This is a genomic window from Propionicimonas sp. T2.31MG-18 (assembly GCF_964266745.1).
GTDB lineage: Bacteria > Actinomycetota > Actinomycetes > Propionibacteriales > Propionibacteriaceae > Propionicimonas.
In genome coordinates this window covers 1-93,889 of sequence record NZ_CAXWGX010000031.1, presented here as the reverse complement: position 1 = coordinate 93,889, position 93,889 = coordinate 1, and the positions used below count along the sequence as shown (strand labels likewise).

The 93,889-nt window shown below is 70.3% G+C and carries 103 protein-coding genes and 2 tRNA genes; 40 read left to right on the top strand and 65 right to left on the bottom strand.

Annotation, left to right across the window (positions count from 1 at the left end; all coding sequences use genetic code 11):
• Positions 1-74 precede the first annotated feature (74 nt).
• From ACFQQJ_RS18105 to gatC, 5 genes are read right to left on the bottom strand one after another with little or no spacing between them, the layout of a single operon-like run.
• Positions 75-1,817, bottom strand: coding sequence for a DEAD/DEAH box helicase (locus tag ACFQQJ_RS18105; protein ID WP_377108717.1), 1,743 nt, complete (start codon positions 1,815-1,817; stop codon positions 75-77).
• Between the two features lie 3 nt (positions 1,818-1,820).
• Positions 1,821-2,225, bottom strand: a complete 405-nt coding sequence (locus tag ACFQQJ_RS18100) for a hypothetical protein (protein WP_377108716.1) — start codon at positions 2,223-2,225, stop codon at positions 1,821-1,823.
• Complete coding sequence (gatB, locus tag ACFQQJ_RS18095) at positions 2,218-3,708, bottom strand: Asp-tRNA(Asn)/Glu-tRNA(Gln) amidotransferase subunit GatB (protein WP_377108715.1); 1,491 nt, start codon at positions 3,706-3,708, stop codon at positions 2,218-2,220. Before gatB ends, ACFQQJ_RS18100 begins: the two co-directional genes overlap by 8 nt.
• Positions 3,705-5,231, bottom strand: a complete 1,527-nt coding sequence (gene gatA / locus ACFQQJ_RS18090) for an Asp-tRNA(Asn)/Glu-tRNA(Gln) amidotransferase subunit GatA (RefSeq protein ID WP_377108713.1) — start codon at positions 5,229-5,231, stop codon at positions 3,705-3,707. The genes gatB and gatA overlap by 4 nt, the downstream gene beginning before the upstream one ends.
• Positions 5,228-5,524 carry an Asp-tRNA(Asn)/Glu-tRNA(Gln) amidotransferase subunit GatC gene (gene gatC / locus ACFQQJ_RS18085; protein WP_377108712.1) on the bottom strand — a complete coding sequence of 99 codons (297 nt, stop codon included), beginning with the start codon at positions 5,522-5,524 and terminating at the stop codon, positions 5,228-5,230. The genes gatA and gatC overlap by 4 nt, the downstream gene beginning before the upstream one ends.
• A 244-nt stretch (positions 5,525-5,768) precedes the next feature.
• Between gatC and ACFQQJ_RS18080 the strand changes: the two genes are divergently transcribed.
• The gene (locus tag ACFQQJ_RS18080; RefSeq protein ID WP_377108730.1) at positions 5,769-6,380 is read left to right on the top strand and encodes an amino acid-binding protein; all 612 of its coding nucleotides are present in this window, start codon (positions 5,769-5,771) and stop codon (positions 6,378-6,380) included.
• Between the two features lie 9 nt (positions 6,381-6,389).
• Here ACFQQJ_RS18080 and ACFQQJ_RS18075 read toward each other — a convergent pair whose 3' ends face one another.
• Complete coding sequence (locus ACFQQJ_RS18075; protein ID WP_377108710.1) at positions 6,390-6,593, bottom strand: hypothetical protein; 204 nt, start codon at positions 6,591-6,593, stop codon at positions 6,390-6,392.
• A 21-nt stretch (positions 6,594-6,614) separates the two neighbouring features.
• Positions 6,615-8,681, bottom strand: coding sequence for an NAD-dependent DNA ligase LigA (gene ligA, locus ACFQQJ_RS18070; protein WP_377108709.1), 2,067 nt, complete (start codon positions 8,679-8,681; stop codon positions 6,615-6,617).
• Positions 8,682-8,770: 89 nt separating this feature from the next.
• Here ligA and ACFQQJ_RS18065 point away from each other — a divergent pair, with 89 nt between their 5' ends.
• Positions 8,771-9,319 carry a dihydrofolate reductase family protein gene (locus ACFQQJ_RS18065; protein ID WP_377108707.1) on the top strand — a complete coding sequence of 183 codons (549 nt, stop codon included), beginning with the start codon at positions 8,771-8,773 and terminating at the stop codon, positions 9,317-9,319.
• A 1-nt stretch (position 9,320) separates the two neighbouring features.
• Here ACFQQJ_RS18065 and ACFQQJ_RS18060 read toward each other — a convergent pair whose 3' ends face one another.
• The 4 genes from ACFQQJ_RS18060 to ACFQQJ_RS18045 form a co-directional block, all read right to left on the bottom strand.
• Complete coding sequence (locus ACFQQJ_RS18060) at positions 9,321-10,367, bottom strand: methionine synthase (RefSeq protein WP_377108705.1); 1,047 nt, start codon at positions 10,365-10,367, stop codon at positions 9,321-9,323.
• Positions 10,334-11,416: a tRNA 2-thiouridine(34) synthase MnmA gene (gene mnmA / locus ACFQQJ_RS18055; protein ID WP_377108703.1), complete on the bottom strand. Its 1,083-nt coding sequence runs from the start codon at positions 11,414-11,416 to the stop codon at positions 10,334-10,336. Before mnmA ends, ACFQQJ_RS18060 begins: the two co-directional genes overlap by 34 nt.
• 97 nt (positions 11,417-11,513) lie before the next feature.
• Complete coding sequence (locus tag ACFQQJ_RS18050; protein WP_377108701.1) at positions 11,514-12,377, bottom strand: VanZ family protein; 864 nt, start codon at positions 12,375-12,377, stop codon at positions 11,514-11,516.
• Complete coding sequence (locus ACFQQJ_RS18045) at positions 12,377-13,498, bottom strand: cysteine desulfurase family protein (protein WP_377108700.1); 1,122 nt, start codon at positions 13,496-13,498, stop codon at positions 12,377-12,379. Before ACFQQJ_RS18045 ends, ACFQQJ_RS18050 begins: the two co-directional genes overlap by 1 nt.
• A gap of 135 nt (positions 13,499-13,633) precedes the next feature.
• On the opposite strand from ACFQQJ_RS18045, the gene glgX reads away from it, so the two are divergent.
• From glgX to ACFQQJ_RS18015, 6 genes are all read left to right on the top strand, one after another.
• A complete protein-coding gene (gene glgX, locus ACFQQJ_RS18040; protein ID WP_377108728.1) occupies positions 13,634-15,826 on the top strand; it encodes a glycogen debranching protein GlgX in 2,193 nt (730 codons plus the stop codon).
• A 95-nt stretch (positions 15,827-15,921) separates the two neighbouring features.
• The gene (locus ACFQQJ_RS18035) at positions 15,922-18,039 is read left to right on the top strand and encodes an alpha-1,4-glucan--maltose-1-phosphate maltosyltransferase (RefSeq protein ID WP_377108699.1); all 2,118 of its coding nucleotides are present in this window, start codon (positions 15,922-15,924) and stop codon (positions 18,037-18,039) included.
• A 10-nt stretch (positions 18,040-18,049) separates the two neighbouring features.
• Positions 18,050-19,357, top strand: a complete 1,308-nt coding sequence (locus tag ACFQQJ_RS18030) for a phosphotransferase (RefSeq protein ID WP_377108698.1) — start codon at positions 18,050-18,052, stop codon at positions 19,355-19,357.
• Complete coding sequence (gene glgB / locus ACFQQJ_RS18025) at positions 19,357-21,255, top strand: 1,4-alpha-glucan branching protein GlgB (RefSeq protein WP_377108697.1); 1,899 nt, start codon at positions 19,357-19,359, stop codon at positions 21,253-21,255. The genes ACFQQJ_RS18030 and glgB overlap by 1 nt, the downstream gene beginning before the upstream one ends.
• Positions 21,252-22,034 carry an NUDIX domain-containing protein gene (locus tag ACFQQJ_RS18020; protein ID WP_377108695.1) on the top strand — a complete coding sequence of 261 codons (783 nt, stop codon included), beginning with the start codon at positions 21,252-21,254 and terminating at the stop codon, positions 22,032-22,034. Before glgB ends, ACFQQJ_RS18020 begins: the two co-directional genes overlap by 4 nt.
• Before the next feature lie 121 nt (positions 22,035-22,155).
• Positions 22,156-24,870 carry an MFS transporter gene (locus ACFQQJ_RS18015; RefSeq protein WP_377108693.1) on the top strand — a complete coding sequence of 905 codons (2,715 nt, stop codon included), beginning with the start codon at positions 22,156-22,158 and terminating at the stop codon, positions 24,868-24,870.
• Positions 24,871-24,906: 36 nt separating this feature from the next.
• Here ACFQQJ_RS18015 and ACFQQJ_RS18010 read toward each other — a convergent pair whose 3' ends face one another.
• The gene (locus ACFQQJ_RS18010) at positions 24,907-25,794 is read right to left on the bottom strand and encodes a co-chaperone YbbN (protein ID WP_377108691.1); all 888 of its coding nucleotides are present in this window, start codon (positions 25,792-25,794) and stop codon (positions 24,907-24,909) included.
• Positions 25,795-25,881: 87 nt separating this feature from the next.
• Here ACFQQJ_RS18010 and pgm point away from each other — a divergent pair, with 87 nt between their 5' ends.
• From pgm to ACFQQJ_RS17995, 3 genes are all read left to right on the top strand, one after another.
• Positions 25,882-27,510: a phosphoglucomutase (alpha-D-glucose-1,6-bisphosphate-dependent) gene (gene pgm, locus ACFQQJ_RS18005; protein WP_377108690.1), complete on the top strand. Its 1,629-nt coding sequence runs from the start codon at positions 25,882-25,884 to the stop codon at positions 27,508-27,510.
• 23 nt (positions 27,511-27,533) lie between these two features.
• A complete protein-coding gene (gene mce, locus ACFQQJ_RS18000; RefSeq protein ID WP_377108688.1) occupies positions 27,534-27,983 on the top strand; it encodes a methylmalonyl-CoA epimerase in 450 nt (149 codons plus the stop codon).
• Positions 27,984-28,094: 111 nt separating this feature from the next.
• Positions 28,095-29,333, top strand: coding sequence for an AI-2E family transporter (locus ACFQQJ_RS17995; RefSeq protein WP_377108686.1), 1,239 nt, complete (start codon positions 28,095-28,097; stop codon positions 29,331-29,333).
• A gap of 37 nt (positions 29,334-29,370) precedes the next feature.
• Here the strand turns inward: ACFQQJ_RS17995 and nucS are convergent, their stop codons facing one another.
• The gene (gene nucS, locus ACFQQJ_RS17990) at positions 29,371-30,081 is read right to left on the bottom strand and encodes an endonuclease NucS (RefSeq protein ID WP_377108684.1); all 711 of its coding nucleotides are present in this window, start codon (positions 30,079-30,081) and stop codon (positions 29,371-29,373) included.
• A gap of 70 nt (positions 30,082-30,151) precedes the next feature.
• Here nucS and ACFQQJ_RS17985 point away from each other — a divergent pair, with 70 nt between their 5' ends.
• Both ACFQQJ_RS17985 and ACFQQJ_RS17980 read left to right on the top strand, forming a co-directional pair.
• Positions 30,152-30,427: a hypothetical protein gene (locus ACFQQJ_RS17985; RefSeq protein ID WP_377108683.1), complete on the top strand. Its 276-nt coding sequence runs from the start codon at positions 30,152-30,154 to the stop codon at positions 30,425-30,427.
• A 1-nt stretch (position 30,428) separates the two neighbouring features.
• Entirely contained in the window at positions 30,429-31,241 is an 813-nt protein-coding gene (locus ACFQQJ_RS17980; RefSeq protein ID WP_377108681.1) for an alpha/beta fold hydrolase, read from the top strand.
• Here ACFQQJ_RS17980 and ACFQQJ_RS17975 read toward each other — a convergent pair.
• A complete protein-coding gene (locus tag ACFQQJ_RS17975) occupies positions 31,228-31,938 on the bottom strand; it encodes a peptidylprolyl isomerase (protein ID WP_377108679.1) in 711 nt (236 codons plus the stop codon). The two genes, ACFQQJ_RS17980 and ACFQQJ_RS17975, sit on opposite strands and share 14 nt — an antisense overlap.
• A 63-nt stretch (positions 31,939-32,001) precedes the next feature.
• Here ACFQQJ_RS17975 and ACFQQJ_RS17970 point away from each other — a divergent pair, with 63 nt between their 5' ends.
• Positions 32,002-32,682 carry a cob(I)yrinic acid a,c-diamide adenosyltransferase gene (locus tag ACFQQJ_RS17970; protein ID WP_377108678.1) on the top strand — a complete coding sequence of 227 codons (681 nt, stop codon included), beginning with the start codon at positions 32,002-32,004 and terminating at the stop codon, positions 32,680-32,682.
• Here ACFQQJ_RS17970 and ACFQQJ_RS17965 read toward each other — a convergent pair.
• The 16 genes from ACFQQJ_RS17965 to rpmE all read right to left on the bottom strand — a co-directional run bounded on the left by ACFQQJ_RS17965 (position 32,639) and on the right by rpmE (position 44,771).
• Complete coding sequence (locus ACFQQJ_RS17965; protein ID WP_377108676.1) at positions 32,639-33,079, bottom strand: DUF2550 domain-containing protein; 441 nt, start codon at positions 33,077-33,079, stop codon at positions 32,639-32,641. The two genes, ACFQQJ_RS17970 and ACFQQJ_RS17965, sit on opposite strands and share 44 nt — an antisense overlap.
• 17 nt (positions 33,080-33,096) lie before the next feature.
• Positions 33,097-33,507, bottom strand: a complete 411-nt coding sequence (locus tag ACFQQJ_RS17960) for a F0F1 ATP synthase subunit epsilon (RefSeq protein WP_377108675.1) — start codon at positions 33,505-33,507, stop codon at positions 33,097-33,099.
• Between the two features lies 1 nt (position 33,508).
• Positions 33,509-34,963 (bottom strand): F0F1 ATP synthase subunit beta, encoded by a 1,455-nt coding sequence (gene atpD, locus ACFQQJ_RS17955; protein WP_377108673.1) that lies wholly within the window; start codon positions 34,961-34,963, stop codon positions 33,509-33,511.
• 6 nt (positions 34,964-34,969) lie between these two features.
• The gene (locus tag ACFQQJ_RS17950; RefSeq protein ID WP_377108672.1) at positions 34,970-35,878 is read right to left on the bottom strand and encodes a F0F1 ATP synthase subunit gamma; all 909 of its coding nucleotides are present in this window, start codon (positions 35,876-35,878) and stop codon (positions 34,970-34,972) included.
• A 4-nt stretch (positions 35,879-35,882) separates the two neighbouring features.
• Complete coding sequence (gene atpA / locus ACFQQJ_RS17945) at positions 35,883-37,526, bottom strand: F0F1 ATP synthase subunit alpha (RefSeq protein ID WP_377108671.1); 1,644 nt, start codon at positions 37,524-37,526, stop codon at positions 35,883-35,885.
• 24 nt (positions 37,527-37,550) lie between these two features.
• Complete coding sequence (locus ACFQQJ_RS17940) at positions 37,551-38,348, bottom strand: F0F1 ATP synthase subunit delta (protein WP_377108669.1); 798 nt, start codon at positions 38,346-38,348, stop codon at positions 37,551-37,553.
• Positions 38,345-38,887, bottom strand: a complete 543-nt coding sequence (locus tag ACFQQJ_RS17935; protein WP_377108667.1) for a F0F1 ATP synthase subunit B — start codon at positions 38,885-38,887, stop codon at positions 38,345-38,347. Before ACFQQJ_RS17935 ends, ACFQQJ_RS17940 begins: the two co-directional genes overlap by 4 nt.
• Positions 38,888-38,898: 11 nt before the next feature.
• Positions 38,899-39,120, bottom strand: a complete 222-nt coding sequence (gene atpE, locus ACFQQJ_RS17930; protein WP_331543611.1) for an ATP synthase F0 subunit C — start codon at positions 39,118-39,120, stop codon at positions 38,899-38,901.
• Positions 39,121-39,154: 34 nt separating this feature from the next.
• Positions 39,155-39,964, bottom strand: coding sequence for a F0F1 ATP synthase subunit A (atpB, locus tag ACFQQJ_RS17925; RefSeq protein ID WP_377108726.1), 810 nt, complete (start codon positions 39,962-39,964; stop codon positions 39,155-39,157).
• Between the two features lie 28 nt (positions 39,965-39,992).
• Positions 39,993-40,187, bottom strand: a complete 195-nt coding sequence (locus ACFQQJ_RS17920; RefSeq protein ID WP_377108666.1) for an AtpZ/AtpI family protein — start codon at positions 40,185-40,187, stop codon at positions 39,993-39,995.
• A gap of 44 nt (positions 40,188-40,231) precedes the next feature.
• Entirely contained in the window at positions 40,232-40,696 is a 465-nt protein-coding gene (locus tag ACFQQJ_RS17915) for a hypothetical protein (protein ID WP_377108664.1), read from the bottom strand.
• The gene (locus ACFQQJ_RS17910; protein WP_377108662.1) at positions 40,689-41,792 is read right to left on the bottom strand and encodes a glycosyltransferase family 4 protein; all 1,104 of its coding nucleotides are present in this window, start codon (positions 41,790-41,792) and stop codon (positions 40,689-40,691) included. Before ACFQQJ_RS17910 ends, ACFQQJ_RS17915 begins: the two co-directional genes overlap by 8 nt.
• Position 41,793: 1 nt before the next feature.
• Positions 41,794-42,531: an L-threonylcarbamoyladenylate synthase gene (locus ACFQQJ_RS17905; RefSeq protein WP_377108660.1), complete on the bottom strand. Its 738-nt coding sequence runs from the start codon at positions 42,529-42,531 to the stop codon at positions 41,794-41,796.
• A 5-nt stretch (positions 42,532-42,536) separates the two neighbouring features.
• On the bottom strand, positions 42,537-43,376 hold the full coding sequence (gene prmC / locus ACFQQJ_RS17900) for a peptide chain release factor N(5)-glutamine methyltransferase (protein ID WP_377108658.1): 840 nt from the start codon (positions 43,374-43,376) through the stop codon (positions 42,537-42,539).
• Positions 43,376-44,446, bottom strand: coding sequence for a peptide chain release factor 1 (prfA, locus tag ACFQQJ_RS17895; protein WP_377108656.1), 1,071 nt, complete (start codon positions 44,444-44,446; stop codon positions 43,376-43,378). Before prfA ends, prmC begins: the two co-directional genes overlap by 1 nt.
• A 100-nt stretch (positions 44,447-44,546) precedes the next feature.
• On the bottom strand, positions 44,547-44,771 hold the full coding sequence (gene rpmE / locus ACFQQJ_RS17890; protein ID WP_377108655.1) for a 50S ribosomal protein L31: 225 nt from the start codon (positions 44,769-44,771) through the stop codon (positions 44,547-44,549).
• 237 nt (positions 44,772-45,008) lie between these two features.
• Here rpmE and ACFQQJ_RS17885 point away from each other — a divergent pair, with 237 nt between their 5' ends.
• Positions 45,009-46,262: a GNAT family N-acetyltransferase gene (locus tag ACFQQJ_RS17885; RefSeq protein ID WP_377108654.1), complete on the top strand. Its 1,254-nt coding sequence runs from the start codon at positions 45,009-45,011 to the stop codon at positions 46,260-46,262.
• Between the two features lie 130 nt (positions 46,263-46,392).
• Here ACFQQJ_RS17885 and rho read toward each other — a convergent pair whose 3' ends face one another.
• The 5 genes from rho to ACFQQJ_RS17860 all read right to left on the bottom strand — a co-directional run bounded on the left by rho (position 46,393) and on the right by ACFQQJ_RS17860 (position 52,330).
• Positions 46,393-48,171, bottom strand: a complete 1,779-nt coding sequence (gene rho, locus ACFQQJ_RS17880) for a transcription termination factor Rho (RefSeq protein ID WP_377108725.1) — start codon at positions 48,169-48,171, stop codon at positions 46,393-46,395.
• A 303-nt stretch (positions 48,172-48,474) separates the two neighbouring features.
• Complete coding sequence (thrH, locus tag ACFQQJ_RS17875) at positions 48,475-49,074, bottom strand: bifunctional phosphoserine phosphatase/homoserine phosphotransferase ThrH (protein ID WP_377108652.1); 600 nt, start codon at positions 49,072-49,074, stop codon at positions 48,475-48,477.
• On the bottom strand, positions 49,074-50,369 hold the full coding sequence (locus tag ACFQQJ_RS17870; RefSeq protein WP_377108650.1) for a homoserine dehydrogenase: 1,296 nt from the start codon (positions 50,367-50,369) through the stop codon (positions 49,074-49,076). The genes thrH and ACFQQJ_RS17870 overlap by 1 nt, the downstream gene beginning before the upstream one ends.
• Positions 50,366-51,784: a diaminopimelate decarboxylase gene (lysA, locus tag ACFQQJ_RS17865; RefSeq protein WP_377108648.1), complete on the bottom strand. Its 1,419-nt coding sequence runs from the start codon at positions 51,782-51,784 to the stop codon at positions 50,366-50,368. The genes ACFQQJ_RS17870 and lysA overlap by 4 nt, the downstream gene beginning before the upstream one ends.
• Positions 51,785-51,811: 27 nt before the next feature.
• Positions 51,812-52,330, bottom strand: coding sequence for a hypothetical protein (locus ACFQQJ_RS17860; RefSeq protein WP_377108647.1), 519 nt, complete (start codon positions 52,328-52,330; stop codon positions 51,812-51,814).
• 59 nt (positions 52,331-52,389) lie between these two features.
• Here ACFQQJ_RS17860 and ACFQQJ_RS17855 point away from each other — a divergent pair.
• From ACFQQJ_RS17855 to galK, 4 genes are all read left to right on the top strand, one after another.
• Positions 52,390-52,464: transfer RNA gene (locus ACFQQJ_RS17855), tRNA-Arg, on the top strand.
• A gap of 163 nt (positions 52,465-52,627) precedes the next feature.
• A complete protein-coding gene (locus tag ACFQQJ_RS17850; protein ID WP_377108722.1) occupies positions 52,628-56,479 on the top strand; it encodes a multifunctional oxoglutarate decarboxylase/oxoglutarate dehydrogenase thiamine pyrophosphate-binding subunit/dihydrolipoyllysine-residue succinyltransferase subunit in 3,852 nt (1,283 codons plus the stop codon).
• Positions 56,479-56,655: a DUF6104 family protein gene (locus ACFQQJ_RS17845; RefSeq protein WP_377108646.1), complete on the top strand. Its 177-nt coding sequence runs from the start codon at positions 56,479-56,481 to the stop codon at positions 56,653-56,655. The genes ACFQQJ_RS17850 and ACFQQJ_RS17845 overlap by 1 nt, the downstream gene beginning before the upstream one ends.
• 1 nt (position 56,656) lies before the next feature.
• Complete coding sequence (gene galK, locus ACFQQJ_RS17840; RefSeq protein ID WP_377108644.1) at positions 56,657-57,793, top strand: galactokinase; 1,137 nt, start codon at positions 56,657-56,659, stop codon at positions 57,791-57,793.
• Here the strand turns inward: galK and ACFQQJ_RS17835 are convergent.
• Positions 57,747-58,172, bottom strand: a complete 426-nt coding sequence (locus ACFQQJ_RS17835; RefSeq protein WP_377108642.1) for a hypothetical protein — start codon at positions 58,170-58,172, stop codon at positions 57,747-57,749. The two genes, galK and ACFQQJ_RS17835, sit on opposite strands and share 47 nt — an antisense overlap.
• A gap of 209 nt (positions 58,173-58,381) precedes the next feature.
• On the opposite strand from ACFQQJ_RS17835, the gene ACFQQJ_RS17830 reads away from it, so the two are divergent.
• Positions 58,382-58,633: a WhiB family transcriptional regulator gene (locus ACFQQJ_RS17830; RefSeq protein ID WP_377108641.1), complete on the top strand. Its 252-nt coding sequence runs from the start codon at positions 58,382-58,384 to the stop codon at positions 58,631-58,633.
• 49 nt (positions 58,634-58,682) lie between these two features.
• Here the strand turns inward: ACFQQJ_RS17830 and ACFQQJ_RS17825 are convergent, their stop codons facing one another.
• Positions 58,683-60,134, bottom strand: coding sequence for a sensor histidine kinase (locus ACFQQJ_RS17825; RefSeq protein ID WP_377108639.1), 1,452 nt, complete (start codon positions 60,132-60,134; stop codon positions 58,683-58,685).
• A 104-nt stretch (positions 60,135-60,238) separates the two neighbouring features.
• Between ACFQQJ_RS17825 and ACFQQJ_RS17820 the strand changes: the two genes are divergently transcribed.
• Complete coding sequence (locus ACFQQJ_RS17820; RefSeq protein WP_377108721.1) at positions 60,239-60,313, top strand: 50S ribosomal protein bL37; 75 nt, start codon at positions 60,239-60,241, stop codon at positions 60,311-60,313.
• 84 nt (positions 60,314-60,397) lie between these two features.
• Here ACFQQJ_RS17820 and rsrA read toward each other — a convergent pair whose 3' ends face one another.
• The 5 genes from rsrA to ACFQQJ_RS17795 all read right to left on the bottom strand — a co-directional run bounded on the left by rsrA (position 60,398) and on the right by ACFQQJ_RS17795 (position 63,128).
• Positions 60,398-60,658: a mycothiol system anti-sigma-R factor gene (gene rsrA / locus ACFQQJ_RS17815; RefSeq protein ID WP_377108638.1), complete on the bottom strand. Its 261-nt coding sequence runs from the start codon at positions 60,656-60,658 to the stop codon at positions 60,398-60,400.
• Positions 60,648-61,256, bottom strand: a complete 609-nt coding sequence (locus ACFQQJ_RS17810; protein WP_377108719.1) for a sigma-70 family RNA polymerase sigma factor — start codon at positions 61,254-61,256, stop codon at positions 60,648-60,650. The genes rsrA and ACFQQJ_RS17810 overlap by 11 nt, the downstream gene beginning before the upstream one ends.
• Before the next feature lie 122 nt (positions 61,257-61,378).
• A complete protein-coding gene (locus ACFQQJ_RS17805) occupies positions 61,379-62,068 on the bottom strand; it encodes an SOS response-associated peptidase (RefSeq protein WP_377108636.1) in 690 nt (229 codons plus the stop codon).
• A gap of 10 nt (positions 62,069-62,078) precedes the next feature.
• The gene (locus ACFQQJ_RS17800; RefSeq protein WP_377108634.1) at positions 62,079-62,879 is read right to left on the bottom strand and encodes a sigma-70 family RNA polymerase sigma factor; all 801 of its coding nucleotides are present in this window, start codon (positions 62,877-62,879) and stop codon (positions 62,079-62,081) included.
• A gap of 36 nt (positions 62,880-62,915) precedes the next feature.
• Entirely contained in the window at positions 62,916-63,128 is a 213-nt protein-coding gene (locus ACFQQJ_RS17795; protein WP_377108632.1) for a DUF2892 domain-containing protein, read from the bottom strand.
• A 114-nt stretch (positions 63,129-63,242) separates the two neighbouring features.
• Between ACFQQJ_RS17795 and ACFQQJ_RS17790 the strand changes: the two genes are divergently transcribed.
• From ACFQQJ_RS17790 to hisN, 4 genes are read left to right on the top strand one after another with little or no spacing between them, the layout of a single operon-like run.
• Positions 63,243-63,827, top strand: coding sequence for a DoxX family protein (locus ACFQQJ_RS17790; protein WP_377108631.1), 585 nt, complete (start codon positions 63,243-63,245; stop codon positions 63,825-63,827).
• Positions 63,824-65,104 carry a 3-phosphoshikimate 1-carboxyvinyltransferase gene (gene aroA, locus ACFQQJ_RS17785; protein ID WP_377108630.1) on the top strand — a complete coding sequence of 427 codons (1,281 nt, stop codon included), beginning with the start codon at positions 63,824-63,826 and terminating at the stop codon, positions 65,102-65,104. The genes ACFQQJ_RS17790 and aroA overlap by 4 nt, the downstream gene beginning before the upstream one ends.
• Positions 65,101-66,096 (top strand): ribosome small subunit-dependent GTPase A, encoded by a 996-nt coding sequence (rsgA, locus tag ACFQQJ_RS17780; protein WP_377108628.1) that lies wholly within the window; start codon positions 65,101-65,103, stop codon positions 66,094-66,096. The genes aroA and rsgA overlap by 4 nt, the downstream gene beginning before the upstream one ends.
• Before the next feature lie 56 nt (positions 66,097-66,152).
• A complete protein-coding gene (gene hisN, locus ACFQQJ_RS17775; protein WP_377108627.1) occupies positions 66,153-66,950 on the top strand; it encodes a histidinol-phosphatase in 798 nt (265 codons plus the stop codon).
• Positions 66,951-66,969: 19 nt separating this feature from the next.
• Here hisN and ACFQQJ_RS17770 read toward each other — a convergent pair whose 3' ends face one another.
• Genes ACFQQJ_RS17770 through ACFQQJ_RS17745 form a run of 6 tightly spaced genes read right to left on the bottom strand, consistent with a single transcriptional unit; the run spans position 66,970 to position 73,266 of the window.
• Positions 66,970-68,253: an MFS transporter gene (locus tag ACFQQJ_RS17770; RefSeq protein ID WP_377108625.1), complete on the bottom strand. Its 1,284-nt coding sequence runs from the start codon at positions 68,251-68,253 to the stop codon at positions 66,970-66,972.
• Between the two features lie 42 nt (positions 68,254-68,295).
• A complete protein-coding gene (locus ACFQQJ_RS17765) occupies positions 68,296-69,108 on the bottom strand; it encodes an ABC transporter ATP-binding protein (RefSeq protein ID WP_377108624.1) in 813 nt (270 codons plus the stop codon).
• The gene (locus tag ACFQQJ_RS17760; RefSeq protein ID WP_377108622.1) at positions 69,101-69,937 is read right to left on the bottom strand and encodes an ABC transporter ATP-binding protein; all 837 of its coding nucleotides are present in this window, start codon (positions 69,935-69,937) and stop codon (positions 69,101-69,103) included. Before ACFQQJ_RS17760 ends, ACFQQJ_RS17765 begins: the two co-directional genes overlap by 8 nt.
• Entirely contained in the window at positions 69,934-70,746 is an 813-nt protein-coding gene (locus tag ACFQQJ_RS17755) for an ABC transporter permease (RefSeq protein WP_377108621.1), read from the bottom strand. Before ACFQQJ_RS17755 ends, ACFQQJ_RS17760 begins: the two co-directional genes overlap by 4 nt.
• On the bottom strand, positions 70,743-71,705 hold the full coding sequence (locus ACFQQJ_RS17750) for an ABC transporter permease (protein ID WP_377108620.1): 963 nt from the start codon (positions 71,703-71,705) through the stop codon (positions 70,743-70,745). The genes ACFQQJ_RS17755 and ACFQQJ_RS17750 overlap by 4 nt, the downstream gene beginning before the upstream one ends.
• A gap of 19 nt (positions 71,706-71,724) precedes the next feature.
• Positions 71,725-73,266 carry an ABC transporter substrate-binding protein gene (locus ACFQQJ_RS17745; protein WP_377108618.1) on the bottom strand — a complete coding sequence of 514 codons (1,542 nt, stop codon included), beginning with the start codon at positions 73,264-73,266 and terminating at the stop codon, positions 71,725-71,727.
• A 141-nt stretch (positions 73,267-73,407) separates the two neighbouring features.
• On the opposite strand from ACFQQJ_RS17745, the gene ACFQQJ_RS17740 reads away from it, so the two are divergent.
• The 5 genes from ACFQQJ_RS17740 (at position 73,408) to ACFQQJ_RS17720 (ending at position 74,443) form a co-directional block, all read left to right on the top strand.
• Positions 73,408-73,481: transfer RNA gene (locus ACFQQJ_RS17740), tRNA-Met, on the top strand.
• Between the two features lie 110 nt (positions 73,482-73,591).
• A complete protein-coding gene (locus tag ACFQQJ_RS17735; RefSeq protein WP_377108616.1) occupies positions 73,592-73,807 on the top strand; it encodes a hypothetical protein in 216 nt (71 codons plus the stop codon).
• Positions 73,804-74,028 carry a hypothetical protein gene (locus tag ACFQQJ_RS17730; protein ID WP_377108615.1) on the top strand — a complete coding sequence of 75 codons (225 nt, stop codon included), beginning with the start codon at positions 73,804-73,806 and terminating at the stop codon, positions 74,026-74,028. Before ACFQQJ_RS17735 ends, ACFQQJ_RS17730 begins: the two co-directional genes overlap by 4 nt.
• The gene (locus tag ACFQQJ_RS17725) at positions 74,025-74,249 is read left to right on the top strand and encodes a hypothetical protein (RefSeq protein ID WP_377108614.1); all 225 of its coding nucleotides are present in this window, start codon (positions 74,025-74,027) and stop codon (positions 74,247-74,249) included. The genes ACFQQJ_RS17730 and ACFQQJ_RS17725 overlap by 4 nt, the downstream gene beginning before the upstream one ends.
• Positions 74,249-74,443 (top strand): hypothetical protein, encoded by a 195-nt coding sequence (locus ACFQQJ_RS17720; RefSeq protein ID WP_377108612.1) that lies wholly within the window; start codon positions 74,249-74,251, stop codon positions 74,441-74,443. Before ACFQQJ_RS17725 ends, ACFQQJ_RS17720 begins: the two co-directional genes overlap by 1 nt.
• Before the next feature lie 50 nt (positions 74,444-74,493).
• Here ACFQQJ_RS17720 and ACFQQJ_RS17715 read toward each other — a convergent pair whose 3' ends face one another.
• The 11 genes from ACFQQJ_RS17715 to ACFQQJ_RS17665 all read right to left on the bottom strand — a co-directional run bounded on the left by ACFQQJ_RS17715 (position 74,494) and on the right by ACFQQJ_RS17665 (position 82,654).
• Entirely contained in the window at positions 74,494-76,890 is a 2,397-nt protein-coding gene (locus ACFQQJ_RS17715; RefSeq protein ID WP_377108610.1) for a hypothetical protein, read from the bottom strand.
• A 14-nt stretch (positions 76,891-76,904) separates the two neighbouring features.
• On the bottom strand, positions 76,905-77,126 hold the full coding sequence (locus ACFQQJ_RS17710; RefSeq protein ID WP_377108609.1) for a hypothetical protein: 222 nt from the start codon (positions 77,124-77,126) through the stop codon (positions 76,905-76,907).
• 544 nt (positions 77,127-77,670) lie between these two features.
• Positions 77,671-77,925: a hypothetical protein gene (locus ACFQQJ_RS17705; RefSeq protein WP_377108608.1), complete on the bottom strand. Its 255-nt coding sequence runs from the start codon at positions 77,923-77,925 to the stop codon at positions 77,671-77,673.
• 12 nt (positions 77,926-77,937) lie between these two features.
• Positions 77,938-78,168 carry a hypothetical protein gene (locus tag ACFQQJ_RS17700; protein ID WP_377108606.1) on the bottom strand — a complete coding sequence of 77 codons (231 nt, stop codon included), beginning with the start codon at positions 78,166-78,168 and terminating at the stop codon, positions 77,938-77,940.
• Positions 78,165-78,668, bottom strand: a complete 504-nt coding sequence (locus ACFQQJ_RS17695) for a hypothetical protein (RefSeq protein ID WP_377108605.1) — start codon at positions 78,666-78,668, stop codon at positions 78,165-78,167. The genes ACFQQJ_RS17700 and ACFQQJ_RS17695 overlap by 4 nt, the downstream gene beginning before the upstream one ends.
• Before the next feature lie 23 nt (positions 78,669-78,691).
• Positions 78,692-79,075, bottom strand: a complete 384-nt coding sequence (locus tag ACFQQJ_RS17690; RefSeq protein WP_377108604.1) for a hypothetical protein — start codon at positions 79,073-79,075, stop codon at positions 78,692-78,694.
• Positions 79,072-79,353 (bottom strand): hypothetical protein, encoded by a 282-nt coding sequence (locus ACFQQJ_RS17685; protein WP_377108603.1) that lies wholly within the window; start codon positions 79,351-79,353, stop codon positions 79,072-79,074. The genes ACFQQJ_RS17690 and ACFQQJ_RS17685 overlap by 4 nt, the downstream gene beginning before the upstream one ends.
• Positions 79,354-79,391: 38 nt before the next feature.
• Positions 79,392-80,450, bottom strand: a complete 1,059-nt coding sequence (locus ACFQQJ_RS17680) for an AAA family ATPase (protein WP_377108602.1) — start codon at positions 80,448-80,450, stop codon at positions 79,392-79,394.
• A gap of 355 nt (positions 80,451-80,805) precedes the next feature.
• The gene (locus ACFQQJ_RS17675; protein ID WP_377108601.1) at positions 80,806-81,030 is read right to left on the bottom strand and encodes a helix-turn-helix domain-containing protein; all 225 of its coding nucleotides are present in this window, start codon (positions 81,028-81,030) and stop codon (positions 80,806-80,808) included.
• Positions 81,031-81,076: 46 nt separating this feature from the next.
• Positions 81,077-81,493, bottom strand: a complete 417-nt coding sequence (locus tag ACFQQJ_RS17670; protein WP_377108599.1) for a hypothetical protein — start codon at positions 81,491-81,493, stop codon at positions 81,077-81,079.
• A gap of 3 nt (positions 81,494-81,496) precedes the next feature.
• The gene (locus ACFQQJ_RS17665; protein ID WP_377108597.1) at positions 81,497-82,654 is read right to left on the bottom strand and encodes a tyrosine-type recombinase/integrase; all 1,158 of its coding nucleotides are present in this window, start codon (positions 82,652-82,654) and stop codon (positions 81,497-81,499) included.
• A 525-nt stretch (positions 82,655-83,179) separates the two neighbouring features.
• Between ACFQQJ_RS17665 and ACFQQJ_RS17660 the strand changes: the two genes are divergently transcribed.
• The 6 genes from ACFQQJ_RS17660 to ACFQQJ_RS17635 all read left to right on the top strand — a co-directional run bounded on the left by ACFQQJ_RS17660 (position 83,180) and on the right by ACFQQJ_RS17635 (position 86,831).
• Positions 83,180-83,491 carry a hypothetical protein gene (locus ACFQQJ_RS17660; RefSeq protein WP_377108596.1) on the top strand — a complete coding sequence of 104 codons (312 nt, stop codon included), beginning with the start codon at positions 83,180-83,182 and terminating at the stop codon, positions 83,489-83,491.
• Positions 83,492-83,753: 262 nt separating this feature from the next.
• Entirely contained in the window at positions 83,754-83,957 is a 204-nt protein-coding gene (locus tag ACFQQJ_RS17655) for a CopG family transcriptional regulator (protein ID WP_377108595.1), read from the top strand.
• Complete coding sequence (locus tag ACFQQJ_RS17650; protein ID WP_377108594.1) at positions 83,954-84,316, top strand: type II toxin-antitoxin system death-on-curing family toxin; 363 nt, start codon at positions 83,954-83,956, stop codon at positions 84,314-84,316. Before ACFQQJ_RS17655 ends, ACFQQJ_RS17650 begins: the two co-directional genes overlap by 4 nt.
• A 235-nt stretch (positions 84,317-84,551) precedes the next feature.
• A complete protein-coding gene (locus ACFQQJ_RS17645; RefSeq protein WP_377108592.1) occupies positions 84,552-84,995 on the top strand; it encodes a hypothetical protein in 444 nt (147 codons plus the stop codon).
• Positions 84,996-86,082: 1,087 nt separating this feature from the next.
• Positions 86,083-86,388, top strand: a complete 306-nt coding sequence (locus tag ACFQQJ_RS17640) for a hypothetical protein (protein WP_377108590.1) — start codon at positions 86,083-86,085, stop codon at positions 86,386-86,388.
• A 140-nt stretch (positions 86,389-86,528) separates the two neighbouring features.
• Complete coding sequence (locus ACFQQJ_RS17635; protein ID WP_377108589.1) at positions 86,529-86,831, top strand: hypothetical protein; 303 nt, start codon at positions 86,529-86,531, stop codon at positions 86,829-86,831.
• Between the two features lie 128 nt (positions 86,832-86,959).
• Here the strand turns inward: ACFQQJ_RS17635 and ACFQQJ_RS17630 are convergent, their stop codons facing one another.
• The 5 genes from ACFQQJ_RS17630 to ACFQQJ_RS17610 form a co-directional block, all read right to left on the bottom strand.
• The gene (locus tag ACFQQJ_RS17630) at positions 86,960-87,238 is read right to left on the bottom strand and encodes a hypothetical protein (protein WP_377108587.1); all 279 of its coding nucleotides are present in this window, start codon (positions 87,236-87,238) and stop codon (positions 86,960-86,962) included.
• Positions 87,239-87,335: 97 nt separating this feature from the next.
• On the bottom strand, positions 87,336-87,584 hold the full coding sequence (locus ACFQQJ_RS17625) for a hypothetical protein (RefSeq protein ID WP_377108585.1): 249 nt from the start codon (positions 87,582-87,584) through the stop codon (positions 87,336-87,338).
• Between the two features lie 129 nt (positions 87,585-87,713).
• Positions 87,714-88,073: a hypothetical protein gene (locus ACFQQJ_RS17620; protein WP_377108584.1), complete on the bottom strand. Its 360-nt coding sequence runs from the start codon at positions 88,071-88,073 to the stop codon at positions 87,714-87,716.
• Between the two features lie 619 nt (positions 88,074-88,692).
• Complete coding sequence (locus ACFQQJ_RS17615; RefSeq protein WP_377108582.1) at positions 88,693-89,040, bottom strand: hypothetical protein; 348 nt, start codon at positions 89,038-89,040, stop codon at positions 88,693-88,695.
• Between the two features lie 623 nt (positions 89,041-89,663).
• Positions 89,664-90,065 carry a hypothetical protein gene (locus ACFQQJ_RS17610; protein WP_377108581.1) on the bottom strand — a complete coding sequence of 134 codons (402 nt, stop codon included), beginning with the start codon at positions 90,063-90,065 and terminating at the stop codon, positions 89,664-89,666.
• A gap of 286 nt (positions 90,066-90,351) precedes the next feature.
• Here ACFQQJ_RS17610 and ACFQQJ_RS17605 point away from each other — a divergent pair, with 286 nt between their 5' ends.
• Complete coding sequence (locus tag ACFQQJ_RS17605; RefSeq protein ID WP_377108579.1) at positions 90,352-91,038, top strand: AbiV family abortive infection protein; 687 nt, start codon at positions 90,352-90,354, stop codon at positions 91,036-91,038.
• Between the two features lie 128 nt (positions 91,039-91,166).
• On the opposite strand, the gene ACFQQJ_RS17600 is transcribed toward ACFQQJ_RS17605, so the two are convergent.
• Complete coding sequence (locus tag ACFQQJ_RS17600; RefSeq protein ID WP_377108577.1) at positions 91,167-91,421, bottom strand: hypothetical protein; 255 nt, start codon at positions 91,419-91,421, stop codon at positions 91,167-91,169.
• Positions 91,422-91,916: 495 nt separating this feature from the next.
• Between ACFQQJ_RS17600 and ACFQQJ_RS17595 the strand changes: the two genes are divergently transcribed.
• The 3 genes from ACFQQJ_RS17595 to ACFQQJ_RS17585 all read left to right on the top strand — a co-directional run bounded on the left by ACFQQJ_RS17595 (position 91,917) and on the right by ACFQQJ_RS17585 (position 93,771).
• Positions 91,917-92,576 carry a hypothetical protein gene (locus tag ACFQQJ_RS17595; RefSeq protein WP_377108576.1) on the top strand — a complete coding sequence of 220 codons (660 nt, stop codon included), beginning with the start codon at positions 91,917-91,919 and terminating at the stop codon, positions 92,574-92,576.
• A 247-nt stretch (positions 92,577-92,823) separates the two neighbouring features.
• On the top strand, positions 92,824-93,039 hold the full coding sequence (locus ACFQQJ_RS17590; protein WP_377108574.1) for a hypothetical protein: 216 nt from the start codon (positions 92,824-92,826) through the stop codon (positions 93,037-93,039).
• A gap of 204 nt (positions 93,040-93,243) precedes the next feature.
• Positions 93,244-93,771 carry a hypothetical protein gene (locus tag ACFQQJ_RS17585; protein WP_377108573.1) on the top strand — a complete coding sequence of 176 codons (528 nt, stop codon included), beginning with the start codon at positions 93,244-93,246 and terminating at the stop codon, positions 93,769-93,771.
• Positions 93,772-93,889 lie beyond the last annotated feature (118 nt).

The window sequence follows — 93,889 nt, the reverse complement described above, 5'->3', positions numbered from 1 at the left end:
CCCCCGCACCGCCAAAGTGGACCCATACCGCCGTTGTCGGCGGTTTGGGTCCACTTTGCGGATGAGGGGGTGGGTCAGGCGCTGGCCAGCCACCGGCGCGCGAGCTGGATGCGCGCCTCGACCTGCTCGGTGGTGGCCTGCGCCAGCGGCGGGCCACCCGCCTCCCGGCGCAGGCCGGCGTGGACGTGGCTGTGGGGCACGCCCCTCACTCTCGCCACCTGCGAGACCAGGCTGTTCAGCTCCTTGCGCCGGCCTTCCAGCGCGCGGAAGAGGCTGACCTCCGCCGGCACCTTCTCACGGCGATCCCTCCGGGACGCCCGGGCCAGTTGCCGGCGCTGGCGGTCGGCGAGCAGCACGGCCACCTGGTCGGACTCCAGCAGCCCGGGCAGCCCGAGGTAGTCCGCCTCGTCCGCGCTCGTCGGCTCGGCCTGGAGCCCGTAGGCGCGGGCGTCGAAGAGCACGTGGTCGAAGACCGCGTTCGCCTCGAGGGTCTCCTGCTCGCCCTCGAGGTCGGCGGTCCGACGGGTGCGGTTGGCCTCGGCGAGGAGCGCCTCCTCCTCGGCCCACAGCTCGTCGGCCTGCCGTGGACGGCCGAGGAAGTGGTCGCGCTGGCGCTCGAGCGCGCCCGCGTGGGCGAGCAGGATCGGGACGGTGGGCAGGAAGACGCTCGCCAGCTCACCACGCCGACGGCTGCGGACGAAGCGTCCGACCGCCTGGGCGAAGAAGAGCGGGGTCGAGGTCGCCGTGGCGTACACACCCACGGCGAGGCGTGGCACGTCCACACCCTCCGACACCATGCGCACGGCCACCATCCAGCGCTGGGTCGAGTCGGAGAACTCCTCGATGCGCCGGCTCGCACCGGGGTCGTCGGAAAGGACGGTGGTCGGCTTCTCGCCGGTGATCGCTGCCAGGGCCCGCGCATACGCGCGGGCCTGTCTTTGGTCGCTGGCGATCACCAGTCCCCCCGCGTCCGGCACGTGCCGGCGCACCTCCTCCAGCCTCCGGTCCGCCGCCCGCAACACCGCGGGCATCCACTCCCCCGCCGGGTCGAGGGCGGTGCGCCACGCCTGGGCCGTGACGTCCTTGGTCAGCGGCTCCCCCAGCGTGGCCGCCAGTTCGTCCCCTGCCCGGGTCCGCCAGCGCATGCCGCCGCCGTAGGCGAGGAAGACCACCGGACGCACCACGTGGTCGCGCAGCGCCTCCGCGTAGCCGTAGGTGTAGTCCGGGACCGAGCGACGGGTGCCGTCGGGCTCCTCTGCGTACCGGACGAACGGGATCGGTGTCGCGTCCGACCGGAACGGCGTCCCGGTCAGCGACAGCCGCCGGGTGGCGAGGGCGAAGGCCTGCGCGACGGCTTCTCCCCAGCTCAGCGCGTCGCCGGCGTGGTGGATCTCGTCGAAGATCACCAGCGTCCGGGCGCCGACCGTGCGGGTCTCGTAGGCGTGCGTGGCCGCGGCCACCCCGGCATAGGTCACCGCCTGGCCCTGGAACTGGCGCGACCGGCCGCGCCGCGTACCACCCAGCCCGGGGTCCAGGCGCAGGCCCACCTTTGCCGCGGCATCGGCCCACTGCACCTTCAGGTGCTCGGTCGGGGTGACCACGATCACCTGCTCGATCGTGCGGGCCTCCAGCAGATCGGTCGCCACACGCAACGCGAACGTGGTCTTGCCCGCGCCGGGGGTGGCCACGGCAAGGAAGTCGCGGGCCGCGAGCTCGCGGTAGCGGGCCAGCGCCTCCACCTGCCAGGCGCGCAGGCGGGCCGCCGTGCCCCAGGCGGCCCGTCCCGGGAACGCCGGGGACAGGTCGTCAATCGGCACGGCTCACCTCCCGGATCGGCGCCACCGCAGCAGCAGCAGGACGGCGAGCCCGATCCCGGCCAGGTCGGCCAGGGCGTCGAAGGCGTCCCCGTCCCGGTACGGGACGAACCGCCACTGGACCAGCTCGCTCACGACAGCGTGGACGGCGAACACCCCCGCCACCAACCCGACACGCCGGGTCAGCCGCCCGAGGAGGTACACCGGCACCGCGAACAGAAGAACATGTACCACCTTGTCAGCGCCCGGTAGCCAGGGGAGCTCGAGGGTGCCCTGCGGGTCGCCGGGCAGGTACAGCGCCACCAGGTGGACGGCGACCGCCAGCCCGGCCAGCCACGGCAGCCAGCGCACCCACCGCGGGCCGCGATGGCCGGCCGGCGGCTCGACGGGCGGCGTCGGTGGCTCAGCCAAGCTTCTGCAGGATGAGTTCGCGGACGCGGCCGGCGTCGGCCTGGCCGCGCATGTCCTTCATCACCGCGCCGATGAGCGCACCGGCGGCCTGGAGCTTGCCATCCCGGATCCGAGCGGCCACGTCGGGATTCGCAGCGATGGCGGCGTCGACGGCCGCGGACAGCGCACCGTCGTCGGACACCACGGCCAGCCCGCGGGCGACCACGACGTCGGCCGGCGAGCCCTCTCCGGCGAGGACGCCGTCGATCACCTGTCGCGCGAGCTTGTCGTTCACCGTCCCGGCGTCCACCAGCGCCTGTACCTCGGCCACCTGCGCGGGCGTGATCGCCAGCGCCGCCAGGTCGACACCCGCCTCGTTCGCACGCCGGGCGAGCTCGGTCAACCACCACTTCCGCGCCGACTGCGGGGTGGCGCCGGCGGCCACGGTGGCCTCGATGACGTCGAGGGCCCCGGCGTTGACCGCGTCCTGCATCTCCAGGTCGGTGTAGCCCCACGCTGCCTGGAGCCGCTCCCGACGCACGTTCGGCAGCTCGGGGAGGGTCCCGCGCAGCTGCTCGACCCATTCGCGACGGGGCGCGACGGGGACGAGGTCCGGCTCGGGGAAGTACCGGTAGTCCTCGGCCTGCTCCTTGGAGCGTCCCGGGGTGGTGTAGCCCTCCTCGTGCCAGTGGCGGGTCTCCTGGTGCACCCTCCCCCCGGAGGACAGGAGGGCCGCCTGCCGCTGGATCTCGTAGGTCAGAGCGCGCTCGACGCTGCGCAGCGAGTTGACGTTCTTCGTCTCGGTGCGCAGCCCGAACTGCGTGGCGCCCTTCGGCATCAGCGACACGTTCGCGTCGCAGCGCAGCGACCCCTGCTCCATGCGGACGTCGGACACGCCGAGGCTGAGCATCAGGTCGCGCAGGAACGACACGTAGGCCTTCGCCACCTGCGGCGCCTTCGCGCCCGTGCCGGTGATCGGCCGGGTGACGATCTCGACCAGTGGGGTCCCGGCGCGGTTGTAGTCGACGAGGGAGTACTCGGCGTCGCCGATGCGTCCGCTGCTGCCGCCGGCGTGGACGAGCTTCCCCGCGTCCTCCTCCATGTGCGCGCGTTCGATCTCGATCCGGTACGTCTCCCCGTCCACCTCGAGGTCGATCCAGCCGTCGTGGGCGATCGGCTCGTCGTACTGCGAGGTCTGGAAGTCCTTGGTCATGTCCGGGTAGAAGTAGTTCTTCCGGGCGAAGCGGCACCACGACGCGATCGAGCAGTTCAGCGCCAGCCCGATGCGGATCGCGGACTCGATGGCCTTCCCGTTGACCACCGGCAGCGAGCCGGGCAGCCCCAGGCACACCGGACAGGTCTGGGTGTTGGGCTCCCCGCCGAAGGCGTTCGCGCAGCCGCAGAACATCTTGGACGCGGTGTTGAGCTCCACGTGCACCTCGAGCCCGAGCACGGGGTCGTACGCGGCCAGGGCCGCATCGAAGTCCAGCAGGTCAGCGCTCATCGTCCGTCCCCCACCTTCAGGTACGCCCCGGCCGGCGAGGTCGCGAGCTGGTCGAGCAGGCCGCCTCCCCAGCGGGTGGCGAGTTCACGTTCCAGCGCCGCACCGACCCGGTAGAGCCGGTCGTCCGCCAGCGGCGGCGCCATCACCTGGAAGCCGACCGGCAGGCCGTCGTCGGGGCTCAGCCCGCACGGGATGGACGCCGCACAGTTGCCCGCGAGGTTGGACGGGATCGTGCACAGGTCGGCCTTGTACATCGCCAGCGGGTCGTCGACCCGCTCGCCGATCGTGAAGGCCGTGGTCGGGGTGGTCGGTGAGACGAGGACGTCCACCTGCGCGAACGCGGCGTCGAAGTCCCTGGAGATCAGCGTGCGCACCTTCTGGGCCGACCCGTAGTAGGCGTCGTAGTAGCCCGACGACAGCGCATAGGTGCCGATGATGATGCGCCGCTTGGCCTCGGCGCCGAAGCCGGCGCCGCGCGTGAGGTTCATCACCTCTTCGACCCCGTTCACCCCGTCGTCGCCGACGCGCAGGCCGTACCGCATCGCGTCGAACCGGGCCAGGTTGCTCGACACCTCGCTGGGCATGATCAGGTAGTAGGCGGGCAGCGCGTACTCGAAGTTCGGGCACGAGACCTCGACGATCTCCGCGCCGAGCCCCTCCAGCACCGCCAGTGCTTCCGCGAACCGCTGTTCGACGCCCGGCTGGTAGCCCTCGCCACCGAACTCACGCACGACACCGATCCGCATGCCCGCCACGTCGCCGCTGCGGGCGGCCCCGACCACGTCCGGGACGGGGGCGTTGATCGAGGTGGAGTCACGGGGGTCCCAGCCGGCGATGACGCTGTGCAGCAGGGCCGCGTCCAGCACGGTACGCGCACAGGGCCCGGGGGTGTCGAGCGAGGACGCCATGGCCACCACGCCGTAGCGGGACGTTGCGCCGTAGGTGGGCTTCACGCCGACCGTGCCGGTGACCGAGGCGGGCTGGCGGATCGAACCGCCGGTGTCGGTGCCGATCGCCAGGGGTGCCTCGAACGCCGCGAGCGCCGCGGCGGAGCCGCCGCCCGAACCACCGGGGATCTTCGTGGTGTCCCACGGGTTGTGGGTGGTGAAGTAGCCCGAGTTCTCCGTGGAGGAACCCATCGCGAACTCGTCCATGTTGGTCTTGCCCAGCACCACGACCCCGGCGTCGAGCAGGCGCTCGGTGATCGTGGAGTTGTACGGCGGGATCCAGCCCTCCAGGATGCGCGAGCCGCAGGTGGTGGGCGCCCCGGTCATCGTGAAGATGTCCTTCATCGCCAGCGGGATGCCCGCGAGCGGGCCGAGATCCTCGCCGGCCGCGCGCCGTGCGTCCACGGCGTCCGCCGCGGCCAGGGCACGCTCGCCGTCCACGTGCAGGAAGGCGCGGACGCTGCCGTCCACGGCGTCGATCTGGTCGAGGTGGGCCTGGGCCACCTCACGGGCGCTCACCTCGCCGGAGGCGAGGAGGTCGGACAGGCCGGCAGCCGTCGCGCGCAGGATGCTCATGCGTCCTCCGCCAGGATGCGCGGGACGCGGAAGCGCCCGTCCTCGACGGCGGGAGCGGCGGCCAGCACGGCGTCGCGGGCCAGCGACGGCGTGACGACGTCCTCGCGGAACACGTTCGTCAACGGGAGTGCGTGGGAGGTCGGGGGGACGTCGGCCCCGGCCACCTCGGTCACCCGAGCGACCGACTGGAGGATGACGTCCAGTTGCGGGGCCAGGCGGGCGAGTTCTTCATCGGTGAGCCGGATCCGGGCGAGTTCGCCGAGCCGGGCCACGTCGGCAGCGGTCAAAGCCAAGGTGCACTCCTGTAGCGGGCACGGGGTTCCCCCCGCGGCGTCTCACTCTAGACGAGGAGTCAGTTCAGGCGCGCCAGCGCCTGAACTGCGACAAGTCTTGACGAGCCGCTCGGTACGAGCGGCGAGGAACAGACGAGGAGTCACGTCGTGAAGCCAGCCCCCCTGCGCGAAAATGCCCCCGCGATCCCCGGACCGGTTTGACACCCCTGTAACACCGATAGGCCAGACTGACCGCGTGTTCCTGATGCGTGTGGTCCTCCCCGACCGGCCCGGTTCCCTGGGTGCGGTCGCGACAGCCATGGGCACCGTGGGTGCCGACATCAACGCCGTGGAGATCGTGGAGAAGTACGAGGGCTACGCGATCGACGACTTCATGCTGGAGCTCCCGGCGGGGGCGGCTCCCGACTCGCTGATCACGGCCTGCACGTCGGTGCAGGGGGTGGAGGTCGTCTGGCTGTCCCACTATCCCGAGGCGTGGGGCCTCCAGGCCGATGTCGACGTGCTGAACGCGATGACCGAGGAGCCGGAGAAGGCAGAGGCGATCCTCACCCTCGAGGCGCCGGAGGTCTTCCGTGTCACCTGGGCGGTCCTGGTCGACCGTGTGAACCACCGCGTCCTGGCCCAGACCACGCTCGCCCCGGACCTGGACGACACCGGCATCCGGGCGCTGGGCGATCTCGACGCGGTGAGGGACGGCGAACTGCCCGACGGTTGGCTGCCCGGCTGGGGCGAGACCCTCATCGCCGTGGCGCCGTTCCGGAGCGATGCGAGCATCGTGCTCGCGCGGCGCGGGGGCCCGGAGTTCCTGAAGTCCGAGCTCGCCCGCCTGCGGCATCTCGCCGCGCTCGCCTTCTGACGGAGTCGCTCAGCGGATCAGGGTGTAGATCCAGTAGCCGTACCCACAGACGGCCGCGATGGCGAGCACGAACGCGAGGATCGCCCACCACCGGGCACGCTTCTTCCTGCGCGTCGGCGGCACGTCCAGCGGACCCCACTCGCCCATCTGCGGGCGGACCCGCGGCGGGGCACCCACGTTCAGGTTGAGGTCGGAGTTCAGGCCTTCGGGCACGGCTTCATCCTAGGGGCCGCCTCAATCGGCGGGTCGCACGGACTCCGGGCCGCCGGCGAGGAGCGCCTCGAACCCGGCCGCGTCGAGGACGGGCACCCCGAGGGAGACGGCCTTGTCGAACTTCGAGCCCCCGCCCTCCCCCGCGACGAGATAGCTGGTGCGCGAGGACACCGAGCCGGCCGCCTTCCCGCCGTGCGCCTCGATGGCCTCCGTGACGCTGTCGCGCGTGTAGCCGGGCAGGGAGCCGGTGACGACGAGGGTGAGGCCGGCGAGCGTCTGCGGGACGCCCGCCGCCGCCGTGGGCTCGGATTCGAGCCGGCAGCCGGCGGCCTTCCACTTCTCGACGATCGCGGCGTGCCAGTCGACCTCGAACCACTCCCGGATGGAGGCGGCCAGGGTCGGCCCGATGCCGGGGACGGCGCTCAGGTCCTCCAGGCTCGCCGCCTCGAGCGCGTCGATGCTCGGGAAGGCCGCGGCGACGTCGGGGGCGACGCCCTTGCCGACGTGCCGGATCGACAGCGCGACCAGGAACCGGGAGAACGGACGGGTCTTGGCCGCTTCGAGGTTCGCCAGCAGCTTTCGGCCGTTGGCCGACAGCGACCCGTCCTTGGTGGTGAGCACCCCGGCTGCGACAAGACGGTCCTCGGTCAGGTCGAACAGGTCACCCTCATCGGTCAGCAGGCCCGCACTCAGCAGGGCGTCCGCGGACTGCCAGCCGAGCACCTCGATGTCGAGGGCCTGCCGGGAGGCGAGGTGGAACAGGCGCTCGCGCAGCTGGGAGGGGCACGACCGCCGGTTCGGGCAGCGGATGTCGGCGTCCCCCTCCTTTTCCGGACGCAACGCGCTTCCGCAGGCCGGACAGTGGGTGGGCATCACGAACTCCCGCTGGGTGCCGTCACGCAGCTCGACCACCGGGCCGAGCACCTCGGGAATGACGTCACCGGCCTTGCGCAGGACGACGGTGTCGCCGATCAGCACGCCCTTGCGCCTGACCTCCGATGCGTTGTGCAGCGTCGCCATCTCCACCGTCGAGCCGGAGACGAAGACCGGCTCCATCACCGCGTACGGCGTCACGCGCCCGGTGCGTCCCACGTTCACGCGGATGTCCAGCAGCCGGGTGGTCACCTCCTCGGGCGGGTACTTGTAGGCGATCGCCCAGCGTGGCGCGCGCGAGGTGTGGCCGAGCCTGGCCTGGAGCGCCCGGTCGTCGACCTTCACCACGACACCGTCGATCTCGTGCTCGACCGAGTGGCGGTGCTCGCCGTAGTGGGCGATGTAGGCCTTGACCTCCTCGACGGAGTGGCACACCCGGTAGTGGTCGCTCGTGGGCAGGCCCCAGGCCCGCAGCAGGTCGTAGCCGTGGGACTGCCGGTCGAGGTCGCCGCCGGAGAAGGACCCGATCCCGTGGACGAGGAAGTGCAGCCGCCGGCGGGCGGTGACCCGCGGATCCTTCTGGCGCAACGAGCCGGCCGCGGAGTTGCGGGGGTTGGCGAACGGAGCCCTGCCCGCCTCGACCAGGCCCGCGTTGAGGGCGGCGAAGTCCTCGACCCGCATGAACACCTCGCCGCGCACCTCGACGATCTCGGGGACGCCGGGGCCGGCGAGCCGGGCGGGGATCGCGTCGATCGTGCGGACGTTGGCGGTCACGTCCTCGCCGACGGTCCCGTCACCCCGCGTCGCGGCACTGACGAGGCGCCCGTCGCGGTAGACCAGGTCGAGGGCCAGCCCGTCGATCTTCAGCTCGCACAGGTAGCCGGACGCCGCGACCGGTACAGCGGCCAAGCCCTCCGCGCGCGCGAGCCACTTGTCCAGCTCCTCGAGGGAGAACACGTTGTCGAGGCTCATCAGCGGAACGAGGTGCGTCACGGGGGCGAAGGTGGAGCTCGGCGCCCCGCCGACCTGCTGCGTGGGGCTGTCCGGCGAGCGCAGCGCGGGGTGCGCCTCCTCCAGTTCGATGAGTTCCCGCATCAGCGCGTCGAACTCGGCGTCGGACACCACCGGGGCGTCCTGCACGTAGTAGCGCCTGCGGTGCTCGGTGATCTCCGCACTCAGCTCGGCGTGCCGGGCCCTCGCCGCGTCGTCGCTCATGGCCCGCACCCTAGCGCGCCGTCCCGACAGCGCCACCGGGCCCGACGCGCTCTTGACAGCCCCGGGCTCGACCGGCGTTGACTGGTGCGATGGGCCGCACCGTGTACTACACAGCAACGAGCCTCGACGGCTACATCGCCACCACAGACCACTCGCTGGACTGGCTCCTCGGCCGGACGTCGTCCGAGGGCGGCGCGATGGACTACGACACCTTCATCGGCGGTGTCGGGGCCCTGTGCATGGGCGCCAACACCTACGCCTGGATCCACCGGGAGAGCAGGGACGCGCAGGGTGGCCTCACCCAGGCCTGGCCGTACCGCCAGCCGTGCTGGGTGTTCACCCACCGGACGCCCGCGCCGTGGCCCGGCGCCGACCTCCGGCCCACCCGGGAGCCGGTGGAGGTGGTGCACGAGATGATGAGCACCATCGCCGGCGACCGGGATGTGTGGGTGGTCGGAGGAGGGGAGCTGGCCGGGCAGTTCCTCGACCGCGGGCTGCTGGACGAGGTGGTCGTGAACATCGCGCCGGTGACCCTCGGGACGGGTCGCCCGCTGCTCCCCCGCCGTGCGGAACTGCGCCGCCTGGACACCGCGGTGAGCGGCGAGTTCGTCGCGTCCCGCTTCGCCGTGGTGCGCTGAGCTACGCGAGTTCGGCCTCGACCTGCGCGGCGGCACGGGCGAGCACCTCGAACCCGCGAGCGGCCTCCGCCGGCGTCCACCCGGCCAGCCCGCATGCGGGGGTGAGCACCAGTGCGCCGGACGTCGCGTCCGTGGCCCCGATCCGGTCCAGCGCCTCCAACGCCCGCCGGCGGACGGCGTCGACGCCGGCCGGACGCGGGTCCCCGCCGGTCGGCAGGCACCCGAGGTAGAGGGTGGCACCCGCGTCGGCGGCACCGGCGAGCGCGTCCCAGTCGGGTGCGACGAGCTGGTCGAGGTCGACGGAGATGCCGTCGAACCCGGCGGCGGTCGAGTGTCCGTGCAGCAGCGACGGCAGCGGCCAGCCGCCGTCCCACCGCGCGCAGCTGTGCAGGACGGTCGGCACGGTCAAGCCCCGACGCGCCGGCTCGCCGGTGACCCAGGACAGTGCCCGGCAGAGCTCGGGCAGGTCGATCGAGCGGTGCCGGAAGAACCCGCCCGGCGTGGGCACCGCGCCCGCGGCGACGGCCGGCAGCGACGGCTCGTCCACCTGGAGCACCAGGTCGACGCCGGGCAGCCGACGGCGGAGGTCGGCCAGGAGGTCGCCGACCCCTTCGGCCACGGACTGGGCGAGGTCGCGGCGGGCGCCCGGATCGGCCAGGACGCGACCGGTGTGGGCGACGCCGACCGCCGCGGCGAGCGTCCAGGGGCCGGTCACGGCCACCTTGAACCGTCCGCTGTAGCCGTGCGCCGCCTCCTCGAGCTGGTCGAGGTCGTCGCGCCACGTGGCGCGGCTCCGACGCTGGTCGAGCCCCGGCGCGTCGGCCAGGCGCCACTCCCCTGCCGAGAAGTCCGCGGGCAGCCCAGCGGGGAGCCCGAGCCCGCGCCCGATCATCGACGCCCAGGGCCCGCGCGCGGGCAGTTCGGGCAGGTAGGGCAGGTCGGGGACCTTGTCGAAGGTCATCCGCGCGGCAGCGGCGAGGTCGGTTCCGGGAAGGGAGCCGAGCCCGGTGAACGTCACCATCCGGCGGCCGTCCCCGCGATGGTGCACGCTCCCACCACGCGGTCGCCGTCGTAGGCCACCGCGGCCTGTCCGGGCGCGATTCCGTAGGCCGGCTGGTCGAGGGCGATCCGGAGACCGCCGTCCGTCGCGGTGACGAGCGCGGGCAGGGCCTCGCCGTGGGCGCGCACCTGCACGAGCCCGCGCCAGGAGCCGTCCACCGGGGACTCCGTCCAGGTGGGCCGGATCCCCTCGATGACCCGGACGGCCAGCGCGGTCCGGGGCCCGACGGTGACGGTGTTCGCGGCCGGATCCACGCCCACCACGTACCGGGGTCGCCCGTCCTCGGCGGGGACGGACAGGTGGAGTCCGTGCCGCTGGCCGACCGTGAACTGGTGCGTGCCGCTGTGGGCGCCCACGACCTGCCCGTCGAGGTCGACGACGTCTCCGGCGCGTCGCCCGAGCCGGGAGTGCAGGAACCCTGCCGTGTCGCCGGTGGGGATGAAACAGATGTCGTGGCTGTCCGGCTTCTTCGCCAGGCTGAGCCCGCGGGCCGCGGCCTCGGCACGCACCCCGGCCTTGGCGGTGTCCCCGCCGAGCGGGAACAGCGAGTGGCGCAACTGGTCGGCGTCCAGCACCCCCAGCACGTAGGACTGGTCCTTGGCCGGCTCGGCGGCCCGGTACAGCGACACCCGGTCGCCGTCGCGCTCCAGTCGCGCGTAGTGCCCGGTGGCGACGGCGTCGAAGCCGAGGGCTCGTCCGCGCTCGAGCACCGCGGCGAACTTGATCTTCTCGTTGCAGCGCAGGCACGGGTTGGGCGTGCGCCCGGCCGCGTACTCGCTGACGAAGTCCGCGACCACGTCGGCGGCGAAGCGCTCGGCGAAGTCCCACACGTAGAACGGGATGCCGAGGACATCGGCCGCGCGCCGGGCATCGTGGGAGTCCTCCAGCGAGCAGCACCCCCGCGCCCCGCTGCGGTAGGCCTCGGGGTTCTTCGACAGGGCGAGGTGCACTCCGACGACGTCGTGTCCCGCGTCCACCAGGCGCGCCGCGGCCACGGCGGAGTCGACGCCGCCGGACATCGCGGCCAGCACCCGCATGCGCGCACCTCCTCCGACGTCGGGCCCCCAGGACGCGATGAGTCTACGTCCGGGCCTCAGCCAGACATCACCCGCGTGCGAGTGGCCGACCGGAGGTCTAGGGACGTGGACCCGGCGGGCGTCGTCCCCACCCCGGCAGGTCGAGCAGGAGTGCACCCGGCGTCGCCCCGCCGGCCAGCAGCGGGCACCCGGCGAGGACCGCCACACCCGTCGCGGCCCACAGCGCCAGGGCCACGGGCTGCCCCGCCGTGCCGCCGACGGCGGAGACCACCGTCCACACCACGAGCCACGCCACCAGGTAGCCCGCCTGCCAGGCCACCACGTCCAGCAGGAGGGCAAGTGCCCTGCGCAGGGGCGTGGGGCGCGCGGCACCCCCCTGGCCTGCGCGGCGCTGCGGCCACGCCCGGAGCAGCGGGACGAAGAGCCACCCCAGCAGCGCTCCAGCTGTGTTGGCGATCAGGTCGTCGACGTCGAAGGTCCGGTAGCGGGTGCCCGCGATCCCCCACACCGCGGTCAGCTGCGTCAACTCGAAGGCCAGCGACAGCCCGAGCGCTGCGAGGGACACCCGGGCCGCCCCCCAGCCGTGGGCCCGCCGCAGGTACGCCCCGAAGGGCACCGTGAGCAGGACGTTGGAGAACACGTACACGACCGTGCGGTTCGTCAGCCAGGCGCCGAGCCCCCCGCCCACGTAGCGGACGCCGGCGCTGGCGTCCGCCAGCCAGCCGAACGGGACGAGGTTCACCGGCGCCGGGTCGCGGAGCACCGACTCGTCCGGGAAGGGCATCAGGACCAGCAGCCACGCGAGCACCAGGTACAGCGCGAAACCGCTGCGGGCCAGCACGTGTCGGCGGGCGCGCCCGCGCCGCCACAGCCAGGCGGTCCAGCCGGCCCAGGCCAGCAGCGCGACCCCGCAGAACACGAAGAGCCGGTAGCCGGCACCGACGCTGAACTGGCCGGGCATCAGGCCGCCGAGCGGGCCCGCGCCACCACACCGGGCAGGACGGCGAGGAGTGCGTCGATCGCCGCGTCCGCGGTGTCCGGACCGAAGGAGAAGCGCAGGCTCGAACCGGCGTCGTCCACGCTGCGGCCCATCGCGACCAGCACCTCGCTGGGCTGGTGCACCCCCGCGGAGCAGGCCGAGCCCGTGGACGCGTCGAAGCCCTCCGCGTCCAGCAGCAGCAGGACGTCGTCGGCCCGGGCGCCGGAGAAGGTGAGGTTGGCGATCGCGGGACTGCACGGCCCGACGGTGTTCACCCGCACGTCGGGCACCGCGGCGACGGCACCGGCGATCAGCCGGTCGCGGAGACGGCCGAGCCGGACCGCCTCGCTCTCCCGCCTCACCGAGGCCAGCCGGCTCGCCGCCGCGAAGCCCGCAGCGAGCGCCACCGGGACCGTGCCCGAGCGCAGGCGTGCCTCCTGCCCCCCACCGAAGCCCTGGGGCGACAGCGGCGTCCCCCGGCGGACCACCAGCGCGCCGATGCCGACCGGACCGCCGAGCTTGTGGGCCGACACGCTCGCCAGGTCCAGGCCGGACGCCGCGATGTCGACCGGCAGGTGGCCGAACGCCTGCACGGCGTCGGAGTGCGCCAGGGCACCCGCGGCGTGCGCGAGGGCGGCTGCCTCGGCCACCGGCTGGATCGCGCCGGTCTCGTTGTTGACCCACATGACCGAGACCAGGCCCGTGCGGGCGACGAACTGGGCGGCGACCGCGTCCAGGTCGAGGTGGCCTGTGGTGGTCACCGGCAGGACGGCCACGCCCGGCAGCCGCTCCCGCACCGCAGACACCGACGGGTGCTCGACGGCGGACACGGCGAGGCCGGGACGCCCGGGCGGGCGCGCGCCCAGCAGCGCGAGGTTGTTCGCCTCTGTCCCGCCGGAGGTGAACACCACCTCGCCGGGCAGTGCCCCGAGGTCGGCGGCGAGGGAGTCCCTCGCGTCCTCGAGGACGCGACGCGCCCTGCGTCCGGACGCGTGGAGCGAACTGGGGTTGCCGGCCACGGCGAAGGCCTCGGCCATGGCCTCGACCACCCGCGGCTCGCAGGGCGAGGACGCCGCATGGTCCAGGTAGGTCCGGGCCGTCATCGCGCGCCTCCCGTCCATCTGGTCAAACGATTCCCCGGTTTTCCGAGGGTCGGTGGTGGTTCCCGTTGAAGATTAGGTGACACTATGGGGGTCCGCGTTCCAGGAGGGGGAAGCTTGAATCCGTTGGAACCGTCGGTGGTGGAACCGCGGGAGGGCGCGACGCCCCCTGCGCAGCTGGGCGCCCTGGTGCGCGACGGAGGGACCACCTTCTCGCTCTGGGCCCCGCGCGCCACCCGGGTCGAGCTGGCCCTCGTCGACGAGCACCGGCGCCAGACCAACCACGACCTCGTGGCCGGCGCGGACGGGATCTGGTCGCTCCACCTGCCCGGCGTCGGCACCGGCCAGCGGTACGGCTACCGCGTCCACGGGCGCTGGTCGCCGGAGACCGGCGAGCGGTTCAACCCGGCCAAGCTCCTGCTCGACCCCTACGCCCGCGCGATCACCGGCGGCGTCGACTACTCCGGACCGATCCGGGACCACACCGCGGAGTCGAACTTCCTGCCCGACCTCGAGGACTCGTTCGCCGCGGTCCCCCTGAGCGTGGTGGTGGCCGACACCCCGGCCCCGCAGCCGCTGGCACGACCGCTGGAGTTGTCCGAGCTGGTCATCTACGAGACCCACCTGCGTGGCTACACGCGCCAGCACCCGGCCGTCCCGGAGCACCTGCGGGGCACCTACGCCGGCATGGCCTACCCGGCCGTCGTCGAGCACCTGGTCGACCTCGGCGTGAACGCCGTGGAGTTCCTCCCGCTGCACCACTTCGTGTCCGAGCCCTTCGTCGTCGGCCGGGGGCTCACCAACTACTGGGGCTACAACACGCTGGGCTTCTTCGCGCCGCACGGGGCCTACGCGTCCTCCACCTCCGGCACGCTCGGCGGGCAGGTCGCGGAGTTCAAGGAGATGGTCTCGGCCCTCCACGCCGCCGGCATCGCGGTGATCCTCGACGTCGTCTACAACCACACCGGCGAGGGCGGGCACGACGGCCCGACGCTGAGCTTCCGGGGGATCGACCACGGCGCCTACTACCGGCTGACCGACGACCGCCGCAACGACTACGACGTCACCGGCTGCGGCAACGCCGTGGACACCTCGAACCCCGGGGTGCTGCGGATGGTGCTCGACTCGCTGCGCTACTGGGTGACCGAGATGGGCGTGGACGGCTTCCGCTTCGACCTGAACACCACCCTGATCCGTGACGCGGCGCACCACGTCGACCAGAACCACCCCTTCAAGCAGCTCGTCGCCGCCGATCCCGTGCTCTCCGGCACGGTGATGATCTCCGAGCCGTGGGACCTCGGCCCCTACGGCTACCAGGTCGGACGCTGGGGACGCGACTGGTCGGAGTGGAACGACCGCTTCCGTGGCTTCACCCGCGACTTCTGGCGGGGGGCCATCGGCGGCGTCCAGGAACTCGCCACCCGGCTGTCGGGGTCGTCCGACATCTACGACCACGGGGGGCGCGCGATCACGTCCTCGGTGAACTTCGTCACCGCCCACGACGGCTTCACCATGCGGGATGTCGTGACCTACGACCTCAAGCACAACGAGGCCAACGCCGAGCGGAACCGCGACGGGGCCGACGACAACCGCTCGTGGAACCACGGGTACGAGGGCGAGACCGACGACGAGCGGATCGTCGCGGACCGCCAGCGGACGGCGCGCAACATGATGGCCACCCTCGTGCTGAGCGCGGGCATCCCGATGATCCTGGCCGGAGACGAGATGGGTCGCTCGCAGGGCGGCAACAACAACGCCTACTGCCAGGACTCCCCCGTCTCGTGGGTGAACTGGTACAGCCGCGAGGACTGGGCGGCACAGGAGGAGTTCACCCGCACCCTGCTCAAGCTCCGCGCAGCCCACCCGCTGCTCCGCCCGTCCGCCTGGCGCTACCACGGCGAGGTGACCGACCTCCACGGGCACGGGCTCGGACGCTCCCCGGTGGCCTGGTTCGCCGAATCGGGCACCGAGATGACCACCGAGCAGTGGCACGACCCGGGACGGCACACCCTCGGCATGTACCTGTCGGACCGCACCGGGGCCTTCCTGGTGTACTTCCACTCCGGCTGGGACCCGATCGAGGTGTCCCTGCCCGGCGCGCCGTGGGCGCTGCGCTACACCGTGGAGGCCCACAGCGGGCTCGCCTCGGAGCTGCCGCGCAAGCGCCTCACCCCCGGCTCCACGCTGACGCTGCCCGGCCGGACCGTCCTCGTGCTGTCCGCGGACGTGCGCAGCGGCGCCCAACTGGTGTCGGCCCCGCACGGCGCCTCCAGGGGCGGCGCGGGCACGTCGGAGGCCTCCCGGCACACCCCCGGCGACCACAGGGCGTGAGCCCGGCGGAGCGCGTCCCACCGCCTCCCGAAGGGCCGCCCATCGCCGCCGTCATTCCCTCCCGCTGGCTCTGGCCAGACGCTAGGTTGGCACTTGTGAGTGCAACCGCGAACCCGTCCCGCAAGCGCCAGCAGCGTCCGCAGGCCCGTCCGGCCGGCACGAAGGCGGCGACGGAGCCGACCGCCGCCGCGACCACGGCCGTGACCGGGGACGCCCCCCACGAGCCCCTCGACCTGAGCCCCGCGGTCTCGCTGCCCCGGGGCTTCGGGCGCATCCCGGTGAGTGGCGTCAGCCCCGTCATCGAGGGCGGCGCCTACCCCGCGAAGGCGACCGTCGGCGAGCTGATCCCGATCCGCGCGAAGGTCTTCCGCGAGGGCCACGACGCGGTCAACGCCTCGGTGATCCTCACCGCGCCGGACGGCCGCGAGGTGCGGGTCGACATGACCCCCATGGAGCCGCGCGGCCTCGACCCGTGGGAGGCGTGGGTGCGCCCCGACACCGAGGGCGACTGGACGTTCCGCGTCGAGGGCTGGTCCGACCCCTGGGCCACCTGGCTGCACAACGCGGAGGCGAAGCTGCCGGCCGGGGTGGACATCGAACTGGTCTGCCTCGAGGGCCGCGACCTGCTCGACCGCACGGCGGCGATCGCCGAACGCGCGGGCGACCCGGTGCAGGCCTCCATCCTGAAGGCCACCGCGATGCTGCTCATCCCGGAGCGTCCCGCGACCGACCTGATCGAGGTCGCGACCGCCAAGGGCATCTCCCGGGCGATGACCCAGTACGGCCCCCGCGAACTCCTCAGCCCGACCGCCGACTTCCCGTTGTTCGTGGACCGCAAGCGGGCGCTGTTCGGCAGCTGGTACGAGTTCTTCCCGCGCTCGATCGGCGCGACCTACGACGCCGCGACGAAGAAGTGGACCTCCGGAACCTTCGACGACTGCCATCAGCGGCTCGAGGAGGTGGCCGGCATGGGCTTCGACGTGGTGTACCTGCCGCCGATCCACCCCATCGGCACCGCGTTCCGCAAGGGCAGGAACAACACCCTCATCCCTGCCCCGGGCGACCCGGGCTCGCCGTGGGCGATCGGTTCGGCCGAGGGCGGCCACGACGCCATCCATCCCGACCTCGGCGACTGGGACTCCTTCGACCGGTTCGTCGCCAAGGCCAGGGAGGTGGGCCTGGAGATCGCGCTGGACTTCGCGCTGCAGGCGTCCCCCGACCATCCCTGGGTGACCGCCCACCCCGAGTGGTTCACGACCCGGCTGGACGGGACGATCGCCTACGCCGAGAACCCGCCGAAGAAGTACCAGGACATCTACCCGATCAACTTCGACAACGACCCCGACGGCATCTACCACGAGGTGCTGCGCACGCTGAAGCTGTGGATGTCGCACGGCGTGCGGATCTTCCGGGTGGACAACCCGCACACGAAGCCCGTCCAGTTCTGGGCGTGGGTGATGCGCAAGGTGCGCGAGACCGACCCCGACGTGCTCTTCCTCGCCGAGGCGTTCACCAAGCCGGAGATGATGCACGCGCTCGGCAAGGTCGGCTTCCACCAGAGCTACACCTACTACACCTGGCGCAACGCGAAGTGGGAGCTGGAGGAGTACGTCGGCGAGCTCGCGACGCAGACCGACGCCTTCTACCGGCCGAACTTCTTCGTGAACACCCCGGACATCAACCCGTTCTTCCTCCAGTCGGGCAACCCGGCGGCCTTCGCCATCCGGGCCATCCTCGCGGCCACGCTGTCGCCGACCTGGGGTGTCTACTCCGGCTTCGAGCTGTTCGAGCACGAGCCGCTGAAGCCCGGCGGCGAGGAGTACAAGAACTCGGAGAAGTTCGAATACCGTCCGCGCGACTACCACGCCCAGCCGAACCTCAACGTCCTGCTCGGCTCGCTCAACCAGATCCGCCGCAACCACCCTGCGCTCCAGCAATTGCGGCAGGTGCGGTTCCTCGACGCCCCGCACGACGGCGTGATCGCCTACGCGAAGCGGGACGGCGACGACGCGGTCATCGTGATCTGCAGCCTCGACCCCAACCAGGGCGTGGAGAGCGACGTCCGGCTCGACCTCGGCTGGCTGGGGATCGACGGGCCGACCCTCGACCTGCGCGACGAGCTGACCGGTGCGACGTTCACCTGGGGGGAGCGGAACTTCGTCCGGCTCAGCCCGGCGGCACCCGCGCACATCCTGCACGTCCTCCGGGGCTGAGGGACGCGGCATGAGCACCGCCACCGCCTGGGAGGACTACCTTCGTCAGGCGCGCTGGTTCGGCGGGAAGGGGCTGGGCGCGAGGATCGCGTCCCTCGCCCCGCTGCCGTGGTACACCGCGGACGGCGACTGGCCGGCCGTCCGCTCGGAGATCGCCGAGATCGCCTACACCGACGGGCGCACCGAGTACTACCACCTCCTGGTCGCCTACCTCCCCGTCGGCACCGCTCCGGCCGGGCTGCCGGTGACCACGACGGTGCTGCCGGGCCTCGGCGAGGTGGACGTCGTCGACGCGCCGCGCCACGCCCCCGCGATCGCGGCCATGGTCACGGCACTGCGGTCCGCTCCGCCCGACGGCATGGCGTGGACCGAGGCGGACGAGGTGGACCCCGCCGCGCCCATGCGCCTGTTCACCGGCGAGCAGAGCAACACCACGGTGATGATCGGCGACCACACCCTGCTCAAGCTCTTCCGCAAGCTCGAGGCCGGGCGCAACCTGGACGCCGAGGTGCTGGGTGCGCTGAGCGGATCCGGGATCACCCCCGACCTGTACGGCGTCCTCGCCGCGGGCGGCTACGACCTCGCCATGTTCTGCCAGCGCATCCTCGGGGTGACCGACGGGTGGGTCTTCGCCACCGAGGCCTGTGCGACCGGACGCGACATCAGCACCGAGTGCCGGCAGCTGGGGACGGAGCTGCGCGAGCTGCACGCCCGCCTCGCGGACGCCTTCGGCACCGCGACGCGACCCGGCGCCGACCTGTCGGCGGACATGACCCGGCGCTTCGCCGAGGCCGCGGAGCAGGTGCACGAGCTCGACGGGTACCGGCACGCGGCGCAGCTGCTGTTCGCCGCCCCGGGCACCACCCAGCTGCCCACCCAGCGCGTGCACGGGGACTTCCACCTCGGACAGGTGCTGCACCGCGACGGTGGGGACGGGCCCGCGTGGGTGATCATCGACTTCGAGGGAGAACCGCTGAAGTCGCTGGCCGAGCGCCGGGCCTTCGACTCCGTCTGGCGGGATGTCGCCGGCCTCCTGCGCAGCCTCGACTACGCCCGCAGCGCCCACCCCGACCCCGAGGGCCACGCGGCCCGGCAGTGGTGCGCGGCGGCCCGCGAGGCCTTCCTGGACGGCTACAGCGGCACGCACCGCGCCGAGCCGGCCCTGCTGCGCGCCTACGAGCTCGACAAGGCCGTCTACGAGGTGGTCTACGAAGTACGCAATCGTCCCAATTGGGCACACATCCCGTGGGGAGCAGTCCAAGATGAGGCCAGGAGGGTATCTCTCGATCCCCCGGCACCTACTGACAAGGAGCAGTGATGGCACACGACGTGGCAGGCGGGTTGACCGGGTGGGATCTCGAGGGCTTCCACAACGGCGGTGACACCGAGTGCTGGCGGCGGCTCGGCTCCCACGAGGTGACCATCTTCGACGACGAGCGGGGCGAGATCCACGGGACGCGCTTCGCGGTGTGGGCCCCCAACGCACACGACGTGCGTCTCAACGCCGACTTCAACTGGTGGACCGGTGACCAGATGCACCGCGTCCCCGGCTCGGGGATCTGGGCCCTCTTCGTCGAGGGCGTCGGCACCGGCGCGCTCTACAAGTACAACATCCTCTGCGCGGACGGCACCTGGCGGGAGAAGGTCGACCCGATGGCCTTCTTCGCAGAACAGGCGCCCGCGAACTCCTCGATCGTCTACACCAGCAAGTACCTGTGGGCGGACGACGAGTGGATGTCCCGCCGCTCCGCGGCGCAGCCCCACAAGGAACCGATGAGCATCTACGAGGTGCACCTCGGCTCCTGGCGCAAGGGCAAGACCTACCTCGAACTCGCCGACGAGCTCGTCGAGTACGTGACCTGGCAGGGCTACACGCACGTCGAGCTGATGCCGGTCACCGAGCACCCGTTCGAGCCGTCCTGGGGCTACCAGGTGACGAACTACTTCGCGCCGCAGTCGCGCCTGGGGCGTCCCGACGAGTTCCGGCACCTGGTCGACCGCCTCCACCAGGCCGGGATCGGCGTCATCCTCGACTGGGTGCCGGGCCACTTCCCCAAGGACGAGTGGGCGCTGGGCCGCTTCGACGGAACCGCGCTCTACGAGCACGAGGACCCGCGCCAGGGCGAGCACAAGGACTGGGGCACCTACATCTTCAACTACGGCCGCAACGAGGTGAAGTCGTTCCTGGTCTCGAACGCGCTGTACTGGGTGACCGAGTTCCACATCGACGCCCTGCGCGTGGACGCGGTCGCGTCCATGCTCTACCTCGACTACTCGCGCAACGACGGCGAGTGGGTGCCGAACATCTACGGCGGCAACGAGAACCTCGAGGCGATCGACTTCCTGCGCTACGTGAACAAGCACCTCTACGAGCGCGTGCCCGGCGTGGTGATGATCGCGGAGGAGTCGACGTCGTTCGGCGGCGTGACCAAGCCCGTCCACCACGGCGGGCTCGGATTCGGTTTCAAGTGGAACATGGGCTGGATGAACGACTCGCTGCGCTACCTGGCGCTCGAGCCGATCCACCGGCAGTATCACCACAACGAGATGACCTTCGCGATGGTCTACGCCTACTCGGAGAACTTCGTGCTGCCGATCTCGCACGACGAGGTGGTCCACGGCAAGGGCTCGATGATCAACAAGGTCCCGCAGGACACGTGGCGGCAGTTCGCCACGCTGCGCGCCTTCTACTCCTACATGTGGGCCTTCCCCGGCAAGAAGCTGCTGTTCATGGGCTGCGAGTTCGGGCAGCGCTCCGAGTTCAACGAGGCCAACAGCCTCGAGTGGTGGGTCTGCGACCTGTGGGGCCACCACGGCCTCCAGCGCATGTTCAAGGACCTCAACGAGCTGTACCGCGCGCACCCCGCGCTGTGGGAGCTGGACTCCGACCCGGCGGGCTTCCGCTGGATCAACGCCGACGACGCCAGCGCGAACACCTTCAGCTGGCTGCGCAGCGACGCAGAGGGACGCCAGGTCGCGGTCGCGGTGAACTTCTCCTCCGAACCGTGGACGCGCTACCGGCTCGGCCTGCCGAAGCCCGGGGTGTGGAGGGAGATCTTCAACTCCGACGCTGGCATCTACGACGGCTCCGACGCCCACGGCAACCTGGGCCAGGTCGTGGCCACCGGGGAGGGGTGGAACGGCTACCCGGCCAGCGCGCTGGTCGTCGTCCCACCGCTCGGCGCGGTCTACTTCGAGTACGTCGGCGAGGAGTGACCTCCGACCACCTGCCCACCTCGGTGCGCGACGGCGTCGCCTCCGTCGACTTCCGGGGTGACGACGCCGTCGAGCGCTACGACCTGCTGCTCGCCACGACCCGCAGGCTGGCGTTCGACGACGACACCGTGCGTCGGGTCGAGGTGGACGTCTGCACCGACGACCACCCCCGCCGGCGGGCGCTGCACCGGGCAGGGTTCCGCCTGGAGGGCGTGGCGCGGCAGGCCGCGTCGGGCCCGGACGGCCCGCTGGACATCGCCCGGTACGCGCTGCTGCGCGGTGAGGCCGACAGCGGGCACGAGGCGTTCACGGCCGTGATGAACACCGTGACCGCGCGCAAGCGCGTGATCAGCCATCTCCTGGTGACCGACGAGGCCGGCCGTGTCTGCATCCTGGAGACCACCTTCAAGGCCGACTTCGAACTGCCGGGCGGCATCCTCGAGGTGGGCGAGAGCCCCCGAGAGGGTCTGGTGCGCGAGGTCGAGGAGGAGCTGAACCACACCGTCAGCGTCGGCCGCCTGCTCGTGGTCGACTGGCTCGCGCCGTACCTCGGGTGGGAGGACGCGGTCGAGCTGGTCTTCGACGGCCGCCACATGCCCGCGCGCTCGGTCCCGCTGCTGCGGCCCGACCTCCGCGAGATCCGCGCCGTCCACTGGCTGCACCCCGACGAGGCCGCGGCCCGCATGGCGTCTTTCGCCCGGGGCCGCCTCCACGCCGCCCTGGAGGCGCGCACGCTGGAACGGACGCTCTACCTCGAGCGCGGGGCGCGGATCAGCTGAGGGCGGACCGCCACGCCCGTACTTCCTGCGGGGACTACGCGCCTTTACCACTGTTCAGGAGTCGTGCTTTACTTTCCCTGAGGGGTAATGTTTGCTCCGTGCTAACTTTCTGGAGGCTGCCGTGAGCGCGGAGCGGGCCGACGTCGGGAGCCCGCCGTCGGCGGGGCAGCCCGTGCGCCGCCTGGGCGCGTTGATGGCCGTCTACCTGCTCGGCATCTTCATGGGCGCCATCGACACCGGCATCATCACCCCCGCGCGGACGATCATCCAGAACGACCTCGGGGTCGACGACCAGACCGGCATCTGGATGCTCACCATCTACACCCTCGCCTACGCGGCGTCGATCCCGGTGATGGGCAAGCTGGCCGACCGCTACGGCCGCAAGCCGATCTACCTGCTCAGCATCACCCTGTTCGGCGTGGGGTCGCTGTTGTGCGGCCTCAGCCAGGACGTGGGCAGCTTCGAGATGCTCATCATCGCCCGGGCCATCCAGGCGATCGGCGGCGGGGGCATCGTCCCGATCGCCACCGCGGAGTTCGGCACCTCCGTTCCCCCGGAGAAGCGAGGCATGGCCCTGGGCCTCGTCGGGGGCGTCTACGGCGTGGCGAACATCTTCGGCTCCAGCGCCGGCAGCCTCATCCTCGACATCGTCGGCACCGAGAACTGGCAGTACATCTTCTACGTCAACGTGCCGATCAGCATCGCGATCGTCGCCGCCGGCCTGCTCCTGCTGCCCAACCACAGGGTCGAACGGGTCGCCCGGATCGACCTCCTCGGCATCACCCTCCTGGTGGCGATGATCATGTCGCTGCTCTACGGCATGCGGAACATCGACTTCTTCGACCTCGGGCCCTCGCTGGCCAGCACCGACGTGTACCCCTACCTGCTCGGCTTCGTCGTGCTGCTCCCGCTCTTCCTGCTCGCCGAACGGCGCGCCGAGGACCCCGTGCTCAACCTCGGCTTCTTCACCGACCCGGCGATCGTGGTCACCCTGCTGCTGGCGTTCCTGTCCGGCGTCATCCTGATGGGCGTCATCTTCGTCCCCCAGTTCGCGGAGAACGCCCTGCGGATCCCGACCGGGGACGGCGGCTACTTCGTGATCATCCTCGGACTCTTCTCCGGCATCGGCGCTCCCCTGTCGGGCACGCTCACCGACCGGTTCGGGCCGCGGCTCGTGCTCGGGTTCGGGGTGGTCATGTCCGCGGTGGCGGCCACGGTCGGGATCCTGTGGGCGATCCCTTCGCCGTCGTGGTGGAGCGTCTGCACGACGCTCGCCCTCCTCGGTCTGGGCCTGGGCTTCACCGTTGGGTCGCCGCTGAACTACATGATGCTCGAACGCACCCGGGCGGAGGAGTCGAACTCCGCCCTGGCCACCCTGTCGCTGGTGCGGTCGATCGGCACCACGCTCGCCCCCGCGTTCCTGATCGGCTTCCTTGCCCACGCCGGCACCCAGCTCCAGGACGCGCTGGTCGCCGAGCTGCCGACGTCGGTGGCCGCGCCGGCGCTGCCCTACGCTGCGGAGCTCCAGGCCAGGTTCGAGGAGCTGAAGAGCGACGAGCAGCTGAAGGACAAGCTGAAGGACGTCGAGTTCCCCGACCTCGGCTCGAAGACCACCATCGACATCGACATGGACTCCGGCACCAGCCTGCCCGACGACCTCGTCGAGTTGCTGAAGACCGCCGACGTCACGAACATCACCGAGCGCACGAAGACCGTGGCCGAACGGATGTTCGCCGAACAGACGCCCTCGGTCATCGCCGACATCACCGACGGGGTGGACACCGGCCTGGCCAGCCTCGACAGCGCGACCAGGGACGTCGAGAAGGCCCACGCGAAGCTGGTGAAGGCCGTGAAGGGGATCGACAAGGGCGTCGTCGGGATGACCAAGGCGGCCAAGGGCATGCGCTCGGGAATCGCCGGCATGACCAAGGCCATCGACGGGATGACCAGCGGCATCGCCGGGATGAACAAGGGCATCGCCAAGATCGACGGCGACATCGCGGACCTGAAGAAGGCCCGGGCCGGCGTGCAGGCCGCGTACGACGCGATCATGGGCGCCCTCCCGCCGGGCACCCCGGAGCCCCCGCCCGCGCAGGAGCTGCACGCGAAGCTCGACGACCTGAACGCAGCCATCGACGGCGCCCGTACCGGGCGCAAGGCGCTGGTCGCCAAGCGGGACGCGCTGGTGTCCTCCCGCGCGAGCCTGCGGGCCGAGCGCGCCGCACTGGAGAAGAAGCTGGGCACGCTGGAGGACAAGCTGGCCACGGCTGTCGCCGACCGGGCCGACCTGGTGACGGCGCGCACCGAGTTGGAGGGCGTCCTGGCCGACCTGGCCGACACCCGCCGCAAGCTCGTCGTGCTGCGCGACGCCGTCCCCGGGGCGTTCGAGGAGGCGAAGGACACCTACCTCGCCGAGATCGACGCGCTCGGCCCCCGGATCGAGCAGACGTTCGCCGACACGCTCAACGGCGGCTTCCGCGACATCTACCTGTCGACGGTGGTGGCCGGGCTGCTGGCCGCTCTGCTTCTGGCGTTCTACCCCCGCAGGAACTCCCTCAGCAGGTCGAGGGAGAACGACGTCGCCGTCCACGGCTGGCCCTCCCGACAGTCCTCCTCTGTGAACCCGGAGGGCCAGAACGCCGCGCCGGCCCACTGGCCGTCCGCGTCGGCCAGGGCGAGCAGCCGCGCGCCCCAGCCCTCGGTCTCCACGCGGGTGCGCTCGGCACTCCACGCCTCCTCCGGAGCGTCCAGCAGGTCGCGGAGCACCTGCCAGCGCAGCGCCGGGTCGGCGTCCAGCAGCCAGTCGGTCACGGCGTCGGTCATCGCGCCACGCTAGCCAGCCGGAGTGCGCCCGGCAACGGGTCGATCGTGCCTAGAACAGGGCGCTCATCAGTGCCCGGCGGGCCTTCAGCACCGACGGGTCGGACGGGCCGACGGTCTCGAACAGCTCGAGCAGGCGCACCCGAACGGAGTCGCGCTCGGCTCCCGTGGTGTTGCGGATCAGTTCCACCAGCCGGGCGAACGCCAGGTCCGGCGCCCCGCCCATCAGCTCGGTGTCCGCGGCCGCCAGCTGCGCGGCGACGTCCGTCGGTGCGTCGGCCGCCCGGGCGAGCACGGCGGTCGGGTCGATCGAGCCGAGCCGTGCCAACAGTGCGGCCTGTGCCCGACCGGCCTTCGCCTCCGGGTCGTTGGGGGTGTTTGCGAGCAGCTTGTCGAACTCGGCAACAGCGAGCGGGAAGTCGCCCGCGGCGAGCGCGGCGTCGGCGGCGGCGAAGCGGGGGTCGGGGCCGGCGTCGGCGGCGATGCTCACCGGGTCGGCGCGACCCACGACGCCGTTGGCCGCGGCGGCCTGGAGGAGCTGGCCGATGTAGGCGCGCGCCTCCTCCTTCGACTTCGTTCCCTGCCACAGCGGGGCCAGCTGGCCGCCGACGACGCCGATCACCGCCGGCACGGCCTGGATGCCGAACGCCGCGGCGATCTGCGGGTTCGCGTCGACGTCCACGCGTCCCAGCAGGTAGGCGCCGGCGGCCTCGTTCGCGAGTTCCACCAGGGCGTCCGACAGTGACTGGGCGTTGGCACGCGGGGAGTTGAGCTCGAGCACGACCGGGTGGCGGGCGGACAGCGAGAGGACGGCCTCGAAGGTGTCCTGGTCGATGTCCAGCACGTAGGACGCCCCGGGAGGCGGCGGCGGCGCCTTGGCGGCCGCAACGATGCCGGACAGGTCCATGGCTCGGGTCGGATTGAAACCAGCAGGTGTCACGAGGAGCCATTCTGCCCCACGTCCAGAACCGGGGCGAATGTTGCCACCTCTTCCCCACCCCGGCGGGTGGGAGGGCAAGATGGCCTCATGGCTCACGAACGCGCCGGGCAGGTCGCGCTGCCCGAGGATCTCATCGACGTCGACGCCCTCATCGGCGCCTACTACGACCTCGTCCCCGACCCGGACAACCCCGACCAGCAGGTGGTGTTCGGGACGTCCGGCCACCGCGGGTCGAGCCTCGACACCGCCTTCAACGACGCGCACATCGCCGCCACCACGCAGGCCATCGTCGAGTACCGGGCGGCCCAGGGCGTCACCGGGCCGCTGTTCATCGGCAAGGACACGCACGCGCTCTCCGGGCCGGCCTGGCGCACCGCCATCGAGGTGCTGCACGCCCACGGCGTCGCCATCCGTGCCGAACGGGACGAGGACTTCACCCCGACCCCCTCGGTGTCGCGGGCGATCATCGTCTACAACAAGACCCACGACGGCCCACGCGCGGACGGGATCGTCGTCACGCCGTCGCACAACCCGCCCCGGGACGGCGGGTTCAAGTACAACCCGCCGCACGGCGGCCCGGCCGACACCGACGCCACGGGCTGGATCGCGGCCCGCGCCAACGACCTGCTGCGCGACCCGTCCGCCATCGTTCGGACGCCCTACGAACGCGCGTCCGCCGACGTCACCCGCGTGGACTACCTCGGCGCGTACTGCGAGGACCTGCGCAACGCCCTCGACATCGACGCCATCGCCGCTGCCGGCGTGCACATCGGCGCCGACCCGCTCGGCGGTGCGTCCGTGCAGTACTGGCAGTACATCGGCGAGCGCCTCGGGATCGACCTCACCGTGATCAACCCGTCCGTGGACCCGACCTGGCGGTTCATGACGCTGGACTGGGACGGCAAGATCCGCATGGACTGCTCCTCGCCGTACGCGATGGCCAGCCTGATCGCCAACCGCGACCGCTTCGCCATCTCCACCGGCAACGACGCCGACTCCGACCGCCACGGCATCGTCACCCCGGACGCCGGCCTGATGAACCCCAACGCCTACCTCGCGGTGGCGATCCAGTACCTGTACCGCCACCGCCCGAACTGGCGTCCGGACGCCGGCGTCGGGAAGACCCTGGTCTCCTCGTCGCTGATCGACAAGGTGGCCGCCGACCTCGGCCGGAAGCTGGTCGAGGTCCCTGTCGGCTTCAAGTGGTTCGTGCCGGGCCTGATGAGCGGCGACCTCGGCTTCGGCGGGGAGGAGTCCGCGGGTGCGTCCTTCCTCGCCCGGGACGGCTCCACCTGGACCACCGACAAGGACGGGATCCTGCTCGCCCTGCTGGCCAGCGAGATCACCGCGGTCACCGGAAAGTCCCCCAGCCAGCACTACGCCGAACTCGAGGCGCGGTTCGGGGCGTCCAGCTACGCCCGCGTCGACGCGCCCGCCAACCGCGAGCAGAAGGCCAAGCTGGGCAGGCTCAGCGCCTCGGACGTGACCGCGACCGAGCTCGCAGGGGAACCGATCACGGCCACGCTCACACACGCTCCCGGCAACGGCGCGGCGATCGGCGGACTGAAGGTCACCACGGCCTCCGCGTGGTTCGCCGCGCGCCCGTCGGGCACGGAGAACGTGTACAAGATCTACGCCGAGTCGCTGAAGGGCTCCGAGCACCTAGCACAGGTGCAGGCCGAGGCCAAACAGGTGGTCGACGCCGTCCTGTCCTGACCCGCGGGAATAGGGTGGGAACCATGAACAACGACGATGTCTTCATCTGTATCGACCACGTTGGCTACGCCGTCCCCAACCTCGACGACGCCATCAAGCTGCACACCGAGGTGTTCGGCTGGCGCGTGCTGCACCGCGAGGTCAACGAGGAGCAGGGCGTCGAGGAGGCCATGCTCGGCACCGGCGACCAGCTCACCGAGAACGCCCAGGTCCAGCTGCTCGCCCCTCTGAACGAGAACAGCACCATCGCCAAGTGGATCGAGCGCAACGGCGGCCGTGGCGGCGTCCAGCAGGTCTGCTACCGCGTGGCCGACATCGACGCGGCGTCGGCGACCCTGCGCGAGCGCGGCGTCACCCTGCTCTACGACACCCCGAAGATCGGCACCGGCGGCTCGCGGATCAACTTCGCGCACCCGAAGAGCACCGGCGGCATCCTGCTGGAGATCGTCGAGCCCGCGGTGTCCGCCCACTGAGGCCGGATCCACGCCTGGCCCGGTCCCTCCGGACCGGGCCAGCGGCATCGGCCCCGCGAGCGCACCCACCCACCGGATGACCGGCCATACCGGGGACGGAGACCCTGCCCAGTGACGACGAACGAGCCAGAACCGCGGCCCTCGCAGCCGGCCACGCCGGCCTCGTCTGCGTCCGCCCCGGCACGGACGCCCGGCTCCGCGCGGACCCCGTCCGGACCGCCGGCCACCCGCAGCTGGCTGCGGAAGTGGCGCCGGACCACCCAGCCCACGCCGCCCGATCTCACCGACGGCCTCGACCGGGTTCGTGAGCGGCGCGTCTCCCTGCTGGACCGCAACCCCTTCCAGATCGGCTTCTTCCTGACGGTGGGCGCGATGACGGCCTTCGGCCTCATCCTGCTGGTCGCGCGGCTCCAGACGGTGCTCGTCCTGATCCTGCTGTCGCTCGCGATCGCCCTGGGCCTGAACCCGGCCGTCGAGTGGCTGCACCACCACGGCGTGCGGCGTGGCGTCGCCGTCCTGATGGTCGCGGTGGGGCTCATCGCCCTGCTGGCGCTCGCCGGCTGGGCAGTGGTTCCGGTGGTCAGCGAGCAGGTGAACCGGCTGCTGATCCAGGCACCGGGCTACCTGGAGAACCTGCGCCAGAACCCCCAGATCGCCGCCTTCGACGCCCAGTTCCAGGTGATCGACCGGGCCGTGGCGTTCCTCACCTCCGGGGAGCTCATCACCGCGTTGTTCGGCGGCCTGCTCGGCGCGGGCCAGGTGGTCGCCAACGCGATCTTCTCCCTCATCGTCGGCATCGTGCTGACCCTGTGGTTCCTGATCACCCTTCCGGCGATCAAGGAGGTCATCTACCAGCTGGCCCCGTCCTCGCGGCGGCCGCGGGCCCGCTACCTGGCCAACGAGATGTTCAAGCGCGTCGGCGGGTACGTCTCGGGACTGTTCCTCGTGGTCCTCATCGCGATGAGTGTCGCCTTCCTGTTCCTCAACATCGTCGGCATCTCCCAGTACGCGGTGGCGCTGGCCGTGGTGGTGGGCCTGTTCGCCTTCGTCCCGCTGATCGGCACCACGATCTCGATGGTGATCGTGTCGGTGGTCGCCTTCTCGTTCTCCCCCACCACCGGGCTGATCACCCTGCTGTTCTTCCTGGCCTACCAGCAGTTCGACGCGTACGTGCTCCAGCCCCGCATCTTCTCCCAGTCGGTGCAACTGCCCGCTGTGCTGGTGATGCTGGCCGCCATCTCCGGCGGCGTGCTCTACGGGCTGCTGGGCGCCATCCTCGCCATCCCGACGATGGCCGCGCTGCTGCTGCTCTACCGCGAGGTGCTGGTGCCACACCTCGACCGCTCGTAGCGCCGCCGTCCCGTTCGGGGTGTGCCGCGGGTCGCGGCTAGAAGAGCCGGTCCTCGGCGTTGTCCAGGCCGCGCAGGGCGTCGTAGTCCACCAGGACGCAGTCGATGCCGCGGGTGCCGGCGAGCGTCCGTGCCTGCGGCTTGATCAGCTGTGCGGCGAAGACGCCGCGGACGGGGGCCAGCAGCGGGTCGGCGTTCATCAGCGCCAGGTAGCGGGTGAGCTGCTCCACCCCGTCGATCTCACCCCTGCGCTTGACCTCCACCGCGACGTAGGAGCCGGTGTGGTCGCGGAAGAGCAGGTCCACCGGCCCGATCGGCGTGGGGTGCTCGCGTCGCACCAGCGTCCAGCCATCGCCGAAGGCGGACGGGTTCTCGGCCAGCAGCACCTGGAGGTGCGCCTCGACCCCGTCCTTCTGGAGGCCCGGGTCCACGCCGAGGTCGTGATTCGAGTCGTGCAGCACCTCGCCGATCGCGATCTGGAGCGTGTCGCCGTCGCCGTTGCGGACCTCCCACACCTCGGTGAGCGACGCTTCCTCTGCCGCGGCGACGGCCTCGACGTCGTCCGGCGGCGGACCCACGGTGAGCGTGCAGGGCGCGCTCATCCAGTTCAGAGGCTTGTACGCGCGGTCGTCGGCGTGGACGGAGACCGAGCCGTCGGCCTTCACCATGATCAGGCGGGTCGCCATCGGGAGGTGGGCCGAGAGTCGTCCGGCATAGTCCACCTGGCAGCGGGCAATCAACAGACGCACCCGCCCAACCTACACCGCCGCAGCGTTGCGGACTTGCCCCGTGGCGCGCGCGTGGCATAGGACTGCCTCTATGGCCAGACGTCCCTCCAAGCACCTGCGTGCGCCCAGACCCCTGTCGAGCGGAGCCTTCGCGCGCCTGGAACACAAGGCGGACGGGGCCTGGATGGTGCAGTCGATGCCCGCGGACTCGGCCACCAAGACCTACACCTGCCCGGGTTGCCTCCAGCCGGTCGCCACCGGGACGGCGCACGTCGTGGCCTGGCCCCGCGAGGCGAGCATCGGCTCGCCCTCCGCGGTCGAGGAGCGCCGCCACTGGCACACCTCCTGCTGGCAGCGGCGGCGCTGAGATGGGCCTCTACACCGAGCTGGTGGGCACCGGCCGTCCCCGCTTCGCCTTCCTGCACGGCCTTTTCGGGCGCGGGCGCAACTTCACCGGCGTCGCGCACGCGCTCAGTGAAGCCGGCCAGGGCAGCGTCCTGTTCGACCTGCCCAACCACGGCCGCAGCCCGTGGACCGAGCGCTTCGACTACCGGGAGATGGCCGCAGCGGTCGCCGCGGAGATCTCCGAGAAGCTCGGCTCCTCGGCCGAACTGATCCTCGTCGGCCATTCCATGGGCGGCAAGGTGGCCATGCTCACCGCCCTCGAGCACCCGGACCTGGTCTCCGGCCTGGTCGTGGTCGACATCGCACCCGGCCGGTCGGAGGTGGTCGACACCTTCACCCCACTGGTGGCGGCCATGCGCTCCCTCGACCTGTCCGCGCTGGAGAGTCGCGCAGAGGCCGAGGAGCTCCTCGGCGTGCGGGTGCGGGATCCGCAGGTGCGCCAGTTCCTCCTCCAGAACCTGCGCCGCAAGGGCGGCTGGCACTGGCAGCACAACCTCGGCCTGCTCGGGACGTCGCTGGCCGCGATCGGCGACTGGCCCCAGGTCAGGACGCCGCCCTACGCCGGTCCGGTGCTGTGGCTGGCCGGCGAGCGGTCCGACTACGTGCGCGACGAGCACGACGCCGACATGGCCCGCCTCTTCCCGAACGTCGCCAAGGTCGTGGTGCCCGGCGCCGGGCACTGGCTGCACGCGGACGCGCCCGAGGCCTTCCTGTCCGAGCTCCTCGGCTTCGCGGCGAGGGTCGACGACCCCGGGGCTGAGCTCAGCCCTCGGTGACGCCCACGATGGTCGCCGGCTCCACCGGACGGCCCGACCCGTCCGGGTACGCGCGGTCCTGGCCGCCGGCCGCGATCGAGGCGACCACCGCGACGCCGGCGGCGTCCGTGTGGCCGAAGACCGTGTAGTTCGGCGGCAGCTGGCTGTCGGCGTACACGAAGAAGAACTGGGAGCCATTCGTGCCCGGCCCGGCGTTGGCCATGGCCAGGGTGCCCGCGGGGTAGGTCTCCGACCCGGTCAGCTCGTCGTCGAAGGCGTAGCCGGGTCCCCCGCTGCCGGTGCCGGTCGGGTCGCCGCACTGCAGCACGAAGAGCCCGGGGCCGTCCACCAGCCGGTGGCAGGCGGTGCCATCGTAGAACCCCTGCCGAGCGAGGGAGAGGAACGAGTTCACGGTGCAGGGCGTCGCGGCCCGGTCGAGCGTCACCCGTACCGTCGCCGCGCCCAGCGCGATGGACGCGACCGCCGTGCCACTGTCCGGGACGCCCGCCTGCGGCGGGAGTGCCACCGGCCGCGCGGCCTGCCCGTCCGCGGTGTAGGTGCACGTCGCGCCACCGGCGGCATCGGTCGCCCCCGGAGCCGACGCGGACGCAGACTCCGCGCGAGCCGACGACGTGGCGGGGGCGGACGGCGCCGCCGTGCAGGCGACGAGCAGTGCGCCGGCCAGCAGCAGGGGCAGGATCAGGATGGCCTTCCTCACGGGCCCACCCTGCCACAGTGGCGGCAGGGGCGCCCGGCTGCCCCGCCGGGATAGGTTGGACGCATGGTCAACCTCACCCGCATCTACACCCGCACCGGGGACGCCGGACGGACGCGCCTGTCCGACATGTCCGAGACGGCGAAGACCGACCCGCGGGTGGAGGCGTACGGCCACGTCGACGAGGCGAACTCCCTGCTGGGCATCGTCACCATGCAGGCCGACCTCCCCGAGGACGTCCGGGCCACGCTGCGCCACATCCAGAACGAGCTGTTCGACTGTGGCGCCGACCTGTCCAACCCGCTGTCGGCGAATCCGCCGTGGCAGCCGCTGCGAGTCATCCAGCCCTACATCGACCGGCTCGAGGCCTGGTGCGACGAGTACGGCGAACCGCTGCCGCCGCTGCGGTCGTTCATCCTGCCGGGAGGCACGCAGACGACCGCCTACCTCCACCTCGCCCGCAGCGTCGTGCGGCGGGCGGAGCGCGCCGGCTGGCGGGCGGCGGAGGCCTACGGCACCGAGCCGGCGGCCGAGGGCCATCCCGGCGGCGTGAACCTGCTGGCCCTCACCTACCTGAACCGGCTCTCCGACCTGCTGTTCATCCTGGCCCGGGTCACCGGGCAGGCCGCCGGGGAGGTGCTGTGGGTGCCGGGGAAGGACCGCGAGGTGGCCGAGCCGAGGGCACGGCGCCAGCGCGAGCGGATCAGCGGTAGCGAGACCCCGGAGGAGCCGACTCCAGCCAGCTGAGCAGGCCGGTGAGCGACGCCACGGACATCGCGAGCTCCCACGAGGAACCGTCGGTGAGTTCCAGCCGCAGGATCCGCTGCTCGTCGTACAGGAGCACGGACTCGATCGAGTCCGGGTCGCGCTGCTGGCCGGCGCTCGCCTGCGAACGCGGGAAGATCAGGCGTGGTCTCAGCGCCACCGAGAAGGTGCGGAACCACTCGAGGTTGTCCCCGGAGTAACGGGCGACGCCGAGCACCCATCCGGTGCCCGGCGTCTTCTCCGACAGCCTCAGCGAGCAGTCGAACAGACCGCCCTGGCGCGAGAGCCATCGACGCCGCGCGCCGAGGAAGACCACGGGGACCAGCAGGAGGACGACCAGCGCCAGCGCCACCGTCTCGGTGATGCCCAGCCAGTCCATCCTCGTGGTCCCGCGCCCTACTTCGACTGCTGGGCGAGGTGCGCGGCACGCACCTGGGCCTGGGCCCTGAGGAAGTGCTGGCGGGTCTCCTCGTCCAGCTCACCGGCGTTGAGGCGCTTCTCCGCGGCCGCGAGCTCGTGCTCGGCAGCCTTCAGGTCGATCTCCCTGGCCACCTTGGCGAACTGCGACAGGAGCGAGACGCGATTGTCCGCCACCGAGACGAAGCCGCCGTCGATCGCGACCACCTCGCGGTTCCCGTCCGCGGTCAGGATCTCGGCAGCGCAGGGCACCAGCGCGGCGAGGAACGACTCGTGGTTGGGCAGCACGCCGAGGTCGCCCTCGGTCGTGCGGGCGATCACGCTCAGCGCGTCACCCTCCCAGGTGATGCCGAGCGCCGACACCACCTCCACGCGCAGCACGTCCGCCACGTCAGCCTTCCTTCTGGATGCGGTCCCAGTTCTCCATCACCATGTCCATGCCGCCCACGTTGAAGAAGGCCTGCTCCGCGACGTGGTCGACCTCGCCGTCGCAGATCATCTTGAACGACTCGATGGTGTCCTTCAGCGGGACGGTCGAGCCGGGGACGTTGGTGAACTTCTCGGCCATGTAGGTGTTCTGGCTGAGGAACTGCTGGATCCGCCGCGCGCGGGCGACGATGATCTTGTCCTCCTCGCTCAGCTCGTCCACGCCGAGGATCGCGATGATGTCCTGCAGTTCCTTGTTGCGCTGGAGGATCTGCTTCACCCGGGTGGCGGTGTCGTAGTGCTCCTGTCCGACGAACTGGGGGTCCATGATCCGCGAGGAGCTCGACAGCGGGTCCACGGCCGGGTACAGGCCACGGGACGCGATCTCGCGGGACAACTCGGTGGTGGCGTCCAGGTGCGCGAACGTGGTCGCCGGGGCCGGGTCGGTGTAGTCGTCTGCGGGGACGTAGATCGCCTGCATCGAGGTGATCGAGTGGCCACGCGTCGAGGTGATCCGCTCCTGGAGCTGCCCCATCTCGTCGGCCAGGTTCGGCTGGTAGCCCACGGCGGACGGCATCCGGCCGAGCAGCGTGGACACCTCGGAGCCGGCCTGGGTGAACCGGAAGATGTTGTCGATGAACAACAGCACGTCCTGGTTCTGGACGTCGCGGAAGTACTCGGCCATGGTCAGGGCGGACAGGGCCACGCGCAGGCGCGTGCCCGGCGGCTCGTCCATCTGGCCGAACACCAGCGCGGTGTCCTTCATGACGCCGGCCTCGATCATCTCCGCGATCAGGTCGTTGCCCTCACGGGTGCGCTCCCCCACGCCGGCGAACACCGAGGTGCCGCCGAAGTTGTGGGCGATGCGGTAGATCATCTCCTGGATCAGCACGGTCTTGCCGACGCCGGCGCCGCCGAACAGGCCGATCTTGCCGCCCTGCACGTACGGGGTGAGCAGGTCGAGCACCTTGATGCCGGTCTCGAGCATCTGGGTCTTCGGCTCCAGCGCGTCGAACTTCGGGGCGGACCGGTGGATCGGCCAGCGCTCGGTGATCTCCAGGGTGGAGATGTCCTCGTTGAGGCACTCGCCGGTCACGTTCCAGACCTTGCCCTTGGTCACGTCGCCCACGGGCACCGAGATCGGCGCCCCGGTGTCGGTCACCTTCGCCCCGCGGCGCATGCCGTCGGTGGGCTTCAGCGAGATCGCGCGCACGATGTTGTCACCCACGTGCAGGGCGACCTCCGCGGTGATCGTGCGGGTGGTGTCGCCGTCGTCGATCTCGATCAGCAGCGCGTTGTAGATGTCGGGCATCCGGTCGGCGGCGAACTCCACGTCCACCACCGGGCCGATCACCCGCGCGACCCGGCCGGTCACGGCCTCGGCTGCGGACTCGGTCGGGGTCTGCGTCGTCACAGTCATGTCTGCCTACTCGTTCTCGGTCAGATCGGCGAGCGCGCCCGCGCCGCCGACGATCTCGCTGATTTCCTGGGTGATCTCCGCCTGCCGGGCCTGGTTGGCTTCCCGGGTCAGGCGTTCGATGAGTTGCTGGGCGTTGTCGGTGGCCGACTTCATCGCCCGCTGCTGGTTGGCCAGCTGGGACGCGGCCGACTGCAGGAGGTAGAACCAGATGCGGCTGCGCACGTAGAGCGGGAGCAGCGCGTCCAGCACCGTCTCGGGGTCCGGCTCGAAGAGGTACAGCGGCTCGGGGTGCTCGGGATCCGCGGCGGTGACGCCCTCGACCACTTCCAGGGGAAGCAGCCGGCGAACGCGCGGGGTCTGGGTGAGCATCGACTCCATGCGGGTGTACACCGCCCAGATCTCGTCGACCCCGCCCTCCTCCGTGGGCTTCAGGAAGTCCTCCAGGAGCCGGTCGGCGATCTCCACCGCCCGGTCGTAGGTCGGGGCGTCGGAGAAGCCCTCCCAGTGCGCGGTGATGGGGATGTTGCGGTAGTTGAGGTACCCGATCCCCTTGCGTCCCACCACGTAGCGGAACAGCTCGCGGCCCTCCTCCTCCGCGCGCTGCCGGAAGGCGGCGACCGTCTTGATGACGTTGGAGGAGTACGCGCCGTTCATGCCGCGGTCGGACGTGATGAACAGCACCGCCACCCGCTTGGGGTCGGTCACGTCCCTGGTGAGGGGGTGGTCCAGGTGGGACTTGTTCGCCACCGCGGACACGGCCCGGTTCAGCTCGCGGGTGAACGGCAGCGCGCGGGCGGCGGCCTGTTGCGCCTTGATGATCCTCGACGATGCGATCAGCTCCATCGCCCGGGTGATCTTCTTGGTCGCGGTGACCGACTTCCGGCGCTGTCGCAGCTCGCGCAGGCTGGCTGGCATCCGATCAGCTCCGCTTCTTCTTCACCACGATCTGCTCGTGGTCGAGTTCCTCGGCCGCGATCGCCTTCGTCGGCTGGTCGCCGGACGCCAGGGGCTTGCCGTCCGCGCCCACGTACTGGGAGCGGAAGGTCTCGAGCGCCTCGACGACGGCCTGCTCGGTGTCCTTCGTGAACTGCCCGGTCTCGCCGATCGTGTCGAGCACCTTGGTGTTGTGCCGCAGGTAGTCGAGGAACTCGCGCTCGAAGTGCAGCACGTCGCTGACCGGGATCGCGTCGAACTTGCCCGTCGTCCCCGCCCAGACGCTGACGACCTGGTCGGCGACCGGGTAGGGGCTGTACTGGGGCTGGCGCAGGAGCTCCACCAGCCGGGCGCCGCGGTCGAGCTGGCGGCGGGACGCGGCGTCCAGGTCGGAGGCGAACATCGCGAACGCCTCCATGTCGCGGTACTGGGCCAGGCCGATCTTCAGGGTGCCGGCCACGCTCTTCATGGCCTTCACCTGGGCCGCGCCGCCCACGCGGGACACCGAGATGCCCACGTCGATGGCCGGACGCTGGTTGGCGTTGAACAGGTCGGACTGGAGGAAGATCTGGCCGTCGGTGATCGAGATCACGTTGGTCGGGATGTAGGCCGACACGTCGTTGGCCTTGGTCTCGATGATCGGCAGACCGGTCATCGAACCGGCACCCAGCTCGTCGGAGAGCTTGGCGCAGCGCTCCAGCAGGCGGCTGTGCAGGTAGAACACGTCGCCGGGGTAGGCCTCGCGGCCCGGCGGCCGGCGCAGCAGCAGCGACATCGACCGGTACGCCTCGGCCTGCTTGGTGAGGTCGTCGAAGACGATCAGCACGTGCTTGCCCGCGTACATCCAGTGCTGGCCGATGGCCGAGCCGGTGTAGGGCGCGATGTACTTGTAGCCGGCCGGGTCGGATGCGGGGGCGTGCACGATCGTCGTGTACTCCAGCGCACCGGCCTCCTCGAGGACGGTCCGCAGGGCGGCGACCGTCGAGCCCTTCTGGCCGATCGCGACGTAGATGCAGCGCACCTGCTTCTTCGCGTCCCCGGTGGCCCAGGCGGCCTTCTGGTTGATGATCGTGTCGATCGCGATGGCGGTCTTGCCGGTCTTGCGGTCACCGATGATCAGCTGGCGCTGACCGCGACCGATCGGGGTCATCGAGTCGATCGCCTTGATGCCGGTCTGCAGCGGCTCGTTCACGCTCTGGCGGTCCATGACGCCGGCGGCCTGGAGCTCGAGCGGGCGGCGCTCGTCGACGTCGGTGATCTCGCCGAGGCCGTCGATCGGGTTGCCCATGGCGTCCACGACCCGGCCCAGGTAGCCGTCGCCGACGGGGACGCTGAGCACCTCCCCGGTCCGCTTGACGACCGAGCCCTCCTCGATGCCCTCGGAGTCGCCCAGCACGACGACGCCGATCTCCCGCACGTCGAGGTTCAGCGCGATGCCGAGCGTGCCGTTGGCGAACTCCAGCAGCTCGTTGGCCATCGCCGACGGAAGGCCCTCGACCTTGGCGATCCCGTCGCCGGAGGTCACCACGGTGCCAACCTCGTCCCGCGTCGCGGTGTCGGGATTGAAGTTGGAAACGAACGTGTCCAGCGCATCCCGGATCTCTTCGGGGCTGATGGTCAGTTCCGCCATTTGTGCACCTTCTGCTTTCGTTCTCTACTGGGTCAGTTGCTTCTCGGCGGCAGCCAGGCGGCCGGCGACGGTGCCCTCGATCACCTCGTCGCCCACCTGTACCCGGGCACCGCCGAGGACCGACGGGTCGATGATGATGTGCAGGTTCACCTGCCGGCCCAGCTGGCGCTGCAGCGCCGCCTGGAGCCGTTCCTTCTGGTCCGCCTCGAGCGGACGCGCGACGGTGATCGTCGCGATCGCCCGGGCGCGGATCTCCGCCGCCAGGCCGAGGTAGGCCTCGACCGTGGCCTCGAAGGAGACCGCGGCCGTCGCCACCGCACGCCGCGCGAGCGCGACGGTGTCTGCGCTCGTCCGGCCCTCGATCAGGTCGGAGACGAGCGTCTGGCGCACGGCCACCGGTGCGGTGCGGTCGTCGAGCGCCCGCCTCAGTGCCTGGTCGGCGACGACCGTCCGCCCGAAGCGGAACAGCTCGTCCTCCACCGCGTCCAGGGTGCCCGCAGCGTGCGCGTGCCCGAACAGGGCGCGCACGCCCTGCCGGTCGATGGCCGCGCCGAGGCCGGAGGCCGTCCCCCAGCGCAGCCCGGCCGCGGCGACCACCACGGCGGTCGCTGCTGCACCGATCCGTCCGCCGAACACCGTGCGCGCGAAGTCCCGCCGCCGGTCGTCGGCCACGGTCGGGTCGGCCATCGCGTTGCGCAGCTGCGCCTGGCCGCCGAGCAGGTCCGCCACGGCGAACAGTTCCGCCGCGAGCTCCGGGCTCGCCTCCTGGGCGTCCAGCACCCGGTCGAGCTCGGAGAGCCGGGCCTCGGCGGCGGCGCTCATGCCTTCTCCACCGACTCGGTCTCGAGTTCCGCGATGAACCGGTCGACGCTGCGCCGGGCACGCTCGTCGTCGTCGAGCGCCTCGCCGACGATGCGTCCGGCGAGCTGGGTGGCCAGGCCACCGACCTCGGCGCGGAGCCGGCTGATCACCTGTGCACGCTCGGCCTCGAGCTGTGCCTTCGCCGCGGCGACCATGCGTGCCGAGTCGGCCTGCGCCTGCTCACGGATCTCCGCGGCGAGGGTCACGGCCTGCGCCCTGGCCTCCTCGCGGATGCGACCGGCCTCCGCACGCGCGGACGCGAGCTGCGCCTGGTACTCCGCCAGGGCCTCGGCCGCCTCACGCTGCGCGGCCTCCGCCTTCTCGATGCCGCCCGCGATCTCGGCGGTGCGCTCGGCGTAGGTCTGCTCGAACACCGGCACGACCTTCTTCGCGACCACCCACCAGATGATCAGGAACAAGACGATGCCGGCGATGATCTCCGACAGGTGCTCGGGCAGCAGGGGGCCGAGATCGATCCCCCCGGTTTCCAGCGGCAACATGCCGGCAGACCTCACTGAATGACGAACGCGAGGGCGATGCCGATGATGGCCAGCGCCTCAACCACGGCGAAGCCGATCCAGGCGGTGCCCATCATCGCGCCGCGGGCCTCGGGCTGGCGGGCGGTGCCGTTGATCACCGAGGAGAAGATCCAGGCCACGCCGAGGCCCGGGCCGAGCGTCGCCAGACCGTAGCCGAGCATGTTCATGGAGCCGACGATTTCCAGAGGGAGCATGTGCGCTTTCCTTTCGAGGGTTACTTGGCGTTGCTCAGTGTTCCTCGGCCAGGGCCGAGGAGACGTATTGGGCGGTCAGGACGGTGAAGATGTAGGCCTGCAGGACACCGACGAAGATCTCGAGGGCGAAGATGGCGAAGCTGAAGATGAGGGAGACGCCGCCGGCGGCCATGTAGAACGCCTGGCCGCTCTCCAGCAGCAGCGTGCCGCCGATCACGAACACCAGCACCACCAGGTGCCCGGCGAACAGGTTGGCGAACAGACGAAGGGCCAGCGTGATCGGCCGGACGATGAAGTTCGACAGGAACTCCAGCGGAATGATCAGCACCCACAGCGCCTTCGGCACGCCGGCGGGCAGCGTCGCCTTCTTCAGGTAGCCGAAGAACCCGGACCGTGCGATGCCTGCGCCGTTGTAGAGCACCCAGGAGAGCAGCGCCAGCCCGTAGGCGTACCCGATCTTGGAGAAGGTCGGGAACATGAACAGGAAGAACTGTCCGAACAGGTTGTTCACGAGGATGAAGCTGAACAGGGCGACCAGGTACGGCAGGAACTTGCGGTAGTCGTGGCCGAGGATGTCGCGGGCGATCGTGTTGCGCAGGAGGTTGTAGAGGAACTCCCCCGCGAACTGCTTGCGGCCGGGCACGACCTTCTGGCCCCGCGAGACCCACAACCAGAAGGCGATCACGACGACGGCGGCGAGGATCGCCTGCACGAGGTGGTTGTTCAGCCAGTCCATCCCTGCGCCGGGGAAGAGCGGGCGGGAGTGGAAGCTCTCCACGCCGGGCGGGAAGCCGGTGCCGGCCTCGCCTGCACCACCTTCGAGCGGAATCAGCAGACCGATCAGGCCGGGCATTCACTCTCCTGTCTGTCGATCACGTCGAGCGTCCGTAGCGTGCGATGACCAGGTAGACACCGGCTGCAGTGCCGACGACCAGGCCCACGGGCAGGCACCAGGAGGTCTGCAGCCAGCGATCCGCCAACCAGCCCAGGCCCCCGTAGAAGACCAGTCCGGAGATCAGAATGCTGAGGACCCGGAGACCGGTGTCCATTCCGCTCTGCTCACCCATGGCCCTGCGGACTCTACCAGCCACCCGCAGGCAGATTCACCTCTTCACAGCGACCTGTCCGAAGGGTCGTCCATTTCGTCGAAAACGGGGATCCGCAGGCGCGAGAACACCCACACCTCCGCTGCCAGCCAGCCGATCACGACGGCGATGGTGGTCACCACCACCGCCGTGGGGTCCATCACCGCCAGCCGCGACTGGTTGGCCAGCGCGAGCCCCAGCAGGGCCCCGAGCGCCGCCACGCGGCCGATGTAGGACGCGAGCGAGGCCACGAGCACCCGTCGCGGGTCGGCGTCGGCCACCAGCACCTGGACCGCCTGCCCGATCGTGTAGAACGCGATGGTCAGCACTCCTGCCACCGCGGCCGACGCCCCGCCCGCGACGCCCCCGGTGACCAGGAAGACGCCGACGCAGGTGAGCAGGGCGAGGTGGCCCCCGACAGCACCGCCGGCCAGCAGCCGGCGGGCCCGCAGCACGTTCGGGCTCGGCGCGGCGGGCGCCCGATCAGCCATCGGAGGGACGGGCGGCCCTGCGGCCCCACGTGAGGTAGGTGGCGAGCGCGAGCCCGGCCAGCAGGACGAGCACCGTGGCCGGGTGCGGCAGCAGGCCGATGAGCACGACGCCGAACGCGACCAGCGCCGACCACAGCCAGAGCAGCGCCACGGCCCGGCCGTGGCTGTGGCCGAGGTTCAGCATGCGGTGGTGCAGGTGCTGCTTGTCCGCCTGGTACCAGAGCTTGCCGGCGAGCGTGCGGCGCACGTAGGCCAGCACGAGGTCGAGGAAGGGCAGGGCCATCACCGCGAGCGGCAGCAGCAGCGGAAGGTAGGCGGCCAGCGCGTTCGCCCCGAAGGCGTCCAGACCCGAAGGGTCCAGCTGCCCGGTCATGCTGATCGTGGAGGCGGCCAGCAGGAAGCCCAGCAGCATCGCCCCGGAGTCGCCCATGAACATCCGCGCCCGGTGCACGTTGTAGGGCAGAAAGCCGAGGCAGACGCCCATCGTGGCAACGGTGATCAGGCTGGCCGTGGTGGCCCGGACCAGCTCCTGCTCGTACGACAGCAGGAAGGCGTAGGTGAAGAACGCGCCGGCGCCGATCGCGACCACCCCCGCGGCGAGCCCGTCGAGCCCGTCGATGAGGTTGATCGCGTTCACGCAGACGAAGATCATCACGACGGTGAGCACGATGGACGTGCCGTCGTCGAGGGAGACGATGCGGTCTGGCAGCGGGATCCAGTAGACCTTCACGCCGTTGAGGACCACCACGCCCGCCGCCAGCAGCTGCCCGGCGATCTTGGCCAGGGCGTTGAGCTCGACCATGTCGTCCACCACGCCGACGGCGCAGATCAGCCCGCCGGCGAACAGGACGGCGGCCGCGTCGTGGGTGACCAGCGGGAACCCGCCCAGCCAGGGCAACTGCGCGGCGACGAGCATCGCCGCGGCCAGGCCGAACCACATCGAGACCCCGCCGAAGTACGGGATCGGCTTGGTGTGCACGTCACGGTCCCTGACCATCGCCACCGCGTTGTAGCGGAAGGCGAGCCGGCGGGCCAGCCCGCTGAGCAGGTAGGTCACCCCGGCCGCGACCAGCAGCACCAGCAGGTACTCGCGCATGTCAGCCCTCGGCCGCCGCGGGACCTGCGTCCGTGGGCTCCGCGTCCGTGGGCTCGGTGTCCGTGGGCTCGGTGTCCGTGGGCTCCGCTGCCGTGGGGTCGGGGTCCGCGGGGGCGAGCGCTGGGACCACCCGTCCCAGCTCGTCGCGGGAGATCCGGCCCTCGCGCAGGATCCGCGGCTCGCCGGTCAGGTCGACGATGGTGGACGGGACGGCATCGGCGGCCGGCCCGCCGTCGAGGTAGACCTTCACCCTCTTGCCCAGCTGCTCGCGCGCCTGCTCCACGGTGGTCGCCGCCGGCCGGCCGGAGACGTTCGCCGAGCTCACCGCCAGCGGGCCGGTGGCGCGCAGGAGGGCACGGGTGAAGTCGTGGTCGGGCACCCGGACGGCGATCGTCGCCCCGCGGTCGCCGAGGTCCATGCGCAGGTGGGGGTGGGCGGTGACGACCACGGTGAGCGCTCCGGGCCAGAAGGCGTCCGCCAGGGCCAGCAGGTCCTCGCTCACCTCGTCGGTGAGCGCGCGCAGCATACCCACCTCCGCGATCAACACCGGCGGGGGCATGTCGCGGCCGCGTTCCTTCGCGTCCAGCAGGCCCTGGACGGCCGCGGCGTTCGTCGCGTCCGCGCCGATGCCGTAGACGGTGTCGGTCGGCAGCACGATGCAGCGGCCGTCCGCCACGGCGGCAGCGGCCGCGTCGATCGCGCCGTCCGGATCGCTGGAGATGTCCCACACCCTCGCCATGGCGCTCATCCTGCCAGCTTGGGCGCGCGGACGGCGGTCACGTACCGGGGGCGCCGCGTGTAGTCGAGGTTGTCGGCCACCTGGACGAAGGTCCCGGCGGCGGCGAACAGCCCCACCACGGCCTCCGACTGCACCTCGGCGTGCTCGGCGCACACCAGTCCCCCCGGGCGCAGGAGGCGGGCGGCCACGCGCGCCACGACCGCCAGGGCGTCCAGCCCGTCCGCGCCGGAGAAGAGTGCCAGCTCCGGCTCGTGGGTGCGGACGTCGACCGCGACCTGCTCCCACGCCTCGAGCGGGATGTAGGGAGGGTTGGCGATCACCAGGTCGACGGTGCCGTCGAGCTCGGCGAACGCGTCGGCCATGTCGCCCTCGACCAGCGCCACGCCGGTGCCGGCGAGGTTGCCCTCCGCCATCCGGGCTGCGTCCGGCGAGAGCTCCACCGCGTACTGCCGGCACCCGGGACGCTCGGCCGCGATCGCCGCGGAGATGGCGCCGCTGCCCGCGCAGAGCTCGACCACCACCGGCTCGCCGTCCAGCGCACGGAGCCGCTCGATCGCCCAGCCGGTCATCACCTCGGTCTCCGGACGCGGGATGAACACCCCGGAGGCGACGGCCACCTCGACCGTGCGGAACCACGCCCGTCCGGTGAGGTACTGGACGGGCTCGCCGGCCGCCCGGCGTGCGACGAGCGCGGCGTAGTCACGGGCCGCCGCCTCCGGGACCGCGTCCAGCACCGCGAGCCGGGACGCCTCGACGCCGGCGCAGTGCGCGAGCAGCGTCCGGGCCTCGGCAGCGGAGCCCAGCCGCGCGGCCCCGTCCGAGAGCAGCCCCGCGACGGAGGCCATCAGCCGGCGCTGCCCAGGCGCTGGGCCAGGTCCGCCGCCTGAAGGGCGGCGACGACCGCCGACAGGTCGCCGGCGAGCACCTGGTCGAGGTTGTAGGCCTTGAAGCCGATGCGGTGGTCGGCGATCCGGTTCTCGGGGAAGTTGTAGGTGCGGATGCGCTCGGAGCGGTCGACCGTCCGCACCTGCGAGCGGCGGGCCGCCGATGCTGCGGTGGCCGCCTCCTCCTCCGCGCGCGCCACCAGCCGGGCGCGCAGCATGCGCATCGCCGACTCCTTGTTCTGCAGCTGGGAGCGCTCGTTCTGGCACGAGACGACGATCCCGCTGGGCAGGTGGGTGATCCGGACGGCCGAGTCGGTGGTGTTGACGCCCTGGCCGCCCGGGCCGGAGGAGCGGTACACGTCGATGCGCAGGTCGTCGTCCCGCACCTCGACCTCTGTGGCCTCGACGTCCGGCATGACGAGCACGCCGGCGGCGGAGGTGTGGATGCGTCCCTGGGTCTCGGTGACCGGTACCCGCTGGACGCGGTGCACGCCGCCCTCGAACTTCATCACGCCGTAAGGGGCGTTCTCCGGGTCCGCCGTCGCGGCCGCCTTCACCGCCATGGTGATCGACTTGTAGCCGCCGAGGTCGGTCTCCTGAGCGTCGAGCACCTCGACCTTCCAGCCGCGGGTCTCCGCGTAGCGGGAGTACATCCGGAACAGGTCGCCGTCGAACAGCGCGGACTCCTCCCCGCCCTCCCCCGACTTGATCTCGATCAGGCAGTCGGAGGAGTCGTTGGGATCGCGCGGGGCGAGCAGGCGGGTGAGGCGCTCCTCCACTGCGGCGAACTCTGCCGCGATCGCGTCCGCCTCCTCTGCGAAGGCCGGGTCCTCCTGGGCCAGTTCGCGGGCGGCGGCGAGGTCGGCGGTGAGCTGCTCGTGGGCGGCGAGGTTCTTCACGATCGGGGTGAGCTCCGCGTACCGGCGCCCGATTCGCCGGGATGCGGCCAGGTCGGCGTGGATCGCGGGGTCGGCCAGCTGCTGCTCGAGCTGGGCGAACTCCTCGCGCAGGCCGTCCGCGGCCTCGAACATGGCGCCTCCTGATGCCTGGGTGGAGGGCTCCGCGGTGGCGGGAGTCCCGGACGACAAACGCCGGGCACCAGGACTGGCCTGGTACCCGGCGTCGACGAAGCTACTTCTTCTTGGCCTCGGCCTGCTTGGCGTAGCGCTTCTCGAAGCGGGCCACGCGGCCGCCGGTGTCGAGGATCTTCTGCTTGCCCGTGTAGAACGGGTGGCACGCCGCGCAGACCTCGGCGTGAATCACGCCGTTCTTCGCGGTGCTGTAGGTCGTGAAGGTGTTACCGCAGGTGCAGGTCACCTGGGTCTCCACGTACTCGGGGTGGATGCCCTGCTTCATGGTTTCTCCTGTTCGATGGTCCGGGTCGCCGTCGGACGTGCAGTGGGGGCGGATGTGTCCCCCGGGCGTGAACCGGAACCGACCCACCATTCTGCCTGATGAGCCTCGGGGATCCAAACCGCGCGCTCCCCCGGTTCATTCCCGCCTCCTTGTCGTCACTCGCGGTGCCGAGGTTCGTACGGGCCGCCCCCACGCGGCGCGTAGCGCAGCAGGACGGCCACACGGCAGAGTGGCGACATGGCAACGCTTCCGGACGGCTTCGAGGCCGTCGCACTCACCCCTGACCGGCTGCCCGACGTCGTCGAACTCGACATGTGGGCCTTCCCCACCTCCGACAGCCTCGAGAGCCTCGTCGAACTGCCCAACCCCCTCAGCTGGGACCGGGCGCGCGGGATCGAGCGGGCCGACCGTCCCGGCGAACTGGTGGCGATGCACGCCTCCTACCCCTTCGGCAACACGCCGGTGCCCGGGGGCCGGATGAAGGTCGCCGGGCTGACGTGGGTGGGTGTGCACCCCCAGTGGCGGCGCCGTGGCCTGCTGCGCTCGATGATGGAGACCCACTTCCAGGACTGCCTCGACCGGGGCGAACCGGTCTCCCTGCTGTTCGCGGCGGAGCCGGCCATCTACGGGCGCTTCGGGTACGGCATGTGCGCCCGGCAGCTGAACCTCACCCTGGGGCGGCGCGCCGAACTGCGTCCGGTGCCTGGGACGGACGGGCTGACCGTCCGGATCGAGACCCGGTCGGCCGACCGCCACGCCGACCTGCTGCTGGGGCTGCACGGCGCGGTGACCCGCCCCGGCTGGGTGGGCCGGGAGACGCCGGAGCTCGTCGCCACGCTGTTCAACGACTCGCCACTGTTCCGCGAGGGACGCGAGATCGCCCGGATCGTGGTGGTCGAGCGAGACGGCGAACCGGTGGGCTACGCGCTCTTCCGCCGCAGGGGCAAGTGGGGCCCGGCCGGCCCGGAGGGGTCGGTGCACGTCGCGGAGGTCGTGGCGCCGGACGCCGCCGTCGCCCATGTGCTGTGGACCACCCTGCTCGACCTCGACCTCACCATCGAGATCACCAGCGGAGCGCTCGCCGTGGACGACCCGCTGCTCAGCCTGCTGGTGGACGCCCGCGCGGCGCGCGGAACCTGGCAGGACAACACCTGGCTGCGGATCATCGACCTGCCCGCTGCACTGGCCGGGCGGCAGTACCAGGCGCCGCTCGACGTCGTCCTCGAGGTCACGGACGCGCTCCTGCCGGCCAACGCCGGACGCTGGCGGCTGGTGGCACCGGCCTTCGGCCCTGCGTCGGTCGAGCGCACCGACGCGGACGCCGAGCTGGCCCTCGATGTGCGCGAGCTCGGCGCCGCCTTCCTTGGCGGGACGTCCCTCACCGAACTGGCCGCCGCCGGCCTGGTCACCGAACGGACCCCCGGCAGCCTCCCCCGCGCCACCGCGGCGTTCGGCTGGCCCCAGGCCCCCGCCGCAAGCTGGATCTTCTGACGCGACTCCTCGCCGGCCGACCACCCACCCGCCCGGCCCCCGGTTCGCTGCCGAACGCAACGCGTGCCCCCGGAATTCCGGGGGCACGCGTTGCGTTCGGGGGCGAGAAGGACTGGTGGGACGGGCGGGACTACTCCGGGTTCGGCGTGGTCTTCGAGATCACCATCAGGAACTCGCGGTTGCTCTGCGTCTTGCGCATGCGGTTGAGCAGCATCTCCAGGCCGGCCTGCGGCTCCTGGGCGCTGAGCACGCGGCGCAGCTTCCAGATGATCGCCAATTCCTCGGGACGGAGCAGCAGTTCCTCGCGCCTGGTGCCGGAGGCCACCGGGTCGATCGCGGGGAAGATGCGCTTGTCCGCGAGGTCGCGGCGCAGGCGCAGCTCCATGTTGCCGGTGCCCTTGAACTCCTCGAAGATCACCTCGTCCATCTTCGAGCCGGTCTCGATCAGGGCCGTGGCCAGGATCGTGAGCGAGCCGCCGTTCTCGATGTTGCGCGCCGCACCGAAGAACTTCTTCGGCGGGTACAGGGCGGCGGAGTCGACACCACCGGAGAGGATGCGTCCCGACGCCGGAGCGGCCAGGTTGTAGGCGCGGCCGAGGCGGGTGATGCCGTCGAGGAGAACGACCACGTCACGCCCGAGCTCGACCAGGCGCTTGGCACGCTCGATCGCCAGCTCGGCGATCGTCGTGTGGTCGTCGGCCGGACGGTCGAACGTGGACGCGATGACCTCGCCGCTGGTCGTCCGCTGGAAGTCGGTGACCTCCTCGGGACGCTCGTCCACGAGCACCACCATCAGGTGGACCTCGGGGTTGTTGGCGGTGATCGCGTTGGCGATCGCCTGCATCACGAGCGTCTTGCCGGCCTTCGGCGGGGAGACGATCAGGCCGCGCTGGCCCTTGCCGACCGGCGAGACCAGGTCGATGATCCGGCCCGTCATGTTCAGCGGGGTGGTCTCGAGGCGGAAGCGCTCCTGGGGGTAGAGCGGCGTGAGCTTCTGGAACTCCGGCCGGTCCTTGGCCTTCTCCGGCGCGTCCGCGTTGATCGTGTCGATGCGCACGAGGGGGTTGAACTTCTCGCGGCGCTCGCCGTCCTTCGGCGCCTTGATCGCGCCGGTGACGATGTCGCCCTTGCGCAGGCCCCACTTCTTGACCATCGACAGCGACACGTAGGCGTCGTTCGGGCCGGGCAGGTAGCCGGTGGTGCGGACGAACGCGTAGTTGTCCAGGACGTCGAGGATGCCGGAGATCTCGATCACCACGTCGTCCTCGGACAGCACCGGCTCGGACTCCATGCGCTCCAGGCCCATGCCGCCGGTGGGACGCCCGCCGCGACGGTTCTGGCGATCGCGGTTGCGGCGACGGCGGCTGCGGCGGCCCCCGCCGAACTCGTCGTCGTCGTTGTTGTTGCTGCTGTTGTTGTTGCTGCGCTGCTGCGACGGCTGCTGGCGCGGCTGCTCGGCCACCCGTGCCTCGCCGCCGGAGGACGACTCGTCGGCGTTGCCGCCGCGGCGCCGGTTCGGCCGGCCACCGCCCTCGGCGCGCAGCGCCTCGAGGCGGGCGGCGACGTCGTCGCCACCGGGCAGGGCGGGCTGCGCGTCACCGGCGGTGTTCACCGGCGCGGCGGCCTCGGCGCCCTCGGCGCGGGCGCCACGGCTCCGGCGCGAGCGCTGGCCACCGTCGCCGTCGCGCTGGTCACCGTCCCGCTGGCCGCCGTCACGCTGGTCGGCGTCACGCTGCTCCGGGGCGGGGGCGTCGGCGGGAGCCTTCGCACCGCGCCGGCCGGACGTGCCGCCGGACCGGGCGGACCCCTGGGCCGCCTTGATCGCCTCGATCAGGTCGCCCTTGCGCATGGCGCCGGTGCCCTTGAGGCCCAGCGACGAGCCGAGCTGCTTCAGCTCGGGCAAGAGCATGCCTTCCAGCCCGGACCCGCGACGCTTGGCGTCTGTGGTCGTGGCTTCGATCGTGTCGGTCACTGACTTCCTTTCGGATCGGGCGGCCCTCCGGCCCTGCCGGGCAGGCACGCCCCGTGCTCGCAATGAGCTGCTCTGAATGACATCCAGATCCGAAATGCCGAACAGCATTCACGAAGACGTGCTGCAGGGATTTCTCGACGAATGGGTGGCTACTTCGCGTCCGTCCTGCCCGATCTGAGGGGCGTCGCGCTCCAGGCGCGCACTCCACTGTAGCACCCGGGCGGCCCCGAGCGAGGAACGCTAGGCGAGCGCCGTGGAGAACGCCTCCCGCAGGCCGTCGTAGTCGGTCACCACCGGGAACCTCGGGAACTCCGCCACCACGTTGGCCGGCGGACGGAACAGGATGCCCGCATCCGCCTCGGCGAGCATCGCGACGTCGTTGTACGAGTCGCCCGTGGCGACCACGCGGTAGTTGAGGTGGTGGAACGCCCGCACGGCCGCCCGCTTCGAGTCCGGCTGCCGCAGCGTGTAGCCGACCACCCGGTCGTCCCTGACCTGGAGCCTGTGGCACAGCAGCGTGGGGTGGCCGAGCTGGGCCATCAGCGGCATGGCGAACTCGTAGAACGTGTCGGACAGGATCACGACCTGGAACCGGGCGCGCAGCCAGTCGAGGAATCCGGCCGCGCCGGGCATCGGGCCCATGGCGGCGATCACGTCCTGGATCTGCGACAGACGGATCCCGTGGGCATCGAGCACGTGCAGCCGGTGCCGCATCAGCTCGTCGTAGTCGGCGATGTCCCGCGTGGTGAGCCTGAGCTCCTCGATCCGGGTGGTCTCCGCGACCCGGATCCAGATCTCGGGGACGAGGACACCCTCGAGGTCGAGGCAGGCCAGGTCCATCAGGCCCCCTCGACCCGCATCACGGCGATCTCCGGGTGCACCTCCGGCATCAGCCGCAGCTCCGACAGGGCCGCGTCCACCTGCTCCTGCGTGGCCTGGTGGGTCATCACGCCGAGGCGCGCCTCCGCGCCCTCGCTCTCCTGCCGCACGGCCTGGAGCGACACCTGGTGGCTGGCGAAGCAGGTGGCCACCTGGGCGAGCACGCCGGGCTCGTCGTGCACGGTCATCGACACGTAGTAGCGGGAGCGGACGCGCCCGGCCGGGGTGATCCCGCGGGCGGAGTACGTCGACTCCGCCGGGCCCCGGGCCCCACGGACGCGGTTGCGCGCGGCCGTGACCAGGTCACCGAGAACAGCGGACGCGGTCGGCGACCCGCCGGCACCCGGACCCATGAACATCAGCCGGCCGGCGTGACGCGACTCGATGAACACCGCGTTGTACGCGCCGGGGATCGCCGCGAGCGGGTGCGAGACCGGCACCATCGTCGGGTGGACGCCGACGGCGATCGTGCCGTCCTCGCTCAGCGCGCACCGGGCGAGGAGCTTCACCACGCAGCCCATCTCCCGTGCCGCGGCGATGTCGGCGCTGGTGATGCCGGTGATGCCCTCGCGGGACACGTCCGACAGCTTCACCCGCGTGTGGAACGCCAGGCTGGCCAGGATCGCGGCCTTGGCCGCGGCGTCGTAGCCCTCGACGTCGGCGGTGGGGTCGGCCTCGGCGAAGCCCAGTTGCTGCGCCTCGGCGAGGACGGACGCGAAGTCGGCGCCGGCGGTGTGCATCTTGTCGAGGATGAAGTTCGTGGTGCCGTTGACGATGCCCATGACGGCGGTGACCTCGTCGCCCACCAGCGACTCCCGCAGCGGACGGATGATCGGGATCGCACCGGCGACGGCCGCCTCGTAGTACACGTCCACCCCTGCTGCCTCGGCCGCGGCGTAGATGGTGCCGCCGTCGGAGGCGAGCAGGGCCTTGTTCGCCGTGATCACCGACGACCCGGCGCCGATCGCGGCGAGGATCAGGCTGCGGGCGGGCTCGATGCCCCCCAGCAGCTCGATCACCAGGTCGACGTCGGGACGGCTGGCCAGCGTCATCGCGTCGTCGGTCAGCAGGGCCCGGTCGATGCCGGGACGTTCCAGCGACAGCCGCCGGACGGCGATCCCGACGAGCTCGAGCGGGCGGCCGATCCGGGCACGGAGGTCGTCGGCCTGCTCGATCAGCAGCCGCGCGACCTGCGAGCCGACCACACCGCAACCGAGCAGCGCCACCTTCAGGGGCGTGGCCTCGTCCATCGTCATACCTCGTTCTCCGCGAGCCCGGCGTCGAGCGCCAGGAGGTCGTCCAGGGTCTCGCGGCGCAGCAGCGTACGGATCTGCCCGTCCCGGACCGCGACCACGGGGGGCCGCGGGGTGTGATTGTAGTTGCTGGCCATCGACCGGCTGTACGCGCCGGACGCCGGCACGGCGAGCAGGTCGCCGATCGCCACGTCCGCGGGCAGGAACTCGTCGCGGACGAGGATGTCGCCGCCCTCGCAGTGCAGGCCCACCACGCGGGAGACGACGGGCTCCGCAGCGGACGCCCGGGAGGCGAGGCTGGCCGAGTACTCCGCGGCGTAGAGCGCGGGACGGATGTTGTCGCTCATGCCGCCGTCGACGGAGAGGTAGCGGCGGTTCAGGCCGCCGCCCACGTCCACCGGCTTCACCGTGCCCACCCGGTACAGGGCGAGCCCCGCCGGTCCGACGATCGCGCGCCCGGGCTCGATCGACAGCTCCGGCACCGACAGTCCGAACCCGCGGCACTCGTGCGCGACGATCTCGCGCAGCCCCGCTGCCAGCTGCTCGGGGGAGGACGGGTCGTCCTCCTTCGTGTAGGCGATGCCGAAGCCGCCGCCCAGGTCGAGCTCGGCGAGTTCGATGCCGGTGGCCTCCCGGAACTGGGAGAACAGCTTCAGCGTGCGACGCGCCGCAACCTCGAAGCCGTTGGTGTCGAAGATCTGGCTGCCGATGTGGGAGTGGATCCCGAGCAGGTCCAGCCGCGGGCTGTGGTGGCACCGGAACAGGCCGACCAGGGCCTGCCCGCCCGTGATCGAGAAGCCGAACTTCTGGTCTTCGTGCGCGGTGGCGATGTACTCGTGGGTGTGCGCCTCGACGCCGGTGGTCACGCGGACCATCACGCGGGCGGTGGTGTCCAGTTCGGCGCAGAGCCGCTCCAGGCGGGTGATCTCGTCGGAGGAGTCGACGATGATCCGGCCGACGCCCCGCTCGAGGGCGAGCCGCAGTTCGGTCTCGGACTTGTTGTTGCCGTGCAGCGCGATCCGCGCCGGGTCGAAGCCCGCCCGCAGGGCGACGGTCAACTCGCCGAGCGAGGCGACGTCGAGGCTGAGCCCCTCCTCGCCGACCCAGGCCGCGACCGTGCCGCACAGGAACGACTTGCCCGCGTAGTACACGGTCCAGCCGGCGAAGGCGTCGCGCCACGCGCGTGCCCGCTCACGGAAGTCCGCCTCGTCGAGCACGTAGGCCGGTGTCCCGACCACCTCGGCGAGGTCGGTGAGGCGGACGCCGCCCACGGTGATGACCCCGTCGTCCTCGCGGTGGACGGTCGAGCTCCACAGCTTGGGAGTGAGCGCATTGACGTCCTCCGGCCGCGTCAGCCACACCGGCGCCGGCGTGGTGACGTCGGCGTGGATCGAGCCCGCCACGTGCATGTGAGTCATGGCGGCAACAGTGCCACAGTCGCCCGCTCAGCCGCCCGTCGTGACCCGGATCTGGACGTCCCGGGCCTCCCACAGCCGCAGGCCCGCGGCATCGGCAACGGGCACGGCGTCCGCGGCCACCTCGAGCCGGCCGCAGGCGGCACCCAGGCAGCGCTCGTCGAAGCGGACGCCCCAGACGGTGAAGAACTGGCCGAGGGTGATCTCCTTCACCCCGGCACCCTCCAGCCAGACGGTGCCACTGTCGTCATGGGTGTGCGCAGGCGCCTGGAGAGCGCGCGGGCGATCGATCCCGATGTTCGGCACGAGCGGGACCGCGACACCGTCGATCTCGATCGAGAGCGTGAGCACCTTCTGGTTCGACCTGTCGTCGAGCCGGGAGGCGGGCACCCCCGCGGCGTCGAAGTAGGAGATGCCGTCACGGGGCGCCGGCCACGGCGGAGGGCTGGTCCGCAGTTCCGCGGGAGCGGGCGCCGCCTGCGCGACGCACGCGGCGAGTGCGGGGACGCAGGCCAGCGCGACCAGCAGCCGCCGCACCCGTCCCCCCATGCCGATGAGACTAGCCGGACAACTGTTTGCTACAGTCGCCTTCGGCCCACGCGGGCCGGGCCCCCGTAGCTCAGGGGATAGAGCACCGCCCTCCGGAGGCGGGAGCAGAGGTTCGAATCCTCTCGGGGGCGCCATCGGCGCAGGACACCCACCGGCGGACCACACGGTCCGCCGGTTCCGCATTTCCCGCCCCATTTCACCAAATCGACCACCGCCCCGGCGGGTACGTTCTCCCCGGGGTGACCCGTAGGTAACATCGAGCCGGACAGCAGCCGGTCGTGATCAGGGAAGAAGGCGATTGTGGCCCACACGCCGCAGGACGTGAGGAACGCCGAGGACTCCGTCGACTTCGGAGCCAACGACTGGCTCATCGAGGAGATGCGCGAGCAGTTCGAGAGCGACCCCACCTCTGTCGACCCCGCCTGGGTCGAGTACTTCACCAACGGCTCCGGTCGTGCCACGGATGCCACTGCGGGGGGTGCGGCCTCCCCGGTCGCTCCGGAGGTCGCCGCGCCGGCGGCACCCGCTCCGGTTCCCGCGAACGGGTCGCAGCCCGCCGCCTCCGCCGGCACTCCCGCGCCCGTGGCCCCGCCAGCCGACGCCCCTGCTGCCACGACCCCCGCCGAGCCCGCGGTCGAGGCCCCCCGTCCACAGGCGTCCGCGCCCACCGTCCAGCCCGGTGGCGCCACGCCCGGCACGCCCGAGAGCCCGGGCTCGGGACGGGGACTGTCCGCCGACCGCCCCCGCGTCCAGCCGGTCGTGGAGAAGGAGCAGTCCGAGCCGGTCCGGACGCCGTTGCGCGGGGCACCGCTGCGCACCGCGAGCAACATGGACGCCTCGCTGGCGATGCCGACCGCCACCAGCGTGCGCGACGTCCCGATGAAGCTGGCCATCGACCAGCGGCAGATGATCAACGCCCACCTGTCCCGCTCCACCGGCGGCAAGGTGTCGTTCACCCACCTCATCGGCTGGGCGATGGTGCAGGCGCTCAAGGCCTACCCGGAGATGAACAACTCCTACGACGTCGTCGACGGCAGGCCGGTGCTCGTCACTCCGGCCTCGATCAACCTGGGCCTCGCGATCGACGTGAAGAAGGCCGACGGCACCCGCCAGCTGCTCGTGCCGAACATCAAGAACTGCGAGGACCTGAACTTCTCGCAGTTCTGGTCGGCGTACGAGGGGCTGGTCAAGCGGGCCCGCGACAACGCGCTCACCGTGGCCGACTTCGCCGGCACCACCGCGACGCTGACCAACCCCGGCGGACTGGGCACCAACCACTCCGTCCCCCGGCTGATGGCCGGCCAGGGCCTGATCCTCGGCGTCGGCTCGATCGACTACCCGCCGGAGTTCCAGGGCGCGAGCAACGCCCGCCTCACCCAGCTCGGGGTCTCCAAGGTCACGACGCTCACGTCCACCTACGACCACCGGGTGATCCAGGGCGCGCAGTCCGGCGAGTTCCTGCGCCGCATGCACGAGCTGCTCATCGGCCGCCACGACTTCTACGACGACATCTTCGACGCGCTGCGCGTGCCCTACACGCCGATCCGCTGGGCCAGCGACGCGAGCGACGAGAAGCTGGGCTCGATCCCCCGCAGCGCCCGCATCTTCTCCCTCATCAACGCCTACCGGACGCTCGGCCACTTCATGGCCGACATCGATCCGCTGGAGTACCGCCAGCGCACCCACCCCGAACTCGCGCTGGAGTACCACGGCCTCACCCTGTGGGACCTCGACCGCGAGTTCCCCGTGGGCAGCTTCGGCGGGCACACCGGCGAGGTGGCGACGCTGCGCGACATCCTCGCGATGCTGCGCGGCTCGTACTGCCGCTCGGTGGGGGTGGAGTACATGCACATCTCCGACAACGAGCAGCGCACGTGGATCCAGGAGCGGTTCGAGCGTCCCTTCGTGCCGTGGCCGCGGGAGGAACACCTGCGGATCCTCGACAAGCTCAACGAGGCGGAGATCTTCGAGACCTTCCTCCAGACGAAGTTCGTCGGCCAGAAGCGGTTCTCCCTCGAGGGCGGGGAGTCCACGATCGTGTTCCTGGACGAGCTGTGCGAGCGCGCCGCGGACACCGGGCTGGACGAGGCGATCATCGGCATGCCGCACCGTGGCCGGCTGAACGTGCTGGCCAACATCGTCGGCAAGTCCTACGGCCAGATCTTCCGCGAGTTCCAGGGCAACTACGACCCCCGCCTGTCCCAGGGCTCGGGCGACGTGAAGTACCACCTGGGCTCGGAGGGCCAGTTCACGGCGGCGAGCGGACGCACGATCAAGACCTCCGTGGCGGCGAACCCGTCCCACCTCGAGGCCGTCGACCCGGTGGTGCAGGGCATCGCGCGCGCCAAGATCGACCGAGTGGGCAAGGTGCCCGGCTGGCCGGTGCTGCCGATCCTCCTGCACGGCGACGCGGCGTTCGCCGGCCAGGGCGTGGTCTACGAGACCCTCCAGATGAGCCAGCTGCGCGCGTACAAGACCGGCGGCACGATCCACCTGGTGGTGAACAACCAGGTCGGCTTCACGACCGCGCCGATCGAGTCCCGCTCGTCCATCTACGCCACCGACGTGGCCAAGGCCGTCCAGGCGCCGATCTTCCACGTCAACGGCGACGACCCCGAGGCGGTCGCCCGGGTCGCGCAGGTCGCCTACGACTTCCGCCAGCGCTTCGCCAAGGACGTCGTCGTCGACCTCGTCTGCTACCGCCGCCGCGGCCACAACGAGGGCGACGACCCCAGCTTCACCCAGCCGCTGATGTACGACCTGATCGAGCAGAAGCGCAGCGTCCGCAAGCTCTACACCGAGGCCCTGATCGGACGCGGCGACATCTCCACCGAGGACGCCGAGGGCGTCATCGCGAAGTTCCGCGACCGCCTGGAGAGCGTCTTCCGCGAGGTGCGGGAGGCGACGGACGCCGACGACGACGACTACCGCAAGGTGCCGTACTACCCCGCCAAGCTGGGCAAGGACCGCGGCACGGCGATCACCGCGGAGCAGATGGAGGCCGTCGCCGCCGCGCACCTCACCTTCCCCGACGACTTCACCGTCCACCCCAAGGTGCTGCCGCAACTCCAGCGACGCGCCGACAGCATCCGCAACGGCCCGGTCGACTGGGCGACCGCGGAACTGCTGGCGTTCGGGTCGCTGCTGATGGAGGGACGGCCCGTCCGCCTCACCGGCCAGGACAGCCGCCGCGGCACCTTCAGCCAGCGGTTCGCAGCCGTGATCGACCGCGTCGACAACCGCGCCTACGTGCCGCTGAAGCACCTCGCGCCCGACCAGGGCAAGTTCCACGTGTTCGACTCCCTCCTCAGCGAGTACGCCACGATGGGCTTCGAGTACGGCTACTCGGTCGCCGCCCCGGACGCACTGGTCTGCTGGGAGGGTCAGTTCGGCGACTTCGCCAACGGCGCCCAGACCATCGCCGACGAGTTCATCGCGTCCGGCAACGCCAAGTGGACGCAGAAGTCCGGCGTCGTCCTGCTGCTCCCCCACGGGTACGAGGGCCAGGGGCCCGACCACTCCTCGGCCCGCATCGAGCGGTGGCTGACGCTGTGCTCGGAGGGGGCGCTGGCTGTCTGCCAGCCGTCCACGCCGGCGAGCTACTTCCACCTCCTGCGCACCCACGCGTACGTGAACTGGCACCGGCCGGTGGTGATCGCCACGCCCAAGTCGATGCTGCGCTCGAAGATGGCGGTCTCGCCCCGCTCGGAGTTCCTCGAGGGGCGCTGGCAGCCGGCGATGGGCGACCCGACGATCACCGACCCGACCACGGTCGAGCGCATCGTGCTGTGCTCGGGCAAGATCCGGTGGGAGCTCGTCCAGGCGCGTGCCGAGGCCGGGCTCGACCAGAAGGTCGCGATCCTGCCGCTGGAGCGGCTCTACCCGCTGCCCGCGCGCGAACTGGCCGCGGAACTGGCGAAGTACCCGCACGTCAGCGACATCCGCTGGGCGCAGGACGAGCCCGAGAACCAGGGAGCCTGGTGGTTCCTCCAGCTGCACCTGCCGGCGGCCGTGGCGGCGTTCCTGCCGGGCTACGACCTCCGGATGACCGGGATCACCCGCCCCGCGGCGTCCGCGCCATCGGTGGGCTCGGTGAAGGTGCACCAGGCCCAGGAGGCCGACCTGATCGCCCGGGCGCTGGCCGGCTGATGTATTTCACCGACCGCGGCATCGAGGAGCTCGCCGACCGGCGAGGCGAGGAGGAGGTCAGCCTCGCCTGGCTGTCCGAGAAACTGAGCCTGTTCGTCGACCTGTACCCGGAGCACGAGAATGCCGTCGAGCGACTGGCCACCTGGCTGGCTCGCCTCGACGACGAGGAGGACTGAGGTGCTCACCGACCAGGCGGCGGGCGCGTTCCGCGCACTCACCGGCACCGATCCCGTCGGGGTCTGGTCCGGACCCGGCCGGATCAACCTGATCGGCGAGCACACCGACTACAACGACGGGTTCGTGTTGCCGTTCGCCCTGCCGCAGGCCGCGTTCCTGGCCGCGTCCCCGCGCACGGACGGACGGTGGCGGCTCCGCTCGGTCGACCTCGACGACACCGTCGAACTCGGCCTGGACGAGCTGGTGCCGGGCACCCCGGGCTGGCACTCCTACCTGGCCGGCGTGGTGTGGGCGCTGCGGGAGGCCGGCCACGAGGTCGTTGGTGCAGACCTTGTCCTCACCTCCGACGTGCCGCTCGGCGCTGGACTGTCCTCCTCCGCGGCCATCGAGTGCGCGGCCCTCACCGCGCTCGCCGACCTCAACGGCCTCGACATCGCGCCGATGGACAGGGCCAAGCTCGCCCGGGTGGCGGAGAACGCCTACGTCGGCGCGCCCACCGGACTGCTCGACCAGGCGGCGTCCACCCTGTGCGTCGCCGACCACGCCCTGTTCCTCGACTGCCGGACCCTGGAGACGCAGCAGGTGCCGCTCGCGGTCACCGCGGCCGGGCTGGAGATCCTCGTGATCGACACCCGCACCCGGCACAGCCATGTGGACGGCGAGTACGCCGCGCGGCGGGCCAGCTGCGAGGAGGCGTGCCGCCTCCTCGGCGTCCCGGCCCTTCGTGACGTCACCGACCTCGACGATGCCCTGGCGCGCCTCCCCGAGCAGACCGGACGGCGTGTCCGCCACGTCGTCACCGAGAACCAGCGGGTGCTGGACGCGATGACGGCGCTCGCCGCGGGCGACTACCCCGGGCTGGGGCGGCTGATGACGGCGTCGCACGCGTCCATGCGCGACGACTACGAGATCACGGAGGCGAGCGTCGACCTGGCGGTGGAGGTCGCTCTGGCCGAGGGCGCACTGGGGGCGCGGATGACCGGTGGCGGCTTCGGCGGCTGCGTGCTGGCCCTCGTGTCCGCGGACCGGGTGGACGCGGTGTCGGAGGCGGTGATCGCGGCCTTCGCCGCCGCAGGGCTGCCGCAGCCCGTCACCTTCCTCGGTCGTCCCTCGGCAGGGGCTCGCCGAGTTCGTTGACCTGCCCCGGCTCGCGCCGCAGGTGGAGGGCTGCGCTAGTCGCGGGGAGCGCGGCGGCGACCGCCGTGACCGCGGACACCGCGACCCCCAGCCACAGCCACCCGGACGAGCCGGTGAAGGTGACGCCGGCGGCCAGGTTGAGCAGCGAGAACGCCACGACGGGCCCCCGGCCGAACAGGCTCCGGCGCCACAGGCCCCAGGCGGCGGCCAGCATGGCGGCCCCGTAGACGAGGAGCACCAGGCCGACACCACCGCTGAAACTGCCGTGCCCTGCGGCGAGCGAGGCGATCGCGAGGACGACCAGCGCCACCCCGGCGAGGGCGGCGCCGACCACCGCGACCACGAGGGGCAGCGGGCGTTCGGGAGCGGTGCCGGGCATGCGCGCCAGCGTAGCGCCGGGCTCCGGGCGGTCCGTGCATCGGGGCGAGCCACGCCGCGGCACATGTGCAAAAACACGCGGGGATCTTGTGCTGGCAAGCTACAGTTGTCAGTCTGGACGCCGGGCGTGTGCTTTGTCGCAGCGCCCGGTGAGGTCTGCATCGGGCCTACCGCCGTTTTCCGGCCCACCTACTCAAGGAGTGTTACTTCATGGACTGGCGCCACAGGGCTGCCTGCCTGACCGAGGATCCGGAGCTGTTCTTCCCGATCGGCAATACCGGACCCGCCTTGATGCAGATCGCCGAGGCCAAGAAGGTCTGTCGACGCTGCGAGGTGCGCGAGGCCTGCCTGCAGTGGGCGCTGGACGCCGGACAGGACCATGGTGTGTGGGGCGGGCTCAGCGAGGACGAGCGCCGCGCCATGAAGCGCCGCGCCGCCCGCATGCGCGTCCGCAACAGCTGACCACTCCCGCGCCCGAGCGGCGCCCCGACCGGCCCGTGGAGCGGGCCTCTCAGATCAGGGGAACCCGGACCGTCGCCGTGGTGGCGTCGTCCTCCGAGGCCAGTGAGAACTCCCCGCCCAGGTCGGCGACCAGGGTGCTGACGATCGACAGCCCGAGGCTGGTCGAGCTGGTGATCCGGAAGCCCTCGGGCAGCGGCTCCCCGTGGTTGACCACCTCCACCACCAGCTCGCCGTCCTGCTGCTGCGGGCGCACCAGCACCTCGCCCGACTGGTCGCGCAGGCCGTGCTCCACGGCGTTCTGGCACAGCTCGGTGAGCACGAGCGAGAGGCTCGTCGCCACGTCCGCCGGCACGTAGCCGAACGACCCCTGCCTCACCATCCGCACCTTGCCGCCGGTGGCGGCCACGTCGCCGACCATCCGCAGCAGCCGGTCCGCCACGTCGTCGAACTTCACCGCGGAGTCGAACGCCTGGCTGAGGATCTCGTGGACGACCGCGATGGCCGCCACCCGCTTCATGGCGTCGTTCAGCGCGCCCTTGGCCTCGGGGGAGGCGATGCGGCGGGCCTGCAGTCGCAGCAGCGCGGCCACCGTCTGGAGGTTGTTCTTCACGCGGTGGTGGATCTCGCGGATGGTCGCGTCCTTGGTGACGAGCTGCCGCTCGCGCGAGCGCAGTTCTGTCGTGTCGCGGCACATCACGAGCAGCCCGTCCGGCCCGTCGCCGGACGTCAGCGCGAGCACTCGGAGGCGGACGTTGGCCGTGCTCGTCTCCAGGTCGAGTTCGGACGACCCGCGGCCGACCAGCGTCGCGGCCAGCGGACGGTCCACCGGCGTGCGCTCCTTCAGCAGCGAGCGGGTGACCGCGACGAAGTCCTCGCCGTACAGGTCGCTGGCCAGGCCGAGGCGGCGGTACGCGCTCAGCGCGTTGGGGCTGGCGAAGACGATCTGGCCCGACGGGGCCACCCGGATCATGCCGTCGCCGACCCGCGGTGACACCCACGGCACCCGCCGGTCGCCACCGAGCGGGAACTCGTGCCGGTGCACCATGCCGGCGATGACCTGCGCCGCCTCGAGGTAGGCGTCCTCGAGCGCGCCCGGTGCCCGCACGCCCATCTGGTTGGTGTGCATCTCGACGACGCCCAGCACCTGGTCGCCCTTGATGATCGGGATGGCCTGGACGTCGACCGGGATGCCGGCGTGGAGCTTGTTGCCGCTGGTGTGACTGATCTGCTGGGACAGGAACGCCTCGGTCACCAGGTGCTCGGGGTCGTAGGCGATCTCCTCCCCCACCACGTCGTCCTCCAGCGAGGTCGGGCCGGTGGTCGGACGCACCTGCGCGCACGCCCAGAAGACGTTCGGGTCGCTGTCGGGCACCCACAGGATCAGGTCGGCGAACGCCAGGTCGGCCAGCAGCGACCACTCGTCGACGAGCTGGGTGAGCCACTGGCAGTCCTCGTCGGTGAGAACGCAATGGCGCCTGATCACCTGCTCCATCGTCTCCATGCCCGCCACCCTACTGACTCCGGTTGGACCGTCCGGGCAGGGGCTGGCAGAATGGGCCCTCGCGTCGATCGACGCGCCGAAACGTCGACTGCTAGGAGACCACGATGGGTAAGGGTGGCCGTAAGCGCCGTTCCCGCAGGAAGAGCGCTGCTAACCACGGCAAGCGCCCGAACGCCTGAGGATCGCCGCCGGAACGTCGAACCCCCGCCCGTGGGCGGGGGTTTCGTCATTCCCGGGGACGCGAGCCGGCGGATCCGCCGCGCTCAGTCGGTCTCGGTGATCACCACGGTGCGGGTGTAGGTGGCCTGCACGCGCAGCCGGAGGGTGTCGGGCGCCTTCTCCTCCGAACAGCACTTGCGGATCAGCAGGCGCATGGCGTCCTCGACCTGGTAGTGGTCCAGGCACGGCTCACAGGCGAGCAGGTGGGCGCGGATCTCGTCCGCCTCCTCCTCGGTGAGCTCGTGGTCGTGGAACTCGTAGAGGTGCTGCAGCACCTCCGTGCAGTCCTCGAACTCATGCATCATCGCGGTCACCACCGATCAGGCCGTGCTCACGGGCGAAATCGGCGAGGGAGGCACGCAGCTGGTTGCGTCCACGGTTCAGCCTCGACATCACCGTGCCGATCGGGGTGCCCATGATCTCGGCGATCTCCTTGTACGAGAAGCCCTCCACGTCGGCGAGGTACACGGCGAGCCGGAAGTCCGGCGACAGGGCGTTCATCGCGTCGGTCACCGCCGAGTGGGGCATGCGGTCGAGCGCCTCCATCTCGGCCGAGCGGAGCCCGGTCGAGGTGTGCGCCTCCGCGCGGGCGAGCTGCCAGTCCTCGACCTCCTGCCCGGACGTCTGCGGCTGGCGCTGCTTCTTGCGGTAGGTGTTGATGAAGGTGTTCGTCAGGATCCGGTACAGCCAGGCCTTGAGGTTCGTGCCGGGCGTGAACTGGTGGAACGAGGCGTACGCCTTCGCGTAGGTCTCCTGGACGAGGTCCTCGGCGTCGGACGGGTTGCGCGTCATCCGCAGGGCGGCGCCGTAGAGCTGGTCGAGGTAGGCGAGGGCCTCGCCCTCGAACCGCTCGGCACGCTCCTGGTCGGTCTCCGGCCGGTCGAGGTCTGTCGCCTCGGGCATGGTTGGCAGGTTCATCACGAACGAGCCTAGCGGGTGCTCACGACGGGTCCCGGGGACGGCGAGGCGGGCGGCCGGGTCCAGGGTGTCGATCACGCCCTCCTCAACGGGTGTGACGGCGGCGGTTATTCCGCCAGCGGCACGATCAGCTCCGGCCCGTCGTTCGCCACCTTGTTCACGGCCATCGACACCGGGTAGGCCTCCAGCTGCGGCGCGGGCACCGTCAGCAGGCCCCGGGCGTCCCCGGCGAAGGAGGGGTCGAGCCAGGCGTCCCAGTTCTCCCTGGTCACCGCCAGCGGCATCCGGTCGTGGATGTGGCCGACCTCGTCCGCGGCGGAGGTCGTGATCACCGTGGCGGTCGTCAGCCATTGCCCGTCGGGCGCCTTCCAGAACTCGTAGAGCCCGGCCATCACGAACAACCCACCCCCCGCAGGCCGGATGAAGTAGGGCTGCTTCGCCGGCCTGCCGCCCACCTGAACGGGATACCACTCGTAGTAGCCGTCGGCGGGCAGCAGGCACCGCCGGGAGGCGAACGCCTTGCGGAAGGCGGGCTTCTCGGCGACGGTCTCCATGCGGGCGTTGATCAGCCGCGCCGCGCCGGAGGCGTCCTTCGCCCACGACGGCACCAGTCCCCAGCGGACCCCGGCCAGCACGCGGGCGCGGCCGCCCGGCCGGTCGCGCTCGAACACCGCCGGCACCGGGTCGGTCGGGGCGATGTTGTAGTCGGGGCCGGGGAGGGGTCCGGCCACCTCGTCGATCTCGAAGTACTCCTCGAGGTCCTCCCCCGCCTGCGACAGCGCATAGCGTCCGCACATGGCACCGACCCTACGCCGTGCCCCCGACACCCGGCCGGTGCGCACCGGACGCGCCCAGGGCCTCCCGGACGCGTCCTGCCAGGCGCGGCGGCACGACCGAGTCCGGGTCGCGCAGGCCGCCCAGGGCAGCGGTCACCCCGACGATGCCGGCGTACAGGGCAGGGCAGGTGGGGCAGCCGGCCAGGTGCGCCTCGAGGCGGGTGCGCTCGCGGGTGCCCAGCTCGCCGGCCAGGTAGTCGTCGATGCGGCTGCGCGCCTGCCAGCAGTTCAGCGGCACCCCGGTCAGCGCCGCCCGCCGCTCGGCGCCGCGCGCCAGGGCGGAGACGAGCATCTCCCGTCCCCGCCGGATCCGCTGCTTGGACGCCGCCAGCGAGACGCCCTGCACCTCGGCCACGGCGCGGGCGGTGAGACCCTCGACGTCGTGCAGGACGACGGCCGTCCGGTACGCGACGGGCAGGCGGAGCAGGGCGTCCCGCAGTTCCTCGCGCTGCTCGGCCCGCTCGATCACGACCTCCGCGGCGACCGTGTAGGCGTCGTCGCGCCAGGCGGCCTCGACCGCGTCGACCAGTTCCTCCTCCGCCCGCAGCTCGGGCGCCGTCCGACGGGTGCCGTCGACGAACCGGGTGAACATGATCCGGTGCAGCCAGGTGGCCACCGACGCCTCCCCGCGGAACTGGTCGGCGCGCTCCAGCGCCCTGACCACCGTGTCCTGGACGAGGTCCTCGGCCGCCTCGCGGTCCCGGGTCAGCAGGAGGGCGTACCGCAGCAGGCCCGGCACCTCGCCGGCCACTCGCTCCCCCAGTTCCTGCACGGCTCGAAATCTAGCCGTCCGACGGCGCGTCCCCGCTCACTTCGCCGAAGGGACCTTGCACGTGTTCACCCCGAACAGCCGGTACAGGGGGCAGAAGCCCACCAGTGCGGTCACCAGCAGCACGCCGGCCACCACGAACAGCAGGATGCCGCCCACCGTGCCCGCTCCGGTGAGCACGGCGATCAGTGCGGCGACCGCCGCCAGGCCGATCCGGATGATCTTGTCGGTGCTTCCCACGTTGGTCGTCATGACCGTTTCCTCTCCTCGGGTTTCCTCACCAGCACTGACGCGCCGGCGGGCCGAAGGGATACACGCGATCGGGACGCGCTTGGCACCCGGTGTCGATCGGGGTAGTAATAGGGCATGAGTCTTCTGCGCTTCGTCGCCCGGTCGATGCTCGCCAGCTACTTCGTGATCAACGGCATCAAGGCGATCCAGCACCCCGAGGAGCTGGTGCCCGCCGCAGAGCCGGTCGCGGACAAGGTGCTGCCCCTGGTGGCCTCGACCGTCCCCGAGTCGGTGCGGGGCTACCTGCCCGAGGACACCGCCGGTCTGGTCAAGCTCACCGGGGCGCTCCAGGTGGTCGGTGGCCTCAGCCTCGCCACGGGGCTGGGACGGCGCTGCGGGGCGGGCATCCTCGCCGCCACGATGGTTCCGCACGTCCTCGCGACGAACCCCCTGAAGGGGCCGGACAAGGCCACGACCCGCGCCCTGCTGTCCAAGAACGTGGCGCTGCTCGGGGGCGTGCTGCTGGCCGCCCAGGACACCGAGGGCAAGCCCACCCTGGCCTGGCGCCTGCGCACCCAGAAGCAGCTGCTCGCCAAGGACGCCGCCCGCCGCAAGGCCGAGCTCGAGCGCGACGCCCGCGGAGCGGCCGAGGACGCGGCACGGATCGCCCGCCGTTCGGTGCGCAAGGCTCGCAAGAGCGTGGAGGGCGTGCTTTCTTGATCCCCTGGACGGCCCCGGTCGCCACGTCCCCGCTGCGCGGCCACGTGGTCGTCCCCGGATCGAAGTCCGCGAGCGCCCGCAGCCTCCTGCTCGCCTCGCTCGCCGACGCCCCGTCGCTGATCGACGGCGTGCTCGACTCCCGCGACACGGCCCTGATGCGCGCGGGGCTCACCGCGCTGGGTGCCCGGATCGAGGACGTCTCCGCCACCCGGGTGCGCGTCGTCCCCGCGGACGCCGTGACCGGGGGTGGCACCGTCGACTGCGGCCTGGCCGGCACCGTGCTGCGGTTCCTGCCGCCGGTGGCGGCGCTGTCGGCCACGCCCACCCGCTTCGTCGGCGACGAGGCGGCCTCCGCTCGTCCGGTGGCCGGGCTGCTGGGAGCACTGGCCGCGCTCGGCGCGACCGTCAGCGACCCGCCCGCGCTGCCGTTCACCGTGGCCGGCGGGCCGGTGTTCCGCGGAGGAACGGTCACCCTCGACGCGAGCCCGACCAGCCAGTTCGTCTCTGCCCTGCTGCTGGCCGGGGCCCGGTTCCCCGACGGTGTCACCGTCACCCACGCCGGCGGCCCGCTCCCCTCGCTGCCCCACATCGAGATGACGTGCGCGCTGCTGCGGCGCCGCGGCGTCCGGGTCGAGCGGACGGAGTCGTCCACCTGGCGGGTCGAGCCCGGGCCGATCGCCGCGGTCGACGAGACCGTCGAGCCGGACCTCACCAACGCCGCCACCATCCTCGCCGCGGCGCTCGTGACCGGCGGCGAGCTGACGACCGCCTGGCCGCAGGCGTCCGTGCAGGCGGCGGACGAGCTGCTGGAGGTGCTCGCAGCCTTCGGCGCACGGATCAGCTTCGACACCACCGCGTCCGGGGAGCGCCGGGTGAAGGTGTCCGGCGACGGTGTGCGCGGCGCCGACGTGGACCTGCACGCCGTCAGCGAGCTCACCCCCGCCGTGGCCGCGCTGGCCGCCGTCGCCGACGGGCCGAGCACGATCCGCGGCGTGGCCCACATCCGCGGGCACGAGACCGACCGGCTCGCCGCGCTCGCCGGGGGGTTGTCCGGGCTGGGCGTCGGCGTCACCGAGACCGCGGACGGCCTCCGGATCACGCCCGCACCCCGCCACGGCGGCACCTTCGCCACCCACGCCGACCACCGCCTCGCCCACGCGGCGGCGCTGGTCGGGCTGGTCACGCCGGGGGTCGAACTCGACGACGTGGGGTGCACCACCAAGACGCTCCCTGACTTCCCCGGCCTGTGGGCCTGCCTGATGGGCGGCGCCGCGTGAGCCGGGCCGGACGGGACGGGATCACCGACGACCCCCACGACGGCTACGAGCGGCCCGGACGCCGCTCGCGCCCGCGCACCAAGGACCGTCCCAGCTACGACCGGGCCGAGGTGGCCACGGTCGTCACCGTCGACCGCGGCCGGTACCGCTGCCTCGCGGCGGAAGACCGACCGCTGGTGACGGCCACCAAGGCCCGGACGCTAGGCCGCACGGGCGTGATCGTCGGCGACCGGGTGCGCCTGGTGGGCGACACCTCCGGCGACCAGGGGACGCTGGCCCGGATCGTCGGCGTCGAGGAGCGGCGGACGGTGCTGCGGCGCACGGCCGACGACGACGATCCCTTCGAGCGCCCGATCGTCGCCAACGCCGACCAGCTGGTGATCGTGGCCGCCCTGGCCGACCCGCCCCCGAGGGTGGGCATGATCGACCGCATCCTGGTGGCCGCCTACGACGCGGGGCTCGAGCCCCTGCTGGTGCTCACCAAGGCCGACCTGGCCGACCCCGACGGGCTGATGGCGACCTACCGCCCCCTCGGCCTCCCGGTGGTCGCCGTCGAGCCGGGCTCCGACCTCGGCGAGCTCCGCGACGCCCTCCGGGGTCACCACAGCGTGCTCGTCGGGCACTCGGGGGTCGGCAAGTCCACTTTGGTCAACGCCCTGATCCCGGGGGTCGACCGCCAGGTGGGCCACGTCAACGAGGTGACCGGCCGGGGCCGGCACACGTCCACGAGCGCCATCGCGCTGCGCCTTCCCGACGGCGACGGCTGGGTGATCGACACCCCCGGCGTCCGCTCGTTCGGGCTGAGCCACGTCACCCCGGACTCGATCGTGGCCGCCTTCCCCGACCTGTCGGAGATCGTGGAGGACTGCCCGCGCGGGTGCCGCCACGACACGGCGTCCCCGGAGTGCGCTCTCGACACCGCCGTCGCCGAGGGCCGGCTGTCGGCGGAGCGCCTCGAGTCGTTCCGCCGCATGGAGAAGGCGTTCGGGTAGCCCGCCCGGCGGGGCGCGTCCGACGGATCGGGCACCCGGCCACTAGATTGCTGGGCATGCCCGACCAAGCCCTGCTGGACGACCTCCGCCTTGCCCACGTCCTGGCCGACCAGGCCGACGCGATCACCACCGCCCGGTTCAAGGCGTCGGACCTGAGGGTCACGGCCAAGCCCGACCTCACGCCGGTGACCGACGCGGACACCGCCGTGGAGGACGCGCTGCGCACCATGCTGTCGCGCACCCGCCCGCGGGACGCCGTGCACGGCGAGGAGCGCGACGACTCCGGGTGGGGCCCGCGGCGCTGGGTGATCGACCCGATCGACGGGACGGCGAACTTCGTGCGCGGCGTCCCGGTCTGGGCCACCCTGATCGGGCTGATGGTGGGCGATGAGGTGGTGGCGGGCGTGGTCTCCGCTCCCGCGCTGTCGCGGCGCTGGTGGGCCTACTCCGGCGGTGGCGCGTTCACCGGCCGGACGCTGCTCCAGGGCCAGCCGGTGCGCACGTCGGCGGTGTCGTCCATCGAGGACGCGTCGCTGTCGTACTCCTCGATCAACGGGTGGGTCGAGTCCGGGCGCGGGCAGCAGTTCGTCGACCTGATGCGCGACTGCTGGCGCACCCGCGCCTACGGCGACTTCTGGAGCTACATGCTCGTGGCCGAGGGCGCGGTCGACCTGGCGGCCGAACCGGAACTGGCGCTGCACGACATGGCCGCGCTGACCGTGATCGTCACCGAGGCCGGCGGACGCTTCACCAACCTCGACGGGCGGGACGGCCCGCACGGGCCGGGAGCGATCGCCACCAACGGCGTGCTGCACGACGAGGTCGTGGCCCGCCTGGCCATCGACGCCGACTGAGCCGGTATGAGCCGGTGCCTCAGGCCACCGGCGAGGGCTCGGTGTGGGTGGTCACCCACAGCCGGGCCGTGACGGCCAGGCCGAGCACGAGCAGCCCGGAGGTCAGCACGAACGGCCAGGTGCGGTCCATGCCGGACAGCCAGCCGGAGATCCAGCCGAACGGGGCGGTGACCAGCATCACGCAGGTGCGCTGGATGGCCATCACCCGTGAGCGCTCGTGCTGGTCGACGTGCAGGGCGACCAGCGACTCGGCCAGCATGAAAAGGATGCTGCCGCCGAAGGCGTCCAGCAGCAGGCAGACGCCGAGCAGGGCGTAGGTGGAGAGGGTCGCCGTGCCCGCGGGCGCGGGGATCGTGACCAGCAACACCTGGCCCGCCAGGTAGACGCCGAACCCCCACAGGGTCGGACGCTGGAGGTGCCGGGCGTGGGTGAGCCGCGGGATGATCGTGAAGAAGAACAGCACCGACAGGATCGAGCGGACCATCGGGAAGAACGGCAGCAACGGGTCGGGCACCAACAGGTGCTGGTTGATCACCACCTGCCAGAACGTGCCGTTGACGAGGGCCACCGCCCCCACGATGGCCGCGATCGCCAGCGAGAACAGCGTCCCCTTCGACGACACGATGAGGCCGAGCACACCGCGGTACTCCCCCAGCAGCCGCCACGTGCTGACCCCGCGGGTCTGCTCGCGGCGCAGCCGTCCGGTGGCGGTCTCGGTGGACCAGCGGTAGAGGATCACGATCTTCGCGGTCATGATCACGAAGGCGTTCAGGTAGAGCAGGCGGACGGCCGGCTCGAGCCCGAACCGGGAGACCAGCAGTGCGGCGATCGGGGCGAACAGCGCGGAGAACTCCCCCGCCGCCTTCACCAGCGAGTACACCTTGGTGAGCTCGGAGCGGGACACGTCCTCCACGAGCAGGCAGTCCCAGGAGTTCTGCGTGACCTGCCAGGCGCCGTTGATCACCGCGGCCACCAGGAAGTACCAGAAGTTCTGCGCGACCGCCCAGATCAGGCACGGGATCGACCAGGCCACCACGTCGAAGACCGCGGTGGTCAGCCGGCGCCCGAGCTTGTCGGTGATCACGCCGCTGAGGAGGCCGAACACCACCTGCGACAGCATCGAGATCGTCGCCAGGAGGCCGATCTGCTCGTCGTGCACGCCCAGCGCCAGCATGAACACCGAGGCGTACGGCAGCACCAGCATCATCGACAGGCCCCACATGGGCTCGGTGTAGACGCACGCGCGCCCGTTCCCGCGCAGCCCGAGCAGGCTGCTCACGAGGCTGCTGGACGAGCGGGGCACCGGCTCAGTAAACACCGTCGCGGACCCGCTCCGCACACCGGCTCAGCCGCGGCTGGTCCGGATCCTCGGGACGGCGTCCAGCAGGGCCCTGGTGTAGGCGGTCGCCGGGGTTTCGTAGACCGTTTCGGTGGGCCCTTCCTCCACGATCCGGCCCTGCCGCATCACGACCAGGCGGTCGCACAGGTGGCGCACCACCATCAGGTCGTGGCTGACCACGACCAGCGTGAGCCCCTGCGAGGCCACGAGGTCGGTCAGCAGGTTCAGCACCTGGGCGCGCACCGAGACGTCCAGCGCGGAGACCGGCTCGTCGGCGATCAGCACCTCCGGCTTGGGGGCGAGGGCGCGGGCGATCGCGATCCGCTGGCGCTGCCCGCCGGAGAACTCGTGGGGGTAGCGGCGGCCCGCGTCCTCGGGCAGGTCGACCGCTTCCAGCACCTCGGCCAGGCGGTGCTGGTGGTCGGTGCCGGCCGGCAACTGGCGGCGCACGAGCCGGGAGCGCAGGGGCTCGGTGATGATGTCACCGACGCGCATCCGCGGGTTGAGCGACGAGCGGGGGTCCTGGAAGACCATCTGGACGGACGCTCGGAGGACGCCGAGGTCGCGCTCGGGCAGGCGGGTGATCTCCGTCCCCTCGAACCACACGCGCCCGGACGTGGGCCGGTCGAGGCCGGCCAGGAGCCGGACGAGGGTCGACTTGCCGGATCCCGACTCCCCCACGATGCCGAGCCGCTGGCCCCGGTCGAGGTGGAGGTCGACGCTGTCGAGGGCGAGCACCTCCCGGCCGCCGTCGCGGTAGCGGCGGGTGAGTGCCTCGGCCCGGTACAGCTCGCCCGGGGTGGCGGTGTGCTCAGCCATGGTCGCCTCCGGCGTAGAAGTCGTCCACGGTGGGCAGCCGCTGGCCCGGCACGGTCAGGTCCAGGCGCGCGGTGGCGACCAGCCCGCGCGTGTAGGGGTGCTCGGGGGCGGTGAAGAGCTTCTCGACGGTGCCGGACTCGACGATGCGCCCGTCGAGCATCACCAGCACCTGGTCGCAGACCTGGGAGACCACGGCGAGGTCGTGGCTGATGAACAGGCAGGCCGCGCCGCTCGCGTCCAGCACCTCGTCCAGCTTGGCCAGCACCAGGGCCTGCACGGTGACGTCCAGCGCTGTGGTCGGCTCGTCGCAGATCACCAGGCTCGGCGAGTTGATCAGCGCCATCGCCAGCACCACCCGCTGCCGCTGCCCGCCGGACAGCTGGTGCGGATAGGCGTCGGCGATCCGGTCTGCGTCCGACAGGCCCACCTCGGCGAGCATCGCGACGACCCGCTCGCGCGCCGGGCCGGACTCCGCGCCCTGGTGCAGCCGCAGCACCTCCGCCACCTGCCGGCCCACCCGCATGGTGGGGTCGAGCGCGGTCATCGGCTCCTGGAAGACCATCGACACGGTGTTGCCCCGCAGCCGCGCCAGGCCACGCTCGGCCAGGCCGACGATCTGCTGCCCGTCCAGCACCACCGAACCGGCGACGTGCGCGTTCTCCGGCAGCAGCCCCATCACCGCAAGGGCGGTCACGGTCTTGCCCGAGCCCGACTCGCCGATCACGCCGAGCCGCTGCCCCGCGTCCAGGGAGAAGTCGACGCCGCGCACGGCCGGGATGCGCCGGCGACCGAAGTCCACCTGCAGGTCACGCACGTCCAGGAGGCTCATGGCACCTCCCGCAGCCGGGGGTCGAGGTAGTCACGCAGCCCGTCGCCGAGGAGGTTGAACCCGAGGACGGCCAGCGCGATCGCCAGGCCGGGCCACAGCGCCTGCAGCGGCGCGACGAACAGGAACTGCTGGGCGTCGCGCAGCATGTTGCCCCACGTGGGGTTGGGACGGGGCGTGGCCAGCCCGAGGTACGACAGCGCGGCCTCGGCGAGGATCGCCATCGCGAACCCGACGGACGCCTGCACGCCGATCAGCGGGGCGATGTTGGGCAGCACGTGGCGTCGCGCGATCCCCCAGCGGGACGTCCCCGACGCACGCGCGGCGAGCACGAAGTCGCTGGCCATCACCTCCAGGGTGCCCGCCCGGGCCACCCGGGCGAAGGCCGGGATCGTGGCCACGCCGATCGCGGCCATCGCCGTCAGTGTCGAGGCGCCGAAGACCGAGGCGAGCAGGATCGCCAGCAGCAGCGCGGGGAACGCGTAGACGATGTCGGCCAGCCGCATGACCACCTCGTCCACCCAGCCGCCGGCCTGGCCGGCGAGCAGCCCGAGCGGCACGCCGACCACCGCGGACAGGCCGACGGAGATGATGCCGACGAGCAGCACCGTCCGCGCGCCGACCATCAGGCGGCTGGCGATGTCGATGCCGAAGCCGTCCGTGCCCAGCACGTGCGGCCAGCCCGGCCCGAGCAGGCGCTGGCCGGGCACGACCCGGATCGGGTCGAACGGCGTCCAGAACACCGCGACGACGGCGGTGAGCACCACCAGCGCCACCAGCACCAGGCCGGTCACCAGCTGCGCGCGCTTCATCGCGCACCCCCGGCGGTGCGCTGGCGCGGGTCGATCAGCAGGTAGGACAGGTCGACCAGCGCGCTGATCAGCAGCACCGCGAGCACGAGGAACATCACGGTGCCCTGCACGACCAGCAGGTCGCGCTGGCCGACGGCGGTGATCAGCAGCGTGCCGAGGCCGGGCAGGGTGAACACCGACTCCACCACGATCGCCCCCACCAGCACGCTCGAGACCTGGAGCCCGAGCACGGTGACCAGCGAAATGGCGGCATTGCGCATGCCGTGGCGCAGCAGGGCACGCATCGGCGTCCACCCGATCGCGCGGGCCGTGCGGTAGTAGTCCTCGTTGAGCACCTCGAGGAAGGCCGAGCGCACGTAGCGGATGAGCACGGCCGCCTGCACCCCGGCCAGGGTGAGCGCCGGCAGCACCAGGTGGGACGCCCACTGGGCGGGGTCGCGCAGCAGCGGGACGTACCCGTTGGCCGGCAGCCAGTGCAGCCAGACCGCGAACACCAGCACCAGCATGATCCCGCCCCAGAAGACGGGGATCGCCATGCCGACCTGCGCGGCCGCGCTGATCGTGAAGCCGGGCCAGGAGCGGCGCTTGACGGCGGCCACCATGCCGGCCGGGACGGCGATCAGCAGCGAGCCGAGCACCCCGAACAGCACCAGCCAGAGCGTCACTGCCAGGCGCGGTGCGAGCAGGCCGAGCACGGGCTGCCCGTTGAGGTGGGAGCTGCCGAAGTCGCCGACGAGGAGGCCGCCGAGCCACTGCAGGTACCGCACGGCCAGCGGCTGGTCGAGCCCGAGCTGGGCGCGGAGCTCCGCGAGCGCCTCCGGGGTGGCGTCCGTGCCCAGCAGCACCTGCGCCACGTCCCCGGGAAGGGCGTTGGTGACCAGGAAGATCAGCAGGGACGCCCCGAGAAGGCTCACCAGGAACACCCCGGCGCGCCGGGCGAGGCGCAGGGCGAGCTGCATGTGGGGACCCCGCCCGTCCCTAGCGGCTGGTGATCGTGGTGAGGTCGAAGCTCAGGGTGGTCGCGTTCTGGGCCACGCCGGAGATCGTCGCCTTGGTGATCACCAGGTTGGGAAGGGCGAACAGCCAGATCGCGGCCGCGTCGTCGGCGAGGTAGCGGACGGCAGCCTTCATGCCGGCGTCCGCCTGCTCCTCGGTCGGTGCCTGGTCGGCGGCGTCGTACAGCGCGGCGAACTTCTCGTCCCCGTAGTGCCAGTAGTACTTCGGGTTGGCGAACTTGCCCAGGTCGCGGGCCTCCACGTGGGCGACGATCGTCATGTCGTAGTCGCCCTTGGTGAACACCTCGTCCAGCCAGCGGGTGAAGTCGAGCTCCTCGATCGTCACCTTCACGCCGACGTCGCGCAGCTGGGACGCCACGAACTGCGCGGACTTCACCGCGTACGGCACCACCGGCACGCGCAGCCGCAGGCTCAGGCCGGACGCGTAGCCGGCCTCCTTCAGCAGGGCCTTGGCCGCGTCGGGGTCGTAGGCGTTGGTGGCGCTCAGGTCCTCGTACCACGGGTCGGTGGGCACGGCCATGCTGCCGATCAGCGTGCCCTGGCCGTTCCACACCGTGTCGAGCAGGGCGCGACGGTCGATGGCCCGGGTGAGGGCCTGGCGCACCTCGAGCTTCGCCAGCGCCTTGTTGTCGTGGTTGAGCCCGAGCACGACCTCGCCGTTGGTCGTCCCGCTGATCGTGGTGAACTGCGTGGTGTCCGCGAACTGCGACAGCGCGTCCGGCGCCTGGAGGTTGGAGATCACGTCGAGGTCGCCGCCCAGCATGGCGGCGTTCATCGCGTTCGGATCGGTGAAGTAGCGGAAGGTGACCTCGTCGAAGCGCGGCGGGTTGCCCCAGTAGGCCGTGTTGGCCGCCAGCACCACGCTCTGGCCCTGGTTGTGCGCCTTCACCGCGTACGGGCCGGAGCCGGCGCTGGTGGTGTTCAGGTCGCCGGTCGCGGTGGGGTCGAGCATCATGCCCAGCGTCGACGACATGTCGTAGAGCCACATCGTCGAGGGACGCAGCAGCGTGATCTGCACCTGGTTGTTGCCGGAGGCCTGTGCCCCCGCCACCACCGCGAGCTGCGCGCGCAGGGTTTCTGTGAGCCGGGCGTCGCCCTTGAGCCTGGTGATGTTGGCGACGACGGCGGCGGCGTCCACGGGAGCCCCGGAGGCGAACTTCGCGGCAGGGTTGAGGTGGAAGGTGTAGACCCGGCGGTCGGCGCTGACCTCCCACGCCTGGGCGAGGAGCGGCTTGATCTCGCCGTTGGTGTCGACCTTCACCAGGGTCTCGTAGACGTTGTAGAGCAGCACCTGCGGGATGGACGCGGCGGTGTTGTGCCACGGGTCCATGGACGCGGGTTCGAGCGTCGCGCCGACCGCCAGGGTGCGCAGGGGCTTCTCGGTGCTCTGCGGGCTGGACGGGGTACACGCCGCCAGGACGATCGCCAAGGCGAGGCCGAGCACGGCCGCGAGGGCACGGATCGGTCCGCGGTGGGGACGCCGGGACGAAACGGCGTGCATCATCTGCCTCCACTGGTGTCTCGCCCCGCGACGCGCGAAGGCCGCCAAGAGTCTAGCGGAGGGGCTCCCGGGGCCCTCCGGAGGCACTCTCGGCCCCTCCCGATTTGGGGATCGTGGGACTCTCGCCTAAGCTGGTGAAGCCGACGCGGGGTGGAGCAGCTCGGTAGCTCGCTGGGCTCATAACCCAGAGGTCACAGGTTCAAATCCTGTCCCCGCTACGAACGCCAAGAGGCCCCTGACTAGGGAACGAACTAGTCAGGGGCCTCTTGCGTTGCACGCCCGGTGCAATCTCCATGCAATGAGGCTCCGTGAGACCGAAGGAGCCAGCATGACCCAGCCCACACTCCCCCAGGCGCTCGCCGAGCCGCTCGAGCGGGCGCACCTCCGCCCCATCGTCGTCGACGACCTCGGCCATGACGCGCTCGTTCTCCACCGCTACGGGCTCGCGATGATCGATGCGGCAGCACTCGCCGAGCGCGCCGACAAGCTGGTGTCGTGGCTCGAATCGGTGCTGCCGGTGCCGGCCGTGGCGGTGGCGTCGTGATCATCTCGGACGAGGCGCAGGTCACCTTCGACCTCGCTGGCGTCGTCGTGGTGCCGGTCGCTGGCCTGAACTCTGACGCGGTCCTCGAGTGCGTCGCCAAGGTTGGGAATCGCGCGCTCCTGCTGATCAATGCCGACCTGACCGAACAGCGGCTCACGGAGGCCGCCGATTGGGTACTCGGCGAGGTCGCGGCACGGCTCGCCAAGGGGGCGGCGTCGTGATCATCTCTGATGAGGTACAGGCCACCTTTGACCTTGCGGGCGTCGCTGTGGTGCCGGTCGCGGACCTGAACCGTGACGCGTGGCTCGAGTGCGTCGCCAAGGCCGGGGGTCGCGAGGTCTTGATGATCGATGCCGGCGTGACCGAAGAGCGGCTGGAGGAGATCGCCGACTGGGTGCTCGGCGAGGTTGCCGCCCGGCTCGCCCGGAATGCGGGCCAGTGATGGAGGGGCCGGAGGATCTCGCGGCCATGGCTGGCTTGCGCGTGGTGTACGTCGACGGGCTCGGTGAGGATCTCTACGTGCCTGCGGCTGGCCTGCTGCTGGTCGACAGCGATGCGACGGATGATGACTTCGCGGCAGCGATCGATTGGGCGATCGAGGAGGCGATGCAGGCCCTGACGGTCGACGCGTTCTAGCTTGGGCACGGCCATTAGAACTCAAGACAGGCCGGGGGCCTGCTGGCGTTCTATGGGGCGATGATGTAGGACGAATCGAGAATCCCGGCGCCACCGGTGAGGATGCTCGGGCTGGCGTTGGCCGTCCCCGTCCACGACGGGATCAGGTCGTCGGCGTCGGGGCTGTAGCTGCCGTCGAAGTAGGCATCGACGCTGGAGACCTTCTCGTACAGGGCGTCGGTCATCCACACCGCCTCGCCGCCGGACGTGACGCCGGACTGCGTCGAGACGAGTTGCGCGGAAATGCCCATGTTCGTCGCGCCGGAAGGAACGGTCACGGTCACACTCGGCCGAGCCCACCCGCCCGCCGAACCAGCCTCGGAAGATCCCGTCATGGCGCTGCCAACCTGCACGTTGGACGCGTCGAAGAACAGGACCGCGACAGAGGTGGTGAACGCGACGCTCGCCTTCGAGTACGACGAGACTGTCCACACCTCCCCTGCTGTGACGGGAACCCGCTGCGCCACGCTCCAGGCCGACAGGCCTGCCGCGTACACCGACGCGATGGTTGCGCTGGGGCTGGTGGCCGCTCGGGTGAGCTTCCGTGCCCCGGTGCCTGCCCGCCGCCCGCCAGTCGCGTCGTAGCTCGACACGTAGAGGGTTCCGTTGTTGGTGATCCAGCCCGTGGTTGACGTCGGATTAGGAATGGTCGCGTAGTTGCGGCGCACCTCTGCGGCGTCGTCGAGGATGAACAGCCGCGAGTAGACGTCCGGGCTGGTTTGGAAGGTCACCATCCAGCCGTCGTCGGTGATGTCGTCGGTGATGCCTTCGACGATGAGGGTGAGGGTGTCGGGCAGGATCGCGGCGGGCAGGTCGGTGATGGTGATGCGGTCGCCGATCCTGACGGATGCGAGGGTGGCGCGGTCGGCCTCGGTGGGCAGGGTGGTGATGTCGTAGACGGCCTGTGAGAGCCGGGCCTTGGTGTTGGCGGTGTTGACGATCCAGTCGGCCATCCCGCGGTCGCGGTAGCGGCTGGCGTTCACGCCTTCGATCGCGTAGCTGACGCGCCGACCGTCCGCGCGGGTGGCGGTGTAGGTGGTGCCGTCCGTGGCGGTGGAGGTGCAGTCGGTGATCCATCCGGCGTCGCTGGTGGCCCATTCGATCGAGGGGTCGACGGTTTCGGCGGGCAGGGTGATGGGCGTGCCGGAGGTTGGGAAGGAGATCCATTCGAGGGTGCCGTCGTGGTTGTCGCGCAGGCGCGCCCCGGCACCGATTGCGAGGGCGGCGACGACGTCGGCGGCGTCGCGGTCCTCGAGGAGCGGCAGGACGCACTCTCCGACCGTCGAGCCGGTGATGGTGGGGCCGCCGGCCCAGGTCGACAGTTGGCTGATCGCGGAGACCGACGCCGGGATGCGCGGGGCCAGGAGCACCGGAGCCCATGACGTCGTCTCGTTGTAATCGACGATGAGGTGGCCGGCCGAGAACGTGGCTCCGCCAGACAGGGTCGGGCAGACGACGACCTTCTTCAGCCCGTAGCCGCTGAACGAGCTGGACGTCGAGTACGGCACGCCGTTCGAGCCGATCACCCGCAGCTCGGTGTACTCGAAGCCGCCGGAATACCACACGCGAACCGAGACGACAGCCGGCCAGAACGAGGCCGACGTGCCGGGGGTCACATCGAAACCGGCGCCGTAGTACTGGAGCTTCGTCCCGTCCCACGACAGGTAGTGCGGACCGAAGGTGTCGGTGATCTCCAGGATGTTGCACGACGCGGACGGCTTGCTGATCGCGATCGAGACGCGCCAGTGGTAGCCGTCCGGCATCTGCGGAATGGTCGCGGTCAGCTTCCGCTTGCCCGAGGAGCAGGTGAACAGCGGGTGCGGGTCGCCCTCGTCGAGCGGGAGCTTGAGCGTGCCCGCGTCCGCGCTCACGCCGTTGTCGACAAGGTCGCAGTCACTGAACTTCGACGATGCGGTGCCGTCGACGTCGAGCCGAGGCCAGTAGTGCGTCGGTGGGGTCGCCGCGCTCCGCACCGCCTGCTCAGAGGCCTGCCAGAGCGTGTAATCCGGGAATGCGCCCAGGGCGCCGGTAGCGGTCACCAGGCAGATGGCGGAGTGCGCGCCCGGGTCGTTGACCCTGACCGACCACTGCTGGACGGTGCCCCAGAATCGCGGCTCATAGGTGCCGTCGACGAGCATGGAGACGCGGATCCCGACGTCGGCGACAACGTTCGGGTAGTAGGGCGAGGTCGGCAGGTCCGGGGAGAAACGGCCGTCGTCGTTGATCAGCACCAGCTCGAGCACGCCGGGACTCAGGACGTCGCCGTACTCCCCATCGCGGCCGTGCTCGATGCGCAGGGGTTCGGCGGACAGGTCGACGTAGTTGGTGGGGCTCGACAGGTTCTCCCAGGTGGAGCCGTCGAAACAGACCTCAACGCGGTGTTTCGTCGAGGGGGACCATTCGGTCATGCGTCACGAACCTTTCAGCCGACGTCGTCGGGCTCGCGGGGAATGTCGGTCAGGTCATGCGTGCGGATCGTCGATCCGGCGTCGGTGAGCGACGCCAGCTCGAGCCACAGATACGCCCACAGGCGCGCCCAGGCGGTTTCGTTGTAGGCCTCGGCCCGGTCGCGGTGCGCAGCCAGGTCACGGAGCACGCGCGGCCGGTTCGGGAGGGCGGCGAGGATCGTCTGAAGGTCGCTCATGATGCCTCACAATTCACCACGGAGAGTCGCGCCGGGTTTTCTTTGTCGCGGGGGGAGATGGACATCGAGAGCGGTCTTCGTCGCTCCGATCGGCTCAAAGAATCGAACACCCTCTGCGTTGACAAGGGCATTCGCTTCGCGGTACGGCCCGCGTTCGATTCCAAGGCCCGCCGCGGCATGGCTTCCATAGTGAATGTCTCACGCATGCCCGCTTCCATGGAATTCCTCAGTGCCGGGACGGCCGTGCCGAGCTGCCGCTTGGCTGGCAATTCACCGCTCGGAACCTCCGACCTCTGTGTGTGTAAGGACTTCGAGAGCGGTCTTCCGCTGTCTCGCGCGCCCAAAGAATCGGCGTCATCCGTAGTCGCAGCGGCATTGATCAGCGGGCAAGGGGTGCCGGGGCGGGCTTCCCTAGTGAATGTCCACCTCGCGCCCGCCTCAGCCAATTCCTCATTCGCGGCCTGCGCCTGCACCACCAGCCGGGGAGGGGGAAAGGGGAACCCCTCCCCGGCTGTGCGCGGCGCACACCACGACCGCCGAGGGATCACGGAAGATCGCTCGGGGGCTCAATCCCCATGGCCTTGAGCTGTGCGTCGATCTCGGCGATCTCGGCACGGATGCGGTGAAGGTCCCGGGCGGCGAGCTGCTCGAGCTTGAAGCGCGGGTTGCGGGTGATGTTGCGCAGCACCCATTCCTTGCGTGCCGTGCTGTGGGAGGAGCCGACCGGCCGACCCCACGATTCGGGGTAGACGCTGCCGCGTCCGACTCCGCGACCGCTGGCGGTCTCATAGGTGCCCATGGGTGTGTCCTTTCAGTGAATGAATCCGACCGGAGGCGCCGGCTTCTTCGCGCGCGCCTTCCGCGCGCCCTTGATGCGGGCAAGGAGTTGTGCCGCGGATCCGCCTGAGAGGCGCCACGACACGAACAGGAGCGTGAGCCCGGCCGCCAGGAGAACCATGGGCGGCCAGATGAACCACGCGAAGGCGGCGAGGGCCGAAAGGCCGACGATGTCGAGCGTGGTCGCCATGGGGATGCGCTTCATTCGGGATCCACCAGAGTGAGGTTCATCATCGGGAAGTTCTGCGCGCCAGGCAGTCCGTCGATGCTGACCGCGCCGAGCTGCCGAGCAACCTCGGCAGGCATGCCGGCCTCAGCCTTGGCTACGGCCTTCCATGCCGCCTTGCGGGCGTCGATGACCTGAGCGAAGCCCGCGGAATGGTTGAGGCCACAGGCGAGGTAAGCCGCGGTGTAGACCTCCTGCCGGCGTCGCTGCGCCTCGGCGACCGCGTCGGCAAGCTTCTCGGCCTGAGCCTGTCGCCGGGCCTCCTCCGCTGCGGTCTCGGCCTCCATCTCCTCCTGAATCCGGTACGCGGTCGGAAGGTCGACGGAGGGACGGCCGGCGTGGTCCGGCTTCACGACTACACGTTTCGCGCGGAGCCAGTCGTTGAGCGCGCTGTTGAGGATGAAGTGCGGGATGCCCGGCACGTCGGCGAGGGGCACTCGAACCAGCTCGGCCAGGTTGATCGAGGGAGTGCGGGCCATGGTGCTGCCTTTCGGTTGAGGTGTCATGCTGCGATCGCGCCTGCGATGTGCTCGCGGATTGCCGTGGAGTCGACGAGCCAGACCCCGGCCTGCTTGCGCCCCCCGAGCCGGGGAGCCAGGCGCCGGGCGGTGCGCTCGGAACACTCGAGCATCTGTGCGGCGGTTGCGATGTCCACGAAGCCAGCATCCTGAATGGGGCTGTTTGGGCTGTCCGTCTGTCCGCGCTCGGCCACGCCCTCACCTAGCACGATCTCCAGTCGCGCCCATGCCACGGACGGGGACAGCCCGATCTGACGCCGGTACTGCTGCGCGAACCTGACCGCCTCGAGGGTCCGGGTCACGGCCGCGCCAGTCAGGAGTACCGCGTCCGCCGGCAGGCGCGTGGCGGTGTCGACCGTCTGGCTCATGCGATCTGCACCATGCGTCCGTGGTGGTCGTCCCATCGCCACGCCGGGACGCCCAGCCGCTTCGCAGTGGCGGCCAGGGCGGCGAAGTTGACCGGCCCGGTGATGTGCCCGGCCCGGGAGTTGCGCATCCGGTCAACCCGCTGGCCGTCGTCGTCGAGGATGGCGATGCGACCGCAGTCGCGGCAGCGCTGGACGATGTCGCCCTCGGCGCCCCGGCCCTGTGTGACGTTGCCCCGGGCGCAGTCGGAGGTGTGGCGGATCTGGTCGTCGGCGTTCATGGGCTGGTCCTCTCGGGTTCTGGTGTGTGGGATGGTGCTCATGCCACCCAGCCCCCCAAGGGGCGTGTCACATCTGTCTCGTTGTCACATTCGGGTTCGGGCAGTTGTGACAACGTGACACTTGTGACAGGGGTATAGAGGCCCCGGGACGGATTTAGGATCCGGCTGGCGTCGGTAGCGCGCCTGAGGTAGCGGCGCACGGTGGCGTCGTCCATGTGCAGGGCTGCCGCGAGTTCTGCGGAGCGGATGCCCTCGGGGTGGCGGTTCACCTCCACGACCAGCTCGGCCATGCGATCGCCGACGCCCTGTGTGGTGGCGTTCGTCCGCGCGGCGTTGGCGGCTTCCTCGAGGTCGCAGCCGTCGAGGAGCCAGAGCCCGGAGCTGTCGAGGGTGAGGGAGTAGCTACCCTCCTGCGCGTCCCGGCTGGTCACGCTGACGATCGCGGAGTGATCCTGCCGCTCGCGCCGCAGCACCATGACCGTGTCGGCCGCGCCGGCGATCCCCTGAGTGCCGCTGACGGCATCGAGGAAGTCTGCCGACTCGGCCTTACGGGTGTGGTGCACCACGATCAGGGAGGAGCCGGGGCAGGCGTCCGCCACGCTCTTGAGTGCGCTTGTGGTCCGGTAGTCGCGCTGGTAGGTGGTCTCGTTCGGTGACGCCGGAGGCATGGCCCTGCCGAGCGTGTCGAGCACCACCAGGGGGTGTCGCTCCGCGTAGAGGTCCATGAACTCCGACAGCGTCGGCAGCATGGCGCCCGGCTGCACGACGGTCAGGAAGTGCAGCGTGCCGGGAGAGGACGTGACGCCGATCGACCGGAGGCGAGACTGGAGGCGCCTATGCCCGTCCTCGAGGGCGAGGTAGAGCACGGGGCGCTCGTCGACCTTGATGTGGCCGAACGCCATCCCGCCGGCAGCGCAGGCGACGCCCAGCCCCAGCACCATCCACGACTTGCCGATCTTCGGCGGGGCGGCCAGAAGGGTCAGCCCCTCGGGGATCAGGCCAGGCACCACGTACTCGACGGGCGGGAACCGCTGTGCCAACAACCACTTGGCCGACACCATCGCGCCGAGCCGGGAGTCCTCGAGTTGTTCGCTCATAGTGCACCAGCCCGCCACGGGTCGCCGCCAAGTGCGCGAAGCCAGGCCTCACCCGTGGCGGTGTCTGGGGCCTCCACAACGACGGATGCATGCCGGCCGTGCGCTTGAAGGTCGAAGATCCCCGCCATGGGCAGCCAGCCCCCCGGCGGCACCCTCAGTACCACCTCGCAGCCGGGCCGGGCGTCCATCGACGCGTCCCGGAGTCGCTTGCTGGCACTCTCGTCAGTCAGGCCGTTGAGGTCGATCACCAGGCGCGCGCGGAGGCTTACCTTTGGCGAGACGTCCGATAGGATGTCGTTAGCAGCAAGCGAAGCATTGTCGGCCGCCCCCGGCCCGGGGCGGCTTTGCTGTGTGGTCACGCGACGGCCGCCCCGTCGATGGTCGGAATCGGTCGCATCATCCGCTCCACCTCGGCGAGGTCGACGCGAATGAGGCGGGGGCCGACGCGATAGCCGGCGATGTTGCCGCTCGAGATCCAGCGGCGAACGGTCTTGGTAGAGACGCCCGCATAGGTCGCGGCGCTAGCGATCCCTACCCAGCGGTGGTCGGTGGGCGAGGGAGGATTCTGGGGCTTATACAACGAAGCACCTCCAAGAGTGCAGCACAAGGCCGCACCCGCTGAGGTGCTACTTGCGAATATAGCCCTCCAGGGAAGATATGTCCAGCCGTGACACCCCAAGGTCGACGATGCGCTGGACGATCGGCATCTTCTCCTGCCTGAACTCGACCGTCAGCCCGCACCGCGGGCACTCCAGGCGATAGCGGGCTCGAGTGCGCCCAGGAGCCTTGAGGGCCTCCCTGAGTGTCGCGGCTGGCGTGTTGCCAATCAGCGTCGTGCTGCCGATCATGCTGGGTGCGGAGGGGTAGATGGTTCCAACCAGAACCACATCGGGCGCGTGCGACTCGTTGGCGCAGACGATCGCCAGTGCGTCGTCGAACAGCCGGACGAAGGACTCTGAGCCACGCCCCAGGTCGTCGACGTGCCCCGCCAGCTCCCGCATTCCCCGGGCCACCCTGCGGTAGAGGTCGTCGCGCTCGCCCACGGCTCACTCCCCCGCCATCTTGGACATCTCGTCGGCAATGATCTTGTCTCTGCCCTTGGCGGTGTTCTGATACCGCATCGCGGCCGCGAACGTGCTGTGGCCCATCCGATATCGCTGGTCCGCCAAGGTGGCGCCCGCAGCGCCGGCGATGTGATTCCCGGTGTGCCGGAGGTCATGCCAGCGGAGATCGGGACGCCCTGCGGCCTCGCGGGCGGGGTAGAACCAGCGGTAGAGCGTGGAGGACGCGAGTTGCTCGCCTGAGTCCCGCCCAACGAACAGCAGAGAGTCTTTCGCTGGGGGCACGTACCGGCTCAGGTGGTGCTCAACTGCCGGGAGGACGTGCGGCGGGATGTGGATATCGCGAACGCCCGCTGCCGACTTCGTGGTGCCCACCAGTGGCGGCTCCCCCGGCAGTCGTGTAACCGCCCTCCTGACGTGAAGGAGGGCGGCCGCGATGTCGACGTCTCCCCGCCGCAGCTCGAGCAACTCACCCTGCCGCAGTGAGCACCAGGTGGCGAGGTCGACAGCGAGGCGGAGGCGCTCGGGCATGTTCTCGCGGATCACCCTGAGTTCGTCGAGCGTGGCAGGCTCCGTCACCGTCTTCCTCTTCGCGGCACCCGCCCCTCGGATGAGGCACGGATTCATTGGGATGATCTGCTCCTGCACGGCCGTGCTGAGGATCGAGCGCAGAAGCGAGTAGGTGTGCGCGCGCTGCGTCGGCCGGTTCGGGCCAAGACTGGTGTGCCACTGCCGAACCATGGTCGGCGTGACGGCGGGCAGGCGAACGGATCCGAGCTCGGGCACGATGAAGCGATCCAGCAGGCCCTGATAGAGCGCGCGAGTGCGGGGCTTCAGGTCTCTTGAGCGCAGCCAGCCTGCGGCGTAGTCGGCCAGGGTGGGCGGCAGGTTCGCCTCTTCGTGAGCCCGGCGGAGCTTCGGCGGCAGCCAATCCGGCTGGCCGACCCGGCGGTGTTCGTCAGCCAGCCACCGCTCCGCGTCCACCTTCGCCTCGAACGTGTGCGGTGCGTAGTGCGTCGCGGCGTCCGGGCCGACGTAGCCCGCCTGAAAGTACCCGGAGGGCAGCTTCCGAATGCGCCCGAATGCCCTCATGCCGCTACGTGCCGCCATCGGCTCGCCCTTCGTCGTGCCATCTTCGTGCAATCCATAATGGCACGCGAGTCCACTTGTGTCCAAACTAGCGAACGGATACAGTGTTGCGCGTTACCTAGTCAGGGCAGTCTCACTAGGGGAACAGCCTGTAGCCGAGAGGCCACATGCCACAGGTTCAAATCCTGTCCCCGCTACGAAAAGAGGCCCTGACTAGATAGATAGTCAGGGCCTCTCAGCTTGTTCGGGCTCGTTGGTTGTCGAGGCTCGTTCGCAACCTATTAGCAGGTTATGACGCAGGAACGAGCCGCAGAGATCCCTGGCCCCTCGGTCCGATGCGATTGAGTCCAGACTCGTCGTCAAGACAAGGACGGGCCGAGTGGTGAGGAAGCCAGCGCCAATCCCCCGGTGGCCGGCGGATGTGGCCACACGCACCGTTCGAGGACGCCAAAAGGTTACGCGGGGGGTAGGACTACCGCTCCATCTTCCGCATCATGGTGGCCAGGAATAGCGTGATTGCATCAGGTCCGGATTCACGTCCCGTCCTGGACCACCGCACTCGTTCAAGGGGGAAATGGGATGCACAGGCTCATCACGGCAGGACTGGGTTCGTTGATGATCGCAGGATCACTTCTGGTGGCAGCGCCCGCACAAGCCGTCACCCAACACTGCGACACGTCCTTGTTCCCGAACAAGGTGGAAGTCAGTGGCGACAGCGCCACCGTTCCCACCCATCTCGACCTCGGCACCTACGTCTGCCTCAAGGTGGGCACCAAGGTGACCTACGACTACGTCGACTACGACGGCACCGTGAGCAACCGCGACGTCTACAACCAGAAGGGCAACCTCCAGGGCATCAGCTACTACGCCTGGGGATACAAGCCGTCCTGACGACGGCAAGGGTCACGACCACCGGCGGCCGCGGGTACTCCGCGGTCGCTTGGTGTCCGGGCTCTGCACGCGATGCTCCGCGGGCCACGCGGAGACGTCCGGCAGGATCGGGAGGACACCGGGGGCGTCACTTCTATCCAGCGCCGCCGCCTCGCATCCCCATACCAGCACTTGAGGGCGGTCGAGCTCGGGGCTTCAGCCGGCGTCAGCCCTCGCACACCGCGACAGGGATCTCGCGATACCAGATTGGTATCATTCTTGTATGGCGATGACCCTGCGGTTGACTCCCGAGGACGAACAAGCACTCACCCTGCTCGCCGAAGCTGAGGGTGTGAGCAAGCAGGAGGCGACCGTGCGCGCGATCCGTGAGGCCGCCTCGCGTCGGCTGCGCCGCGACAAGCTCACCGCGCTCTCGGCTGCAGCGCGGGAACGTTACGCCGACCTGCTCGATCGTCTCGGCCAGTGATCGAGTACCTGAGTCTGGAGGACGTCCTGAGTCTGATCGAGGACCTGCGAGTGGGGCCGATCCGCGACATCGGCTTGCTCGACTCGGCAGTGCACCGGCCCCAGGTCAGCGTGTTCGGTACCGATGCCTACCCCGGTGTCGACAACAAGGCTGCGGTTCTGCTTGAGTCGCTGGTCCGCAACCACGCCCTGATCGATGGGAACAAGCGGATCGGCTGGCTGGCTACCGTGGTGTTCTACGGCCTCAACGACATCACCCTCGAAGCCCCCGACGACGATGCCTACAACCTGGTCATCGCAATCGCCAGCGGCACCACCACTTACCAGCGAGCAGCCGAACTCCTCGCAGAATGGCACTAGCCGACTGCGGCAGATGAGGTCGCGGCCGGGCAGCCGGAGGCTACCGTCCGCGGCGCGGCATGTGGGGACGTGACGCTGCTGGCCGGCTCTAGCCAGGCAAGGCCGTCGGCTGGACCCGTGGCACCTTGATTCCTGATCTAGCGTTCACGCTCCCATGAGGTGCGGTGGTGGCCGCGGAGGCTCGGGTTGGGGTCATATCGCGGGTTCCCCTTTCCGTGCGGCGTAGGGTGCGTGCATGCGCGTCCGCACAGCCGTGGCCGCCATCTGTGTGGTGGTCCTAGCCGCCTTAATCGCGGTGCCGATCGTTCGCGAACGGGGCGAGCTGCAGGCGTTTCAGGATGAGGTCGCCGCGCTCGCGCTACCAGCAGGTGCCACGCGGGTCGCGATCGCCAGCGCTGTCGGTGATTCCGGTGGCAACGGTGATCAGTCAACGCTACGAGTGGTCATGGTGGTCGAAGCGCCCAGCGCGAACCCCGACACATTGCAGCGCTGGTTCAGGACCCGAGCGATTGCCGTACCGCAGTACTCGTGGGTGCGCGACGGCGAGGATCCCCCCGTCTTCGTGCGTCCTTGCGAGAGCGACGAGTACGAGTCGATGGTCAGCTTCCATCTGACATTCGCCGACTTGAGCGGGCGAGCCGACTACCGCGATCTGTACTTCGTCGAGTTCATCACGTAGTCGCGCATTTCGGAACTCGCGCCGAACCATCCGCCATGGAGTTCAAGCCGCATCGGAAGACCAACCGCTTGAATGCTCACCCGCACTTCCGCGCGAGGCGCGGCATGATCGTGCGTTCACATTGGGGCCGGGTCCAGTGCGTGCGGGTTCATCCGGGGAGTGAGGCCGTCCGCGTGACTGCCCGCTCGACGAGACCTGGCTCACTCACATGTCGAGACGTTAACTCCGCGAATCGTCCAGCGATGGCCAGGGGACCCACGAGGCACCTCAGCCACCGTGGCTCCGGAAGTTGGGGTGGCGATCCAGCCATAGGAGCCGCATCCTGTTTCGCTTGCTTCGACGTGAATGGTCTCCTCGGGAGCGGAATCACGGCGGAAGGACGACCGGTCCAGAGGGCGGAGGATGGTGGGGAGCTGGTGAGGTTCTTGACGTTGAATGTTGGCTCGACTACGTCGTATCCGAATGCGAATGCAGAGAGCGCGAGGGTCCCCGCGGACGCCAACGAAGACCGCGCCCAACTCGTCGCCAGTCCTCGCATGCCGCGAGCCGAGTTCGCCCAGGCCAGGCCACGAGCGAGCCTGAGGCCACAGGCGTTGGTACATAGGGCGGTCTTGCGGTCCTTCCGACAACCTCAGTTTTCGACTACGGGATCGAGACTGTGTCGTGCCAGCAAATCCTGCCCGGGTCCTTAACTGTCGTCCCGTCTCGGTCAATGATGACCCATTGGCTGCTGCAATCTCCTTTACCGAGGAGCATCAGCGACGTCACTCCATTTGGAGGGATGGTCTCATGGTCGCCGTTCTTAACCAAATCACGTCTGCTCAAATAGAGTCTCACATCTGTCTTGTTGTCGAAGTACACCGCCATATCCAATGAGTTCTCGGCTAGGCAGCCGCCCAATAGCAATGTTGGAATAGTGGCGGCCACGGCCACGACTCTGCGCATAGTTCGTCCGTTCCTTACTTGGCTTCATGATACGTCCGGGTGGCTGAGCCGCAGGACTGGGTCCCGGTGAACTCTCTGTGGAAGGCGCGTCCCTTCGGTGCTCACGGGGGATAGTTTGGGGGGACCGGAGAAGCAGGAACCCATGAAGCTCGCACGCATAGCGCTCGCCACGGCCGCCCTCGCATTGACTGTGACGGGCTGCGGCCTCGAAGGTGCACGTCCGAGCATCTGGCTCCAGAACAACTCCGATGTCACCGTCACGTTGCAGAAGGTCACGCGGGACGGCCCACTCCTGCCCGTCACCGCCACGCCACACACAACGGAGAAGAGTTCCGGCTCACCCGCCAAGGGGCACTGCCTCACCAACTGGGAGATCGTCGACGAGAAGGGCAATGTCTTGAAGAAGGTCGACCAAGTGTGTGCCTCCGAAACGGTCGTTTACCCCTGAGGCGTGCGAGAGCGATCCTCTCGCAGGACAGCGGCCCTTCACGCGACTGTCGACGTCCAGTCTCGTCCCGAACGCCCGTGCAGTTCGCGGCGGGTGAGGTCGCGGTAAGAGAGTGCGCCTCCGGCAATAGGATTCCGTGCATGGCAGTAGTACCCGAGCGATTTCGCGACTCGATACGTCGAGAGCTCTCCGACCTCGTGGCGGGCACTCGGCCTGAGTTAATGACCTGGGTGGACCGGTATGGCAAGGAGAAGGCGGTCCTCATGCCTCAGCCGGAGGAAATCTGGACACACGATCGAACTGACTTCTTGGCAAGACCTGACGGCTCGGTTTTCGTTGTCCTGCCGCTTTGGACGGCCGAGGAATCCCCGAGCGACCTCAGCGCCGAGGTGGACGTTGCTGCTAACGGAGTCTCCACGATCGTCGACGTGCGCGTCCTCTGATCAACACCGGCTCGTCGGGCGGGCGTACACGCCCAAGCTTCTCAGCGGCACCCGTCGCGGCAGATGAGGTCGCGGCCGGGCAGCCGTGAGGCTACCGTCCGCGGCGCGGCAGAAGCGGATAGTTCGAACTACTCCAGCAGTGCCAGTCGAGCGATGCGGACGAGGCGCCCGTAGTAGGGACGCGCATCAAGCGGGAACGAGTCGATGGATCGCTGAAGCTGGTCGGCGGCCTCGCGAAGCCGTGATCTCTCGAACGCGGAAAGGGAACCTGCTCGAGTCGCCCAACCGTAGATGTCGGCGCCGATCATGACGGCGTCCACCTCGCCGTAGTTGATCCCCTTCTCCACTGACCTGGGGAAAGGGGCGGACATGTGAAGACGCATCTCGTCGAAGAGACTCTCGGCCATTCGCCAAGCGTAAGGGCGGCGAGCCGCTCCCTCTATCGATCCGGCCCGGGTGCGGCAGAACCGGTCGTGCCCTCGGGACCGGAGCCGTGTGCCACCTTCAGATCTCGCGGTCCTCGTCCGACATGTTGCTTGAGACCTGTTCTTGGGCGACCGCGAGTTCCGCGTCGGTGTAGCCCAGCCCACGCGACCACTCGATTGCCGTCAGCAAGTCGCGGAGAGCCTGTTTCTGCGCCGGATGCGTGTAGGGAAGTGTGGACTCGTCGGTTGTTAGCAGCCAATCCATCAGCACGAGAACTGAGCGGTCCCACACGCGGAGACCAACGAATCCCGGCTCGGGCTCATCCATGTGCAGATGTTCGCACACCCGGCTCATGGACGTGATGAGGCCGCGCGGACGGCGGCAATTGAGGGCGGTTGTGCTCGGGTGACCGGCAGCCGGAAGGCTACCCTCACACACCACGGCATGAGCGGATGGCTACCAGTCGGGATTCAGACGACCCGCGTCGTACTCCTTCAGGGTCATCTCTGCATTGAGGCGGTTCAGTCCCGCGTGTGCGTCGCTCGCGATTGCTGTGAGCACGTCTCTGGCCCTGGGCTCGTCCCAATGGAGTGCATGGCTGGCCGCCCAGAGGCGAACCGTGACGCGTGTGTCAGTGAGCAGGGCTGCGATGACGGCTTGGCCCTCCTCGGACTTGGACAGGTCTCGCCTCGCAGCCTGAAGTCGGTCGACCAGACGATTCCAGCTCCGAGGGCGCGGAGAGTCCAGCCCAGCGTTGCCTTCCATATCGGCCATCTTTGCCAGGGTCTCCACATAGACCGTCCGTGCATCATTCATGACGCTATGTCTACCGGTTGCCGGACACTGCCGTCGGCAACATCGACTGCACCCGGTGCGGCAGATCCGTGCGTTCTTCACCCAGGGGATGCTCGAAGAAGCTCCGCCAACGCTTCGAAGGTCCCCAATTGGAGCGATGAGGCCACGTACGCCAGCCGATCCGCGGTCCTGCACGCCTTGGTCTCCATCGCGCCAGCGATGTCGTGGGCGTCGAGATGGATGCTCGACGGTTCCTACCCCACGTTCGCACCGCCTTGCCGACGATCTCGGGTGACTCCGACGCGGGCTTGGTACGATCGCGGCCCGTATGTCGATACGGCTCTCCACCCAGTCGTCGGCGAGTCCTATTCCATAGAATCCTCGCGACTTCGAGGGACTACCAAAGTACACAGGACAGCGTCCACAACGGATCCCAAGATTGCAATGACTCCCAGAACCAATGAGATAGTCGCTCCTGTGCGTGAGTTCGCGAAGTACGCCACGAGCCCCGCCAACACCAAGACCGCAACCCACATAGCGAGCCACCCGCTGTGCGTCTCCCCAAAGATGCCACGGAACCGGATGCTAGTGAGCCGACCAGCAAGCGCCCCAATCCCACGAATCAAGGGATCTACCTTCTCTACTCGTCGACTATCGTGGCACCGGCCATCGTACCGATGTGGCCGAACACGCTGCGGAAGAACGGCCCCTGTGCAGAGCTCGGCTCTTCGGCCCCGGCGGTGTCGAGTACCACCACGTGAGCACCCTTGATCGCGTGGAGGTCGAGCGGCTCCTCACGTTGGACGAGCTCGACGCGGTCCAGGTCGAATGTGGTGCCGGTATCGCGCAGTGGGTGGGTCCGGCCGAAGCGCGCCGTGTGTGGCTGGGTATCTCCGGGGGTCCGCGGGACGTCGAGTGGTGCCCGCCGTCCGAAGCGCGCGGGAGGCAACAGTACGAAGCGGAACTGTGGAGGTCGGCCGACGGCCACCACGTCATGGTCTTCGTGAACGAGTAGTCGAACGACCCCGATCTGCGGCAATGCAGGGGGCTTCGAGAACCTGCGTGAACTGCTCGCGGGGCAACGCCAGCGGGCTAGGCTCGAACTTGGGCAGAGGAGGCGCGTCGGTTCATGACTCGTGTTCGTGAGTGGTCTTCACGGCTCTCGAGCATGCGAGTTCGCGGGTTCTTTGGCGAGAGCCATAGCGGGTGGATCCTGGTCGGGCTGGCTGTCTGTCTGCTCGCAGTTGCGATCGCATTCATCGCCAGCTCTCGAGAGACGGTCATGGTAGCGATGGTGCTTTGTATCGCCGGTCCGATCGGCTTGATCGTGGATGGAGTGCTGGTCGCCAGGAGGTCGCACGAGGACTGAGTTCCTACATCCCGATGGTCTGACGCCCAAATAGCCGCCTCCCGTACGACAGCACGTCTTCAAGTGGGCCCGATCGATGCGCGGCAAAGTCGGCCGTGGCGCGGCGCAAGGCCGGGTCTACTTCCAGCCGTCTCGAATGCTCTCGGACGACCCGCGTCTTGCCTTGCCGGCTTCTTGGCCGTTGCCTTGCCGCCTGTTCGGCCGCGCCGACGACCGCAGCGGTCGGCGGACTGCCGGTCGGGCTACCGGGTGCCGCCTGCGTCTCGAGCTCGCTCCATCGCAGTGCGCCAACCCCAGACCTTGTGGGTCACGCCAACACCAATGTCGAGGAGGTTGGACTGAACTCCGTTTGCGAGAGCCGCGCTGCCGACGACTTCGGCTCCGCCGTCGGTGAAGATCTCGATAGACGTCAAGCCGTGCTCCACGAACTCCAGACCTGCGATTGCTTCCGCAGTGGGTTGCTTCTTCCCTCGCCACGGCAACACCCCGACGCCGAGGGTCGTGCGAGCTCCTGGTCCGGTGCGTCGGAGGGTGGAAACCTGCAACACCGCCCAGTCGCCGTCGCTGTCCGAAATGGCGATCAGATCGCCAACCTCCAGCCGAGTGGCGGACTTAGGGGAGAACGGGAAGTCACGCTTGGGCACGGCTAAGTCTCTCGCGGCATGGATGGAAGTGCGCGCTCATCGGCAACATCGAACGTGCGCAGCGCGGCAATTGAGGGCGGTTGTGCTCGGGTGACCGGCAGCCGGAAGGCTACCCTCACACACCGCGGCAGAAGCGGTCGACTGCTACCCGCCGCTGGCGCGAGTCGCGACCGCGCTCGGAGCGTCCAACGTGTGTCGACACCTAGTGTGCTCAGCGAGTTGTCAGCCGTGGGTGCCACGATGATGAGCGGCGTTGAGGCCGAGGCCGAAAGGAGAGTGAGCCCCTGTGTCAGCAAACTGGAACCAAGGATCGGCAGGCGAGGAACTCGCGCAACTCGTCGAGTATGTGAGGGCTCTTCAGGCGAACGCTGAGACACTTCTGTCTGATGCCGACCTCCTCTTCTTGCATCAGCGGTGGGCGCGCGCAATGGCGCTTGCTGTGTTGGCGCTGGAGGAGGCTGGCAAGGCGGTACTCGCCACCAGCCGGCTGTTTCCGGACGATGATCTTGCCGAGCTGAAGGCGACACGACACGAGGACAAGTTGTTGACCGCATCCTTGGTCGAGATCGGCTTCTTCAGCGAGTTGGCAGAGTTCCGCGCAGATGCCCGTGCCTTGGACTCGACGGCGCTTCACCGCGAGAAGTTGCGGGCGCTCTACGTCGATTATCGAGATGGCGCACTCAAGTGCCCGTTGGTAACGAAAGAGCGTGCGGAGCAGGTGCTCACCGACGCAAAGCGCCTCGTCCAATGGTTGGGGAGGACCTACGCCCAGGTTTCTCCGGAGGCCATCGAATGCGCGCAGCAGCTCACGGCAGCGCTGAGTCCGGCGCTCGATCAGTACGTGATCGACAAGGGCGAGGAGGCTGGACTCGACCTGGCGCGCAGGATCGTCGATTGGGCCCACAACCTGGGCCAAGGCGAGGCGGGCGCGGCTGATATGGCGCCGCGCATGGAGTCAACGCTTCATGGGTGAGCTGAGTTGGCTCGCAGGCGGCTTGCGGGATGAGAGTGACATCGGGACGACCCTGTTGGTCGTACGGTGTCCGGTCGCGACCGGAGGTTCGCGCCGGTGGCGGCGCTACGGAGGCTGATGGTGAGTGCTCAGGGGATCGTGACTGTGCCATGCCAACAGAGCCTCCCGGGGTCTTTCACGGTTGCGCCGTCTATGTCCGTGATCAAGAGCCCTGATGTGCACTCGCCTCTATCGACGAGCCGCAACTGGGTAGTCTTGAGCGGATCGATGCGGAGGTATTCGTAGCGAACCCCGGGAGCGGTCTTCAGCCGCACCCAGAGCGTCCTGTCGGTCTTGTTGTCGAAGTACACCACCGTGTCGAGGGAGTCCTCGGCGAAGTTCACACAACCCGCGAGGCAGGTAAGCGCCAGAACCGAACACGCACCTGCAAGAACTGACCGCGCTATCAGTCCTCGGGTTGACGTCATTCGACCTCCAGGCAATCCCTTTGCGCCGCCAAGGCGCCGGTCATGCAAGTGTGCTCTGCCGTCCTCGAGGAAGACAGACCCCGGTAGGGCGACATCGAAGCCGGGTCGGCGTGGGCTTCGCCGCGCTCGCGACGGGCGGCAACTGGGGGTGGTTGTGCTCGGGCACTCCAGCCGGAAGGCCAAACTCGCACAGCGCGGCGAAACCCGGATGCTTAGTCGTCGTCCTCTGTCGTCTCTCGCCAGTCCAGAGTCTCTCCCATAACGAGTTCTGCAAGACCGAGCTGGGCCCAAGGTCAGCGACAATCGCTGAAATGCCCGCGATCCACCCCCACGAGCCGCGGCAGAAGCGGTCATTTGGCAGGGACCGACCGAAGGGGGATTGAGACGCCGACGGTGCCGTAGCCTCTAGTCGTGGCTAGCGGCGACGGCAACCGGGTGATCGAGGGGTTCAAGGGCGCCGGCTGGGTCCTGCTGGCGATTCTCTTTGCTCCCGTTGCGCTGCTTGCGCTGCTGCTCCTCGGGGTCCAACGGCTGGCGGTTCGCGTCCGGGGCGACTTTAGGCCCTTGATTCCGACGAGTCCGTTGGATGATTCAGACTTGGACGACGCCGCAGCCGCGGCACTCGCATTCGTCGAGAGTCTGAAGTTGGCGGTGCCCGGCACTGTCGAGACCGTCCCCGATCCTGACTATTGGCCGCCGGGTGAACACGACGACATGACTCTCCCGCACGCCATCGCGCTGACGGCACCTCGTCTGGCCGGCGAGCAGGTATTGGTCAGCTGGGACGCTCCCGGCGGTGATCTGGTTCGGGTTGAGTTCCCCCCGCTGCGTGCTCCTGTTGGGTTCCACGACTGGTACGTCGGCGACGGCGTGAGCGAGGTGTACTGGGTCGCGAAAGGCCTGCTGTCCCAAGGTGCGCGATACGCACCGAACAAGACAGGTCGGAAGCGGGCGTGGATTCACGTCCCGGAGGCCGGTGGCTGGACAACGCTCGGCGTGACGGCACCCAAGAGCTCGTTCGAGCCAGACTGGTACGAACACGCGCCAGCCGACGGCCAGCAACCTGACTAACCCAAACGAATCGCGCCAGCCGCTGCAGGAGTGCGCGTTTGTCGTGTACGACTGTTGATGCCCCGGGATACTGGCCTGCGTGAGGCGTACGAGCGGGAACCGTGGGGCGGCGCTGCTGGCTGTCTCATTTGTCGGCCTTGCGTCTACCGCTGGCTGCGGGCTCGTTGCGGAGGAGTACGAACGGTATCCGTCCCCGGACGGCGATCGGACCCTGATTGTTCGCAGGTATGCAGACTGGATCGACCCGATGTACCCGCTGCAGCTTCAGCACGGCTGGACCACGATGGATTTGGGCTGCGTCAATGGGGACTACAGCGGAATCAACGCGGTTCAATGGCTCGACAACACGACGCTCCAGATCGATCTGTCGGACGGAGGCGACAGCGACATCCCGATCGTTGTCGGCTTTGACGGCGGCGTGAGCGTCAGCGGAGACCCGGACGACCTGCTCCACTCCTGCTGACCCTTGTGAAGCTTCCGTCCGCGGCGCGGCATATCCGGATCTTGGCCGGCATTGCATCGCGGTCCTATCTCAGCCCTTCTCAACCGTTCAGAACAGCCGGCTGTGGCTATGCCAGGTGACCGGCCGCACCAGCGTGCACGGGCTCGTGACATCCACCTGGATGACCAGCCGGTGGTCGATGACGGCCCTCGCTAGGCTGCTGCGGTGTACGTGGACGAGCGGCATGCGGAGCCTGGCTGGGCTCTGCTTGCGTGGTTGGCCAGAGTAGGGCTCGCTCCGCTGTTCCTGGCGAGCGAGTTGTACTACCGCTTCGCCGACTCCGTTGCTGCCGCGCGATCCGATCTGGACCCTTCGCTACCGCCCGACCCGGTCTCGACTACCCGATTCGTGTCCGACGCGATGGCGGCGCGAGCGCTCCTCGCCGCCCTGCTTGATGTCGTCCCTGACGCCAAAGAGGTGCCTCCATCTCCTGACTGGGCCAATGTCGATCCTGCCGGTGCCTTAAGGGTGGTCGCTCTTTCCTCACCCCGGCTCGATGCGGAACAGATCCTGGTCTCCTGGGATGAACAGGTGCCGGCCCGAACCTTCGTGTGGCTGGAGTTCGAAGGTCTAGCCAGCGGGGATCCCATCGAATGGGGCGACGGTGAGGATCTTCGCATCGCGTTCTGGACGACGGTCGGCATACTCCGCAACGGAGCCCGGTACCACCGCGACCGGCGTGGATGGGAATGACACTCTGATTTGGCCCCACTGTGACGGTCTGATCTGGCCCCGGCCGCGACACTCCGGGGTGGTTGTGACGGTCTGATCTGGCCCCACCTGACGCTGGTCGACGGCAAGTTCGTCGATG

Coding starts and splice junctions, on each gene's coding strand:
- gatA (WP_377108713.1), bottom strand. CDS start 5,231: ATGAGCATCCTGCGCGCGACGGCTGCCGGCCTGTCCGACCTCCTCGCC.
- ACFQQJ_RS17690 (WP_377108604.1), bottom strand. CDS start 79,075: ATGAGCCAGACGGTCGACACCGCCACGCGCCTGCCGGCGGACGCGGTA.
- ACFQQJ_RS17825 (WP_377108639.1), bottom strand. CDS start 60,134: ATGGAGACGATGGAGCAGGTGATCAGGCGCCATTGCGTTCTCACCGAC.
- ACFQQJ_RS17965 (WP_377108676.1), bottom strand. CDS start 33,079: ATGGACTGGCTGGGCATCACCGAGACGGTGGCGCTGGCGCTGGTCGTC.
- rho (WP_377108725.1), bottom strand. CDS start 48,171: ATGCTCTTGCCCGAGCTGAAGCAGCTCGGCTCGTCGCTGGGCCTCAAG.
- ACFQQJ_RS17715 (WP_377108610.1), bottom strand. CDS start 76,890: ATGACCGAATGGTCCCCCTCGACGAAACACCGCGTTGAGGTCTGTTTC.
- atpE (WP_331543611.1), bottom strand. CDS start 39,120: ATGCTCCCTCTGGAAATCGTCGGCTCCATGAACATGCTCGGCTACGGT.
- ACFQQJ_RS17630 (WP_377108587.1), bottom strand. CDS start 87,238: ATGGCCGAGAGTCTCTTCGACGAGATGCGTCTTCACATGTCCGCCCCT.
- thrH (WP_377108652.1), bottom strand. CDS start 49,074: ATGGACCTGGCCTGCCTCGACCTCGAGGGTGTCCTCGTCCCCGAGATC.
- ACFQQJ_RS17710 (WP_377108609.1), bottom strand. CDS start 77,126: ATGAGCGACCTTCAGACGATCCTCGCCGCCCTCCCGAACCGGCCGCGC.
- ligA (WP_377108709.1), bottom strand. CDS start 8,681: ATGAGCGACGACGCGGCGAGGGCCCGGCACGCCGAGCTGAGTGCGGAG.
- ACFQQJ_RS17645 (WP_377108592.1), top strand. CDS start 84,552: ATGCGCGTCCGCACAGCCGTGGCCGCCATCTGTGTGGTGGTCCTAGCC.
- ACFQQJ_RS17660 (WP_377108596.1), top strand. CDS start 83,180: ATGCACAGGCTCATCACGGCAGGACTGGGTTCGTTGATGATCGCAGGA.
- ACFQQJ_RS17950 (WP_377108672.1), bottom strand. CDS start 35,878: ATGCCAGCCAGCCTGCGCGAGCTGCGACAGCGCCGGAAGTCGGTCACC.
- ACFQQJ_RS17680 (WP_377108602.1), bottom strand. CDS start 80,450: ATGAGCGAACAACTCGAGGACTCCCGGCTCGGCGCGATGGTGTCGGCC.
- ACFQQJ_RS17790 (WP_377108631.1), top strand. CDS start 63,243: ATGAGTCTTCTGCGCTTCGTCGCCCGGTCGATGCTCGCCAGCTACTTC.
- mnmA (WP_377108703.1), bottom strand. CDS start 11,416: ATGCGGGTGCTGGCCGCGATGTCCGGCGGCGTCGACTCCGCCGTGGCC.
- ACFQQJ_RS18030 (WP_377108698.1), top strand. CDS start 18,050: ATGAGCACCGCCACCGCCTGGGAGGACTACCTTCGTCAGGCGCGCTGG.
- ACFQQJ_RS17625 (WP_377108585.1), bottom strand. CDS start 87,584: ATGGATGAGCCCGAGCCGGGATTCGTTGGTCTCCGCGTGTGGGACCGC.
- ACFQQJ_RS17935 (WP_377108667.1), bottom strand. CDS start 38,887: ATGTTGCCGCTGGAAACCGGGGGGATCGATCTCGGCCCCCTGCTGCCC.
- ACFQQJ_RS17885 (WP_377108654.1), top strand. CDS start 45,009: ATGGCAACGCTTCCGGACGGCTTCGAGGCCGTCGCACTCACCCCTGAC.
- ACFQQJ_RS17640 (WP_377108590.1), top strand. CDS start 86,083: ATGAAGCTCGCACGCATAGCGCTCGCCACGGCCGCCCTCGCATTGACT.
- ACFQQJ_RS17620 (WP_377108584.1), bottom strand. CDS start 88,073: ATGAATGATGCACGGACGGTCTATGTGGAGACCCTGGCAAAGATGGCC.
- atpD (WP_377108673.1), bottom strand. CDS start 34,963: ATGACTGTGACGACGCAGACCCCGACCGAGTCCGCAGCCGAGGCCGTG.
- prfA (WP_377108656.1), bottom strand. CDS start 44,446: ATGTTCGAGGCCGCGGACGGCCTGCGCGAGGAGTTCGCCCAGCTCGAG.
- ACFQQJ_RS17635 (WP_377108589.1), top strand. CDS start 86,529: ATGGCAGTAGTACCCGAGCGATTTCGCGACTCGATACGTCGAGAGCTC.
- ACFQQJ_RS17835 (WP_377108642.1), bottom strand. CDS start 58,172: ATGCCCGGCACCGCTCCCGAACGCCCGCTGCCCCTCGTGGTCGCGGTG.
- ACFQQJ_RS17845 (WP_377108646.1), top strand. CDS start 56,479: ATGTATTTCACCGACCGCGGCATCGAGGAGCTCGCCGACCGGCGAGGC.
- ACFQQJ_RS18045 (WP_377108700.1), bottom strand. CDS start 13,498: ATGACGGCCCGGACCTACCTGGACCATGCGGCGTCCTCGCCCTGCGAG.
- ACFQQJ_RS17700 (WP_377108606.1), bottom strand. CDS start 78,168: ATGAAGCGCATCCCCATGGCGACCACGCTCGACATCGTCGGCCTTTCG.
- ACFQQJ_RS17705 (WP_377108608.1), bottom strand. CDS start 77,925: ATGGGCACCTATGAGACCGCCAGCGGTCGCGGAGTCGGACGCGGCAGC.
- ACFQQJ_RS17810 (WP_377108719.1), bottom strand. CDS start 61,256: ATGCCCGAGGCGACAGACCTCGACCGGCCGGAGACCGACCAGGAGCGT.
- ACFQQJ_RS17910 (WP_377108662.1), bottom strand. CDS start 41,792: ATGCGCGAGTACCTGCTGGTGCTGCTGGTCGCGGCCGGGGTGACCTAC.
- prmC (WP_377108658.1), bottom strand. CDS start 43,376: ATGGCCTCCGTCGCGGGGCTGCTCTCGGACGGGGCCGCGCGGCTGGGC.
- ACFQQJ_RS17940 (WP_377108669.1), bottom strand. CDS start 38,348: ATGAGCGCCGCCGCCGAGGCCCGGCTCTCCGAGCTCGACCGGGTGCTG.
- atpA (WP_377108671.1), bottom strand. CDS start 37,526: ATGGCGGAACTGACCATCAGCCCCGAAGAGATCCGGGATGCGCTGGAC.
- ACFQQJ_RS17590 (WP_377108574.1), top strand. CDS start 92,824: ATGTACCCGCTGCAGCTTCAGCACGGCTGGACCACGATGGATTTGGGC.
- ACFQQJ_RS17970 (WP_377108678.1), top strand. CDS start 32,002: ATGGTCAACCTCACCCGCATCTACACCCGCACCGGGGACGCCGGACGG.
- glgB (WP_377108697.1), top strand. CDS start 19,357: ATGGCACACGACGTGGCAGGCGGGTTGACCGGGTGGGATCTCGAGGGC.
- ACFQQJ_RS17860 (WP_377108647.1), bottom strand. CDS start 52,330: ATGGGGGGACGGGTGCGGCGGCTGCTGGTCGCGCTGGCCTGCGTCCCC.
- pgm (WP_377108690.1), top strand. CDS start 25,882: ATGGCTCACGAACGCGCCGGGCAGGTCGCGCTGCCCGAGGATCTCATC.
- ACFQQJ_RS17735 (WP_377108616.1), top strand. CDS start 73,592: ATGACCCAGCCCACACTCCCCCAGGCGCTCGCCGAGCCGCTCGAGCGG.
- ACFQQJ_RS17905 (WP_377108660.1), bottom strand. CDS start 42,531: ATGGCGAGGGTGTGGGACATCTCCAGCGATCCGGACGGCGCGATCGAC.
- ACFQQJ_RS17745 (WP_377108618.1), bottom strand. CDS start 73,266: ATGATGCACGCCGTTTCGTCCCGGCGTCCCCACCGCGGACCGATCCGT.
- ACFQQJ_RS17685 (WP_377108603.1), bottom strand. CDS start 79,353: ATGAACGCCGACGACCAGATCCGCCACACCTCCGACTGCGCCCGGGGC.
- ACFQQJ_RS17980 (WP_377108681.1), top strand. CDS start 30,429: ATGGGCCTCTACACCGAGCTGGTGGGCACCGGCCGTCCCCGCTTCGCC.
- rpmE (WP_377108655.1), bottom strand. CDS start 44,771: ATGAAGCAGGGCATCCACCCCGAGTACGTGGAGACCCAGGTGACCTGC.
- ACFQQJ_RS17795 (WP_377108632.1), bottom strand. CDS start 63,128: ATGACGACCAACGTGGGAAGCACCGACAAGATCATCCGGATCGGCCTG.
- ACFQQJ_RS17805 (WP_377108636.1), bottom strand. CDS start 62,068: ATGTGCGGACGCTATGCGCTGTCGCAGGCGGGGGAGGACCTCGAGGAG.
- ACFQQJ_RS17985 (WP_377108683.1), top strand. CDS start 30,152: ATGGCCAGACGTCCCTCCAAGCACCTGCGTGCGCCCAGACCCCTGTCG.
- rsrA (WP_377108638.1), bottom strand. CDS start 60,658: ATGATGCATGAGTTCGAGGACTGCACGGAGGTGCTGCAGCACCTCTAC.
- ACFQQJ_RS17695 (WP_377108605.1), bottom strand. CDS start 78,668: ATGGCCCGCACTCCCTCGATCAACCTGGCCGAGCTGGTTCGAGTGCCC.
- ACFQQJ_RS17920 (WP_377108666.1), bottom strand. CDS start 40,187: ATGGGTGAGCAGAGCGGAATGGACACCGGTCTCCGGGTCCTCAGCATT.
- ACFQQJ_RS18080 (WP_377108730.1), top strand. CDS start 5,769: ATGCGTGTGGTCCTCCCCGACCGGCCCGGTTCCCTGGGTGCGGTCGCG.
- ACFQQJ_RS17915 (WP_377108664.1), bottom strand. CDS start 40,696: ATGGCTGATCGGGCGCCCGCCGCGCCGAGCCCGAACGTGCTGCGGGCC.
- hisN (WP_377108627.1), top strand. CDS start 66,153: ATGCCCGACCAAGCCCTGCTGGACGACCTCCGCCTTGCCCACGTCCTG.
- mce (WP_377108688.1), top strand. CDS start 27,534: ATGAACAACGACGATGTCTTCATCTGTATCGACCACGTTGGCTACGCC.
- ACFQQJ_RS17750 (WP_377108620.1), bottom strand. CDS start 71,705: ATGCAGCTCGCCCTGCGCCTCGCCCGGCGCGCCGGGGTGTTCCTGGTG.
- ACFQQJ_RS17870 (WP_377108650.1), bottom strand. CDS start 50,369: ATGACGATGGACGAGGCCACGCCCCTGAAGGTGGCGCTGCTCGGTTGC.
- ACFQQJ_RS17830 (WP_377108641.1), top strand. CDS start 58,382: ATGGACTGGCGCCACAGGGCTGCCTGCCTGACCGAGGATCCGGAGCTG.
- gatB (WP_377108715.1), bottom strand. CDS start 3,708: ATGAGCGCTGACCTGCTGGACTTCGATGCGGCCCTGGCCGCGTACGAC.
- ACFQQJ_RS18065 (WP_377108707.1), top strand. CDS start 8,771: ATGGGCCGCACCGTGTACTACACAGCAACGAGCCTCGACGGCTACATC.
- ACFQQJ_RS17765 (WP_377108624.1), bottom strand. CDS start 69,108: ATGGCTGAGCACACCGCCACCCCGGGCGAGCTGTACCGGGCCGAGGCA.
- ACFQQJ_RS17760 (WP_377108622.1), bottom strand. CDS start 69,937: ATGAGCCTCCTGGACGTGCGTGACCTGCAGGTGGACTTCGGTCGCCGG.
- ACFQQJ_RS17720 (WP_377108612.1), top strand. CDS start 74,249: ATGGAGGGGCCGGAGGATCTCGCGGCCATGGCTGGCTTGCGCGTGGTG.
- ACFQQJ_RS18050 (WP_377108701.1), bottom strand. CDS start 12,377: ATGCCCGGCCAGTTCAGCGTCGGTGCCGGCTACCGGCTCTTCGTGTTC.
- lysA (WP_377108648.1), bottom strand. CDS start 51,784: ATGACTCACATGCACGTGGCGGGCTCGATCCACGCCGACGTCACCACG.
- ACFQQJ_RS17755 (WP_377108621.1), bottom strand. CDS start 70,746: ATGAAGCGCGCGCAGCTGGTGACCGGCCTGGTGCTGGTGGCGCTGGTG.
- ACFQQJ_RS17655 (WP_377108595.1), top strand. CDS start 83,754: ATGGCGATGACCCTGCGGTTGACTCCCGAGGACGAACAAGCACTCACC.